This is a genomic window from Salmonella sp. K21076, assembly GCF_039650795.1.
In the GTDB taxonomy this organism is placed as follows: Bacteria; Pseudomonadota; Gammaproteobacteria; order Enterobacterales; family Enterobacteriaceae; genus Salmonella; species Salmonella enterica.
The window spans coordinates 1-115343 of sequence record NZ_JBCLYA010000045.1 but is presented as its reverse complement, the minus strand read 5'-3'; the positions used below and the strand labels follow the sequence as shown (position 1 = coordinate 115343).

The window sequence follows — 115343 nt, the reverse complement described above, 5'->3', positions numbered from 1 at the left end:
TGAGTTCCCTGAACAGGATCGCCGCCGCCGTTGGTGTTAATCACGACATTTGTACCTGTACCCGACGTTGCCTGCCAGCCCCCTTCGGGCGTTGCAAGGCCTTCGAGGTGCAGTGCAGAACCTTCACCAGTGCCTGAGTAGGAAATCGGCGAATCGTCGCTCAGGTCGTGCTTGACCCCATCGGTGTATGACACCGGATTATCGGCGATGGCCAGCGGGCTGGCAAAGCCAAGCGCGGCAACAATTGCCAGGGCCAGCGCATGGTGTCTTGCCCATCCTGAATCAGGCTTTTTAATAGAAGGGGCGACTTCATTAGCGTGCGCCTGTATTTTAACTTTGCTGTGGCTTCGCGCCAGTTCTGAAGCTACGACATACATATTTCGCACGGCGCTCCAGACGATACTGTAGGTCCTGTTCAATTTTTAAATTTCCTTTTAATAACATTCACGAAGCAAACTTGATTTGATTGGCTGCAAATAGCTTTTAAATGGTGTATATAAATGAGTTAAATAATAAATAACAAAAATATGATTCTATGAATGGTTGCTGTCATCTGTAACAATGTATTATCAAAGACAAATTATTAACTAATTTCAAGCCTTATTTCAATACCAGGTCAGCTTCTGGTTAATTTATAATTAATATGAATATATTTATCTATTTAATAAATATTTATATTATGAATAACATTTAATAATTTCATATATTGAGATAAATAGATACGTGAGATAAAAGGTGTGATTATCATGCGACACCTGGTGTTATTTTGTATATAGGTAGCGCCAGATACCGGGTTACAGAAGGGAAACGGCGCATCTACACACCAGCGGCAAACGGTGATGACTCCAATTAGCAGAACATATACTTTTCAATGAATGCTCCGATCACTTTTTCATGAAGCTCAATTGAACGTGAAAAACAAATTATTTTTCGTGCCAGACGCTTAATACGTTACTCCACGCACGTCGCATAACCTGCTGTACTTGCCGGCTGAATGGCGCAGTTTTGCTGCTTAGTATTCTCATCCACGCCGCAATACATGCCGCCGCCCGAGGTTGATTTAGATAAATAGGGATAGCCCAGCGTCGGCCAGCCTAACGAGCTAATTGAATGATACAGCGTCAACAGGTCGTTATTATCCGGTGCTTTGCTCAGGCTACCGCACTGTTTAGCAATATCCCATTTAGTGTTGTCCACCGTATGCGTCATCGCCCAGTACTCGTTATTTGCATGAACTCCGTTGGTAAATACTGGCGTCACGCCTGACGGTAGCTCAGCCTGCAGCCACGGACGATGCAGCGTTTTTCCGTTGACGGATGTCGTATCCGACATATTTCCCCAGAACAACGCTTTATCCGTATCCGGGCTGGTAAGTACCATAAAAATCACATCCAGTGAGGCGTGAAGAGCCGTATTGTCCGTCAGTTTCACCGTGAGTGGCGTTTTTAACCCCAGACTTTTATCCTGATTAAGCGTAAACGTTGCCGTACCGTCGCTGCCGGTAGTGCCGGTAAAGACAATCCCGGTGGTGGTCATACTTCGGCTGGCGCTTGCGGGAGTCAGCTCTTTAAGCATGAGATCATCTGCTCCGGCATCCGCTGCCACGTCGCCATCCGTTACCACCGTACCTGCCCGATTTTTCGAATCGCCACGTGACAACGTAAAACCGACGTTGGCGACCGGGTTACCGCTGCTATCTTTTACCGTCACCGTTAACGGCATCGCGCTTCCCTTCTCCACTACCGCCGCGTTTTTCGCGCTGTCCATCGCCGTCGAGGTCAGCGTAATATTGGCAGGAGTAGACGTATGCGGCTCGACCAGACACACCTGCGCGCCAGACACGCTCGTGGAACTGGTGTGGCCTTTGGCGCCGGTATCCAGCCGCAGATACTGGTAATACCCGGTTCCAGGCTCCTAGTCCACCGCCAGCCAGCTTTTACCCGCCCCTACCGGCCAGCCGAATGCCGTATTGAGAGCGCTGTCTGGATGGTCGCTATACAGCGTTTGCAGGTCATTAAACAACGGCTGATATGCAGCATCACAGGTGGTCGCGCCCGCTTTCTGGGTGTTCGCGATAGTCACCAGAGGCCATGTTTCGTTATTGTAATAGTAGGTGCCGCTATTCGACGTCATCTCCGCAGCCAGCAGCGGGCGGTGGAATTTCACCCCCGCGCTGTTGGCCGCCGTTTCCGGCATATGGCCCCACATTTTGGCTTTATCGCTGTCCGGGCTGGTAATGACGGTAAAAATGACATCCATATTGCTGACGGTCGGCGGATTGTCGGACAGCATCGCCTGCAGCGCTGTTTTCAGGCCGGGGGTATTATCCTGCGTCAGCTCAAACTGCACCCTGCCGCTCTCATCCGTAGTGCCGTACCAGTACCAGAGCTGCTCCCCGGAATAATGGTAGGCAAATACTTTAGCATCCGCTGGCGGCGCAATCGGCGTTAACAGCATGTCGCTGTTGTTGGTGCTGTCACTACCGCCAGCCCGGTTTTGCGAATAGTTTCCTCGCCCCAGCCGAATGGGCACATTGGGCTACGGCGTGCCGGCGCCGTCCGTGACGGTCACCGTCAGCGGGATTTTATCCCCTTTTTTCGCCAGCGCGGCGGATTTTTCGGCATTCATGGCGCTGGAGGTCAACGCTATCGCCAACACCCTGCGCTTCGCCAGACAGAGCTGCGCCGTTGAGGTATTCGTATTTGTGACCTGCGTAACGCCGTTATTTAGCCTGATATACTGGAAATTATTCGTCGAGTGCGTATCGTTGACTTTCGAATCCCCTGCTCCCCAGTATTTCCCCGCGTCTACAGGCAACCCAAAGGCGGCCGTTAGTCCACCATTCGGATAGTCGTTATACAACGTTTTTAAATCATCCAGCGTCGGCAATCCCAGCCGATCGCACGGGCTGGCGGAGTCCTGATACAGGTTTGGATAGCGGTTCCAGGTGTACCAGTGCTCATTATTTGACAGGAAGGACGTGGTATCCGTCGTTGAAGAAAGCTCGGCGCGCAGCAGCGGCCGCGCAAACTCAACGCCCTTACTGTTGGTAAAGGTTTCCGGCATATGGCCCCAGTATGAGGCCTTGTCGCTATCCGGGCTGGTGATAACGGTAAAGATAGCGTCTTTGCTGTCTGTCAGGTTGCTGCCGTCCATCGTGGCGGCGCTGATGGTGGTCTTTAAACCTGCGGTACTGTCCTGCGCAAGGGTAAATGTCACCTGTCCCTGGGCATCGGTTTGCGCATACAGATATTTCGCGGAGGTATCCAGCAGGTATGTCGCCGGGCCGGACGGCATCACATTACGCAGCGTAATATCGTCTGCAGCGCTTGAGGACGATGTGGCGCTGTTGACGCGGTTGTACGAAGATCCCCGGCTGATTTTCACCATCACGTTTTTCATCGGCTGACCTGCGGCGTCTTTCACCGTGACGGTGGCGGCCATCTGCTCGCCCTTTTTCGCTTTTGCGATCCCGGTGGCTGCATCCTGGCCTGCCAGCGTCAGCGTCAGGCTGGCGGCGGCGCTGCGTGGCGAGGTAAGGCAGGTCTGCATATAGTACGTCGTGGTGCTGGTCGTCGTTTTGACATCATTGCCGTCGTTAAACAGGTTGACCGCCGCGTAGAGCGACTGCGCGCCGTCTGACGACATCACGTAATCCCCCGCCCACCAGTAGCGGCTGACGTTATTGTTGCCAGAACTGGTCATCGGCCAGCCGTTACAACTGCGCATGGCGTTATCAGGCCAGGTACTGTACAGCGTCTGGAGGTTGCTGACGGTGGGCAGATAATTGCGCCCGCAGCCGCCGCCGGCGCCGTTCTAGGCTTTATCGACGGTTATCATGCCCCAGGTTTCGCCTTTGTCGTAGTAACCGTTGGCGATGGTCAGCGATTTGCCGGGCGTGACGCTGAACTCGCTGGCCAGCAACGGGCGCTTGTACACCACGCCGCTGCTGTCGGTCAGCGTTTCCGCCATATGGCCCCAGTAGTTGGCTTTCGGCGTGTCCGGGCTGGTGACGACGGTAAAAATGACCGGTAGCAGCGCGCTCGTTACGCCGTTGTGCTCTATCACCGCCGTCAGCGGCGTTTTAAAGCCCGCGCCGCTGTCCTGGCTGATATTCAGCGTCAGCGTGCCGTCAGCGCCGGTGGCGGTGTAATATTTAACGCCGCTGCTACGCCCGTCGCTGTGGTTTATCTGTATCTCCGCCGCCGACGCGCTATTCACTTCCTGATTCGCGCGCCCGACGCTGTCGCCGCGCGTAAAGATAACCGGCGTGTCGGCGGCCAGGTTGCCCTGGGCGTCCCGCGTGGTGATGATGACCGGGATGGTCTCGCCGACTTTCGCTTTGGCAAATCCGTCGCTGTCGTTATACAAAGGCGAAGTGAGCGTTATCTGCGTCGCCGCCGGATGGGCGTTTTGCAAGCAGACGAAATAGAGTTGTTCACTCCACGCCAGCGAGCTAATACCGCCATCGCGCAGATCAATCGACTTAACGTAGCGGTTTTCCGTACTCCTGCTCAAATCAGCGGTGCTGTTCTGGTAGTTTTTACCATCCAGCGGCCAGCCCTGCTGCGTATTCATGGTGCCGCCGGGCCTGGCGTCGTACAGCGATTGCAGATCGGCAAGTGTCGGTACGTATCCCGCGCCACAGGCGTCGTTCGCCACTTCAAAATCGACGATTCCCCAGGCTTCGTTGTTTTCCGTATTGTCGCCGTGGGTAAAGCCGCTGGCGATTTCAGCCGATAACAGCGGGCGCTTAAACACCACGCCGTTGGCCGCCGTGGTCGTTTCCGGCATATGGCCCCACATTTTGGCTTTGTCGCTATTAGGGCTGGTGACCACAGTAAAAATAGTGTCGATGCTGGCCGTCGCGCTGGCGTTATCGTACAGCGCCGCCGTAATCGCGACTTTCGTCCCGTGGGCATCCGGGCGGGTGACGTTGATGATTTTGCTGCCGTTTTCACCGGTCATGCCGCCGATTTTGGTGGCGGTGTCGTTGAGCGAATCGCCGTCAATCACTACCGCCGAGACGATGCCGTCGCCGCGGCTGAGCACGAACGGCGCTTGCGGCAGCGGATTGCCGCTGGCGTCTTTTACCGTCACTTTAAGCTGGAGCGTATCTCCCTTTTTCACCTTCACCGCGTGTTCGCTGTTCTCGTCATACCACAATGACGTATTCACCGGCTCAATGGTGATGGAGGCTGCCGTCGGGTTATCGCTGGCAAGGCAACTGACGTAATCGGATGCGCCAGCGCCGCCCGGAAATTCGCTACCGTTAGAAAGCGCTATCAGTTTCCACGTTGTGGCGCTTTGCCAGGTGGAGGTCCAGTAATTAATCAGCACCGGCCAGCCGTGCGTGCTATTGATAGCCCCGTCGCGGTTAGCGGCGTAAAGCGCCTCCAGTTGATCGGCGCGCGGCAATCGGTTAGCGGCGCAGCCGCCCGCCGCCGTATTGCCTACCGCATCGGCATGGGTAGCGCGCGCCCAGCTCTCGTTGGCCTCGGTTTGGGTGCGGGTCGCGGCAACCTCCGCCGCCAGTTTCGGTCGCTCAAAGGTCATATCGCCCACCGTGATGGCGTCGGACATATGGCCCCACATTTGCGCATCCGGCGTATCGGGGCTGGTGGGAACGGTAAACTTCACGCTGCGGTTAACGGGGGTGGTGATCAGCGAGTTAACCGGCAGTACGGTCAGCGGCGTCAGCAAGCCGACACCCTGCGGTTGTTCAATGACCAGCGTGGCGTTGCCTGCGGCATCGGTCATGCCCTGGTACGTCATCGACGCCAGGGAAGAGCCGAAAGACGTTCCGCCCATCACCAGCGTTCCGTCGCTGGGATCGGTAAAGCCCGTGGTGGCGTTGGCGCGATTTTTACCGTGCGACATGGTGACGGTAAAGCTGGCGTTGGGCACGCTTAACCCGTTCAGCGCGTTGACGGAATGGACGTTCATCGTAATTTTTTCGCCCACTTTGGCTACCGCATTACGTAACGACTCGTTGCCATCAAAGTACACGTCCAGGCTGGTCACCAACTCGTTACCGGAGCAGGAGAGATAGTTCGGTTCAGCGCCGCTGAACAGGCTGTCCGCGCCGGTCGCCAGGTTAACGTGCGCAGTGGTGGAACCATCGGTATCCGCCGCAATATAGCTATGTTTCTGTGTCGGCCAGCCGTAAGTCGTTTCCATCGTATTGCCGGAATGGGCTTCATACAGCGTATCCAGCAGCAGTTGTCCCGGCACCTGGCCTGCGCCGCACTGGTTTGTCGCTGCCGTCACTGAGTTAAACGTGGCCCAGTACTCGTTATTCTCAAATTCGGAACCGGTATCCTGCGCGGCCTCTTCCGCCAGCAGCGGACGTTTGTAAATATTGCCCGCTTCCACCACGCCCTGCATATGGCCCCACATACGGGCCTGCGTCACGTCCGGGCTGGTGACGACGGTAAAAATCACATTCTGCGTCGCTTCCGTGCCGTCGAACAGCACCACGCGCACCGGGGTTAATACGCCAGCGCCCTTGTCCTGGGTCAGCGCCAGCGAAAACTGGCCGTTGGCGTCGGTGACGCCGTGATAGTGACCGTCGCCGCCGTCCAGATTGGCGATAACTACCGGTTCATCCGTCCACTGATGCGCGGCATCAAGATCGGCGTTCTTCTGATTCTGGCGATTTTGCTCGTCGCCCAGGTAGACATTAAAGTAGCGATAAGGCAGCGGTTTATTGGTGGCGCTGTCGGTGACGGCGATCTTCATGTTGATCTCTTCGCCCACCTTCACTTTCGCCGCGTTGGCCGTCGAATCAAAATTATCGGTGCTAATCACTAATTTCGGCGTGACCGCAGGCGAGGCTTTATCCACACAGCTCACCAGCGATTGCGTGGCGTCCGGCATCTGCGTAAGGGCGCGGCTGCGCATATCAATGCTGATGTGGTCAGTTGCGCTCGCCCCCTGTGAGGAGGACCAGTGCTCTTCGTCACCGGATGTCACCCCACCGGCCAGCCGAGAGTGGTGGCTAAATCGCCGCGCTCGATTTTTAACCCTTCCAGTTGGCGCGCATCCGGCAGAATATCGCAGTGTTTATCCGCATGGCCCCAGGTGAACTGCGCCCAGTTTTCATTATTGATACTGGCGACGCGGTCTTCGCCCTCGGTTTCCGCCGCCAGTTTGGGGCGGTCAAAAGTGTAGCTTGCGCCGTCCACCGTGGCGGTGGAACTGTCCGCCATATGGCCGTACATGTTGGCGCTGCTGCTGTCCGGGCTGGTGAGGGTGGTAAAAATCACATCCGCGCTGGCTTTCAGCGCAGGCGCGTTCGACGGGTGCGCCATCAGCGGGGTTTTAACGCCCGGCCCGTTAGCCTGGGTGACGGTCACCGTCGCCACCCCTTCCGCGTTGGTCGTGCCGTGGTATTCGGTGGCAGTGGTGGTGAGTTCGGTGTTGCCGACGCGTACCGGCGCGGTATTGTTCACCACGCCCTGGCGGTTTTGCGCATCGCCGCGGGTAATCACAAACGCGATATTGCCCGCTGGCTCACCGTTACAACCTTTGGTATTCACCGTCAGCGTGATGCTTTCGCCCGCTTTCACCTTCGCGGCGTTAAGCGACTCATCCAGATGATCGGCGGTAAGGGTTACCGGGTCACCCACGGCGGGCGCGATATCCACGGCAAACTTTTGTTCAAGCACTTCGACCGCCGTGTTATAAGGCACGCCGGTGCGGGTAAGCAACCACAGCGGCGGCATAGCGGTTGAGGTATCCAGTTGCGACCAGACTACCAGATGGCGGCCTGCCATATTTTGCTCACAGAACGTCAGGTTTGCCGACGATTGTGGAGACAGCGGCGTCTCCGGCGTGGCGGCGTCGGCCCATACCAGCGTGACGGAGGGTATCCGTTCACTCTGCCAGACCAGCGGCGGCTCGGCGAAAATATCGCCTTCGGCATCGCGCGGATTGGTTAAGGTCAGCGCGCTGCCGACATCACTGGTGCTGAACTGGCTGGGTTTCGCGGAATAATCGACGGGATTCGCTGCATCAGATCGCAACTGAACGCTGCCCTGATAAACCGGGATCGTCACGCCGTCAGCCAGCGGCGGCGTGCCGTTAATGGCGGCAGTTGAGACGTCAGGCTCCTGCCATGGGGCGCTGCTTTGCGCCGCCTGGGCAAAAAAAGCGGTAACACAAAACAGACATGCCTGTAGCCCGGATAAAAGATGGGTATTCGTTTTCAGTTTCAATGCAGCACCTGGAATACATCCCTTTCTGACTATTCATTCCATCGGCGGTAAAAATGCGAAACGTTTCACTACCGGTACCAACGACAATTTACCGAAACCCAACCATCCCGATCACGGCTGTACAAGACAGGCGGCATAGCCTATCGAGTAATCGCTGCTGGTGGTCGGGCAATGTGTTGTGCCCCCTTTCGCTAACGAAACCCAGCAATAATTATACGTCCCAGGCGTACTGCTAGCGTAAGGCAACGAAACTGTCGGCCATCCGTTAGCGACCGCCATCTGCTCATCGCGTATTTTTTCCAGCACGCCTTTTGCCGGGAACCCGGCCACCCCGCCACAGTTCTTGCTCATATCATAGGTAAGACCATCGGCTTTCGTATAAACCGAAACCCAGGTTTCGTTATTTTCTTTCCGGCTATCCGTCGCGCCAGCAGGCGCTTCTTTCATCAACAAGGGGCGATGCAGCGTCACGCCACCAACCGTCAGCGTATCCGGCATATGCCCCCAGTACTGCGCTTTATCGGTATCCGGGCTGGTAATCACGTTAAAGATCACGCCCAGCGCTGTGTTGGTTGATTGCGTGACATCCCCCGTCGCGCTGGCCGTCAGCTCGGTTTTTAGCCCCACACTGCCGTCCTGGTTCACCGTAAACGTTGCCGTCCCGTCAGCCCCCGTGACGCCGCTAAACACATTGCCGGAAGCCGTCATTGATTTCGTTGTCGGCGACGGCGTCAGTTCCTGCAACGTCAAATCGTCTGCTGTAGTATTCCACGTATATTTAATGTCGAGGCGATCATTCGCATCGCCCCGTTTCAGGGTAAACGGTTCATTCGCTATGGGAACGCCCGCGCGGTTTTTCACCGTCACCGTCAAGGGAATAGCCTCGCCTTTTTTCGCCACCGCCGCGCCTTTCTCCGCATCCATCGCCGTCGAGGTTAGCGTAATGGAGGCAGGGACATTACGCGCATTGACCAAACAGGCCTGCAAGCTGGTGGAGGTTGGCGCCGATATCTGACCGGTTTTCAGGTTTATCGCCTGGTGTGCTTTCGAGCTATTCAGATCGGCAGACCACCAGAGTTTACCGGTTTTCACCGGCCAGCCGAATTGATCCTCCAGCGCGCCGTCAGGATACAGTTGCTGTAGCGCCTTTAAGTCATTCATCAGCGGCATATACTCAACGTCGCACGCAGACTGGCCTGCCGTATACGTCTGTACGCCGGTCGGCGCCGCCCATTTTTCACCGTTCACGGTGATGTAGTTGACGCCCGACGGCGCTTCCGCCTGCAAATGCGGGCGCTGGTAGCGGAGGCCGTCCGGCCCTTCCACGGTTTCCGGCATATGCCCCCAGTAGTTGGCGCTGGCGACGTCCGGGCTGGTAAGGACGGTAAATATCACGTCCTTACTGCTCGTTGCGGTAATGTCATTCGCAACGGTGACGCGGATGGGCGTTTTAAGACCCATAGTATTATTTTGCGACACGCTAAACGTTATTTGCCCCTGGGCGTCCGTTTGCGCATACATATATTTATCCACCGACCCCAGCAAGTACGTCGCCGTACCGGAAGGCTGGATATTACTTAAGGTAATATCGTCCGCGTTGTTGGTGGTATACACGCTCCCCGCACGCGTCAGCGCATCGCCGCGCGTGATTTTCACCGTCGCGTTGCTAACAGGCTGCCCGGCAGCGTTCGTCACCTTCACCGTCATGGGGATCGTTTCGCCTTTTTTCGCCACGGCCGCCGATTTGTCCGCGTTCCAGGCGTCCGTAGAGAGCGCGATATTCATCTGGCGCGGTTTGGTCAGGCAGAGCTGGTAATAGTAATTACCCGGCGTTCCCGACATGGAGTAATCTATGCCCGTACTGAGATCGATATATCGCCAGTATATGACTTGACCTTGCAGCAGGCTGTCGCCCGCCCACCATTTCTTCCTGACGGGTAAGCCTATGTCGGTCGTGACCTTGCCGCTGGGGTGATCGCCGTACAGCGCCTTGAGATCATCCAGCGTGGCCATCTGATTTATCGAACAGGCGCCATAATTACTGGTATCAAAATTATTCACTATAGGCCAGTTTTCATTTGTGTCGGCATAGCTCTTCACACCTAACGTCGACGCCAGCTCGCTATACAGCAGCGGGCGCTTAAACTCCGCGCCGTTGCTGGCGGTGAAGGTTTCCGGCATATGGCCATACATATTGGCCTGCGGGCTGTCCGGGCTGGTCACGGTGGTGAACACCACCGGCAGCGTCGAGGTTACCGTCGGCGTGTCGGTCAGGGCTGCGGTTATCACGTTTTTCACCCCCGGCCCTGCGGCCTGCGTCAGCGTGAGGACCGCCGTGCCGTCCGCGCCGGTGGCACCGTAAATAGTGTAGCCATTATAGTAGAACTGTTGCGCCGAACCGGTGGGCGGCGCCAGCATCATGTTAGTGCTGCCGGTAAAGGTATAGCTGGTGTTGCGCGCCGTCCCGGCGTCGCGTATGAGGGAAAATGGCGTATAAGGCACCGGGTTGCCCGCCGCATCGGTGGTGGTGATCACCAGCGGAATCGAGTCGCTGTTTTTTGCCTTCACCGCCTGGATATCGCTATCCGTCGCCAGCGTAGAAGTGAGGGTAATCCGCCCGGCCAGAGGCTGCGGCGTCGCGGCGCAAATCTGGTATTGCCTGTCGCTATCACTAATATTGGGAACCTTCCGGTGCGCATCATCATTCAGATCGACCGTGTAATAGTCATAGGGTGGCGCGCCGGGGGTGATTGTCCCGGCGTTTGTGCCGCTCCAGTAAGAACGGATGATCGGCCAGCCCTGGGCGGTTTTTATCGCTCCGTTCGGGTATTTGCTGTACAGAGAATCCAGTTGCTCAACGGACGGGAAATACCCCTTGGAGCAAGCTTCCGGACTAACGGTTTTGGTCGTATTCGGCCCATAGAACACCACCCAGCGTTCGTTGTCTTCCGGGTACTCCGCAGCACCGGTCTTGCTGGCCAGTTCATCGTAGAGCAGCGGGCGCTTGTACACCGCGCTATCCGCAGCCGTCAGCGACGGCGTCATATGCCCCCACATGCGGGCGACGCTGACATCCGGGCTGGTGACGACGGTAAAGATGGTGTCGATGCTGGCGCTCACGGCGACATTTTCATACAACGTGGCGGTAATGGCCGTGCGGGTGCCGTGGGTGTCCGGGCGGGTGACGCTGATGATGCGGGTGCCATCAGGGCCGGTCTGCGACCCCATTTTGGTGGTAGTCCAGGCCAGCGATTCGCCGTCGATCACCACGGGCGTCACGATATTTTGCAAATCGGAGCCGTCCTGGGCGGTGTACTTTTCCCCTTTGCGATCGTAGCCGTCGCCGCGGGTGAGCACAAACGGCGCTTCCGGCACCGGTTTGCCGCTGGCGTCCTTCACCGTCACCTTCAACTGTAGGGTATCGCCCTTTTTCACTTTCAGCGCATGGACGCCACTGCCGTCGTACCACTGCGACGGATCGACCGGTTCAATGGTGATGGCGGCTGGCACCGGGTTATCGCTGGCCAGACAACTGGTGTAAACCGAGGTGTTGCTGCCCGGAAATTCACTGCCGCTCGCCAGCGCGATCAGTTTCCAGGTGGTGGCGCTCTGGTAGGTGGACGACCAGTAGTTAATTAAGGTTGGCCAGCCCTGAGTCTTTTTCATCGCGCCGCCGCTGTTGGCGCTGTATAACGCCTCAAGCTGGTCGATACGCGGCAGGCGGTTCGCCGCGCAGCCGCCCGCATCCGGGTTGCCCGCCGCGTCGATATGGGCCACGCGCGTCCAGGTTTCATTGCTCTCTTCCTGAGTACGCAGCGGGCTATTTACTTCACTCGCAAGCTTAGGCCGCTCAAAAGTCCAGTCGCCGACGGTAAGAGTGTCGGCCATGTGGCCCCACATTTTGGCTTTTACCGTGTCCGGGCTGGTGGCGACGGTAAACTTGACGCTGCGGGAAATCGGCGTCTTGATTAATGAATCGACGGGCGCGATGCTTAACGGCGTCAGTAGCCCCACGCCCTTATTCTGGGTGAGGATAATGGTCGCATCGCCGTTGGCGTCGGTGATCCCGTGATAAACCTGCCCGGCAAGGTAGCCCACGCCGTCAAACTGCATCTCGCCGTTGCTGGGATCGGTAAAGCCGGTCGTCAATCCGTCGCGCCGCTTGCCGTTCGCCATGGTGATGGTGAAGTCGGTATAGGCAATCGCCATGTCGTTAAGGGCGTTGCGCGAATGAATATTCAGCTTAATCTGTTCGCCGACTTTGGCGGTCATATCAGCATTTTTAGTCGTTGGGTCGTCGTTGAAGTAGACGTCCAGCACCGCCACCATTTCATTGGCCGAGCAGGTCAGGTAGTTCGGCTGATTGGTAAATTTGTTGCTGTCGCCGTTTGCCAGGTTGACGTGTACCGTTCCCGAGGCGTCGCTATCCGCGGCGATGAAGTAGTCTTCGGTCGGCCAGCCGTGTTCGATTTCCATCTTGCCGCTGGGGTGCTCGCTGTATAAATGCGCCAGCGATGACTGATCCGGCACCTGGCCGACGCCGCACTGCGCGGTGGCCGACGCCACGGAGTTAAACGTCGCCCACTCTTCGTTGTTTTCGCTGAACTGACCGTCTTTATGGCTGGCTTCCACCGCCAGCAGCGGGCGTTTATACAGGTTGCCGGCATCCACCACGCCGCGCATATGGCCCCACATGTTGGCGCCGTCCACATCCGGGCTGGTTATTACGGTGAAAATGACGCTAAAGGGCAGCTCGACGTTGCCGCCTTCATCGTCCGGCATCACGATGCGGATGGGCGTCTCGCCCCCCATGCCGCTGTCGTGCTGTAGCGTCAGGTGCGCCTGACCGTTGACGTCGGTCACGCCGGTATAGTGTTCCGGCGAAGAGGCGCGCATATCTTCGGAGCTGACGGTAACCCGCTGGTTATCCCACGCGTCCTGATGCTCCCCTTTGCGGTTTTTCGCCGGGTCGATAAACAGCTCCATGTAACGGTAAGGCAGCGGTTTTTGCGTGTCTTTATCGACTACCGTCATGACCAGATCAATCGATTCCCCCACCTGCGCCTTATAAGGCCCCTCCGGAGAGAGGGTAATCTGCGGGTGCGCCGCAGGCTGGGCTTTATCCACACAGCTAACCAGCAGCGTATCGCTGTTGGGCGCTCTGACGACCGACGCGCTGTTCATATGCACGGCAGCGTGGTAGTTGTTCATCTGATCTTTGGTTGACGACCAGTATTCCGCATCGCCCGACGCCGGCCAGCCGGTGTACGTTGCCAGCGTACTATGCGCATGTCTTAGCGCCACCAGTTGTTCGGCGTCCGGCAGAACGTCGCAATGGTTATCCGCGCCGCTCCAGGTAAACTGCGCCCAGGTTTCGTTAGTATCGTTGACGCTTTCGTCAGCGTTACCCGCCTCCACCGCCAGCTTCGGTCGAGTGAAAGTGTAGGTCGCGCCGTTCAGCGTGGCGCTGGCGCTCTCCAGCATGTGGCCGTACATGTTGGCCTGGGCGGTGTCGGGGCTGGTGATGGTGGTGAAAATAACGTCCACGCCGTCCGTCAGCGTAGGATAACTTTGCGAAGCGACGATAAGATGCGTTTTTACGCCGGGGCCTTCATCCTGCGTCACCACCACAGTGGCTTTACCCTCGGCATCGGTGACGCCGCGATACTCCGTTTGCACGGTCGTTAGCTCGGCATCGCCAACGTGCACCGGGTTAGTGTTATTGACCACACCCTGACGGTTTTTGGCATCCTCACGGCGGATGACAAACGGCGCATTTTTCACCAGTTTGCCATCACACCCTCTGGTCGTGACGGTGAGGGTGATGCTCTCTCCTACTTTCACTTTTGAGGCTTTAAAGCTGGCATCAACATGATCGCCGCTGACCGACACGGGATTGCCTACTGCCTGGGCAATATTGACAGTCACTTTCGGGCTGAGCAGCGGGATGGCCGCATTATTCGGCACGCCGGTGTGAGTATAGAGCCACAGCGCGGGGACGGTCGTTTCATCGTCTGGCTGCGGCCAGACAACCAGTTTCCGTCCGGCCAGGTTCTGGGCGCAAAAGGTCTGGTTAGGCGTCGGCTGCGGCGAAAGCGGCGTGTCGGGCGTGGCGGCATCGGCCCATAACAGGCCCACGCTCGGCGGCTGTTGATTTTCCCAGGCAATGGTCGGCGGATCGCTAAAGAGATCGCCTTCGGTATCGGTGGAATTGACCGCACGCATCGAGGTTGAGGTGGCATCCGCGCTAAAATCGCGCGGCATGGCGGTAAACGCAACATCGTAGGTTTTGGTCGGGTCAAGCAGCATACTTCCCTGATACACGGGAATAATCGCGCCGTCGGCGCGGGGCACGGTGCCGTTAACTGCGGCAGTGGCTGAGTTCAATTCTTGCCAGGTCCCGCCTTTCAGTAAGGCCTGCGCAGGCGCGATCGACGCTACAAACATGATCAGTAATGTCAGTAAGAAATGTACAACTTTATTCACTTGCCGATTCCTGTCCATGAGCGATAGCCACCCGTTTTCATTCTCTGTCGTAATTCAACCCACTTTGCTTAGCGCGCGGCTAAGCAAAGTGCGCGGAAAATACCACTCCCCGCGGGGAGTGGTATGTTGAGGACAACTTATTTGCGTTTGTAGTCGATGGACAGACCAAAGCCCTGGACACCGTCGCTACCCACGGTAACGCCGCCTTCCGCACCCTCGAACGCCTCTTTCGCTTCGGCGTTGGTAAGCGGGATGACAAGGTCTTTATCGTTCCAGTTTTCGTTGACGATACCACCAGTACCGGTACCTGCAATTTTACTGGTGCCGACGAATTTCCAGCGGTAGTCATACTGGTCGGTAACGTTTTCACCGGCATCATAGGTGCCGTTGCCGTTCTTATCGCTCCACAGCAATACCTGATAGGTAGTATTCGTTTTGAGTGTCGTCCCTGAATTCTTCAACAGGTTGGTATTCGAATCTTTCTCATGAATAACCACATGGACGTTTTCATCCACCACCGGACCTTCCGGAATGTCGTCGCCATCCGCACCACCGCCCGCATCGGTCGACAGGTCTTTCAACAGCAGTTCGGTTGCCACGGCAGGGTCACCGGTGGTGGTGGTTGGCGTGATTTTGATACCGATATAATGGTCTGCGTCACCCGCCTGAATTTCATAGGTATCGCTGCCTTTGGCGCCAATCTCTTCGGGATTGCTACCATTCTGGTCGCTGTATCTCATCCACTGCACCGTCAGTTTCGTGGCGGCGTTGTCGACATCCAGGTCGCCTTCCGTATCGCCAATCGCCCAGTTGACCGTGACCTTATCGCCAACGTGGAACTGCTTATCGCCTTCGGTCACAATTTTACGATCGCCGCGATCGATAGTTACCGTTACGTGATCTTTGTCGGTATCCGCGGTCTTATCCGCCGCACGGGTAATCCACGGCACCGTACCCTGAATGGTGCCCGTCTGTTCAGAGACAATCTGCCACTGCCCCGATTTCAGATTACCGTTTGCCGCCACCGCTGGCGCGGCGCAATACCCGGCAACTACTAATGCTAAAGCGACCTTCGTCAGCCGCCGTTTTACTGTTGCTTGCATTCAGACTCTCTTTTTTCTCAAAATTCAGCGGCTGGCTGGTCAGCCATAACGCTGACGCTATTTCTGACTATACGTAACGCGTATACCGTAACCCTGAACGCCATCTTCCACATTGGCGGCAAACTTCTGCGCCGCCTCTTTATTGGTTACTGGCAGAACAAGATCTTCATTTATGGTGTTGGCCAGCGCGCCGGTATGTCCGTTTGTACTCTGTCCGGTAAACTCCCACTGGTAGTCGTACAGGGCCATCTCTTCTTCCGTGAGCTGCTCGGACATCTGGAATACGCCGTCTTTATTCTTGTCGCGCCACAGCAGGAAACGGTAGGTGTTATTAACCGTAGGATGTTTATCTTCTTTGCCGATCAGGTTGACAGGGTTGGCGGCTTTGACCTGATAAATCACCGCATTCAGCGCGCTCAGGTTGTCGCCGATAAAAGTGACATCAACGTAGTTACTGTCGCCATAGGCGTCTTCTTTCGCCTTCCAGCGGAAAGTGCCCGGCAGGGTGCTGGAAAGCGTCACCGTCCCCGCTTCTTTGTCACGGCTGGCAATAAACACGCAGGGGGTTTCCGTGGTGCAGGGCGTCTGGGCCAGCGTGACTTTTTTATCATTGCTGTCGTACAACACGGGCGTCATAGCATCGTCCACCAGTTCGTTACCATTGCGATCCGTGGAGTCGCCAAAGGAGTCGGTGATCAGGAGATCCATCACCACGCCGTCTTCGCCATCGGCCAGCGCGCTGGCTTCATGGCTGTGATCGCTGCGATCGTTATCGGCAATGTTGTCGACGATCAGCTCAATTTTGCGATCCTGCTGGACGGTGATTTCCACCACGCCGGAGTTCTGCTTATTGCCCTTTTCGTCTTCCAGCGTCATGCGTACTTTCCAGGTGTTCAGGGCGGTGCGCTGCGCCTCGGTATCGGCGTTAACCCAGGCAGGAAGCACCAGATTCCAGCTGTTATTGTTGCCTTCGGTCAGCGCATCCGCTTTTACCACCGGCATCACCAGAGTACGGGCGGCGTTGTTTTTCGCCTGCCAGGAAGCAGAAATAATTTTGTAATGATGGTTAATCAGCGCGTTGACCGTCCACTTACATTTCTCCAGCCCCACCGCGGCCTCAGGCGTATCTTCAATCACGCATTCCGGGTGTTCGTTGGTGGCGTCGGCCTTCAGCCACAACGTGACGTCCAGCGGATCTTTCTCGCGGTATTCGAGAATGATGAAATTGTTACGATCGACAAAATCGGTGCGGCTGCCCATTAAAGAGTGCTGGATTTTAACGTTTTCCGGATCGAGTTGCGCCGCCAGCGGCGTTCCTATCTGGTAGTTCACAGTCGCTTTAACGCTAAAATCGTTATTATCGCCAGTACCGGCTTTGTAATCCGAACCAACCGTAACCAGCGGTACCGGCGTATATTCCAGCCCCAAGGTAACGGCATGAGGATCTTTTTGCAGATTATCGGTGCCAAACAGCGCCACTTCATCGCCGTAGTACTGTTCGTAAACTAATTTAGCGCCAAGCTGCGGATAAAAGGGCAGCCAGCTTTCCATGCGGATATCCCAACCGCGCGCGGGTCGTTCTTCATAAAAGTCGAAATCTTCGGAATCCTTCCAGTCAGAAAGAGGATGGTAATAGTTGCCGGAGAATTTCAGGTAATCCGTCCAGGCTTCGGTTCCCAGACCTAGTCGACGGTGACCGCGCGTAAAATCGTAGTCATAGAATGCGTTGCCGCCAAGCAGCCAGTTGCCGACGTTCTGGCGCACGCCAAGCCCAAAGTTACCAATAGTGCGGTCTTCTTTACGTTGGGCTGAGAGTTGGCTAAAAAGTAAGGTTTTTTCGTTATCATACCAGGGAACGAAATAATCCAGCGAACTGCCGTCCAGATCGCCGCCTTCGCCTACGGAGAGGCTGGTACGGATCTTGCCATAAGGTGACATTACGCCTTCAAGATATGACTGTGCTGATGAAGTGATTTGGTTTTGCAAATAGCTACGCGCCTAGGATTCCAGCGCTTCCGGGGTGAGATTATCAAAGCCCTGGGTGGCGGAATTAATAAAGTAGTCAGCGCCCTGTTCTTTAAAGGACTTTCCTTTATTTTCCTGTTCTTCTTTTTTCGCGGATTCGCTGGCTAAATCAGGCAGGGAGGAGTGGCTTTCATCGTTTGCAGGTACAGAGTTACCTGCGCCGGAAGCCGCAACTGATACTCCAGACACTAATAGCAAAACCAGAATGCGAATCCTTCGCACCATATGATATCCCTGTTGTTAAATAAACACGCTGCTATGAGACGATATTATATGGATGATTCATAGGGAATCATAACTAACAGGCCTAAATATATTCCTAAAAAGAAAAGTTTAATATGAAACAGACTTATAATATTGATATAATAAATAAAAGGAAAGCTGTTATTTATTTCTAATATTAATTTTCGGGAATAATATTCCCTATAAATAGTTGAATCGATAAAAAGAATAAAATAACCGCCGGGCAGGGTACTATGCTGATATTACGGGAGTATAGAATAACGCTTTTGCCCTTAGCCGGATAAGACGTCGGCGCCTCTGCTCTGCGACGCAACGTCGACAGTGGTTTTATTGATCGGAAATGACGAAATTAACCCGTTTTTTTGAAATTAAACCATGACCGTTCTGGCAAAAATAGTCCACTGCGCCGCAGGCTTTCAAAACCTGTAACGGCTGGCGGCAGTCAGGACAAAGTGCCTGTAACGAGAAATCCTTAGCGCATGTCTCGCAATGGGCTGTATCGCCATTGCGCTCCAGCGCATGATGGCAAACAGGGCAGATTATTTCCATAACATTCTCCTCAGGCGCGTGACTCGCTTTTACTTGAAAGGCCTGATAGCGCTGCGCTTATCAGGCCTGGAATATTACTGAAAAAGCATTACTTGCTTTTCTTGATATGCTTCATCAGACGCTTACGTTTGCGCATTTGCGTTGGCGTCAGTGTGTTACGCTTGTTCGCATACGGGTTCTCCCCTTCTTTAAACTGAATGCGAATCGGCGTACCCATCACTTCCAACGACTTGCGGAAGTAGTTCATCAGATAGCGCTTATAGGAGTCTGGCAGATCTTTTACCTGGTTGCCGTGAATAACCACAATCGGCGGGTTATAGCCGCCAGTGTGGGCATATTTCAGCTTCACACGGCGACCGCGCACTAGCGGCGGCTGATGATCTTCCACCGCCATCGTCATGATACGGGTCAGCATCGCAGTGCTCACCCGGCGAGTGGAACTGTCGTAAGCCTCGCGTACGGACTCAAACAGGTTCCCGACACCGCTGCCGTGCAGCGCAGAGATAAAGTGCACGCGGGCAAAATCAATAAAGCCCAGACGGAAATCCAGCGTCTCTTTCACCTGCTCTTTGACTTCCTGGCTCAGGCCATCCCATTTGTTGACTACGATAACGAGTGAGCGCCCACTATTGAGGATAAAGCCCAGCAGAGACAAATCCTGGTCAGAGATCCCCTCGCGCGCATCGATAACCAACAGTACGACGTTAGCGTCTTCAATCGCCTGTAACGTTTTAATCACCGAGAACTTTTCTACCGCATCGGTGATTTTTCCGCGCTTACGCACCCCCGCCGTGTCAATCAGCACATATTCCCGTTCGTCGCGTTCCATCGGGATATAAATACTGTCGCGAGTGGTGCCCGGCATGTCGTATACCACCACGCGCTCTTCGCCGAGAATACGGTTAGTGAGTGTGGACTTACCTACGTTCGGGCGACCGACAATCGCTAGCTTTATCGGCAGGCTTTGCGGGTCAAAATCATCTTCCGGCGCTTCTTCGCCATTTTGTTCCGCCTCGAACTGCGCCCAGTATTCCGCGTCTTCATCCACTTCTTCCTGCGGTGCGACATCATCCATCCACGGCAGAAGCACATGTTCCAGCAGGCTCAATACGCCGCGACCATGTGAGGCGGCGATAGGATAAATTTCGCCTAATCCCAGCGAGTAAAAATCGACAACCGCCTGATCGGGATCGAGACCATCCGTTTTATTCGCCACCAGGAAGGTCGGTTTTTCACGGGAGCGCAGATGTTTGGCAATCGCTTCATCCGCCGGCATCAGACCAGCGCGCGCATCTACCATGAATAACACCACATCCGCTTCTTCAATCGCCAGCAGCGACTGTTCCGCCATCCGCGTTTCGACGCCGTCTTCGGTGCCGTCAATACCGCCGGTGTCGATACAGATAAACTCGCGGCCTTCAACCTCCGCACGACCGTACTTACGGTCACGAGTCAGACCCGGGAAATCCGCAACCAACGCATCTCGGGTGCGGGTCAGACGGTTAAATAGCGTGGATTTTCCGACGTTAGGGCGCCCGACAAGCGCGACCACAGGTACCATGTTTAAAGCCTCATTTAAAAAATCATCAGACAACGCGCGTCATTTTTACGCCGTTGTTAAAAACAGGAAAACGGCCCCTACACCAGGAGCCGTTTTTTCAAACGCACAACCGTGACGATTAACGCGTAATCGCGTAGACCGTACCGTCTTTGGCCTGGATGAGCAGTTTACCATCCGCCACCGTCGGTTCGGTCAGAAAACCGGAACTGTCTACTTTTTGTTGGGCCACAAAACGCCCGTCATCGACATTAATCCAGTGCAGATAACCTTCGCTATCGCCGACGACTAAATCACCATTATACAGTACCGGGGAGGTCAGCAAACGGTGCAGCAGATCGCTTTGCGTCCACAGCGTTACGCCGCCGTCAGTGGTCAGCGCCAGCACACGATCGTTCTGATCGACCAGGTAGATACGGTCGCCGTCGACGATAAAGTCATTGACCGACCCCAGCTCGCGTTTCCACATAATCTGACCACTGCGCAGATCCAGCGCCGTTAAGTTACCATTATACGCCAACGCGTAAACGACGCCGTTTACCACAACCGGCGTGGTATCGACGTCGCTCAGACGGTCAATTTCCGTTGGGCCAGTGGCCTGGGAGATACGCTGCTGCCAAATCATCTGCCCTTGTTGCATCAACACGGCGCTGACGCGGCCATTATCACCACCAACGATAGCCGCGCCGAACGCGGTTGCCGGCGCAGATTCGCCGCGCAGCGACAGCGAAGGCATATCCAGGTTCACCGTCCATTTAATGGCGCCATCCGCCTGATTTAGCGCCTGCAACTGACCGTTGCTGGTATGGATAAGGACGATTCCATCACTGACAACCGGGCGAGACAACGCTTCGCCTGCGACCTTCGTCTGCCATGCTGTGGTACCGTCGCTGGTATTCAGCGCATAAACCTCGGCCTTTTCACTGCCGATATAGACGTGACCGCCCGCGACAGTGACGCCGCCGGACAACAGCGCGGACGAACGAGAGAACCAGCCGTCTTTCTCGCCCAGATTCACAGACCAGATCTCTTTGCCATCATCCGCATTGAGCGCTTTTACCACGCCCGCGCGATCGGCTGCATAGACCACGTTATCTGCCATTACCGGATGAAGGTTAGAATAAAATTCACCAATTCCGTTACCGACAGAGGTGCTCCAGACAGTGGTCGGGGTAAACTGGTTTTCAACCTGCGGTAATGGAGACATCTTGACGACATCTTCTTCGCCGCTAAACAGTGAACAGCCGCTGAGCAGGGTAACGGAAAGCAACCCTGGCAGAAGTAATTTACGCAATTGCATCGGGTCCCTCTCAGATGGACAAATTATTGATTTTCATCTGCATCATTTCGCTCAACGCCGGAGAAGCATCGCTATTGACGCCCGCTTCCCATGCGCTGCGCGCGCCTTTTTTATCACCCTTACTCAGCAACGCTTCGCCGCGCAAATCAGCGACAATTGCCGTCCATCCTTCGCCTTTAACGGCATCCAGAGTTTTCAGCGCGGCGTCAGCTTGCTTAAGCTGTAACTGAACGCGAGCGAGACGCAGATTAATCACCGCTTTGAGATTTTCATCGCTGGTGGCCGCCAACCCCTGCTGCAACTGGGCTTCGGCTTTTTTAAGTTCATTCTTATCCACAAACTGCTGCGCCAGTTCCATAGACGCCAGCGCACCATAGGTATTTTTATTCTCAGCCGCGAATTTTTCAGCGGCGGGAATGCTATCCGGCTTATCGGCGCTTACCGCCGTCACCGCATTTTGATACGCCAGAGAAGCAGCACGCGCGGACTCCGTCTGATGGCTGCTCCAGTAACGCCAGCCAACCAGCGCGCCAACCCCTAAAATCACTCCGACAGCCAGCGCTTTGCCGTTTTCGGCAAAGAAGCGTTTAATCGCATCCACCTGGTCGTGTTCGTTCTCGTAAATTTCCACGCTGTCCTTCTCCTTAGCCCAATAAAGTGCGCAAATGCGCGGCGACGCTGTCCTGCGCCACTGCCGTTTGCTCACCGGAGCGCAAATCCTTCACTACAACAGTCCCATCGGCGACTTCAGATTCGCCAAGAACCAGTGCAATACGGGCGCCCCACTTATCGGCGCGGGCAAACTGTTTCTTAAAGTTGCCGCCGCCGTGGTTTGTCATTAGCTTCACGCCTGGCATTTCATCGCGCAGCCGCTCCGCCAGCGTCATTGCCGCAGACTGCGTTTGTGCGCCGGCAGCTACCAGGTATATATCGACAACAGGAGAGGCAATAAATTCCGGATTAACTGCCTGAACTAACAAAACAAGTCGTTCCAGGCCCATCGCAAAGCCCACTGCCGGGGTAGCGCGACCGCCCAGTTGTTCCACCAGACCATCATAACGACCACCCGCACAGACGGTGCCTTGTGACCCCAGACTGTTTGTTACCCATTCAAATACGGTGCGGTTGTAGTAATCCAGACCGCGTACCAGACGCTGGTTGACGGTGTAGGCAATCCCCGCCGCGTCCAGCAATTTACACAGGCCGGCAAAGTGCTCGCGTGAATCGTCATCGAGATAGTCGCCGAGAACAGGCGCGTCGTTGAGCAGCGCCTGCACGTCCGGATTTTTTGAATCCAGCACGCGTAGCGGATTGGTATACATACGGCGTTTGCAGTCTTCGTCCAGCGTCTCTTGATGCTGTTCGAGGAACGCGACCAGCGCATCGCGATAGTTCGCACGCGCCTCTAAGGAACCAATAGAGTTCAGCTCCAGGCTAACGTGTTCAGAGATGCCCAGCGCGCGCCACCAGCGTGCGGTCAGCATAATCAGTTCCGCGTCGATATCCGGGCCTTGTAAGCCAAAGACTTCGGCGCCTAGCTGATGGAACTGACGGTAGCGGCCTTTTTGCGGACGCTCATGACGGAACATCGGCCCGATATACCACAAACGCTGTTCCTGATTGTACAGGAGACCATGTTCGATGCCGGCGCGTACACAGCCCGCCGTACCTTCAGGGCGCAATGTCAGGCTATCGCCGTTGCGATCCTCAAAGGTGTACATCTCTTTTTCAACCACGTCAGTAACTTCACCGATCGCGCGTTTGAATAACGGGGTCTGCTCTACAATCGGCAAGCGGATTTCACTGTAACCGTAGCTGCCGAGCACGTTTTTGAGTGTGCCTTCAATGCGCTGCCAGATGGCGGTTTCGCCAGGCAGATAATCGTTCATGCCGCGAATGGCTTGAATGTTTTTTGCCACGTTTATTCTCTTTCTGAATATAAAAATGAACCCTCAGCGCTTCCCCGAACGAACCGGGAGCCATGCGGGTTCAATCATACACGGGAAGCGCGCCGCTTCCCATCACGTTCTTATTTTTCAACCTGCAGCACGTCAATCCGACGCGCTTCATCAAGTTGACTTACTTTCGCGCGAATACGGGATTCAAGCTGCGCGATCATATCGTCGTTATCGAGTCTGTCCTTACGCACGCCGTCTTCATACAGGCCGCTTTTCTTATTGCCGCCCGTCACGCCCAGCGTCGATACCAGCGCTTCGCCCGGCCCGTTCACCACACAACCGATGATCGAGACGTCCATCGGGGTGATGATATCTTCCAGACGCTGCTCCAGCGCGTTCACCGTGCCGATAACGTCGAACTCCTGACGAGAACAGGTCGGGCAGGCGATGAAATTGATGCCGCGCGCGCGAATACGCAGCGACTTCAGGATATCGAAACCGACTTTGATCTCTTCCACCGGGTCGGCCGCCAACGATACGCGCAGCGTGTCGCCGATGCCTTCCGATAACAGCAGACCTAAACCGATCGCCGACTTAACCGCCCCGCTACGCGCGCCGCCCGCTTCGGTGATCCCCAGATGCAGCGGCTGATCGATCTGTTTAGCCAACAAACGATAAGACTCAACGGCAAGGAATACATCGGACGCTTTTACGCTCACTTTGAACTGATCAAAGTTGAGACGATCGAGATGATCGACATGGCGCATGGCTGATTCCAGCAGCGCCTGCGGCGTCGGCTCTCCGTATTTTTCCTGCAGATCTTTTTCCAGCGATCCGGCATTTACGCCGATACGGATAGGGATGTTTTTGTCGCGCGCGCAGTCCACCACCATGCGAATGCGTTCTTCGTTACCGATATTGCCGGGGTTAATACGCAAGCAGTCAACGCCGTATTCCGCTACTTTCAGCGCAATGCGGTAGTCGAAGTGAATATCGGCAACCAGCGGGACGCTAACCTGCTGTTTGATAAGCTTGAACGCTTCGGCGGCGTCCATGGTCGGTACAGAAACACGAACAATATCTGCGCCAACGCGCTCCAGCGCTTTGATCTGATTAACCGTCGCTTCCACGTCAGTGGTACGCGTGTTAGTCATCGACTGGACGGCGATAGGGGCGCCATCGCCAATCGGCACATTCCCAACGTAAATACGTGTCGATTTTCTACGTTGAATCGGAGCCTGGTTATGCATGAAAAATCTCCCGCGTTACCCGTCTGTTACTGCGCCGGTGTCGGTTCGGCATTAAGGGTCAGACGCGCAACCTGATTAGTTCTGATAAAGCGGCTCAGATCGACAGGTTTTCCTTGATACTGGATCTGCACCGCGGCCGGCGCGCCAATTTTAAGTTTATAAGGCGCCTGACCGGTTAGGTTTAAATTGCCATCTTTACGCTGCATACCGCTAAACAGTTTTTTACCCGTGGCGTCAGTGACTTCGAGCCAACAGTCAGCGGTAAAATTCATCACCAGCGCGTTCGGATCGGCAGCAGGCGCCGCTACGCCAGCCTGACTGGTCGGCAGCGCGGACGGCGTTTCCGTTGCCGCTGGCGCGGCAGATGTCGCAGCCGTATCGACATTCGCCTGCGAAGGCGCGACTACCGTATTTTGCGTTGCCGCCGTCGAATCAACCGGCGTCGCAGGAGCCGGAGCCGTTTGCGCTGGCGTCGTATCCTGGCTTGTCGCGGCACTGGTGTCCAGCGGTACGCTTTGGCCGCTGTCTTTATCTGCGTTCAGTTCAGCCGTGCTTTGATCGGCCATTGTCGTGATCTCTTCCTGCTGCGCCTTGTGGTTCTGCCACCACCAGGCGCCGGTCAGCCCTACGACCACAAACAGTACCAGCCAGGTAAAAGACATTAACCAGCCGTCGCGTTTTTTACGACGCTTTCCTAATGAGAAACTCTGCATCGGGGCGACTTTAGCGGCGCGCAGCGGAGCTTGTTTTTCCAGCCCCGGCAGCAGTTCCTCTTCTGGAACATGCACCAGACGCGCATATGAGCGGATATATCCGCGCAGGAAGGTTGAAGCAAGATCGGACGGCGCCTTATCTTCTTCAATATCGCGTACCGTAGAAACCTTCAGGCAAAGTCGCTCAGCGACAGCCTGCTGGCTGAGTCCGAGTTGTTCACGGGCATTGCGCAGACGAACGCCGGTGGTTTGTGCTTCATTTTGGTCGTGCGTGGCTTCAGTATTCATTCGCTACAGCTACAGGTACGTGTAAATTAGGATTCAGGCGCCGACGAGCCGTAATGCCCGCCCACACCGCGAAACATCAGGTTAGTTAACCTTTAGTCAGACAGTATAAGCCTGTCAGGCCGCAGATGACAAAACCGCTTAAGACACAAGGTTAAACTCTTGTTGCATCGTTACATACTGCCTTAAAGTCGACAAAAACGCACCGTTATTATTGACCAGACAAGTACAACGCCAGACATTATTCAACTGACATTGCGCCACGGTATAATGAATGCCCCGTGGCGCAACTGCTATCAAATAGCCTTGATGTCAATCACCTCTCCCTGCATACGCTTACGCAGAGTACGTTTAGTCCGGTCAATCACATCGCCTGCCAACTGTCCGCATGCCGCATCAATGTCATCGCCACGCGTCTTGCGTACGATGGTCGTGAAACCATAACTCATCAAAACTTTAGAAAAGCGATCGATACGGCTGTTAGAGCTGCGGCCATACGGCGCGCCAGGGAACGGGTTCCACGGAATCAGATTAATCTTACAAGGCGTCTCTTTTAGTAGCTCCGCCAGTTGATGCGCGTGTTCAGTGCCGTCGTTAACGTGGTCAAGCATCACGTATTCAATCGTCACGCGCCCCTGATTGGCGTTGGATTTCTCCAGATAGCGGCGAACCGCGCCCAGGAACGTTTCGATATTATATTTTTTGTTGATCGGGACGATTTCGTCGCGAATAGTGTCATTCGGCGCATGTAAGGAGATAGCCAGCGCGACGTCTATCATATCGCCCAGTTTATCCAGCGCAGGCACCACGCCGGACGTTGAGAGCGTGACACGACGTTTGGACAGGCCGAAACCAAAGTCATCGAGCATAATTTCCATCGCCGGTACGACATTGGTCAGGTTAAGCAATGGCTCGCCCATTCCCATCATGACTACGTTGGTGATCGGACGCTGGCCGGTGACTTTGGCCGCGCCGACGATTTTCGCCGCACGCCAGACCTGACCGATAATTTCCGATACGCGCAGGTTGCGGTTAAAGCCCTGCTGCGCAGTTGAACAAAATTTGCACTCCAGCGCGCACCCTACCTGTGAAGAGACACACAGCGTAGCGCGGTCGTCCTCCGGGATGTAGACCGTTTCAACGCGCTGATCGCCGACAGCAATCGCCCACTTGATGGTGCCGTCTGAAGAACGCTGCTCTTCAACGACCTCCGGCGCGCGAATTTCCGCGACCTCTTTTAATTTGCCGCGCAACACTTTGTTGATGTCGGTCATCTCATCAAAATTATCGCAGCAATAGTGATACATCCATTTCATCACCTGATCGGCGCGGAAAGGTTTTTCACCTAAGTTTTTAAAAAACTCGCGCATCTGCTGACGGTTTAGATCCAGCAGGTTGATTTTTGTTTCGTTGTTAAGAACTACCGGGGTACTGCTTTCAGGTGTGACAATTTGTTCAGACATATGCTATTCCGGCCTCGTTATTACACGTTATGGCCCCTGGAGGGTTGAAAAAAGAAACGCCCCGGTAAGCTTACTGCTCGTCCGGGGGCGCTGCATTGTACAAATTCTGGCGTAAGGATGCCACGTCTGCACGCGGCATTAGCAAAAATAATATTTGAACCGATAATTTATCGCCAACGCATTTACAGCGTGAAAGACGAAGGAGATTAACGGGTGCGCGGGCACACTTCGCCTTCACCGAAGAAAAAGGCGATTTCGCGCTGCGCGGATTCCAGCGAATCCGAACCGTGGGTGCCATTTTCGGTCAGGCTGTCAGCGTAATCAGCACGCAGCGTCCCCGCCAACGCGTTCGCCGGATTGGTGGCACCAAGCAGATCGCGATGACGCTGTACCGCATTTTCACTTTCCAGCACGGATACCACGATAGGGCCAGAGGTCATGAACTCCACCAGACCGTCAAAGAACGGCTTGCCGTCGTGCTCAGCATAGAAGCCGCGCGCCTGCTCAACGGTCAGGTGCAGCATTTTAGTGCCAACAATTTTGAACCCTGCAGCTTCAAAGCGCGCAAAGATGCTGCCAATAACGTTTTTTGCCACCGCGTTGGGTTTAATGATGGAAAAAGTCCGTTCAATAGCCATGTTTACCTCTGAAATATGTTCTGTTGTTATGTCAGGCGCGGATTATAAAGAGCATCCCATCAATTGCCTATGGATGCAGGTAACATTTTTTTAAAATAAAATGAGCATTAGCAACAAAAGTTAAAGGCGCACAGCAAACTCAGGGGACTGACACAGCACGCAGTGCGTGTGTTCAGGCGTGAGAGCATGGAAAGTACGTTTGCAGCTTTCGCAGGTGAGCGTATGCACCGCACTATGCCGCGTTGAGGCGGGTTCCACGTCAAACCGCAGCCGCAGCGCCTGATGCGGACATACCGCCGCACAGCCGCCGCATCCCGTACAACGCGCCGCCGCTATCGTCAGCGTGTCGTCGTCAAACTGGATAACGTTTTCCGGGCAGCTTCGCCAGCAGGCGCCGCACATCCTGCACTCTTGCGGACTGATTTCGGGTACGCATTCGCTGAACGCGGAAAACGCCTGTCTGAGACGCCGTTTCCCCGGCTCGACGGCGCACGGGGTAATGGCGTCGCGCGGAACATGAAACAGAGTGCGCCGCGAGGCATTAATTTCCGCGCCGACAACGTGTTTGAAAGACCAGCCCGGCTCGCCGTAGCGGCGCAGCGCTAAATTTAGCCCCGCCAACGCCATCAGCCACTGCGCCGATCGCTCCACCGCAATATCAATAAAGCGAATACCGTACTGGCTGTGCCAGAGAAGCAGTTCATCGACCGTTGGCGCCTGTAGCGAAAACGGCCCCACCAACGTATCCCCCTGCACAAAGCGTTTAACCGGTTTGATATCGGTAATGGCGTCAACAGGACAGACAAACAGACAGTCGCCACAGGCTATGCAGCGCGTCGTATCTATGCTGACCTGCCCCTGCGCCAGCGAAAACACCTGCGCCGGACAAACATCAGTGCAAGCGCGGCAGGAAGAAAAACGAAAGCGACGACGGACGCAGGCCTGCGTCACGTCTACCGCCGGATCGATCGTCAGGTTAACCATCAGCCAATACTAAAGAAGACGTAGCGCAGCATAATCTCGCCGATAAGCAGCAATACGCTGCCCGCCACCAGCGTCCCTCTGGCGTTTCGCAGACCGCCTGCGGCAAAGCAGAGCATTCCCGCCGCTGAGACACACCAGCCGAGAAGATAGATGTCGCGCAACTGCGCCAGCGCCTGTAGCGGATGATGCGGGAAAGTGACGACCGTCGTATCCACTGCATTAATATCCGCCAACCATAGCGGCTGCATGATCAGGCGAATCAGCACCATCAGTGCGACCACCACCACAGCGCAGCGCATTGCGGCGCCAGCGTTGCGCAGATAAGCCAGCGCAATGACTACCGAGCCGATAATGCCTGACGTGCCAAAGAACAGCGCCAGCGTGTTGCTATGCTGCCAGGTCGCCACCGAGGCATGGATATAAACCTGCGCCATGCAGAATACATCCACCAGCCCGAACGCTGCCGCCAGCGCCAGCAGCGGCTGCCAGCCAGGCTTTCGGAAAAACAGCAGCACAACCCCCAGCCCCAGCGCCGCCAGATAAAGGCTGGCAAAGACGATTTCGCGACTCAGCCACGAACTGGCGACATGACGTAACGCGTTTAGCGCATTCAGGGGATAGCCCATGTGCAGCGCTGAAGCAAGCAGCCCCACGCAGGCCAGTACAAACGCCCCCGCCATCGCGGGAAGCGCGCCGCGCGCAGGTACGCGTCCCTCTACGGCGTACTGACGGCCCAGCGCCAGCCACAGAGTCACGCCCACGGACCCTTGCAAACAGAGCGTAAAAATCAGCAGCGGTAACTCATGCATGGCGTTTACCCTCTTTTTCTGCGCCCTGATGCGCTTTGACAACCAGATTAGGTTTGGTTATGGATGAATCTGGCAGCCCGTTAACGTCGCATACGCTACCGTACTTCGCGCGCAGTTCATCAATCGGGCCAAACTTGATGGCCTCCAGCGGACAGGTCGCGACACAGCCGGGCGATTCACCTTTCGCCAGTAAATCAACGCACATGTCGCACTTGGACATTTGGCCGGTCTGCTCGTTAAGCTGCGGCGCGCCATAAGGGCAGGACCAGGCGCAATAGCCACAGCCGACGCATTTGTCGGTATCAACGCGCACAATGCCGTCACCTGGGCGTTTATGCATAGCGGTAGTCGGGCAATTTTTGGTGCAGACAGGATCCGCACAGTGGTTGCAGGAAATAGAAAGCGTATAAGCAAATACGTTATTGCTGACCCCGCCCTGCCCGGTCGGGATGAAACTTCCGCCCTTGACTTCATAGACGCGGCGGAAACGACGGCCTACTTCCAGATTGTTTTTGTCTTTGCAGGCCACCTGGCAGGCTTTACAACCGGAGCAGCGTGAGGAGTCGATGAAAAATCCCAGTTGTTTATCGCTCACCGGCGGGTAATGTGTAAACTGGCTCATGCTTTTGCCACCTCCACCAGCATGGTTTGATGTGAATTTCCCTTCGCCAGGGCGGTAATACGGGCCGAGCTGAGGACGTTCGCGCAGCCGCCTTTATCAATACCGTTCTCATCCGGCTGCCACCAGGCGCCAGCCTGCATCGCGACAACGCCGGGAATAATGCGCGGCGTCACTTCCGCCGGGATTTCGCAAATTCCGCGTGAGTTATGAATGCGCACCATGTCGCCATGCGTAATGCCGCGCGTTTGCGCATCCTGCGGGTTGATCCACAATGTCTGCTGCTGCACTTCAATCAGCCACGGGTTAGCGTATTGCGTTGAGTTGGCGCGGTTTTTTCCTTTCCACGTAATTAACTGGAGCGGAAAATCTTTCACCAGCGCATCCTCCGGGCCTTCATGCGCGGGAACGTAGTGCGACAACGCCGGGATTTCCGGATGCTGCATGTCGTACAGGCGCTTCGAGAAGACCTCTATTTTCCCTGACGGCGTCGGGAACGGATGATTGTCCGGATCGCGAATATTGTCTTCAAAGGCGATAAATGGCGCGCTTTTGAACAGATGCTGACGGGTCTTTTGCAGTGTGGCAAAATCCGGCAGATTTTCGTCCGGCATCGCCAGGCGCGTCTGTTCCCAGATGTGTTCAATCCACGCTTTCTCATCGCGCCCCTGGCTAAATTCATTCTCAATGCCTAATTTCGCCGCCACCTCACGTAGCCAGTCGTAGTCGGAGCGACGCTCAAATTCAGGCTCGATCAGTTTTTCAGAGAGTATCAGGTAGCTTGCCGTGCCCCAAGTTTCACCGATGTTCCAACGTTCCATAAAGCTGGTTTCCGGCAGCAGTAGATCGGCGTATTTCGCGCTCGGCGTCATAAACAGATCGCTGGCGACAATAAACTGGATCTTTGATTCATCCTCCAGTACGCGTACCGCCTGGTGCAGATCGGGGTTCTGATTCGCCAGATAGTTCCCGGCCAGCGAGAACAGAATACGGATGTTACTGTCCAGCTTATCGGCATCTTTCAGCCCCATATCCGGCGTCACTTTGCTGGCGTCGTCTGCGGCCTGCACCCAGTTCATCACCGAAATTTTGGCTTTTACCGGGTTATCCGGCATCTCCGGACCCGCGGCAAATTTACGGTTAGCGCAGCCGCCGTAACCCGCAGCCCAACCGCCTTTGATGCCGACATTACCGGTAATGGTCGCCAGTAGAGTCGAGCCGCGCGCGGTGCGCTCGCCGCAGTTGTGGCGCTGTGGCCCCGCCCCTGAATCAACGCGGCAGGTTTGGTCTTCGCGTAATCACGCGCTAACTGGCGAATGGTTTGCGCCGGCACATGGGTGATCTTTTCCGCCCACTCGGGAGACTTAACGACACCGTCTTTGGCGCCGGTCAGATATGCCACCAGCGATTCGTTAGCCGGTACGCCTTCCGGCATTGAGTCTTCGTCAAAACCGATAGCGTAGCGCGCAATAAATGCACGATCGTACAGATTCTCGCTGATGATGACGTACATCATCGCGTCCATCAGCGCATTGTCGGTGGTGGGCAGCAGCGGGATCCACTGATCCGCCAGCGACGAAACGGTGTCGGAATAGCGCGGATCAACCACGATAAACCGCGTACCGTTCTGCTTCATCTTCTGCAAGAAATAGTTGGTATGACCAAAAATGGTCTCCGTCGGGTTATGGCCCCACAGAATCACCAGTTTGGTGTCCAAAAGCGTATCCAGCGAACTGCCGCTGGCGGCAATGCCGTAAGTATAAGGCGTCGCGGCCACCGTGTTGCCCATACTCACCGAATGGTAGCTTTCGAGATAGCCGCCGGTAAGATTCAGCAGGCGACGCGCCATTTTATCGCCGGAAAAGGTGCCGCCGGAAACGGCGGTACCAACATGAACATAGCGCGAAGCCGGGCCATATTTTTCAGTAATCGATTTTAAATTATCGGCGATTAAGGTTGTCGCTTCATCCCAGGAAATTCGCTCGAACTTTCCTTCACCGCGTTTTCCTACGCGCTTCATGGGATATTTAAGTCTGTCAGGATGATAAACAAATTTACGGTATGCTCGTCCACGAACACAGGCACGCATCACCGGCATTTGCGCATCCAGCGCGTTATCCGGTCGCGTTGAAATTCGCGTCACGATACCGTCACTGACATGCGCCCGAATATCGCATTTGCCCCCGCAGTCAAAAGTGCTGCATGTCTGAACGACTTTTTCCGCAGGCCTGTTTTCAGTTGCCGTCACAGCGCGCGCCTGAGCGGTAGCTGGCGAGGAGACAAACGGTAACTCAATAAGCGCGGAGCTGGCCTGGATAAAATGGCGGCGAGAAATAGCGGGCTGTTCGCCATTTCCCTGGCTTTTTATATTTTTCATGATCCGACTCGTCAAATAAAAACCCATTCTCACGTTTTTATGCGTTGGTTCTCTTGATATTTATCAAGCTCTCCGGTTATGTATGATCCAGTAATAATTAACAATTATCATTAAGCTTAAATTAAAAGGAATTGATAATCTATTTTGGAGAATGGTTAACGTATTAATTCAAAATTAACCGCTGCAACCTGACCGGACTCATCCATTACGACAAGTTGATAACGTCCAGCGATATTGAGTAATAAAGAAAGGCGATTATTTTCGCCATTAACAGGTTCGCCATTTAAAAACCACCAGCGACGCCCTTTGCCGCCGGTAGTCGAGACGGGCAGCGTGACGTTTTCCTGGCCTGGCAATTGCCTGATCACCGCGCCATCCCTCACTCCTGACAGCATTAACGGCGCGGCATCATTGCCCTGTAGCGGCGGACAGTGGTCGGACGCCGCGGGCAAGCGGGCGCTACGTCTTTCCGCAGGCGGCAGCCACGGCTCCAGCGGCCGCGGCCAGACGATAAACGTATGCGCACGCGCCTGCGGACAGTCGGCAGCGACACGCCGCCCCGTATCATCCAGCCAGACCGGGAAACGAATACCGTTGATGTCTTCCTGCTCAGGTAACAGCAGCGTGGGCGGCTGGCTGTCGTCAAGCAGCCATGTCGCCAGTCGGCGGCGACAGTTGCTGTTCCCGGCAGGCAGAGTCTGTCCGCCCGGCCAGCAAATGACGCCGCGGCTTACCGTCTGCGGACGCGGATCTTCCGGCAGGCGTCCCGTATGCGCCAGTAACAGATTATTGACCTGGTTAAGCAATGGCACCGCGCTGGCAAAACCAAATTGCCCCACCACAGGCGTGCCGTCGGGTCTGCCTGTCCAGATGCCGATGATATAGCGCGCGTTAACGCCAATAGCCCACGCATCGCGATAGCCGTAGCTGGTGCCGGTTTTCCACGCCAACGGCACAATGCGCGGCAGCGCGTTATCCGGCAAGGGTTGCGCTTCATCCGCCATAATCCGTCGAATGATCCACGCCGCTCCCGGCGACATTAATGGTCTTTCCGACAGCGGATCGTCCGGCTGTAACCGTAGTTTCGCCGCTTTCCCATGACGAGCGAACGCGCTGTATGCCGCCGCCATCTCGTCAAGCCGCGCGCCCGCGCCGCCCAGAATCAGCGAAAGATTGGGCGCCGCGCCAGCAGGCAAATATAGCGGCAGGCCGACGTTACGCAGTTTTGCCGCAAATCGTTTCGGCCCATAGGCTTCAAGCACCTGAACGGCAGGCAGATTCAGCGAGCGTACCAGCGCGTCGCTCATGCTAACCGGGCCGTGAAATCCGCTATCGAAGTTTCCCGGGCGGTAATCTCCGGTGCGGCGCGGAACGTCCTGTAATAGTGATGCGGGATGGATCAAGCCGTCATCCAGCGCCAGACCATACACAAAGGGTTTGAGTACCGATCCCGGCGATCGGATCGCCGTTACCATGTCGACATGACCAAAACGGCTGTCGTCATTAAGGTCTACCGATCCTACCCAGCCGCGCACGCTCATATCGGTATGATCGACGACGATCATCGCCAATGAACTGCGTGCAGGCAGCCGCCCTTTCCATGCCCGCGCCAGATCTTCCAGTTGCCGCTGCAACCCGGCGTCCAGCGTGGTCACAATTTTGTCGCTCCGGCTTTTACTCAACATCATTCGGGCAAAAAGCGGCGCCAGTTGCGGCATTTGACGCGGCGCCAGCCAGACCGGCTCTTCACGCGACTCGCGTACCGTTTCGGCAGGCCAGACGCCCTGCTCCGCCATCCGATCCAGCACTTTATTCCGTGCCGCTTCGGCTCTCGTAGGCCATCGGTCGGGGCGTAACCGGCTCGGCGCCTGCGGCAATACGGCCAGCAGCGCCGCGTCAGCGTAGCTCAGGCGCGCGGGCGGCTTGCCGAAGTAGGCCCAGCTTGCAGCGCCAATACCCTGTAGCGTGCCGCCGAACGGCGCGCGGTTCAGGTACAACGTCAGGATATCGCGCTTGGACAAATGCCATTCAAGCTGGAGGGCGCGCCAAAGCTGGCGGATTTTACCGCCGAACGTGCGCGAATGCGGGTCCAGAAGTCTCGCCACCTGCATAGTCAGCGTACTGCCGCCGGAAATAACGCGCCCGGCGGTAAGATCCTGCCATGCCGCGCGCGCGACGGAAAAAGGGTTAACGCCAGGGTGCTGCCAGAACCAGCGATCTTCGTAATTGATTAAGGCCTCCAGGTAACGGGGAGAGACCTCTTCAATCGTCACCGGATAACGCCAGATCCCCCCGGCGTCGGCAAAGCGCCACAGCGGCGTACCGTCATGGGCGACCACGACCCGCGCAGGATGGACCTCATTGAGCGGCAGCGGCCAGAGTTTATCCGCTGCCCATAACGCCAGGAAAATAAAAAGCGGCGCGCCCGCCAGCCACAGCCAGCGGCCACGTTTACCACGCCAACCGTTCATTTAAGGCGTCACAATCAGCAGTCCCTCGCTCGCGCCGGTTGCCCGCCACTGAGGCGCGTACATCGATTCCACCTGCGGTTGCGCAAGCTGGTACGTCCCCGGCGTTACCGCGCGCGCCAGGTAGACCAGCGTCACGGGCTGGCCCTCATTGACAACGACGGCAGCCACAAACCGATCGTCGCGGAATTCCATATACTGAATATCCGCCTGCTGCATCTGATTAAGCAGATTTTGCACTTCGCTACCGCTCTCCGGCAGGCTGGCGCTGCTGTCAGCCAGATTCTGGTTTTCCAGCTCCAGCCCGGCCGGGAGCAGGTCCACCACCAGCGCATCCGGCACATTGCGATCGGCCACTACCGTTAACCAGACCAGCACCAGTTCGCCGCTACGCAACGAGGACAGCGATTTGCGCTGACCATCGGTCCCCAGTATTTGTCGTTCAATCTGCAAAACGTTGCTGGCAGGCTCAGGCGCAGATGAGGGATAGCCGCTGCTATCCAGACGCAGCCATAGCGGCTGGCTACCGGTGTTCGTCACCTCAAGGGCGGCCAGCTGATCAGCATCCAGATTACGGGTCAGCGCCTTGTCGCCCGACAGCGGCTGCGCCTCTAACGAGGTCTGCGCCTGCCAGGCGCCCGCGCTGGCCTGTCGCGAATGCGCGGCGAGGAACAAGGCATTGTTCTCCTGGGTAGAGAGCCAGCGCTGACCGAAGGCCTGCTCAGAAAGCGAGCTTAATAGCGCGTTTTGCGCGTCCGGTCTGAGGTTGTTCTCTTCCAGTAACGACAACATCAGAGCGTTATCGCGCAGAGAACTGCCGTAATCCGCTATCCATTGCCGTTCGTCCTGACGCGGCGTATTCAGAGCCAGCGTAATGGCCTCTTCGCCGCGTCTGGCATCACCCATCGTGTTTAACGCGATGCCCAATTGCATCAGCGGCAGTCCTGAAGCCGCCTGACTACGGCGCTCCCAGATTTCGCGCAGCGCGCCGAGCGGCGCTTTCTGCTGACGCGCCAGTACCAGCGCGGCGTAAGCCTGAGCGGCAAAAGTACTGGCCTGGGTATTATCGCTATAACGAATCAGCATCGTACCGGGATCCTGCAGATAGCGCAGCAGTCGCTCATTGCCCCGGTTAATGGCCTCCGGCGGGACGCTATATCCCTGCTCGCCCGCGCGAATGAGGAAATCCATCGCGTAGGCCGTTAGCCAGGGCTCTTCCGCCCCATTTTCATCCCATAGCGCAAAACCGCCGTTATCACGCTGCATCTGTAGTATGCGGGAGATGCCGATATCCACCGCGGCGCGCCGTTTTTCATCGCTATCGCCGGTAATACCGAGCGACTGCAATTGAGCGGCATTGGTATACAGCGCCGGGAATAACCCGCTGGTGGTTTGTTCCAGGCACCCGTACGGATATGCTTTCAGCTCGCGAATGTAGCGCGCCAGATTGAGCGGCGGTTTTCCGCTTAACAGCAGTTGTCCCTGTAACGTGGCTGGCGAGACGTTTGCCAGATGCTGCTCTGGTACATGCCAGCTCTCTCCCGGCGCCAGCGCAATGCCGCTATTTACCGTTTGGGCAGGCCAGGCCGGACGCACGCCGATTTGCCACTGCTTATGCTGCGCGCCGAGGGTTTCTCCCGGCAGATTCAGACCGCTAATGGTCGCCTGGATTTCGCCTTCGCCAAAACCTTCCAGCGCGCGTACCGGAACGAATAAGGTGGTGCGCACGCCCGGCGCCAGGTTGACCGGTTGCGGCTGTTGACTAAGCAGTTCCAGTAACCCACTGGCGGCGAGCGCAATATTCAGCGTCTGCGGGCGGTCGGTCAGATTGGTGACGTCCAGCACCAGTCGCGAAACATCCCCTCCCGCCAGAAAACGCGGCATATTCAGCTCGGCAATCACTGGCGCGGCGACAACGACTTTGCTTTCGCCGCGACCAAAATCGTCCGCTGTCCATGCCTGCGCCATAACCCGCAGTTCGCCGTTAAAGTCGCCAATCGGCAGCGTTACGACCCCTTCGCCCTGCTCATTGAGCGTGATCGGCTGCGCCTGCTGCGCGATGATATTGGCATGGTTTACCGGCGGTTTTCCGCCGCGCGTAAGGTCGTCGCCATCGCCGCCAAAACGCAACGCCGCCAGCCGCCCCTGCCCTTCAATGACCTGGCCGTAAATATCGTAGATATCCGCACCGTAGCGTTTTTGACCGAAGAACGCCTGCCACGGGTCCGGCGTCGCGTAATCGGTGATATTCAATACACCGCTATCGACCGCGGAGACCAGCACGTTGATCTGTTTTGGCATTTCGCCGTGTTTAACGCTGGCTTTCACCCTGACGGTGAGCGGCTGATTCGGGCGCATTTTAGCCGGGCTTTCCAGCGCCAGATCGAGGCGGCGGTTGTCATCCCCCAGCGGTAGATGTAGTAACCCCACGGCGCGTTTTGGCGTCGCGGAACGAGATTTATCGCCGGGACGCACCACCAGCGTACTGAGATAGAGATCGTGGCGATTCCAGGTTTTATCCACCGGAATCGTGAGCTCCAGCCCCTGCGCCGGCACGTCGATCGCCTGCCACCACAGCGGACCATCGCTGGACTCCACCATGGCATAACCTTTACCGGCGACCGGCGCGGCGATATGCAATTTCATGGTGTCGCCTGGACGATAATTCGCTTTATCCAGTTTGAGGGTGACGCGATCCGGACGCGCCGCGCCGCTACCGTCGCTGTTATCCTGCCAGCTATAGCCGGCCCAGAAACGAACGCTGCTGACCGTCTCATTCGGCGCTTTGACCTCCAGACGGTACGCGCCCCATTCCACCGGGAAGCTGACTTTTCCGGTTTCATCCGCGTTCAGATCCAGCGTCTGCTCGCCCTCCACCAGATCCTTTTGATCAAACTGCGACTGCCAGCCTTCGCTTTCCGACCAGTTCCAGTAATAGTCGCGACGCTCGCGGATGAGCCGCACCTGTAAACCGGACACCGCTTTTTTCTCGCCCTGCGCGTTGGCGTAAACAATATCGAATGCGGCGTTGCTGTCTTCGTCGACAATCGGTTGATTAACGGTGGTATCCGTACGGTAGTCGTATACCGCTTTGGCGGCGAACTGTGGACGAATTCCCGGTAACGTATCGGCAGGCCAAATCGCCTGCTCTACGCGACGAGTGACCGGACGACCGCCAGACTCCAGCAGGCTGGCCTGTAGAATTACCTGCAACGGCGAATGCGCTTCTTGCCACTGGCTGGCAGCACTCACTTCACCACGTCCGCCTTTATCCAACGTCAGTTGAACTTCGTCCAGGCTGCGCGAAAGATTCTCTTCGGCAATATTGCCGAACTGGAAGCCAGGCAACGCCGCGACAGCGTCGCGCAGCGGACGCAGGAAAAGTTGCCCTTGCAGGGTATTGCCGTTAGCAGGGGCGCCATACAAGTAATAGCCGACAACGGAGAATTTCACCTCATCCGCAGGCGCCAGCGGTGTTTTTTGCGCCGTCAGGTTGAGCGCCATCCGCTCCGGCATAAAGTCTTCCACGTGGAAATCCCAACTCCGCAGCAAATTATCGCCGGTGTTGGCGCGGACATGCCACAAGCCGGTCGGCGCGTTGATATCCAGCGGATAATTCAAACGGTATAGTCCGTTTTCCGGCTGGCTGACGACGGTACGCATCACTTGTCCGTCTGGTTTTACCACTTCCAGCTTAACGGGTTGATCGGGCAGCGTTTTACCGTCGCTATCGCGCAGTAATCCGTTGAGGATAACCGTTTCGCCCGGTCGGTAGAGATCGCGTGGGCCGAACATAAAGAACTGCTTGCTGTAGCCGGGCGCGCCAGCGACATTAAACTCCGACAGATCCAGAGCCGGAAGCGTGAGATCGAGCAGCGTGGTCTGCCCCTCTTTACGCGCCAGTAATAGCGCCGCCGCTTTATCAGCCTCCAGTTGCACATGTCCCTGCGCGTCGCTCGTCGCCTGCGCCAGCGTCTGCCCTTTATCATTCAGAAGAACGATCTCAATTCCCGACTGCGCCGCGCCGTTTTCCAGGCTTTGCGTAAAGATATCCAGCCGACTATGGTAACGGTGCGCGGACACGCCGATATCGCTAAGGGTAAACAACGTAGCGGCATTACTATAGTTGTAGTGTCCAGCCTGATTCATTACCGCCACATATACGCCCGCCTGTTGCAGCGGCTTAATATCGCTTAATGGCAGCAGCAGTTTCTCACGCGTATTACGCGCCGGATTAAGATCAAAACGACCGGTATAAACCAGATCCGCCATTTTCAGCAGATTGTCGGATTCCCAGTTAGAGAGGGAACTACGGTACTCCCACTGGCTGACAAACGACGCCAGCGATCCGGGCTTAACGCGGAAAAAGTTCACATCAACGTGGTTGACGTTAAGCGCCATGACCGGCAGTCCTTCCGCTATTTTCCCCGGTAGCAGCGATCCCCGGCTGGCAAAGCCGACGCTGGGCTGGACATCACGCGTGGTAATCGTTTTTTCATAAGACTTGCCGAAGGTGGCGTTATTCAGCGCTTTAACGGCGGGATCAACCGTGACCACCAGCACGCGCTCAGGTTCCAGATGACGTAACCTTAGCTCTTTTAAATTTGGCGCCAGCTCCCATGCGCCGTCAACGCTGCCGCTTTTCTTATCAACCACGTGAACCACACGGGAGAAATCCTGTTCAGGATCTAAAGGAATTGAAAACGTCAGCACCAGCGTCGCCGCGCCGTCGAGCTGCGCTTCGGAGGCGTCTAATAGCGTGAGCGCTTTGCCCTGGCTTTGCTGCGCCAGCTTTTGTAGCTGTGACGGGTCTTGCGCGGGCGAGGGCTGCGCTACGGCTGGCGCTTCGCTTTTAGTCGTCGGGGCGGTTTTATCGTTGTTATCGCATCCCGCCAGCGCCAGCATGATCATGCAGGCCACCACGCGTAAATGTTTCATCTTTCATCCCTGGCCTTAACGGCCTGTCAGCAACGGTTGATGAGATATTATGCGCGAGAAATTTTATTGTGTAAGTCCGTATTACTGTGATGACGCGAAAATTTTACGCAGAAATGTGGTTTCGCCAGCCAAAACAGCCTCTTCTACTTGTCCCTTTTCGGGAAACGTCCGACAATTTGACCATAATCAGGTAACAATGGAGATGCCCATGACCACCGCCTTTTTTGTCGCCGCCGACTGGCTTGCCGAACATATTGATGATCCGGAAATACAGATTCTTGACGCCCGTATGGCGCCACCAGGACAGGAACATCGTGATATGGCGGGCGAATATCGCGCCGGACATATTCCCGGCGCGCTGTTTTTTGATATTGAAGCGCTTTCCGATCGCGCATCGCCGCTGCCGCATATGATGCCGCGCCCGGAAGCGTTTGCGGTGGCCATGCGTGAACTGGGTGTTCGCCAGGATAAACACCTGGTCATATACGATGAAGGCAATCTGTTCTCCGCTCCGCGAGCATGGTGGATGCTGCGCACGTTCGGTGCCGAGAAAGTGTCCATTCTGGCGGGCGGACTGGCGGGCTGGCAGCGCGACGAATGGCTATTGCGCGAAGGCGAAGAAGCGCATGAAGGAGGCGAGTTTGAGGCGAAATTCACGCCGCAAGCCGTGGTGCGTCTCACCGACGTATTGCTGGCAAGCCATGAAAAAACCGCGCAAATCGTCGACGCGCGTCCGGCGGCGCGTTTTAACGCTCAGGCTGATGAACCGCGTCCGGGACTGAGACGCGGACACATTCCTGGCGCGCTAAACGTCCCGTGGACGGAACTGGTGTATGAGGGCGAATTAAAGACCACTGACGAACTGAATGAGGTTTTTTTCAGCCACGGCGTGAGTTTCGACAGACCGATTATCGCCAGTTGCGGTTCCGGCGTGACGGCCGCGGTCGTGGTGCTGGCACTCGCCACGCTGGATGTGCCTGACGTCACGCTTTACGACGGCGCGTGGAGCGAATGGGGCGCGCGTACCGATTTACCGGTTGAACCCGCTTAATATCCGCCATGCCGGATGGTGCTCACGCTTATCCGGCCTACCGTTCAGGCTGATGTAAAACGATCTACAGACATTGTTTTTATTCCGCTCTTTTCCACTGTCCTGCAAACGGGCATTATTTTCTCTTAATAAAATCCTATTTTTTATCGGTAAATACTTTACGTCGGGTATAAGGAGTATCATCACCGCTGTTTTGGGTTTCACCGGGAAATAACTCCTGTAAATATAATTTTTTAAGGATGGAAAATGGATATTTCACTCACTAATTTAATGGAGCTAGTTAAAAAGGTTAACCGCAATAAGGTGCCTAATCCTATGCCTGCCGAGGAAATAAGTTGTCTGCGAGTGCGTAAGTATCGCGATCCGCAAAATACGGAAACCACTGAGTTACCTGAAAGCCTGAAGGCGCTACTGGCCTACGACCGCGATCTACTTAGCAATTATAATATGCCTGTGATTGAAACATTACAAAGATTTATTGATAACGAGGGAGTAATACATTCTTACTCTCCTGATGAAGAGGCGTATTACGGCGCTGGCATGGATAGCTCAGGTATTGATATTGAAGATCTGATGCCTGTCTGGAGTAACGATCCCCGTCTTCCGGCATTAATTCGTATTGATCATGTCGGCGATCAGGCCATTTTTATCTATATCACAGAACGGGATGCCAACGGCGAATACCCTATTGCCCGCATGGAACGTAATGAATTTTGGCTGGCGGAGTCTTCTCTGGTGGAATATCTCTATAATATTATTTCGGGCGCTAAAGACATTGGCTTTACCGAAGAGGATTTACATCTTCCGCAATGGAAGGCACAGCAAAAAATGAATGAACAACGCGATGCCGCTTTACTTGACCTGGAGGATTATCATGAGGCGTTTTGGGCAAAACTGGACGCGCTCGTCGATTAATCGACATGCTGTCGGGTGGCGCTCACGCTTATCCGGCCTACCGTTCAGGCTGATTTAAAACGAATCTACATAAATACTGTTTAAGCAGGCCACAAAAAAACCGCTCAGTTGAGCGGTTTTTTTGTGCTGGTCCGGTTCGCGGCCTTTCCAGCAGGCTTTGTTGCCATAGCAACGCAGGCACACCACAGTAGGTAAATACTCCCTTTTAAGGAGAGCAAAGTCAAGTTAATTCACGACGAAACTATTCAGCATTTGAGGTATTATCTTTCCCGGCCCCCTTCGCCGTCTCGCAAACGGGCACTGGCTTCAGGAGAGGATGTTCCATGGCCGTAAGCGCAGGCACACCACAGTGCCTGCTATCACGGCATTATCGCCAGCGGTGCTGCCGTGATGCGGTCTTCGCAAGGACCGCAACATGAAGGTACGATGCTTTTGTGTCGTGCTTCTTGTTTCTGGCACGTTGTGTCTTCACGCAGACAGAAGCTACCCAGGTAATTCTGTTCCCGTAACGCTCAACGTCCAGAGCAGGTAAGCCAGGAGGCCGCCCTGTTGGGCGGCTTTCTTTTCTTCAGATGATGCGGTTCTGTTTAAAATCGCGCAGGAACCCACCCCAACGACGCTCGTAGAACGGCGCGATATGCTCGGTGATAAAGTGGCTGATACCCTGCGCGCCCTTCCTCACCTGACAAATATCGATCGGTTCGTCACCCGGTAACGTGTCGGTCGCCACATTGCCCGCTGCGTGAATGATCTCTTCAATTTCGCCGTCAGCCTCAATGCCAATCAGCAGATTAGGTTGGGCGTCCGCATGTTCTTTAATCGCGCAGAGAAATGCGCGTTTCACCGGTTTGATGGTTTTAAACAGCGTAGTGAGGGAATCAATCATCTGCGACGGCGGCTCGGCCACTTCGGATAAAATAAGCGACTCGCCGCCTTCCAGCACTTCCTGCGTACTTAACGGACTGCCTTCCTCAGCGAGAAGCAGGCTGATTTCACGCGGCATAAACTCTTTGCCGGTCGGCAATTTAGCGTTGAGGAATAACGTTTCGCCAAGCGTCATTTCAAACAGCGTGCGCGCCGGCATCACCACAAACGCCTGTTCGTCTTCCACGGCCTGCTGCAGCGCCTCCAGAGAAGTAAAGAAGGGAATGACGGTCGTGCCGTCTTCTTTTTCCCAGTGCTGCAAATCCAGAGCGCTGTCTTCCACAATCGCCTCGCCTTCGGCAGCGCTGCCCGGCACCCAGACGGTGGACTCCAGTAAGGTACGGAAAAATGCCGAACGATGCGCGGGCTCAGTCGCCGCTTTCTCCAGCAAAATTTCTAATTCATTTTTAGTTTCGGACATAGGAATCACAAATTATGTATATGGGTTGTAGGCCTGATAAGACGCACGGCGTCGCCATCAGGCAAAATGCCGGGTGGCGCTTCGCTTACCCGGCCTACAAAAACACCGTTCAGGCGGTCAGCAGATTCGCGATGGTGCGCACACCCAGACCGGTTGCCCCGGCAGCCCACTGCTCAACCGGCGCTTTGCGATAAGTGGCGGAACAGTCAATGTGCAGCCAGCCTTCGCGGTAATTTTCAACAAAGTGCGACAGAAAACCCGCGGCGGTGCTTGCCCCGGCGGGATACGTCGCGCTGCCGGTGTTGTTCAGTTCCGCAAAGTTAGACGGCAGTTGGTTACGGTGGAACTCCGCCAGCGGCAGACGCCAGAACGGCTCATTCTCTTGCGCCGCGCTGGTCAGCAAGCGCCCCGCCAGCGTATCGTCAAAACTGAATAGCGCATGGTAGTCGTTACCCAGCGCCGTTTTCGCCGCGCCGGTTAACGTCGCCATATCAATGATTAGCCGCGGGTGTTGCGCGCTGGCGTCAATCAGGCCATCCGCCAGTACCAGTCGCCCTTCCGCATCGGTATTCATGACTTCGACATTCTTGCCATTACGGTAGCGAATAATATCGCCCAGTTTAAACGCGTTGCCGCTGATCAGATTATCAGCGCAGCACAGGAACAGTTTTACGCGTTTATTCAGCCCACGGGTAATGGCGAACGCCAGCGCGCCCGTTACTGTCGCCGCGCCGCCCATATCGGATTTCATTGAGTCCATAAAAGCGCTTTGTTTGATACTGTAACCGCCGGAGTCAAAGGTGATACCTTTACCGACCAGGCAGGCATAAACCGGCGCATCTTTGTCTCCCGTCGGGTTGTAATCCAGCGCCAGCAGTACCGGCGGACGCTCAGAACCACGGCCTACGGTATGCAACCCCATATAGTTCTGCTCGCGCAGATCTTCGCCTTTGGTGATACGGTAAGTGACGCTATCGCACGCGACGCTGCACAGCAGATCCACCGCGCGCTGCGCCAGTTGCTCCGGCCCAAGCTCTTCCGCCGGAGCATTAATGGTGTCGCGCACCCAGTCAATAATGGTCAGGCGGTTATCCAGCTCCTGACGTTGGGCATCGTCTAAATCCGGCCACATTACGGTACGGACGCCTTTTGGTCCTTTGTAACCCGCCCAGAATGCCCAACAACGCTCGGTATCCCATCCTTCGCCTGTCAGCGCGACCTGTTTTATTCCCAGGCCGTCGATTTTACGCGCCGCACGCTGGATCAACCCCAGATCGTCTTTACCGTTAAGATGCAAGGTAATACCGTCGTTATTAATACTGTAAGTGGCTTTATCGCCCCAGCGCGCATCGGCAGGCTGCGTGGAAAGCGTAATTTTCATGGCTTCTGTCATTGTTATTTTCCTTATTAGCAAACGGGCCGTCGTAGGGCAGCCCGTTATTTGACTTACTCTGCTTCATCCAACCAGACTAGCAGAATCGCCTCCAGAATTTTTTCATTGGATGCGTTAGGGTCGTCGTCAAAATCGTCCAGTTCGCAGATCCACTGATGCAGATCGGTGAAACGAACGGTTTTAGGATCGACATCAGGATATGCGTCGTATAACGCTTCGCCGATCTCGCGGCTATCGGTCCACTTGAGTCCCATACTACCCTCTGTTAATGCTCACGCGCATGGTTGATTGTGTAACGTGGAATTTCGATAACCAGATCGTCGTCGGTAACGCGGGCCTGGCAGCTCAGTCGACTTTCCGGCTCCAGCCCCCACGCTTTATCCAGCATATCGTCTTCTTCTTCCGAACTTTCCGGCAAGGAGTCGAAGCCTTCACGTACAATACAGTGACAGGTGGTGCAGGCGCACGATTTCTCACAGGCGTGTTCAATCTCGATGCCGTTGCGCAGCGCAACGTCAAGAATGGTTTCACCGGTCTCAGCTTCCAGAACTGCGCCATCCGGACAAAGATCCTGATGAGGCAGAATAACAATCTTCGGCATGTTAAACCTCGTCTACGGAATGGCCTTTCAACGCGCGACGAACCGACTGGTCCATGCGGCGAGCGGCAAATTCCTGGGTTTGTTTATCTACGTTTTTAATGGCTTGTTCTATTGCGTCAACATCATCGCCTTGTGCGACCGCGCTTAAATGTGCGGCGGCATCATCAATGCATTGACGTTCTGCGGCGCTTAACAGCGCGGCGTCGGCAGTTAGCGCGCCGGTCAAACTTTCCAGCACGCGCGCGGCTTCGACTTTTTGCTCCGCCAGCATACGCGCTTTCACGTCCTGCTCGGCAAAACTCATGGAATCCTTGATCATCGAGGCGATTTCGCCATCGGTCAGGCCATAGGAAGGTTTGACCTGAATGGAGGCCTCGACGCCGGTGGATTTTTCCATTGCGGTGACGCTCAACAGGCCATCGGCGTCTACCTGGAAGGTCACGCGAATATGCGCCCCGCCCGCCGGCAGCGGCGGAATCCCGCGCAGCGCAAAGCGCGCCAGCGAGCGGCAGTCCTGCACCAGTTCGCGTTCGCCCTGCATCACATGGATAGACATCGCGGTCTGACTGTCTTTGAAGGTGGTGAAATCCTGCGCGCGCGCCACCGGGATAGTGGTGTTGCGCGGAATGACTTTTTCCACCAGGCCACCCATCGTTTCCAGCCCAAGAGAGAGTGGAATCACGTCCAGCAGCAGCATTTCGCTGTCCGGCTTGTTGCCGACCAGAATATCGGCCTGAATCGCTGCGCCGATAGCGATCACTTTATCCGGGTCGATAGCGGTTAACGGCGTGCGGCCAAAAAATTCGCCCACCCGCTCACGCACCAGCGGTACACGGGTCGAACCGCCGACCATGACCACTTCCAGAACGTCCTGGGGCTCAACGCCGGCATCTTTCAATGCGCGACGGCAGGCCAATAGCGTGCGCTTAACCAGCGCGGAAATGAGATCGTTAAACTGCTCGCGAGTGATCTCCCCCTGCCAGCCCGCAACGTTAACGCGAACAGTATCGGCATCGCTTAAGGCGATTTTCGCGGTAATCGCGGCATCCAGCAGTTCGCGCTGAACGCGATTGTCGCTACGATCGGCAATTCCCGCCTGCTCGCGAATATAGTCCGCCAGCAGATGGTCAAAGTCGTCGCCGCCGAGCGCAGAATCACCGCCCGTCGCCAGCACTTCAAACACCCCGCGGCTCAGGCGTAAGATAGAGATATCGAAGGTACCGCCGCCGAGATCGTAAACAGCGATAACGCCTTCTTTGCCTGAGTCCAGACCGTAGGCAATCGCCGCCGCCGTCGGTTCGTTGAGCAGGCGCAGTACATGCAGGCCTGCCAGCCGCGCGGCGTCTTTCGTTCCCTGACGTTGGGCATCATCGAAATAGGCGGGAACGGTAATCACCACGCCATCCAGCTCGCCGGAGAGCGATTCGCTAGCCCGCGCGGCCAGCGCTTTGAGAATATCAGCAGATACGCGTACCGGATTGAGCAATCCAGCCGCCGTGTCAATCATCGGCAGCCCATTAACGCTTGCCTTAAACCGGTAAGGCAGATGCGGATAGCGCGCCTGGATATCCGCCAGCGAGCGTCCCATCATGCGTTTCACAGAGCTGATAGTGTTGGCCGTATCCTGCGCGGCATTGTCACGCGCAGCGTAACCGACCGTATGGCCCTGCTGCTGATAGTGAACCACTGAAGGCAACAGGTGGCGCCCTTCGTGGTCAGGCAGTGTTTCCGCCTGGCCGCTGCGAACCGTCGCAACCAGAGAGTTGGTAGTGCCTAAGTCGATGCCCGCCGCCAGACGACGCTGATGCGGCGCGGCGCTCAGACCAGGCTCACTAATTTGTAATAAGGCCATGTTAGATTCCAGTTAAAAATCGAGCAGCTTTTCTTCGAGTTGTTCTGCGCTGCTTCGCAGTTTATCGAGAAACCGCAGTTTGCGCACCGTATCCGCCGCCGCGTCCCACGCGGCGTTGTCCAACTGTTCCACCATTTGCTGAAGACGAGCATCAAACATCTTTTGTACGCGTTTGATGAAGCTTTCCAGCCGCGCGTCGTCTTTTGATTGTTCGATATCGTCCAGCTCTTCGCGAAGCGTGAGTTGTTCCATCAGAAACGCGGTGTCGCGTACCGTATGCTGCTCGCTGGCCAGATCGAACCCGTGTAAGGAAAGCAGATACTCCGCGCGCGTCAAAGGGTGACGCAGCGTTTGCCAGGCCTGGTTGATCGTGGCGGATTGCTGGACGGCGGCAAGCTGCTGCGCCTGAGTGCCGTTGGCAAATTTGTCAGGGTGATACTGGCGTTGCAGATCCTGAAAACGAAAGCTCAGCGCCTGGGTGTCAATCTGATAACGGGCTGGTAAGCCAAAGAGGGTGAAGTAATCCATAACATTCTCAGGGATAGCCTGTCAGAACAAACCCCACACGCAGGCGACCACGGTGGGGTTATACCTTCTTACTTCGCGCCGCAGATGCGTTGTCTGCGCGGGTTCCCCCAGTCACTTACTTAAGTAAGCGCCTGGGGATTCACTCGCTTGCCGCTTTTCTGCAGCACGAATGACTCGGTATAACAGCGGAACACAGTTACACGTGGAAGCTTTCGCCGCAACCACACTCATCTTTCACATTCGGGTTGGAGAATTTAAACCCTTCGTTCAGGCCTTCTTTTACGAAGTCCAGCTGTGTACCGTCCAGAAATTGCAGGCTCTTGCCGTCAACCACTACCTTAACGCCTTTGTCTTCAAACACGGTGTCTTCCGCCGTCGGCTCGTCAACAAATTCCAGTACATAAGCCATACCTGAGCAGCCGGAGGTTCTCACGCCCAGACGCAGACCAAACCCTTTACCACGGTTGGCCAGGAAGGTATTAACTCGCGCTGCTGCACTGTCGCTAAGTGTAATCGACATAACAAAACCTCAATGTTAACGTTCTATTTTATTTCGCTTCGCGTTTGCTTTTGTAATCCGCAATAGCGGCTTTAATCGCGTCTTCCGCCAGAATAGAGCAGTGAATTTTCACCGGCGGCAGCTCCAGTTCGTCTGCAATGTCGGTGTTTTTAATCGCCTGCGCTTCGTCCAGGGATTTCCCTTTCACCCACTCCGTTACCAGAGAACTGGAGGCGATAGCGGAACCGCAGCCGTAAGTCTTGAAGCGCGCGTCTTCAATGATACCTTCATCGTTAACTTTAATCTGCAACTTCATGACGTCGCCGCAGGCCGGCGCGCCAACCATACCGCTTCCCACGTTATCGTCGTTGTTGTCAAACGACCCTACGTTACGCGGGTTCTCATAGTGATCGATTACTTTTTCGCTGTAAGCCATTATAAATTCTCCTGATTCCGATACCGATTAATGATGTGCCCATTCGATGCTGTTCAGATCCACACCCTGCTTGTACATTTCCCACAGTGGAGAAAGGTCACGCAGACGGCCAATGGATTTACGAACCAGATCAATGGTGTAGTCGATCTCTTCTTCAGTGGTAAAACGACCTAAAGAGAAACGGATAGAGCTATGCGCCAGCTCGTCATTCATGCCCAACGCGCGCAGCACGTAGGACGGTTCCAGAGTGGCGGAGGTGCAGGCGGAACCGGAAGAGACCGCCAGGTCTTTCAGCGCCATGATCAGCGACTCGCCTTCAACGTAGTTAAAGCTCACGTTGAGAATGTTTGGCGCGCCCTGCTCAAGGTCGCCGTTCAGGTAAACTTCTTCAATATCTTTGATGCCGTTCCACAGACGGTTACGCAGACCGCGCAGACGGGCCATTTCGGTCTCCATCTCTTCTTTCGCGATACGGTAAGCTTCGCCCATGCCGACGATCTGGTGAACAGGCAGAGTACCAGAGCGCATACCGCGCTCGTGCCCGCCGCCATGCATCTGCGCTTCAATGCGAATACGCGGCTTACGACGCACATACAGCGCGCCAATGCCTTTCGGACCATAAATTTTATGACCGGAGAAGGACATCAGATCCACTTTCAGTTGGCTCAGGTCGATAGGCAGTTTGCCCACGCTCTGGGTGGCGTCAACGTGGTAGATGATACCGCGCGCGCGGCACATTTCGCCGATGGTCGCGATATCCTGCACCACGCCGATTTCGTTGTTCACGTGCATGATGGAAACCAGAATGGTGTCGTCACGCATCGCTGCTTCGAGCTCGTTGAGATCGATGATGCCGTTGCGCTGCGGCGCCAGGTAGGTCACTTCAAACCCTTCGCGCTCAAGCTGACGGCAGGTGTCCAGCACCGCTTTGTGCTCGGTCTTGCTGGTGATGATGTGCTTGCCTTTTTTCTGATAAAAGTTGGCAGCGCCTTTGATCGCCAGGTTATCGGACTCCGTCGCCCCTGAGGTAAAGACGATTTCACGCGGGTCGGCGCCGACCAGTTCAGCAATCTGGTTGCGGGCGATATCGACGGCTTCTTCAGCCTGCCAGCCGAAACGGTGTGAACGAGACGCCGGGTTCCCAAAGGTTCCGTCCAGGGTCAGAAACTGCATCATTTTCTCGGCAACACGCGGGTCCACCGGCGTGGTTGCGGAGTAGTCGAGATAAATCGGTAATTTCATTGCTCTTAAACTCCGTACATCACTCAATGCAAGGAATCAGGCAACCGGCTGGATGTACGACCGTGTTGACGGGACGTCCGCGTCCCGGCCTGATTCTGAATTCTTTTTTACGCTTCATCCTTCAGACGACCGCGGCATTCACCGCATGAGGCCGCCAGAAGAGATGGCGTAATATTTTAATTAAGCGCGTAATTTAACGTCGATAGCGTCCTGCGCACGACCGCTGGCGCGCGGCGCGTCATGCGTGTGCTGGCGACCAGACACATCCAGAACTTCCTGGTTATTCACTAGCTCGCCTAAAGTAATATTGTTGAGAAAACCGGTCAGACGATCGCTTAAATCACGCCACAGCGCATGGGTCAGGCATTTATCGCCGCCCTGGCAGCCGCCTTTGCCCTGGCAACGGGTCGCGTCAACGGATTCATCAACCGCGCTGATCACTTCGCCGACCGCGATACTGCCAGCATCTTTACCCAGCAGATAACCGCCGCCCGGCCCGCGTACGCTGGAAACCAGACCGTTTTTACGTAAACGGGAAAATAGCTGTTCCAGATAAGAAAGGGAAATCCCCTGACGTTCAGAAATATCAGCCAACGGTACCGGGCCCGCTTCGGAGTTGAGCGCAACGTCTAACATTGCGGTCACGGCATAACGCCCTTTAGATGTCAGTCTCATGTCTTACTTAACCTCAAACTCGCCCCTGCCCGGGGTTTTTTATTGTAAAATGGGGGTATTGCATAGCAGGGACAAGTCTGACATTCCCGAGTAAATTGGTCAACTATTTACTTGAGTAAATTAGTCAGGTATTTAGCGTTCCGTGCGGTATTGATGTGCCGGATGGCGCTTCGCTTATCCGGCCTACAGGCCGCACGATTTGTAGGTCGGATAAGCGAAGAGCCATCCGGCATTAACGCGGTTACTTGCCTTTATTCTGCTGCTCAATAGACGCCAGAATCCCACGCAGAATATTCAACTCCTGGCTTTCCGGGCGGGCGCGGGTAAACAGACGGCGCAATTTATTCATCACCTGCCCCGGATGGTTTTCGCGAATAAAGCCAGTGGAGAGCAACGTCTGCTCCAGATGGCCGTAAAAACGTTCAAGATCGTCCACCAGCGGATACGGTGTCTCTTCATGATCTGCCGCGTCGCCGTTTTCCTGCGTCGCCAGCCAGGCCATGCGGACTTCATACGCGATGACCTGTACCGCCATCGCCAGATTCAACGAGCTGTACTCCGGGTTAGCGGCAATCGCGACGTGATAATGGCATTTTTGCAACTCATCGTTAGTCAGCCCGACACGCTCACGACCAAAAACCAGCGCAACCGGCGTATTTGCCGCTTCCGCTACGCTTTTTAAGCCGCACTCGCGCGGATCAAGCATCGGCCACGGCAGAGTGCGGGAGCGGGCGCTGGTGCCGACCACCAGGCTACAGCCAGCCAACGCTTCGTCCAGCGTATCGACGATCTGCGCATTACCGATCACATCGCTGGCGCCTGCCGCCAGGGCGATGGCCTGGGAGTCCGGTTTCACCAGCGGGTTTACCAGCCACAGGTTAGTTAAGCCCATGGTTTTCATAGCGCGAGCCACAGAGCCCATATTGCCGGTGTGGGAGGTTTCCACCAGCACAATTCGAATGTTTTGCAGCATTGTCTTTCTTCAGCTAAAGATTATTCGGACATCTTACCATAAAACCAAGACAGATTCCGATCTCGCTGCTATACTCTGCGCCGTTTTCCCGTTCTTTAACATCCAGTGAGAGAGACCGATGCATCCGATGCTGACCATCGCCGTGCGCGCAGCGCGCAAGGCGGGTAATGTAATTGCCAAAAACTATGAAACTCCGGACGCTGCAGAAGCGAGCCAAAAAGGCAGTAACGATTTTGTGACCAACGTAGATAAGGCCGCTGAAGCGGTAATTATCGACACCATTCGCAAATCTTACCCGCAACACACTATTATCACCGAAGAAAGCGGTGAGCACGTTGGCACAGATCAGGATGTTCAATGGGTTATCGATCCGCTGGATGGCACCACCAACTTCATCAAACGTCTGCCACACTTCTCTGTTTCCATTGCTGTACACATTAAAGGCCGTACTGAAGTGGCTGTCGTTTACGATCCGATGCGTAACGAACTGTTCACCGCCACCCGCGGTCAGGGCGCGCAGCTGAACGGCTACCGTCTGCGCGGCAGTACCGCGCGCGATCTGGACGGCACTATCCTCGCTACCGGCTTCCCGTTCAAAGCCAAACAATACGCGACCACCTACATTAATATTATCGGCAAGCTGTTCACCGAATGCGCCGATTTCCGCCGCACCGGTTCCGCCGCGCTGGATCTGGCCTATGTGGCTGCAGGTCGTGTCGATGGTTTCTTTGAAATTGGCCTTCGTCCGTGGGATTTCGCCGCGGGCGAACTGCTGGTTCGTGAAGCGGGCGGTATCGTCAGCGATTTCACCGGCGGTCATAACTACATGATGACCGGTAATATCGTGGCGGGGAATCCGCGCGTCGTTAAAGCCATGCTGGCGAATATGCGCGACGAACTGAGCGATGCGCTGAAGCGCTAAGTCTCTTCGGCGGATGGGGCCACTCATCCGCCGTGCCTTTTCAGGCGTTTTTCCTAAACACCACCTCATCGCTTTACTTGCCTGCATGTTTTTGTACGATCGCTCCCTGCTCCGCTATGGACATAAAGCGGCAAGGAAGCGAACATGACCCTTCAACATACCCGACGCATCGTCAAATCCCTTTTTATTCTGTTTATCATTGTAGTCTGTATTTACCTGCTACCCCGCGTAGCGATCAATGCCTTTTATTACCCGGACAATAAAGTCTATGGACCAACCCCTGCCGAAGCTGAATCCATTACCTTTACCGCCAAAGATGGCACGCATCTGCACGGCTGGTTTATTCCTACTGCTTTCGGCAGGCCGGAAAACGCCGTCGCGACGGTGATTCATGTCCATGGCAACGCCGGAAATATGTCGGCGCACTGGCCGTTAGTCAGTTGGCTGCCAGAACGCAACGTAAACCTGTTTATGTTTGATTACCGTGGGTTTGGCGAATCTGAGGGCACCCCATCACAAGAGGGGCTACTGAACGATACGAAAAGCGCGATAGATTATGTGCGGCATCGTGCCGACGTTAACCCCGAGCGCCTGGTACTGCTGGGGCAGAGCCTGGGCGGCAATAATGTACTGGCCGCCGTAGGCCACTGCGTAGGCTGCGCAAATATGCGCTACGCCGACCAGGCGGGCATACGTGCGATTGTCCTCGACTCAACGTTTTCATCCTATTCCTCCATCGCCAACCAGATGATCCCGGGCAGCGGCTATTTGCTTGATGACCGCTATAGCGCGGATCGCAATATCGCCAGCGTCAGCCCCATTCCGGTATTGATTCTTCATGGCACGGCAGACCATGTTATTCCCTGGCAGGACAGTGAGAAATTGTATGCCCTCGCCCGGGAGCCCAAACAAAAAATCTTCATTCCTGACGGCGATCACATTGATGCTTTTTCCGGACGTTATGCAAACCTTTACCGCGATGCGATGATTAATTTTATTCAGACAGCGCTATCCGCTAAATAGCGCGACGCTGTATATATGCATATTTTATGATTAAGAATATATTTATTATACCGATAGTAAAAACCATTTTTTCCCGTTAGCGAAGGCGGCGGATTAGCGCTAGCGTAACAGTAATATTCATCTGATTTTTATAACAATTTATTTTCATTTGTTTTTCCTGAATATTACTGTGGAGTATGTGATGGCTATCAAAATTACGCCTGACGAGTTTAGTCTGCTTATCCAGCGATTAAACAAAAAATGGCGCGTGTTTGCCCCGTCCGCAGAGTTTCGCGGCGGGCGTTTTTCCGACACTGACAACATTATTTATCAACGGATTAGCGGCTGGCGCGATCTCATCTGGCACGAGAAATCGCACATGTCGCCGAATACCATTATCGCCCCTATCACCGAAACGCTCTTTTATTTCGATAAAAACACCATTCAAATTGCCGAGACAGACACCTCCCCGATAATCATCTTTGCCCGCGCCTGCGACATTAACGCCATGTCGCGGCTGGATTATATGTATTTATCAAATGGGAATAATTCCGATTACAGTTATCAACTGCTACGGGAGCATATTCGTTTCGTCCTTATTGAGTGTGAAGAAAGCTTCGAAAATTGTTTCTGCGTCTCAATGGGTACTAATAAAACTGACTGTTATAGCGCCGCCATGCGTTTTAGCGATGAGGGCGCGCTTGTGAGCATCCGCGATCCCTTTATCGAGGCGGCGATACAAGGACTGGGGCAGGAGGCTGACTATACCCCCTCTTTCGTCAGCGAAAACCGGGAAACCGTCGTCACGCCGGACAGCGTTTGCCGCGATCCGCAAAAAATTCGCGACATTCTCACTCGCCATCCGCTATGGGACGCCTACGACAGCCGCTGCATCAGTTGTGGCCGCTGTACTACCGGGTGCCCAACCTGTACCTGCTATAGCGTCTTTGACGTCGCCTATGATGAAAATCCGCAGCGCGGCGAACGCCGTCGCCAGTGGGCAAGCTGCATGGTGCCGGGCTTTAGCGACATGGCCGGCGGTCATGGTTTTCGCGAAAAACCCGGCGAGCGTCTGCGCTACCGCGCCCTGCATAAGGTCAATGACTACAAAGCGCGCAACGGCATTGAACATATGTGCGTCGGCTGCGGCCGCTGCGACGATCGCTGCCCGCAATACATCAAATTTTCTTTGATTATTAACAAAATGACCGCTGCCGTTCGGCAGGCGCTGGCAGAGGAGGCATAACGCATGTCACATTGTTCCTGTCATGATAAACCGCAGCACAGTTTGCTGCCTGCGGCGTACCGCATCCTCAGTATTACTCGCCACACGCCGCTGGAGTGGAATTTCCGCGTGGCCGTCGATTTTCCCGCGCACTGGGGGCAATTTGTTGAGGTGTCGCTGCCGCGCGTCGGCGAAGCGCCCATCTCCGTTTCCGACTACGGCGATGGCTGGATAGATCTGCTGATTCGTAATGTCGGAAAAGTGACCAGCGCCCTCTTTACGCTGAAAGAAGGCGACAACGTGTGGCTACGCGGCTGCTATGGCAATGGCTATCCGGTCGATACTCTGCGCCATAAACCCTTACTGGTTGTCGCAGGCGGCACGGGCGTCGCGCCGGTGAAAGGCTTAATGCGCTATTTCGTTGAGAATCCCCAGGAAATTGGTCAACTGGATATGATTCTCGGCTATAAAAATCGCGATTGCGTGCTGTACAAAGAAGAAATGGCGACGTGGCACGGCAAACATAATCTGGTGCTCACGCTGGATGAAGGCGAGGCTGATGACCGTTACCAGATTGGTCGGGTGACCGATCGGCTTGCCGACATGACGCTTAGCGATATCGACACCATGCAGGCCATCGTCGTTGGGCCGCCAATAATGATTACCTTTACCGTAAAAATGCTGCTGCAAAAAGGGCTCAAGCCGGAGCAAATTTGGGTGGACTACGAACGCCGGATGGCCTGCTCCGTCGGGAAGTGCGGCCACTGCCGTATGGGCGAAGTGTATGTCTGCACCGACGGCCCGATATTTAACTACGCCGTCGCGCAACGTTTTGCCGATTAAGGAGAACATCATGAGCATTGATATTGATATCATTAAAGCCCGTGCGAAAAACGAATATCGCCTATCAAAAGTGCGCGGCGAAGCCATGATCAGCGTCCGCATTCCCGGCGGTATTTTGCCCGCGCATTTGCTAACGGTGGCGCGTGACATCGCCGAAACCTGGGGCAACGGACAAATTCACCTCACTACCCGCCAGAAGCTGGCGATGCCGGGTATCCGTTACGAAGATATCGACAACGTGAACGCTGCGCTGGAGCCATTTCTTCGCGAGATTGAAATAGAACTGTGCGACGTCCAGGTTGAGGATACCAAAGCGGGCTATCTCGCTATTGGCGGGCGAAATATTGTCGCCTGTCAGGGGAACCGCATTTGCCAGAAAGCCAACACTGACACGACCGGTCTGTCCCGTCGTCTTGAAAAACTGGTCTATCCCAGCCCTTATCATCTCAAAACGGTCATTGTTGGCTGCCCGAATGATTGCGCGAAGGCGTCAATGGCCGATCTGGGAATTATTGGCGTGGCGAAAATGCGCTTCACTGCCGATCGCTGTATCGGTTGCGGCGCCTGCGTGAAGGCCTGTAGTCACCACGCGGTAGGCTGCCTGGCGCTGAAGAACGGCAAAGCGGTCAAAGAAGAGTCCGCCTGTATCGGCTGCGGCGAGTGCGTGCTGGCCTGTCCGACGCTGGCCTGGCAACGTAAGCCGGATCAGCTCTGGCAAGTCCGTCTGGGCGGACGCACCAGTAAAAAGACGCCGCGCGTCGGCAAGCTCTTCCTCAACTGGGTGACTGAAGATGTGATAAAGCAGGTGATCGTTAACCTGTATGAATTTGAAAAAGAGATGCTCGGCGGAAAACCGATCTATCTACATATGGGCCATCTGATCGACAAAGGCGGCTATCTGCGTTTTAAAGAACGGGTACTGCGCGGCGTTCAGCTCAATCCGGAAGCGATGGTCGCCGAACGCATTTACTGGGCCGAAGACGAATCCGTCGCGCGGATGCATCTCAAACCCGCCGGGCACTAGTCAACCACGCCATGGCCGCAGCCCGCCCACAGGCTGCGGCACGCTAAACCACATGACCAGCGCCGCGACAAGCAGTATGACCCCTCCGGCCAGCGCCAGCGTTGACCAGCCTACCTGCCGCCATAACGCCGGCGCTTTGTTTCCACTGAGCTTCACCGCCAGAGCACGAAAAGTGTGTACCAGCAGCGCCAGCGAAGTAATCGTTAGCGAGGTTCCCGCCGCCATTGCCAGTACCGACGCCATTCCCCAGCTAAAAACGCCAATCACTTTACTGAATAACAGCACCATTATCGCTCCGGAACAGGGCCGCATCCCCATAGACAGTACGATCATGAGTCGCGCGCGCCAGTCATCGCCGCTATGCAATTGTTCCTGCGTCGGTAGATGCTGATGTCCGCAGCCGCATTTTTCATGGTGAACATGGCGCGGCGTAAAAGCGATAAAGACAGGTTTACGTAGCAGCGCGCGTAACCTTTTTATGGCCCGCCAGCACAGCAAGATGCCCAGCCCGCCAACTAACGCATAGCTCCCCTTTTCCAGCCAGAAACCGCTCAGATGGAGCTGCCTGGCCGGAAGTTGCAATACGGTCAGCACGCCCACCACCAACCCGATAGCCACGACCCCCTGCAATAACGCGGCGGCGAGGGTTAACACGATACTTGATTTCAGCTTCGAAGGATGCGTCGCCAGCCATGTCGCGATCACCACTTTGCCGTGTCCCGGCCCCACGCATGAAGCACGCCATACATAAAACTCAGCAGAAGCAACGATCCGCCCGCCCGCTCAGGATGCGTCGCCACCGCATTAAGCAGCGCGCTCAACTGCTGATTCACGTCCCGCTGCCAAAGAGCGCTTTTCAGCATCACCTGCGGCCAGGCCTGCCATATCCACAGACCGCCAACCAGCATCAGCAGCAGGAATAACGCCAATGGCCACAGCGAGAGCCAGCGTCGCCCCGGAGTGCGTTGAGAAAAAATTACTGACATTGCAAGGTCACCGTTTGGGCAAACTGTTTACCTAAATCCATATCCTCCGGCGGCGCGTCCTCTTTATCCAGCGACTGGGCGAAACGTAGCGTCTCTTCGCCGGGCGCAGGAGTATAAACCTGAATCCGACACTTTTCGCGCAGCGGTTCCGGCATCGTGATATCGCTGTCCTGGTCATAATGCATATCGACATAATAAGAGGGATCAAACGTTGAAAAGGTATAAGTCTGGCCGCTTAACGGCTGCGGTTCAGCCAGCGGCAGCGTAAAGGTCAATACCGCCTGATGCGCGTCACGCGTCATACCGTATTCTGTCGGCCTGTTTTTAAACTTCACTTTCGCGCCATTGCGCCACACTTCTGTAAAGTAGTGCTGCCCAAGTACGTTAGCCATCACTTCCGCCGCCAACTTTTTCCATATTTCTGAACCCGGCGCCGCGTTTCCGGCGTCATACAGCAGATCGGCGGACGTCAGCGCGTCCATTGTCCAGCGCATTTTTAACGCCACAAATTGCTCATTTTCACTGACCACCTGCGTTTGCAGACGGATGAAGCTGTGCGGATGCGCCGCCGCCACGAAAGATAAAACGGCGAGAAATAGTATTAAGGCGCTGCGTTTCACTGGCTTCATCTGTTCCTCGCGATAAAAATTCTGTGACACTCCTCAGCATTCCTGGCCTAAAAGCACACTTATCACATTTTTCACATGCAAACTTTAGCTATCCTTACCAGATAAACTAACGGGAGACCTGACAGATGATGCCGACAATTGCCCCACCATCTGTACTTTCCGCTCCCCAGCGCCGCTGTCAGGTATTGCTGACGCTTTTCCAGCCGGAGCCAATTGCCACGGTGGAAATCTTCAGCGCGCTTAATGGCGTTGATGATGATACTGCCCGTGAGGATATCACTGACACAAGCCTGGAGATCCAGCGCTATCATCGCCTTGCCATCACAACATGCCAGAACGGTTGCTATCGGATCGAAGGTACAGCACTCGATCAGCGCCTTTGCCTTTTACACTGGCTCAGGCGCGGCCTGCGTTTATGCCCGACCTTCGTCACGCAACAGTTTACCCCGGCCTTAAAAAACGCGCTAAAGCAGCGCGGTATCGCGCGTCCGCTGTATGACGATATTAATCTGCACGCGCTCATCAATCTGTGCGCCCGCCGGTTGCAAAAACCATTTGAACATCGCGACGTGCAGTTCCTGCGTCTCTTTTTACAGTATTGTCTGCTACAACACCATGCCGGCATCACCCCGGAATTCAATCCTGTACAGCAGATTTGGGCGCAGTCGTGTGCGGAATATCCACTCGCCCAGGAAATTGGTCGTCACTGGCAGCGCCACGTGATGCAGGCCGCACCGCTCAATGAAGCGCTGTTTATGGCGTTACTGTTTTCAATGATTCGCCTCCCCGACCCGATTCGCGACACGCATCAACGGGCGCAGCAACTGCGACTGGAGGTGGCGCGGCTGGTGCTGCGCTTTCGAGAAAAAGGGAACGTACGCTTCAGCGACGAACAAGGGCTTAACGATCAGCTGTATGTCCATCTCGCCCAGGCGCTGAACCGAAGTTTATTCACGATTGGCATCGATAATACGCTTCCGGAAGAGTTCAACCGTCTTTATCCGCGTCTGGTTCGCACCACACGTGAGGCGCTCGCCGGGTTTGAAGCCGAATATGGTATCCACTTTTCCGAGGAAGAGACGGGGCTGGTGGCAGTGATTTTCGGCGCCTGGCTGATGCAGGATAACGATTTGCATGAGAGACAGATCGTATTGTTAGCGGATAAAAATGATGCGCTGGAGACGCATATTGAGCAGCAACTGCGTGAACTGACCCTATTGCCGCTGAATATCAGACGGATATCGCTCCAGGCGTTTCAAAAAGAGGGATGCCCGCGCGGCGTAGCGCTGATTGTTACCCCTTACGCCACGCCGCTACCGCTCTTCTCACCGCCATTAATTCATGCGGATCGCGCCCTCACAGAGCACCAACAGCAGCAGATCCGCAAGATCCTGGAATCATGACGCGGCAACCACTTTGGGCCGAAGGAAGATAGCGGGCAATGCCACCAGCGCCATAATCCAGAATACGCCGCCGCCCAGATGTTGATACAGAAAACCGGCAAATACCGTCATAATCGCGATACTGCCGCCCATCGCCACAGCGGAATAGACGGCCTGCAAACGAATCACCTCGCTTCCCTGACGCGCAGCGATATAGCGCATAGCGGCCAGATGGCAAACGGTAAACGTGCCACAGTGCAGGATTTGTATCACAATCAGCCACGGCAACGCCGTACTCCAGCCCATCAGTCCCCAGCGTACCACGCCGCACACAGCAGAAAGCAACAGCAAGTCGCGGGCGCTAAACCGGCGGAATAGCTTTTTACTCAGGGCAAAAATGATCACTTCCGCCACCACGCCCAACGACCATAAATAGCCGACCGCCGATGCTGAATAGCCAGCCCCCTGCCAGTAGATGGCGCTAAAACCGTAGTAGGCGGCGTGCGCCCCTTGCAGCAAACAGACGCAGGCGAGAAAACGCCAACTTTGTGCCACCAGCGTACGCCAGGCGGGCCAGCCTGCGCTCTCCTGCTGACGGCTTTCCCCTTGCGGCGGCACGCTGGGACGTAACAACATACCCAGCAACATCGAGGCGACGCCGAGCGTCAGTAGCGCCAGAATCGCCTGGTAATCGTATAAACTCACCAGCTTACCGGTCAGCGCCGACCCTATCACGAAGGCGATGGACCCCCACAGCCGCACCCGACCATAGTCCAGGGTAATTTGCTTTTGCCAGGTATTGGCCAGCGCATCGGTCAGCGGCACCAGTGGTGAAAAGAAGAGGTTAAACCCAACCATCACCACCATTAGCCACGCGACATGCGTTCCTGCCCAAAATGCCAGCGCAAATACCAGCGTCAGCAATGCCAGGACGCGCAGCGCGGAGATCAACCGCGAAGGATCGCTTACGCGAGGCGCAATGAGCAGACTACCGAGAAAACGCGCGACCAGACCCACGCCCAGCAGAAGACCGATGGTTTCCGGCGTTAGCCCAAGACCTTTGAGCCAGACGCTCCAGAAGGGCAGAAAAATACCGTAACTAAAGAAGTAGGTGAAATAACTGAGCGCCAGCCAGCGCGTGGAATGCAATGCCATGATTCCCTCCCGTTTGGAGGCGATAGTCTGGCGGTAAACGGTTGCGCTGGCAAGGGTAACAGGCGGAGGGAGAAGTTCAAACGGCAACGCCGCCGGATAATGACTTCCGGCGGCGTCACGTTATGGCGCATAAGTAATGCCCGACAGACGCAGCGCCATCGGGCCATTTACACAACACAAACGCTTACGCGTAAACCGGGAAGCGGGCGCAGATATCCAGCACTTTCGCTTTCACGCGTTCAATGGTGGCTTCATCATTGATGTTGTCCAGCACGTCACACATCCAGCCAGCCAGCTCTTTCACTTCCGCTTCTTTGAAGCCGCGACGAGTAACCGCCGGAGAACCAATACGGATACCGGAGGTCACGAACGGGCTCTTCGGATCGTTCGGCACGCTGTTTTTGTTCACGGTGATGTTAGCACGGCCCAGCGCGGCGTCAGCTTCTTTACCGGTCAGGTTTTTATCCACCAGGTCCAGCAGGAACAGGTGGTTCTCAGTGCCGCCAGACACCACTTTGTAGCCGCGGTTCAGGAACACTTCCACCATCGCTTTGGCGTTTTTCGCCACCTGCTGCTGGTAAACTTTGAACTCCGGCTCCATCGCTTCTTTCAGCGCTACCGCTTTACCCGCGATCACGTGCATCAGCGGGCCGCCCTGCGCGCTTGGGAAGACGGCGGAGTTCAGTTTTTTGTACAGCTCTTCGTCGCCGCCTTTCGCCAGGATCAGGCCGCCGCGCGGACCCGCCAGGGTTTTGTGGGTGGTGGTGGTGACAACGTGAGCGTGCGGAACCGGGTTCGGGTAAACGCCTGCGGCAATCAGGCCCGCCACGTGCGCCATGTCGACAAACAGGTATGCGCCGATGCTGTCAGCGATTTCACGCATTTTTGCCCAGTCAACCACACCGGAGTAGGCAGAGAAGCCACCGATAATCATCTTCGGCTTGTGCTCTTTGGCCAGCTTCGCCATCTCGTCATAGTCAATTTTACCGGACTCATCGATACCGTAAGGTACGATGTTGTACAGTTTACCGGAGAAGTTAACCGGGGAGCCGTGAGTCAGGTGGCCGCCCTGCGCCAGGTTCATACCCAGAACGGTATCGCCCGGCTGCAGCAGCGCGGTGTAAACAGCGAAGTTAGCCTGAGAACCGGAGTGCGGCTGCACGTTAGCGTAGTCGGCGCCGAACAGTTCTTTCGCGCGGTCGATAGCCAGCTGCTCTACGACATCAACGTATTCGCAACCGCCGTAGTAGCGCTTGCCCGGATATCCTTCAGCGTATTTGTTGGTCAGCTGAGACCCCTGCGCCTGCATCACGCGCGGGCTGGTGTAGTTTTCGGAGGCGATCAGTTCGATGTGCTCTTCCTGACGTACTTTTTCCTGCTCCATAGCCTGCCACAATTCGGCATCATAATCGGCAATGTTCATTTCACGCTTTAACATCCGCATCTCCTGACTCAGCTAACAATAAAATTTGTGCCTGAAAAGGCAGTCCGTGGGACTTCGGCCAACAGTATAACCGAATCATTCTTCGATAACAGGTCTTGACAAAGGTTTTTACGCAAACGATTACCTATGCGTCAGATAAGGGTTTCCTGAACGAGAGCCTGACGAATTTCAACGGATTTCTTTTCAGCTTTGTGATGCAGATTTTTCACGTTGTTACCTCCATAACGTAAAGCAGAGAAGATCCATTTACAATGCAAGGGTATTTTTATAAGATGCATTTGATATACATTATTAGATTTTCACATAAAGGAAGCACGTATGCTTGACGCACAAACCATCGCTACAGTAAAGGCCACCATTCCCCTGCTGGTTGAAACAGGACCGAAACTGACCGCCCACTTCTACGACCGTATGTTTACGCATAACCCGGAGCTCAAAGAAATCTTCAATATGAGCAACCAGCGTAACGGTGATCAGCGCGAAGCCCTGTTTAATGCTATCGCGGCCTACGCCAGCAATATCGAAAATTTACCGGCGTTGCTGCCGGCGGTAGAAAAAATCGCGCAGAAGCACACCAGCTTCCAGATTAAGCCGGAGCAGTACAACATCGTCGGGACGCATCTGCTGGCGACGCTGGATGAAATGTTCAACCCGGGCCAGGAAGTGCTGGACGCATGGGGTAAAGCCTATGGCGTACTGGCTAACGTCTTTATTCATCGGGAAGCCGAGATTTATCACGAGAACGCCAGCAAAGACGGCGGCTGGGAAGGCACGCGCCCCTTCCGCATCGTTGCGAAAACCCCGCGTAGCGCACTGATCACCAGCTTTGAGTTTGAACCGGTCGACGGCGGTACGGTGGCGGAATACCGTCCCGGGCAGTATCTGGGCGTCTGGCTGAAGCCGGAAGGTTTTGCGCATCAGGAGATCCGCCAATATTCACTGACCCGTAAACCCGATGGCAAAGGGTACCGTATTGCCGTGAAGCGTGAAGACGGCGGCCAGGTATCAAACTGGTTACACCATCACGCCAACGTAGGCGATGTGGTGCATCTGGCTGCGCCGGCAGGTGACTTCTTTATGAATGTCGCCGCTGATACCCCCGTTTCGCTGATTTCCGCTGGCGTCGGCCAGACGCCGATGTTGGCGATGCTCGATACGCTGGCGAAAGAACAGCATACCGCGCAGGTGAACTGGTTCCACGCGGCGGAGAACGGCGACGTCCATGCGTTTGCCGACGAAGTGAGCGAGCTGGGCCGTACACTGCCGCGTTTCACTGCCCATACCTGGTACCGCGAGCCAACCGAGGCCGATCGCGCCCAACGCGTCTTTGACAGCGAAGGGCTGATGGATTTAAGCAAACTGGAAGCCGCGATCAGCGATCCGGCAATGCAGTTCTATCTTTGCGGCCCGGTAGGCTTTATGCAGTTTGCCGCAAAACAACTGGTTTCACTTGGCGTGAATAACGAAAACATTCATTACGAATGCTTCGGCCCGCATAAAGTGCTGTAATTGCAAGAAATCCGCTGAAAAAACGGGCGTTATCGTTAAGGCGAACGCCCGTTTTCCTCCCCGTTCTCCTGCTTATTGCGCTGCTTTTTATGCCTTTCTTTTACAAAAAAGGGGAATAAAAAAGTCTGTGCAAATCGTGTTATTATTAACGTTTGACTTAGCTCGTTAGGGCATCTTTTTATGCAGCAACCTGTTGTACGCATTGGAGAGTGGCTGGTTACACCTTCTGTTAATCAGATCAGTCGTCAGGGACGCCAGATTACTCTTGAACCACGGCTGATCGATCTTCTGATGTATTTTGCGCATCATCCGGATGAAGTGTTAAGCCGGGATAACATTATTGATCATGTCTGGATGCGCACCATCGTGACCAACCATGTTGTCACCCAAAGCATTTCTGAACTACGCAAATCATTAAGAGATGGCGGAGACAGCAATGCTGAATACATCGTTACCGTACCTAAACGCGGCTATAAGCTGACGGCGCCGGTTATCTGGTGCGAAGAAAATAGCGATGAGATCGATAATTTATCAACGTCGCCGCCGCCGCCGATCGCAGCGACGAATGCAGAACCGACAGAGGGGGTTCCTGCCGCTGCGCCTGTGCCGCCCGCCTCTTTGCAAACGCCGACTAAAAAGGCGAAAAAGCCGCGTATCGCCGCTTTCTGGACGTGGGTGATGTTCCTGCTCTCGCTGGCGACGCTGGTGGTGTTTATCGTGATGTCGGTGGTAGATCATAATGCCGCGGTAACAAAAACGCGGTTATTACTTAACCCACGAGATATAGATGTTCGTTTTGAAGGCGGCAATTCCTGTAATAACTGGGTCTCGCAGGAGTCCTACGCCATCGGTCTGGGCGGCTTAATCACCGACCTGCTGAACACCTACTCGACCTTTATGGTGCACGATAAAACCAATTACCGGGTCAATGAGCCAAGCAACTCCGGTAAGACGTTAACCATTCAGTTTGTCAATCAGCGCCACTATCGGGCGCAGCAGTGCTTTATGTCTGTGGTGCTCATTGATAACGCCGATGGTTCAACCATGCTGGATAAGCGTTATTTCGTCACCAATACTAACCAGTTGTCCATCCAGGATGATCTGTTTAATAGCCTGTCTTTCGTTTTAACACAGCCCTGGCCTAATCGTATGCGAGAACAACTGGCCCTGTTCAGAACGCCGCAAAATACCGCGCTGATGCGTTTTTATGAGGCGCGCCAGCTTATTCTGAGCGGCGATGCGCAGGCGCTAAGTAAAGCCGGCGATATTCTGAATGGCATTATTAAGGAAACGCCTGATTTCAACTATGCCTATGAATATAAAGTGCTGGTAGATGTATTACGGCAATCACAACAGCCGTTTGATAAAGAACAAGTGGCTGCGCTGAACGAAGAGTTTAAAAAAATAGATCAAATTCCGGGCGTTGAGAAAACGTCTGTTTATTATAAAATCAAGACCGTTGATCTTTTGGGCAAAGGTGATATCGATGCAGCGTATGAGGAAATCAATAAAAGCATCGAGCTTGAAATGTCGTGGTTTAACTATGTCCTGTTGGGGAAAGTTTACGAAATGAAAGGTGAGAATCGTCTGGCCGCTGATGCCTATCTGACCGCCTTTAATTTACGTCCAGGTGAAAATACGCTGTACTGGATCGAGAACGGCGTATTTCAGACATCCGTTCAGAAAATTGTCCCTTATCTGAATAGTTTTCTGGCAGAAGATTAAATTTAACGCTGAACCATGACAAATAAAAGCGAAAAGATATTAAATTTTTCGCTTTTATTTTGTGAAAAATATGTTGCAAAAAATAGCTTATGTTAATTTTGGCAACATATTCATCGCAAAGAAATGTAAATGTAACCCTTTGTAATTAAACAATATTTATCCTTTCATGATATTTATATGTTAATTCAAAAAAATCAATCTATCAGTTTTTTCATGTTTGTGTTTATTTCACTTTTTCTTTAGGACTTATCTCAACCCATTCGTTAATCTTGTCGACAGTTGAACGGGCACGCAGCATATATGAAGCATAAGCCCGGTTCTTAAAAATACAGCTCAGGAGAAATGAACATGAGTTCTGTCAAAAAGATCGGGCTATTTGCCTGTACTGGCGTCGTTGCCGGTAATATGATGGGGAGCGGGATTGCATTATTACCCGCCAACCTTGCCAGTATTGGTGGCATTGCCATCTGGGGCTGGGTAATTTCTATTATTGGGGCAATGTCGCTGGCTTATGTTTATGCGAGGCTGGCAACCAAAAACCCGCAACAGGGTGGCCCTATCGCTTATGCTGGGGAAATATCTCCGGCGTTTGGTTTCCAGACCGGCGTTCTTTATTATCACGCAAACTGGATTGGTAACTTAGCCATCGGTATTACCGCGGTTTCTTATCTTTCTACGTTCTTCCCGGCATTAAATAATCCAATACCGGCAGGTATTGCCTGTATTGCTATCGTCTGGCTGTTCACCTTTATTAATATGCTGGGCGGGGCCTGGGTCAGCCGCTTGACAACGATTGGCCTGTTTCTGGTGCTGATCCCGGTAGTCTTGACCGCAGTCGCCGGCTGGCATTGGTTCGCTATCGCGACCTATCACGCGAACTGGAACACGTCTACGACGACCGACTCTCACGCCATTGTTAAAAGTATTCTGCTCTGCCTGTGGGCGTTCGTTGGCGTTGAGTCTGCCGCCGTCAGCACCGGCATGGTGAAAAACCCGAAACGCACCGTACCGCTGGCAACCATGCTGGGTACCGCGCTGGCAGGCATCATCTATATCGCCGCGACTCAGGTTATCGCCGGGATGTTCCCAGCTTCCGTTATGGCCTCTTCCGGCGCGCCGTTCGCTATCAGTACCTCCACGATTCTGGGTGGCTGGGCTGCGCCGCTGGTTTCCGCCTTTACCGCTTTCGCCTGCCTGACGTCTCTGGGCTCCTGGATGATGCTGGTCGGCCAGGCTGGGGTTCGCGCCGCCAACGACGGCAACTTCCCGAAAATTTACGGTGAAATGGATAAAAACGGTATTCCGAAAAAAGGTCTGCTGTTGGCTGCGGTGAAAATGACGGCGCTGATGATTCTGATCACCATCATGAACTCCAGCGGCGGTAAAGCGTCCGACCTGTTCGGCGAACTGACCGGGATTGCCGTACTGCTTACCATGCTGCCGTACTTCTACTCTTGTGTTGACCTGATTCGTTTCGAAGGGTTCAACATCCGTAACTCGGTAAGCCTGATTTGTTCTGTACTGGGCTGCGCATTTTGCTTCATCGCACTGATGGGCGCCAGCTCCTTCGAACTCTCCGGCACCTTTATCGTCAGTCTGATCATCCTGATGTTCTACGGTCGCAAAATGCACCAGCGCCAGAACAACGACAGCGACAACAATACGGCTGAAGCGCTTTAACCGCTAACTCCTTTTTCTCAAAGCCCCTTTCGTCACCTGCTATAGCGTAGCGGGAGGGGCCCACTTTACCAGGAACAAGACTATGAACGTTATTGCTATCATGAACCACATGGGCGTCTACTTTAAAGAAGAGCCTATTCGTGAACTGCATCGTGCACTGGAAGGTTTAAATTTCCGTATCGTCTATCCAAACGACCGAGAAGACCTGCTGAAGCTGATTGAAAATAACTCCCGCCTTTGCGGCGTCATTTTCGACTGGGATAAATATAACCTTGAGCTTTGCGAAGAGATTAGCAAGCTGAACGAGTATATGCCGCTGTATGCCTTCGCCAACAGCTACTCTACGCTGGACGTCAGCCTCAACGATCTGAGAATGCAGGTTCGCTTCTTTGAATATGCTTTAGGCGCCGCAGCCGATATCGCGGCGAAAATTCGCCAGAATACCGATGAATACATCGACAATATTCTGCCGCCGCTGACAAAAGCACTGTTCAAATATGTGCGCGAAGGGAAATACACTTTCTGTACGCCTGGCCACATGGGCGGTACTGCTTTCCAGAAAAGCCCCGTCGGCAGCATCTTTTATGATTTCTTCGGCCCGAACACGATGAAATCCGATATTTCGATTTCCGTTTCCGAACTGGGTTCGCTGCTGGACCACTCCGGCCCGCATAAAGAAGCGGAAGAGTATATCGCCCGCGTCTTTAACGCCGAACGTAGCTACATGGTGACGAACGGCACCTCTACGGCGAACAAAATCGTCGGTATGTACTCCGCGCCGGCAGGCAGCACGGTACTGATTGACCGTAACTGCCATAAATCGCTGACCCATCTGATGATGATGAGCGACATTACGCCGATTTATTTCCGCCCAACCCGTAACGCCTACGGTATTCTTGGCGGTATTCCGCAAAGCGAGTTCCAGCACGCCACTATCGCTAAACGGGTAAAAGAGACGCCTAACGCCACCTGGCCGGTCCATGCTGTTATTACTAACTCAACCTATGACGGTCTGTTGTATAACACTGACTACATCAAGAAAACTCTGGATGTGAAGTCCATTCATTTTGACTCCGCCTGGGTGCCTTACACCAATTTCTCCCCTATTTATCAGGGTAAATGCGGTATGAGCGGCGACCGTGTAGAAGGCAAAATCATTTATGAAACCCAGTCCACGCATAAACTGCTGGCGGCGTTTTCACAGGCATCCATGATTCATGTTAAAGGCGACATTAACGAAGAAACCTTTAACGAAGCCTACATGATGCATACCACCACTTCTCCGCACTACGGTATCGTAGCGTCTACTGAAACCGCAGCGGCGATGATGAAAGGTAATGCGGGTAAACGCCTGATTAACGGCTCTATTGAACGTGCGATTAAATTCCGTAAAGAAATTAAACGCCTGAAAAGCGAATCTGACGGCTGGTTCTTTGACGTATGGCAGCCGGAACATATCGATGGAGCTGAGTGCTGGCCGCTGCGTTCAGATAGCGCATGGCATGGCTTCAAAAATATCGATAACGAACACATGTACCTCGACCCGATCAAAGTCACTATCCTGACGCCGGGGATGAAGAAAGACGGTACGATGGATGAATTCGGTATTCCGGCAAGTCTGGTCGCCAAATATCTCGATGAACGCGGCATCATCGTAGAAAAAACCGGTCCATACAACCTGCTGTTCCTGTTCAGCATTGGTATCGACAAAACCAAAGCTCTGAGCCTGCTGCGCGCGCTCACTGAATTTAAACGCGCCTTTGACCTGAACCTGCGCGTCAAAAACATTCTGCCGGCACTGTATCGCGAAGCGCCTGAGTTTTATGAAAATATGCGCATCCAGGAACTGGCGCAGAATATTCATAAACTGGTCGAACATCATAATCTGCCGGACTTAATGTACCGTGCGTTTGAAGTGCTGCCGAAAATGGTGATGACGCCGTATACTGCGTTCCAGAAAGAGCTGCATGGCGAAACGGAAGAGGTGTATCTTGAAGAGATGGTTGGACGCGTCAACGCCAACATGATCCTTCCTTACCCTCCGGGAGTGCCGCTGGTGATGCCTGGTGAAATGATCACCGAGGAAAGCCGTCCGGTACTGGAATTCCTGCAAATGCTGTGCGAAATCGGCGCTCACTATCCGGGCTTCGAAACCGATATCCACGGCGCCTATCGTCAGGCTGACGGACGTTACACCGTTAAGGTGCTGAAAGAAAATACGAAATAAGTACCAAAGGGAAGTGGCTTGCCACTTCCCTTTTTTCACGCAGCAAGGAGACTTTATGAAAACACCCTCACAACCGCGCGCGATTTTTTACATCGTGGCGATTCAAATTTGGGAATACTTCAGCTTTTACGGCATGCGTGCCTTACTCATCCTTTATCTTACCCACCAGCTTGGTTTTAATGACAGCCACGCGATCAACCTCTTCAGCGCCTACGCCTCTTTAGTTTACGTTACCCCTATTCTTGGCGGCTGGCTTGCCGACCGCCTGCTTGGCAACCGCGTGGCGGTTATCACCGGCGCCTTATTGATGACGCTGGGTCATGTGGTATTGGGCTTAGAATCTGATTCAACGCTGAGTTTATATGCGGCGCTGGCCATTATTATCTGCGGCTACGGCTTGTTTAAATCCAATATTAGCTGTCTGCTGGGCGAACTTTACGCCCCTGATGACAACCGCCGCGACGGGGGATTCTCGCTGCTCTACGCCGCCGGGAATATTGGATCGATAGCCGCGCCGATCGCCTGTGGTCTGGCGGCGCAGTGGTATGGCTGGCATGTCGGCTTTGCGCTGGCGGGCGTCGGAATGTTCATCGGCCTGCTCATCTTTTTAAGCGGTCATCGCCACTTTCAGCAGACGCGCGGTGTTAATCGCCCCGCGCTGCGGGCGGTTAAATTCGCCCTTCCAACCTGGGGTTGGCTGGTATTAATGCTGTGTATCGCGCCGGTATTCTTCACCCTCCTGCTGGAAAATAACTGGTCTGGCTATGTGCTGGCCATTGTCTGCGTCTTCGCGGCGCAACTTATCGCCCGTATTATGGTTAAATTTCCCGAACACCGTCGCGCCTTGTGGCAAATCGTTCTGTTAATGATCACCGGCACTCTCTTTTGGGTTCTGGCGCAGCAGGGCGGAAGTTCGATCAGTTTATTCATCGACCGTTTTGTCAACCGCCACTGGCTGAATATGACCGTCCCCACCGCATTGTTCCAGTCGGTCAATGCGATTGCGGTGATGGCGGCGGGCGTGGTGCTGGCGTGGCTGAGCAGCCCGAAAGAGAGCGCCCGCTCGGTGCTGCGCGTCTGGCTTAAATTTGCCGTGGGGCTGATATTAATGGGCGGCGGTTTTATGCTGCTGGCGCTAAACGCGCATCAGGCCCGGTTAGATGGGCAGGCATCAATGGGAATGATGATCGCAGGGCTGGCGCTGATGGGCTTTGCGGAGCTGTTTATTGATCCGGTCGCGATGGCGCAAATTACCCGCCTCAATCTGCCTGGCGTCACGGGCGTACTGACCGGTATTTATATGCTGGCGACCGGCGCGATCGCTAACTGGCTGGCTGGCGTCGTCGCGCAACAAACCACGGAATCGCAAATTAGTGATACGGCGGTAGCCGCCTACGGACACTTTTTCTCGCAAATGAGCGAGTGGACACTAAGTTGCGTGGCGCTGATCGTCGCCATTGTCGGCCTGAGATGGATTTGCACCCGGACTACATCGGCGCTACCGCAGGGCGATTAAACGGTGGTTCGCTGCCCACAAGGAGGAGACGGGCAGCGAATCGGCACATCAGATAGCCGCGTCGTCTTCTTCGCCAGTACGGATACGAATAACGCGGGCGACATCAAAGACAAAGATCTTACCGTCGCCGATTTTCCCCGTCTGCGCGGTACGAATGATGGTATCAACACAGGTATCCACGATGTCGTCAGGCACAACGATTTCAATTTTTACCTTCGGCAGAAAATCCACCATATATTCCGCGCCGCGATACAGCTCGGTGTGGCCTTTTTGACGGCCAAAGCCTTTGACTTCAGTGACCGTCATACCGGTAATACCTACCTCGGCCAGCGCTTCACGGACATCGTCCAGCTTGAAGGGTTTAATAATCGCATCAATCTTTTTCATGCTATTCCTTGAAAAGGTCGCCTGTGTTTTGATCGGTTAAACGTAACATATTTCGCGCTACTTTACGGCATGAAAACTACTCTTTGAAATCATTCGCATCCAGTTCGTGACGGGAGAGTAGCTTATAGAATTCCGTGCGGTTGCGCCCCGCCATCCTTGCCGCGTGCGTCACGTTACCTTTGGTAATTTGCAGTAACTTGCGCAGATAGTTCAGTTCAAATTGGTTTCGCGCTTCGGCAAAAGTTGGCAGCGCGGTGTTTTCGCCTTCCAGCGCCTGCTCGACCAATGCATCGCTGATCACCGGCGAAGAGGTTAACGCCACACATTGTTCAATGACGTTGACCAGTTGGCGCACGTTGCCCGGCCAGCTTGCCGTCATCAGCCGTTTCATTGCATCAGTAGAAAAGGCGCGAACAAACGGTTTATGCCGCTGTGCCGACTGTCTGAGCAGATGATTAGCCAGCAGCGGAATATCCTCGGTACGCTCCGCCAGCGCCGGAATTTTCAGGCTCACGACATTCAGCCGGTAGTACAAATCTTCACGAAATTCGCCCCGCGCCATCGCCTTCGGCAGATCGCGGTGCGTCGCGGAAATAATTCGCACGTCGATATCAATATCGCGATTGCTGCCCAGCGGCCTGACTTTGCGCTCCTGTAACACCCGCAGCAGCTTCACCTGTAACGGCGCGGGCATATCGCCAATTTCATCCAGAAACAGCGTGCCGCCTTCCGCCGCCTGGAACAACCCTTCACGATTGCTCACTGCGCCGGTAAAGGCGCCGCGCGCATGGCCGAATAATTCGGACTCCAGCAACTGTTCCGGTAACGCGCCGCAGTTGATGGCGACAAACGGCTTGTTATTGCGCGGGCTGGCATTATGAATCGCCTGTGCGAAAATCTCTTTCCCGGTGCCGCTTTGTCCGTTAATCAATACGCTGACATCCGACTGCGCGACCATGCGCGCCTGTTCAAGCAGTCGCAGCATCAGCGGGCTACGGGTAACGATAGCGTTGCGCCAGCTATCGTCCGTCGCGGGAGCGGACTGCTCCAGCGCTTCATCTATCGCTTTATATAACGCGTCTCTGTCGATCGGCTTCGTCAAAAAGCTGAATACGCCCTTCTGGGTAGCGGCCACCGCATCCGGAATAGAACCATGCGCCGTCAGAATAATAACCGGCATTCCCGGCTGTACTTTCTGAATTTCTGTGAACAGTTGCATACCATCCATTTCGTCCATGCGCAGGTCGCTTATTACCAGATCCACTTTTTCCCGATGCAGTACCCGTAGTCCTTCCTGGCCGCTCTCTGCGGTCACGACGCTGTATCCTTCACTGGTCAGGCGCATACCGAGCAATTTCAGTAATCCGGGATCGTCATCGACCAGCAGCAGGTGCGCCGGTTTACGGCTTATCATGGCGTTACCTCATCTTGTGACGGCGACGGCGCCGCGCCATCTTCAGACGTCGCGGGTTTGTCATTCGTATGCGGCGTATCGGCGTTGTAATTCCCTGCCGGTTTTCGTGTCGAAAGCTGGCGCTCAATGTCGGTTAAACTCTCCAGCTTACGGGTAGTAAGATCGAGCTGCGTTTGCAAGGCCTGTTGCTGCTGGCGCAACGCATCCAGCTCACTATCTGACGTTTGCTGGAGTTTGCTATAACGCTGACGTTCGGCAGAAAGCGCTAATTGCAGCGCCTGACCGTCATGCCAGATTTGGTAGACGGGCCGTACCTGAGCCGGTATTTGCGCGCTTAACGCCTCCAGACGGGTCACTATGGCGCGCCGCTCCGGCGGCGTAATTTTTGCATCCGCCAGTAAAATCCCGCGCCTGAAGGCATTCTGCCAGTTATCATCCGTCAACGCGCGCGCCTCTGCGCGCGACTGAACCGGCATCAGACGATCGGCGCAGTCAATCGTGCGTAGCCAGTACAGCGGATTCGTCTCCACCGCCTGCCCGCGTAGCGACCAGATATCCGCGCACGCCGTCGGGAGATAATCCGCCAGTTGATAATGGGGGAGCGTGTCCTGCGCTGCGCTACCGGGCAGTTGCTGTGAAGCATGGGGAACACATGCGGTCAGCGCCAGACACGATATGCCCACCGGTATTCCCCATCGCAAAAGGCATCGTTTAATAGTTTGGACGAAAACGTGTGACATACGCACCAGGCTTAAATTCATATTAGTGTTTGTCAGATGCAGGCAATGGCAGCGAGATGCGAAAACAAACTTCCTGCGCTTTGTCATCCACCAGCTGGATCTCTCCCTGCATTCGACGAATACAATCTCTGGCGATACTCAGCCCTAACCCACTGCCTTTTACCGCCCCTTTTCGCTGGTGGCTTCCCTGGAAAAAAGGCTCAAAAATCATTTCTCTTTCGGTTTGCGGAATCGGTTCGCCGCTATTAACCACATCGATATAAACCGTGGAGCCCTGAGAGCGACTACGGATACAAATGTTACCGGATTCAGCGCCATAGTGCACAGCGTTGGAATAGAGATTATCCAGCACGCTCATCAGCAACATGGGCTCTGCTATGCAGCGTTCGGCCTCCAGGTCGACATCGGTATGCATCATTTTAGCGCGGGCAGGCAAACTGTGGGCGGAAACCACCATATCCACAAGCGGCGCGATATCGACCGCTTCCAGCTCTGTGGCACTGTCTACCAGTTTCCGGTTGTAATCAAGCAATTGCTCAATCAATTTTTGTAAATTACGACTGCTGTCATCCAGAATATCGACCACCTCTTTTTGCTCCGGCGTCAGCGGCCCAACCACCTGATCGGCCAGCAGCTCTGTCCCCTCGCGCATACTGGCCAGCGGAGTTTTCAGCTCATGGGACAAGTGACGTAGAAACTGATGGCGTTGGGATTCCAGCCACGCCAGACGCTCACTCAGCCAGATAATGCGCTGCCCCACCGATCGTAATTCACGCGGACCGGTAAAGGTGACGGTATTCCCCAAAGAACGGCCTTCGCCCAGGCGATTAATCATCCGTTCAATTCCTTTCACCGGCCCGATAATCATGCGGGTAAAAAGTAGCACCATCGCCAGGCTCACCAGAAATAGCACCAGCGCCTGCCAGCCGAAAAATTGTCCGCGCTCGGCGATTTCTTGTTGTAACTGCTGCCCGCGCGAGTAAACCACAGTACGCGTCGCCTGCACCATTTCCGTATTCGCGTTGGCAAAGGCCTCCAGACGCGCGGCCGCTGCCGCTTCCGGGCCGCTATCTTTACACTGCAATTGCGCCAGCGCGTTTAAATCCTGGCGTAACGCCTGATACAACTTATCATCCGGCAAGACGCCGGCATGGGCATCCAGCATATCGCTATAGCGCTTACGCTGGCTTTGATACACTTTTGCCAGCGTCGGATCGTCAAGCACGCAATACTGTCGGTAGCTTCGCTCCATCTCCAGCGCGACGTTGGTCATCGCCTCGCTGCGCCGGGCGTCAATAAGCGTGCTGCGGTTAGTCACCGCAGCCTGATCGCTTAACGCGTTAAGGCTTTGCCACGCCTGCCAGGCCAGAACCAGCAACGGCAGCAGGATCAGCAAAAAGGCCAGCATGACCAATTGTCGTAAAGAACGGGGGAAAACAGACCAGCGCTTCAACGTGTCGCTCACATAAAAAGAAGAATAAAAAAGATGCTAACCGAGGGGAGCGTCAGATACAACAAAGCCGGGCTAAACCCGGCTTTGTTATGGAATAAGGCGGTGCCTAACTCGACGTTTCGCCCGGAGGTTGATAAAGCTACGCTATTATCAGAAGTTAGACGGCAGGCACCTTGTTGTGCGTCATTCGAAGTTTATGTAGCGCGTCCCTAAGGGGCTGACATAAGAAGGTGAATGAGCCACTGGTTACCATTATGCAGTAATTGTGCCAACATTCAAAAGACTTTGTTAACACAATGATAGATATGAAAAATATCGTTATTCATGCTAAAAATGGCTCTGTCTGTTTTTTGTCCTTTCTGTCGTCAATCAGCAACACCTGCAACACCTAAAAATAAAATCATTTAAAATCAAATAGTTAAATGTCTCTTTTTGGCGACAACCTATCCCCACTCATGTCGGGATTTCCCGACACTTTAATCTTGCGGCATAAGCGCTAGTTTATTGCCGGATGGCGGCGTAAACGCCTTATCCGCCCTACCGCTTGACGTTCAAGACGGTAGCTACAACCGCGCTTCCCCGTGGGCCTGATAAGCGCCGTCTACAAAAAAGCCCCTCGTGAAGAGGGGCTTAATGGCTATCGGGCTAATTAACCAAGCTGCTTACGCGCATTACGGAAGATACGCATCCACGGGCTATCCTCGCCCCAGTTTTCCGGGTGCCAGGAGTTGGCGACGGTGCGGAATACGCGTTCCGGATGCGGCATCATAATCGTCACCCGACCGTTTTCGGTCGTCACCGCCGTGATGCCGTTCGGCGAACCGTTCGGGTTAGCCGGATAGGTTTCGGTCACCTTACCAAAGTTATCAACGTAGCGCAGAGCGACCAGGCCTTTGCTCTCAAGCGCGGCAAGATGCGCATCGTCACGCACCTCAACGCGCCCTTCCCCATGGGAAACCGCAATCGGCATCTGTGAGCCTACCATTCCTTGCAGCAGCAGCGATGGGCTTTGCGTCACTTCCACCAGGCTGAAGCGGGCTTCGAAGCGGTCAGAATGGTTACGTACAAAACGCGGCCACAGTTCGCTGCCCGGGATCAGCTCGCGCAGATTCGACATCATCTGGCAACCGTTGCACACGCCCAGCGCCAGCGTCTGCGGACGATGGAAGAAGGTTTCGAATTCGTCGCGCACCCGATGGTTAAACAGAATGGATTTCGCCCAGCCTTCGCCCGCCCCCAGCACGTCGCCGTAGGAAAAGCCGCCGCAAGCCACCAGCGCATGGAAGTTGCCCAGACCGATACGACCGCCCAGCAGGTCGCTCATATGGACGTCAATCGCGTCAAAGCCCGCACGATGGAACGCCGCCGCCATCTCCACGTGAGAGTTCACCCCCTGCTCGCGCAGTACAGCGACTTTCGGTCGTGCGCCTGTCGCAATGTACGGCGCGGCGATATCTTCATTAATATCAAACGACAGCTTCACGTTGAGGCCCGGATCGGCATCATTCGCTTTCGCCTCGTGTTCCTGGTCAGCACATTGCGGATTGTCGCGCAGACGCTGCATCTGCCAGGTGGTTTCCGCCCACCAGACACGCAGCGTAGTACGGCTTTCGCTGAATACCGTCCGATCATTAGCGGTAATCACAAAGCGATCGCCAGCCAGGGCCTGACCAAGGTAGTGGACGCAGTCAGCAAGACCGTACTGCGCCAACAGCGTTTCGACCGCGTCTCTGTCTTCAGCGCGTACCTGAATCACGCCGCCCAGCTCCTCGTTGAACAGTGCGGCCAGATGGTCATCGCCCAGCGCGGCGATATCGACCTGCACGCCGCAGTGGCCGGCAAAGGCCATCTCGGCCAGCGTCACCAGCAGACCGCCGTCGGAACGGTCGTGCCATGCCAGTAATTTACGCGCAGCAACCAGCACCTGCATGGCGTCATAGAAGCCTTTCAGTTGCGCAACGTCACGCACGTCCGCGGGTTTGTCGCCAAGCTGACGATAGACCTGCGCCAACGCCGTTGCGCCCAGCGCGTTGTGGCCCTTGCCAAGATCGATCAGCAGCAAGGCGTTATCTTCCGTTGACAGCTGCGGCGTAAGGGTGTGACGCACGTCTTCCACGCGGGCAAACGCGGAAATCACCAGCGACAGCGGCGAGGTCATTTCGCGCTGTTCGTTGCCTTCCTGCCAGCGGGTTTTCATCGACATCGAATCTTTACCCACCGGAATCGTCAGGCCAAGCTGCGGACAGAGTTCCTCTCCCACCGCTTTAACCGCGTCATACAAACCGGCATCTTCGCCAGGATGACCGGCTGCCGCCATCCAGTTAGCGGAAAGCTTAATGCGCTTGATATCGCCAATCTGCGTCGCGGCAATGTTAGTCAACGCTTCACCGACGGCCAGACGGGCGGAGGCGGCAAAGTCCAGCAGCGCCACCGGCGCGCGCTCGCCAATCGACATCGCTTCGCCGTAGTAGCTGTCGAGGCTAGCGGTAGTGACCGCGCAGTCAGCTACCGGGACCTGCCACGGGCCAACCATCTGGTCACGCGCCACCATACCGGTGACGGTACGGTCGCCAATAGTGACAAGGAAGGTTTTTTCCGCCACGGTCGGCAGATGCAGAACACGATTTACCGCGTCGGCAATCGTGATATCCGCGCGGTTCAGCGCATCGCCTTTCGCCTTCAATGTTTGCACATCGCGGGTCATTTTCGGTGTTTTGCCCAGCAGGACATCCAGCGGTAGATCGATCGGCTGATTGTCGAAATGGTTATCATGCAACGAGAGATGCTGTTCTTCGGTAGCGTCGCCAATGACCGCATACGGCGCGCGTTCGCGCTTACACAGTTCATCGAACAGCGGTAACTGGTCAGCCGCGACCGCCAGCACATAGCGCTCCTGGGATTCGTTACACCAGATTTCCAGCGGGCTCATGCCCGGCTCGTCGCTAAGAATGTCGCGCAGTTCGAATTTCCCGCCGCGCCCGCCGTCGCTTACCAGCTCCGGCATGGCGTTGGAGAGACCGCCCGCGCCCACATCATGGATAAACAGGATTGGGTTAGCGTCGCCCAACTGCCAGCAGCGGTCGATCACTTCCTGGCAGCGGCGTTCCATTTCCGGGTTGTCGCGCTGAACAGAGGCAAAATCGAGATCCGCATCAGACTGGCCGGAAGCCATTGACGATGCCGCGCCGCCGCCGAGGCCGATATTCATCGCCGGGCCGCCAAGGACGATCAGCTTCGCGCCTACGACGATCTCGCCTTTCTGCACGTGATCGGCGCGGATATTACCGATCCCGCCCGCCAGCATGATCGGCTTGTGATAGCCACGCAGCTCTTCGCCATTGTGGCTGTTCACTTTCTCTTCATAAGTACGGAAGTAACCGGTCAGCGCCGGGCGACCAAATTCGTTGTTAAACGCCGCGCCGCCCAGCGGACCTTCGGTCATGATATCCAGCGCGGTGACAATACGTTCCGGCTTGCCAAAATCCTCTTCCCACGGCTGTTCAAAGCCCGGAATACGCAGGTTGGAAACGGAGAAGCCTACCAGCCCGGCTTTTGGTTTCGCGCCACGCCCGGTGGCGCCTTCATCACGAATTTCGCCGCCGGAACCGGTCGCCGCCCCCGGCCACGGAGAGATGGCGGTTGGGTGGTTATGCGTTTCGACCTTCATCAGAATGTGCGCGGGCTCCTGATGAAAATCGTAACGGCCGGTATTGTGGTCGGCGAAGTAGCGCCCCACCGCAGATCCTTCCATCACCGCGGCATTGTCTTTATAGGCAGAGAGCACATAGTCCGGCGTGGTTTCGAAGGTGTTTTTAATCATTTTAAACAGCGACTTCGGCTGCGGTTTACCGTCGATAATCCAGTCGGCGTTAAAAATCTTGTGGCGGCAGTGCTCGGAGTTCGCCTGGGCGAACATGTACAGTTCGATATCGTTCGGGTTGCATCCCAGTTTGGTAAACGCCTCCTGCAAATAGTCGATTTCATCTTCCGCCAGCGCCAGACCGAGACGCAGGTTAGCGTCAATTAACGCCTGACGGCCTTCTCCCAGCAGATCGACACTGGAAACCGGCGCAGGCTGATGGTGGATAAACAGTTTTTCCGCATCGGTTAAAGAAGAGAACACCGTCTCCATCATACGGTCGTGCAGCTCTGCGGCCACTTGTCGCCACTGTTCCGCCGTCAACGTCGAAGCCTCGATATAGTACGCTACGCCGCGCTCCAGACGGTCAATCTGTTGCAGGCCGCAGTTGTGGGCGATATCCGTTGCTTTTGAAGACCAGGGGGAGATGGTACCAGGACGCGGTGTGACCAACAGGAGTTTACCCGCCAGCGTATGGCTGCTAAGCGCCGGGCCGTATTGCAGCAGACGGGTAAGCTGCGCCTGCTCGCTATCATTTAACGGGGCGTTCAGGTCAGCAAAATGGACATACTCAGCGTATATATTGTGGACCTGGAGGTTGGCAGCCTGAAAGCGCGCCAGCAGTTTATTGATACGGAATGCAGACAGTGCAGGCGAACCACGCAGAATTTCCATCATAAGTCTCTCGTCTTCTAAGCTTCGGTGTGCGCAAGGGGGGAAACGGCCGCCATTATAAAGAATCTGACGCGCCGACGAAACCGTTTGCGTAGAAATAAAATCACCGCTTTTTCTTGTCATACGGTGCGGCTATCGTTGCGAATAAGTTGCCAACTGGCGCATTGTTACGCAAAATGCCGCTCATTAGTGACTTATCTATTGCAGCAAAACATCTTTTTCAGCCCGAGGCAACGCACGATCCAGAGAATTAACTAATTGAAAAAATTAAAGATTAATTATCTGTTCATCGGCATATTGACGCTGCTGCTGGCAGCAGCCCTTTGGCCCTCAATCCCCTGGTTCGGTAAAACCGAAAACCATATCGCCGCGATTCAAGCCCGGGGGGTACTGCGCGTCAGTACGATCGACTCGCCATTAACCTATTCCGTTATCAACGGTAAAAAATATGGTCTGGACTATGAACTGGCGCAGCAGTTCGCCAACTATCTCGGCGTGAAGCTGAAAGTGACGGTGCGCCAGAATATCAGCCAGTTGTTTGACGATCTGGATAACGGCAATGCCGACCTGCTCGCGGCAGGGCTGGTCTACGACAGCGCGCGCGTTAAAAACTATCAGCCCGGCCCCATGTATTATTCGGTTTCGCAACAGCTCGTTTACCGGGTCGGACAATATCGCCCACGTTCGCTGGCGACCGTTAACGAGAATCAGCTTACCATTGCGCCAGGGCACGTCGTGGTCAATGATTTACAGCGTTTAAAAGAGACAAAGTTTCCCGACCTGAGCTGGAAGGTGGATGATAAAAAAGGCTCGACGACGCTGCTGGAAGAGGTCATCAGCGGCAAACTGGATTACACCATTGCCGATTCAGTGGCGATCAGTCTGTTTCAGCGCGTCCATCCCGAACTGGCCGTGGCGCTGGATGTCACGGATGAACAGCCCGTGACCTGGTTTAGCCGACTGGACGACGATAATACGCTCTCCGCCGCGCTGCTCGATTTTTTCAATTCGATCAATGAAGACGGGTCGTTGGCGCGGATCGAAGAGAAATATCTGGGGCATGGCGATGATTTCGACTACGTTGATACCCGCTCTTTCCTGCGAGCGGTGGATAACGTCCTGCCGGAGCTGGAACCGTTATTTAAAAAATATGCCAAAGAGATAGACTGGCGCCTGCTGGCGGCGATTTCTTATCAGGAATCACACTGGGACCCGCTGGCGACCTCGCCAACCGGCGTGCGCGGCCTGATGATGCTGACTAAAAATACCGCCCAAAGTCTGGGGCTGACCGACCGTACCGATGCGGAGCAAAGCATCAGCGGCGGTGCTCGCTATCTTGAAGATATGATGGCTAAAGTTCCCGAAACCGTTCCGGAAGACGAGCGTATCTGGTTTGCCTTAGCCGCCTACAATATGGGTTATGCGCACATGCTCGATGCCAGATCGCTGACGGTAAAAACCAAAGGCAATCCGGATAGCTGGACCGATGTGAAGCAGCGTTTGCCTCTGTTAAGCCAAAAACCGTATTACAGTAAGCTAACCTACGGTTACGCGCGTGGACATGAGGCTTATGCTTATGTGGAAAATATCCGTAAATACCAGATAAGTTTGGTGGGGTATTTGCAGGAAAAAGAAAAGCAGGAAGCGGAAGCTATGAAACTGGCGCAGGATTACCCGGCGGTGTAGCCGGAGGAGCTGAATAAAGCCCCCTTCCCCTTCCTGTCGTTTTTATCGCAGTCATCAGGCTACCTGACGCATTCGCCGTCTTTACTGTTTACGCCGCAGAAGAAAGAAGAAAAATAGCGCGATGGTCTTATCGGATGGCGACGCGCAACGTCTTATCCGGCATTGCGCTATACTGCCGGCCCCGCGCCTTCCGCACGGTCGGCTTTCTTCAGAGCTTTAATTTCCTGACGACGCATACGGAAAAAATCACTGAGCAGCGTCGCACATTCATCGCGCAACACCCCTTCAATAATCTCGACCCGGTGATTCATTCCCGGATGGTGCAGCACGTCAATTAGCGATCCGGCCGCGCCAGTTTTTGCATCGCGCGCGCCAAAGACAACGCGTCCAATGCGGCTATGCACCATAGCGCCTGCGCACATCACACAGGGTTCCAGCGTGACATACAGCGTGGTATCCAGTAACCGATAATTCTGCAATACCAGACCGCCCTGACGCAGCGCCATTATTTCAGCATGCGCAGTAGGATCGTGGCGGCCAATGGGTCGATTCCAGCCTTCGCCAATGACGCGATGGTTATGCACCAATACCGCGCCAACCGGAACCTCGCGTTCGTCCCAGGCGCGTTTCGCCAGCGTCAGCGCGTGGCGCATCCAGTATTCGTGATCTAATTCGACATCAGACAAAGAGGTAACTCCGGTAATGAAAGCGGGCGGCATTATACACAGACGCTATGCGTTTCACTATTCGAGCTGCTGCAACTCGCCGTGCGGCGTCACCCGCCAGCGATGCTGGCAAAAATAAAGCAGCGGGTTATCCTGTTTGCTGTCGCTGTAGCCGCTATAAAGACGCAACGGCGTACCGATTTTACGTTCCAGTTGCGCGACTTTTTCATGGCCCAGACAGCGCACGGTTAATACCCAGCCGCCATACCGTCGCGCCATCTGGCTGGCGATGAGGTTAACACGCGGCAACCACGGCGTATCAAAATAGACTTGCTCTACCAATGATTGCGGAGAACCGGTAATAAGCCAGATATCCGCGTCAGAGCTCAATAGATAGGTGGTCAGACGCTCCTGTACGACCGGAAACGCCGTGACGTTAGCGCGAAACCAACGGACAAAATCCGCCTGATGCGCCTGCAAACGCGTTTCGCTATGGCCAAAAGTACAGCCCCACAATAACAGACTCATCGGCCAGCGGGCCGCACGCCCTTTTACCAGTAAACCGATACCGATAATGGGCAACAACGGCAGTACGAGCAGCGCATTTAGCGGCTGACGGCGCAGCAAATAACGCAGAAAACTGCCGAACATATCCTGTTGATATAACGTTCCATCCAAATCAAAAAAGACGACACGACGCTCGTGGCTGACCAAACCTTACTCCTCTGGATCATTGAACCCCAGCAGCCAGGTAAAAATAAACCCGGCAATTACCGCTATTAAATAGCCTAACAGATAGAACAGGACTTTTCCGGCAACAATTGTTAATGCCAGCGGCAAACCGGAAATACCAAAGGTAATTACCGTCGCCACTTTCCAGTAGCTGATCAACGCCCCGCCTACCGCGCCGCCGAGGCAAGCGCCAATAAATGGCTTACCCAATGGCAGCGTGACGCCAAAAATCAGCGGCTCGCCAATCCCCAGCAGTCCGACCGGAAGCGCGCCTTTAATCACCTTTTTGAGCCGCGCATTGCGGGTTTTCATCAGTACGGCAATGGCCGCGCCTATCTGACCAACCCCCGCCATCGCCAGGATGGGAAACAGCGCGTTATAGCCGTGCGCTTGCACCAGCTCCACATGAATAGGCACCAGCCCCTGATGCAGCCCGATCAGTACCAACGGCAGGAAGGTTCCGGCTAACACCGCGCCCACCAGAAAACCGCCGCGATCGATAGCCCAGGACGCGCCGTGAGCGATAGCGTCTGAAATCCAGCCGCCAAGCGGTTGCAGAGCGACAATCGCTACCGCGCCGGTGATAACAGTCGTCAATAAAGGGTTAAGAATTAACTCCAGCGACCCCGGCAGCAGCTTACGGAACTGGCGCTCAATCCAGCACATTAACGCCACCACCAGCAGGACGGCGATAACGCCGCCCCGTCCCGGCTGAAGCGCCTCGCCAAAGAGCGTAATCTGCGCCAGTTGCGGGCTGGAAAGGATCCCCGCCATCACGCCGCCTAACGCCTGCGATCCGCCAAAGACTTTCGCGGTATTGACGCCAACCAGAATGTTCATGATAGCGAACACCGCGCTACCAAATATCCCCATCAGGCCCAGCAGGTTAGGATAGTGGACGGCAACATCGCCGACGATATCCGGGCGTTTAAGAATATTGATAATGCCGGTAATCAAGCCGGATGCGATAAAGGCGGGAATAAGCGGAATAAAAACATTCGCCAGCTTACGCAACGCATCGCTCATCGGCGCTTTATACTTCGCTTTCGCCTCGGATTTGGTACGCGCCATAGCATCGTCCGGCTTTACACCACCTGCGGCAATCTGCACGCGCATCGCATCAACCACCTGTGCAGCCTTCCCCGGCCCAACGATCAGCTGATGTTGCTCCCCTTGCTTTACGTATCCACTGACGCCAGGCAACGCTTTTAAGCGCGGAATATCCAGTTGGCTGTCGTCCTGTACCTCCACTCTGACTCGCGTCATACAGTTTTCCAGGCGCAGAATATTTTGCTCTCCGCCGATACCACGTAAAATGTCGCTGGCGAGCGCTGCCGTCTTATCCATACACACCTCTTTAGTGTTCTAACGCCGCCCTTAAAAAGCCCTGATGAGCGGCGAGTTTTTCCCTGGCGGCTGCAGCATCCAGCCCCGTAAGCGCCATCAAAATGGCGGGCTTAACCTCAAAATCGGTCTGTTTCAGCAACGTTTCCGCCTCTTCACGACCTATCCCGGTCGCTTCAACGACCATCCGACACGCGCGATCGACCAGTTTGACGTTGGTGGCTTTCATATCCACCATCAGGTTCTGATAGACCTTACCGAACTTCACCATCGCGCCGGTAGAAATCATATTGAGCACCATTTTCTGCGCGGTGCCGGATTTCAGCCGCGTGGAGCCGGTAAGCGCTTCCGGCCCGACAACGGGCGAAATAGCGATATTAGCCTCCCGCGCAATAGGCGAATCTGGATTACAGGAGACGGCAACAGTGGTACAACCGGACTGTCGCGCATAGCGCAGGCCACCAATCACATAGGGTGTACGACCCGACGCCGCGAGCCCCACGACCAGATCCTGTTCTTGCAGATTTAGCGCGACAAGATCGTCTTCGCCTGCCTGTTGGCTGTCTTCCGCGCCTTCGACCGCCTTCAGCAACGCGCCCGGCCCGCCGGCAATCAGCCCGACGACCAGACCGTGCGGAACGCCAAACGTCGGGGGGCATTCTGAGGCATCCAGTACGCCAAGCCGACCACTGGTGCCCGCCCCCATATAGATGATACGTCCGCCAGACTTCAGCGCCGCCGCAGCAGCATCCACCGCACGCGCAACGTCAGGCAGAGTGGCTTTTACTGCTTCCGCTACCAGCGTATCCTGTTCATTAAAACGCTTAACTAATTCAGGAGTAGACAACGCATCCAGATCCATCGTTTGCGGGTTACGGGTTTCAGACACTAAGGTACCAAGATTCATTTTTGTCCCTCTGGAATTTTTAATTCATAATAAGCGTCCATGATGGAATAGAATATTCCCCCAGGCGAGTGAAATTTCGTTTTGTCGTCGCCATCACGTTTCGCAGGAGCTGCCCATGAACTGTTTGATTCGTATTCGCCAGCGTTATCCGGATCTCGCGCAAAGCGACAGGAAACTGGCGGATTATCTGCTCGCGCAACCGGATACGGCGCGACATCTGAGCTCGCAGCAACTGGCGGCCGAAGCGGGCGTCAGCCAATCCAGCGTAGTCAAGTTCGCGCAAAAACTGGGGTTTAAAGGGTTTCCGGCGTTGAAACTGGCTATCAGCGAAGCGTTGGCCAGCAATCCTAATCCGCATTCCGTTCCCGTTCATAACCAGATTCGCGGCGACGATCCGATGCGCCTGGTCGGGGAAAAATTAATTAAAGAGAATGTGGCGGCGATGCACGCCACGCTGGACGTTAACAGTGAAGAAAAGCTGTTAGAAAGCGTCACGATGCTGCGCCACGCCCGCCGTATTGTGATCACCGGAATTGGCGCCTCTGGGCTGGTGGCGCAAAATTTTGCCTGGAAGCTACTGAAGATTGGCATTAACGCGGTGGTTGAGCGCGATATGCACGCCCTGCTGGCGACGGTGCAGGCGCTGGCGCCGGAGGATCTGCTGCTGGCGATCTCTTATTCCGGGGAGCGGCGCGAGCTGAACCTGGCGGCGGACGAAACATTACGCGCAGGCGCGAAAATCCTGGCCATTACCGGTTTTTCTCCCAACGCCTTGCAGCAGCGCGCCACCCGCTGTCTGTATACGATTGCCGAAGAGCAGGCGACGCGTAGCGCCGCTATCTCCTCGACACATGCGCAAATGATGTTGACCGACTTACTGTTTATGGCGCTGGTACAACAGGATTTAGAGCGGGCGCCGGAGCGTATTCGCCATAGCGAGGCGCTGGTAAAAAAACTGGTTTGAAAATGGCTCTTCCGCCTCATGCAGAAGAGCTATCAAGTTTATTGCGCTTCTTTAGCGTGAATCAATTGCGTCAGGAGTGTGTTAACCGGTACGGCAATATTGTTCTGAGCGCCGATTCGCGCAATCGCACCATTTAAATAGTCGATTTCGGTCAGTCGGCCTTTATGTAAATCCTGATGCATAGAAGGATAGTGGTGGCCGCTCTCACGCGGATCGAACACTTTCTTCACCGTATTCATCACCATTTGCTCAGTCAACGGAATATTCTGGCTGGCAGCAACTAACACAAACTCATCAACTACCGCTTGCGCTAAATCTAAAGCACCAGGCCGCTGACCAAATCCGCCGACATTACAATCCAGTAACGCGCAATAGGTGTTCATTACGCTATTAAAGGCTGCTTTCTTCCAGATCGATAATAATACGTCAGGGCTTATTTCAGCATTCAATCCAGCACTATTAAGGGTGGCAATGACCTTAGCCTCTTGAGCCGAATCTTGGCTGGCTATCGGCTGCAGTTCAATCGTTCCGGTACCGGTGGCCATAATATGCCCAGCCCCCTCCAGTTCGCTGGACCATAACGTCACACCCGCATAGATTTTCTGCCGATCGACATATTTCTCCAGGGTTTCGATATTTCCCAGGCCGTTAGATAAAATCATCACGACCTTCGCGGCTGGCAGCAGCGGCTTAATACGCTGTAACATGCTATCCAACTGCATGGCTTTGGTAAACAGAATAACCAGCTCAAACTCCCCCTGGGATTCATCAGCCAACATAGCAGGGATGGGGTAATACTTCTGAGTCGTTTCCGTTTCGACAAACAACCCCTTGCTACGAATAGCGTCGACATGCTCCTGCCAGCCATCAATAAGCGTCACGTCGTGCCCGGCCTCCAGCAGCATATAGCCAAAACGACATCCCATAGCGCCTGCACCTGCGATTGCAATTTTCATTTTTATTTCCTTATTATCTGATTAATGAATTTTGGCTAAAACCGTTGCGACATATTTTTTCGTTATCAGGGTCAACACGACTCCAATAAGCAATAGCACCGTTGTCAAAATAAATACTGTATTGTAGCTTCCGGTATATTTTGCAATAGCGGACGTGACGTAAGGAGCAATAACCGCACCGACGGCAAAACCAAAATACATAAAGCCGTAGTTTAGTCCCTGGTTACGCATACCAAAATTCTGGCTGGTCAAGCCAAGGAAGATAACTAATATACCGGCATAAGCAAAGCCCACGCCCAGAGCGCTGAAATAGAATACCGAAGTATTACCGTTGAAGAACAACAGCAGCAGCATACAGACGCAGGTAAAAAGATAAACAATAACCAGCGTATTATAGCCGCCTAATTTATCGGTTAACCCTCCCCAGAACAGGCGACCGATCGAGTTAAATATCGAGACCAGGCTAACGACTAATGCACCGGACAGTAAACCGTACTGCGTCATACCAATTTGCGCAGAACTTGAGCTAATTACCATCCCAGAGAACACGCCCAGCGCCAGAATCATAAACAGCAGCCAGAAGCGCAGATCTTTCAGCATGTGCCGATAGTCTTTATCCAGTGGCGAGGCTTTAATTCCTCCGCTATCTTTTGCTGGCGCGCTACGAATAAAGAACTGGACGATAAAAATAACCACCAGATAAACAATACCCAGATATAACAACGCCCGACTAACATCGTGAGTTTGCGCCATAAAATATTCGGCCAGGCGGGTGCAAAGTAGCGTCCCGACGCCAACACCCGCCAGTACGATACCGCTGGCAAGACCGCGACGGTCAGGGAAAAATTTCAGAATATTATTAAGATTACCCGTAAAAGCCAGGCCCGATCCCAACCCGGCAATGACGCCGTAGGTTAAAAACAGCATGGGCAAATTATCCACAAACCCGGACAAGATAAAACCTAAAGAAAACAGGATACCGCCGATAACTATCGCCTGCTTTCCTTTACCATTGTCGATCATTCTCCCGCCCCAAATCATCGGTAAAGGAATGATCCCCATATTGATAGAGAATGCTAACGCCGGCGTAGCCGGATCCCAGTGATATTGCGCCATGAGTGGTGTTTTGAAATAGCTAAATGCGTAGACGCCCCCGAGCACAAAATTGATGCACACGTGAGCGGCAAGCATTCCCCAGCGGTTGATTGATGCCGACATAATTTTCCCTTTTTAAAATGCACTGATCACAGTTTAAAAAAAGCAAAATAGGCAAACAATTTGGTATTTTTTATAATCGTTATAACAAAACCCAATCGATTGGCATTAAATTTTAATGAATATCAAACAACTACACTCCTTCCTGATATTGTGTGATGAATTACATTATGGTCGGGCAGCCAGTCGCCTATTTATCACTCAGCCATCATTAAGTCAGCAAATCAAACAACTTGAGTCATCACTTAAAACAATATTATTTAAGCGAAAAGGCAGAGGAATTAAATTAACAAAAGCAGGCATTATTTTGCAACGACACGCTAACAAAATAATGCTGGATTTAAAAAATGCCGAAAATGAACTTCTTCCCTATCAGGATCAACAGCGCGATACTATTTCAATCGGGGTGTCAGGCAGCTACCTGGTCCTGCCCGCTTTTCGCAACTTTATGGCGCACCATCCGGAAATATCTTTAAATGTTAAAGAGTTCTCAACTGAGCAAACCATTAAAAAGCTGACGGATAGCGCCGTTGATATTGGCATTGTTTATCGAACAGCGCTCCCTGCCCAGCTAAGCTCGACCATGCTGTTTGAAGATGAAATTATCGCTGCAATCCCACTTTCTCATCCTCTGGCGACACGCGAACGTCTGCATCTAAAAGATTTAAACGACCAGCCCATTATCGTGCTTAATGACTCTCTGCTATTAAGAGGGATCATCACCACAGAATTTAATAACCGCAAAGTCGTTCCTAACGTCATCTGCGAACTGGATAACCACTACTCATGCCTTGAGTATGCCGAAGCGCAGATTGGCATCGCATTTATTACCCGCTCGCTAACCCATTTATCGACACCCAAAAATGTTCGCCTGGTTTCACTGGGCATCCCCGCATTCTTTATTCCTGTCATGCTGGTGCACAGTAATGACCTTTCACTGGATAACGCAACCATCTGCCTGCTCAAGCAGATCAAAAATTTTTACACTGTAGATAACAAATCAGCGCCAGAAAAGAGCTGGCCCGAGTAGAAAATAGGCGTATAATGCCCGCCCGATTTGTGTTGTTTCTGAGAATTTCCTGATGGCGCTGTTAATCACCAAAAAATGTATCAATTGCGATATGTGCGAGCCGGAGTGCCCGAATGAGGCGATTTCAATGGGCGACAGCATTTATGAGATTAACAGCGACAAATGCACCGAGTGTGTAGGCCATTACGAAACGCCGACCTGTCAGAAAGTCTGCCCGATCCCCAATACGATTTTGCAGGATCCCGCCCATGTCGAAACCGAAGAACAGTTGTGGGATAAGTTTGTTCTGATGCATCACGCAGATAAATTGTAAGCGGGTTAACGCACTTCCAACGCAACAATGCCTGATGGCGCTATGCTTATCAGGCCGGCAATATATCGGCCTGTAGGTCAGATAACGTGTTTACGCCGCCATCCGGCAAATCTAACTTTCCAGAATGACCGTAGCGCAGGCGTAATGGCGTTCATCGGCCAACGTGACATGCATGTGCGCCACACCGAGTTTTTCCGCCAGCGTTAACGCCTCGCCCCACAGCCGCAAACGTGGTTTTCCCAGCTCATCGTTAAACACTTCGAACTGATTAAACGCCAGACCGTTGCGGATGCCGGTGCCAAAAGCTTTCGCTGCCGCCTCTTTGACCGCAAAACGCTTGGCGAGAAAACGCACCGGCTGCTGATGCGTCTCCCAGATAGCCCACTCGTTGTCACTGAGCACACGCCTTGCCAGACGTTCGCCGGAACGGGAGATCACTGCCTCAATGCGGGCAATCTCTACAATATCCGTTCCCAGGCCGAGAATCGCCATTAGCCGCGCGCTTCCAGCATCAAACGTTTCATTTCAGCCACCGCCTCTTTCAGCCCCGTCATCACCGCCCGACCAATAATGGCATGACCGATATTGAGCTCGTGCATTTCCGGCAGTGCGGCAATAGCTTTGACGTTATGGTAGGTCAGGCCATGACCCGCATTTACTTTTAGCCCCAGACGGGCCGCCAGGGTCGCGGCGCTGGCAATACGCGCCAGCTCTTTTGCCTGTTCCGCATCGGTTTCTGCGTTGGCATAGCAGCCGGTATGGATTTCGATAAACGGCGCGCCGACTTCCGCCGCCGCGTTGATTTGCCTTTCATCGGCATCGATAAAGAGCGAAACCTGGATGCCAGCCGCCGCTAGGCGCGCACAGGCATCACGCATTTTATCGCGCTGTCCGGCCACATCCAGGCCGCCTTCGGTGGTGACTTCCTGGCGTTTTTCCGGCACCAGACAACAGAAATGCGGCCTGGTTTCTACGGCGATCGCCAGCATCTCTTCGGTCACCGCCATCTCCAGATTCATACGCGTATGCAGCGTCTGACGCAGAATGCGCACATCGCGATCGGTAATGTGGCGACGATCTTCGCGCAGGTGTACGGTAATGCCGTCCGCGCCTGCCTGTTCAGCAATAAACGCCGCCTGTACCGGATCCGGATAGTCGGTGCCGCGCGCATTACGTAACGTGGCAATGTGGTCAATATTGACGCCTAACAGTAATTCAGCCATGACAATCCTCGTTAATCTTTCTTCGTTTTTACTGTGCGTTTGGGCATAAATTGCCGGAACAGCTCCCGGCTTTTTAACGGTTTTCCCCCAAGATACGGCTTTAATGCCATACGGGTAAAGCGTTTAGCGGCACGCAGGGTATCTACATCCGGAAATTCCCGCGCCTCCAGCGCTTTCAGGTGCCGTCCGGTAAAGGTGTTGTTATCGATGACGACGCTGGCGAAAAAGCCTTTTTCTTCGCGGTAACGGTAGGTCATGGTGTCATCCACCCGTTCGCCGCTGCCTGCACAGTGGGTGAAATTGACGCCATACCCCAGATGTCCCAGCAACGCCAGTTCGAAACGTCGCAACGCCGGTTCAGGCGAGCCGGTGGTTCCCGCCAGCGCCTGAATACAGTTCAGATAATCAAAAAAGAGTTCGGAGAAGCGCGTTTCATATTCCAGTACGCGAGAGAGGAGTTCGTTGATATACAGGCCGCTATAGAGCGTAATACCGCTTAACGGCAGCGCCAGAGAAACTGCCTCGGCGCTGCGCAGGGTTTTCACCTCGCCGCGTCCGCTGTAGCGTAGCAATAACGGCGTAAAAGGCTGCAACGCGCCTTTCAGATTGGAACGTTTAGATCGCGCGCCTTTGGCGACAAGGCGCACGCGCCCCGATTCTTCCGTGAAGACGTCCAGCATCAGGCTGGTTTCGCTCCAGGGGCGACTGTGCAGGACAAATGCGCGCTGCCACCCTTCCACGCTGTGTTAACTCACAGATCGTCTACGTAACCGAGACTGCGCAGAGCGCGTTCGTCATCGGCCCAGCCGGATTTCACTTTCACCCACAGTTCCAGGTGTACCGGCGCTTCAAACATCTCCTGCATGTCTTTACGCGCTTCAATACCAATGGTTTTGATTTTGGCGCCTTTGTTGCCAATCACCATCTTCTTCTGCCCTTCGCGCTCGACGAGGATCAGCCCGTTGATATCATAGCCGCCGCGTTCGTTGGTAACAAAACGTTCAATCTCAACGGTAACGGAATACGGCAGCTCGGCGCCGAGAAAACGCATCAGCTTTTCACGAATGATTTCAGACGCCATAAAGCGCTGAGAGCGATCGGTGATATAATCTTCCGGGAAGTGGTGAATCGCTTCCGGTAAATGTTTACGCACGATACTGGCAATGGTATCGACGTTCATACCCGTTTCAGCAGAGATGGGGACGATATCAAGAAAGTTCATCTGGCTTGCCAGGAACTGGAGGTGCGGCAGCAAATCGGCTTTTTCCTGCACGTTATCCACCTTGTTAACGGCGAGAATAACCGGCGCTTTGCCATCGCGCAGTTTGTTCAGGACCATTTCGTCGTCCGGCGTCCAACGGGTGCCTTCTACAACGAAAATCACCAGCTCAACGTCGCCAATCGAACTGCTCGCCGCCTTATTCATCAAACGGTTAATGGCGCGCTTTTCTTCCATATGCAGTCCCGGGGTATCGACATAGATTGCCTGATACGGGCCTTCGGTATGAATACCGACAATGCGGTGGCGCGTGGTCTGCGCTTTACGGGAAGTGATCGAAATCTTCTGCCCGAGCAGTTTGTTCAGCAAGGTGGATTTGCCAACGTTCGGACGTCCGACGATGGCAATAAATCCGCAGTAAGTTTTGTCGGTGCTCATTCCAACTCCAGTTTTTTCAGCGCCTGTTCGGCGGCAGCCTGCTCCGCCTTACGACGGCTGGAACCCGTGCCAACCACCGGTTCGCTCAGGCCGCTGACCTGGCAGTGGATAGTAAATTCCTGATCGTGCGCCTCGCCGCGTACCTGCACAACCAGGTAAGATGGCAGCGGCAGATGGCGACCCTGCAAATACTCCTGCAAGCGCGTTTTAGGATCTTTTTGTTTATCGCCCGGACTTATCTCATCCAGACGGGTTTTATACCAGTTAAGGATTAACTGCTCGACGGTCTGGATATTGCTATCGAGAAATACTCCGCCGATTAACGCTTCCACGGTGTCCGCCAGAATGGACTCCCGACGAAATCCGCCGCTTTTTAATTCGCCCGGCCCTAAACGCAGGCACTCGCCTAAATCAAATTCACGGGCTAATTCCGCCAGCGTATTACCACGTACCAACGTGGCGCGCATACGGCTCATATCTCCCTCATCCACCCGTGGAAAACGGTGATAAAGCGCGTTAGCGATAACGAAGCTCAGGATTGAATCGCCTAAAAACTCCAGGCGTTCGTTATGTTTACTGCTGGCGCTGCGGTGAGTTAATGCCTGCTGCAACAGCTCCTGATGATTAAAAGTGTAGCCCAGCTTCCGTTGAAGCCGATTAATTACGATGGGGTTCATGCGATACCAATAAATGAATGCGTCAACAATCCAGCACACGAAACAGACCTGATACACGTCATCTGTCCTGCCGCATCGCTGCAGCGGAAAGAAGGTTGTCTATAACCAACGCTGTTTCGTGTGCCGTGGCGACCAAACGGCGCCAACCTAAAACTTCGGGGGAATATTCTATACACAACGACAGGGGATGTCGTTAGTCTGAGGGAATTTATCCAGGAAATAATTCACGCTGCCGCTAAAAAGACGACAGCGTGAACGATCATTTCGCCACAGTTAGTGAATACCGCCGATACGACTCAGGCGTACGCCTGTCGGCCACTCCCCTTCCTGCTTGTCAAAGCTCATCCAGATAGCGACCGCTTTACCGACCAGATTCGCTTCCGGAACAAATCCCCAGTAACGACTATCCGCGCTGTTATCGCGGTTGTCGCCCATCATGAAATATTGCCCCGGCGGTACAACCCAGGTCGCCAGCGGTTGTCCTGGCTGTTGGTAATACATGCCCAACTGATCCTGGGCTATCGGCACCATCAGGATGCGGTGGGTCACATCGCCTAACGTCTCTTTACGTTCGGTCAGGCGAATGCCGTTTTCTTTTGTCTCGTTTAGCGGAACCTCAAAGAAACCGCTGGTCGCTTCTCCGCCGTTACGGCGGGCAAAGGTCTGTACAAAATCGCTCGGCTCAACGTTAGAGTAGGTAACCGGCAGCGCATTTTCGCACGCCTGACCGGAGCTACAGCCAGGCTGAATCGTCACCTCTTTCGCAACCGGATCATAAGTGATTTTATCGCCCGGCAAACCGACGGCGCGTTTGATGTAATCTAACTTAGGATCTTCCGGATATTTAAATACCACAATATCCCCGCGCTTTGGATGACCGGTTTCAATCAGGGTTTTCTGGTAGATCGGATCTTTAATGCCGTAGGCAAATTTTTCCACCAGAATAAAATCGCCGATAAGCAGTGTCGGCATCATTGAGCCTGACGGGATCTGAAAGGGTTCATAAAGAAATGAACGAACGATCAGAACGATCGCCAGAACCGGGAAAACCGACGCCCCGGTCTCCAGCCAGCCCGGCTTAGGCGCCACTTTATTGAGCGTAGCGTTATCCAGCGCATCTCCCGACGCCGTTTGCGCGGCAGCCTGGCGCGCCCGACGTTTTGGCGCGAAAACAAACTTATCAACGCACCATAAAATGCCCGTCACCAGTGTGGCTATCACCAGAATCAGGGCAAACATGTTCGCCATGCCAACTCCTTAGGGATTATTTATTGTCTTTACCGACATGCAGAATGGCGAGGAACGCCTCCTGAGGCAGCTCGACGTTACCGATCTGCTTCATGCGTTTCTTACCTTCTTTCTGTTTCTGCAGCAGTTTTTTCTTACGACTGATATCGCCGCCGTAGCACTTCGCCAGCACGTTTTTACGTAACTGTTTTACCGTCGAACGGGCAATAATATGCGTACCAATCGCCGCCTGAATCGCGATATCAAACTGCTGGCGTGGAATCAAATCTTTCATTTTCTCCACCAGCTCGCGACCACGGCTTTGCGAGTTATCACGGTGCGTGATCAGCGCCAGCGCATCGACACGCTCGTTGTTGATTAACACATCAACACGCACCATATCGGAAGCCTGGAAGCGCTTGAAGTTATAATCCAGAGACGCATAGCCGCGCGACGTTGATTTCAGACGGTCAAAGAAGTCGAGCACCACTTCCGCCATCGGGATTTCATAGGTCAACGCAACCTGGTTACCGTGATACACCATGTTAGTTTGTACGCCGCGTTTCTCAATACACAGCGTAATAACGTTACCTAAATAGGCTTGTGGTAACAGCATATGACATTCGGCGATAGGCTCGCGCAGTTCATAAATGTTATTCAACGGCGGCAGCTTGGAGGGGCTATCAACATAGATAGTCTCTTTCGCCGTTGTTTCTACTTCATAAACCACGGTCGGCGCAGTGGTGATCAGATCCAGATCGTATTCGCGTTCCAGACGCTCCTGAATGATCTCCATGTGCAACAGGCCGAGGAAGCCGCAGCGGAAACCAAAGCCCAGCGCCGAGGAGCTTTCCGGTTCATAAAACAGTGAGGCATCGTTCAGGCTCAGCTTGCCGAGCGCGTCGCGGAAACTTTCATAATCGTCGGAGCTGACCGGGAACAGACCTGCATAGACCTGCGGTTTCACCTTCTTAAAGCCCGGCAACGCTTTTTCAGCTGGGTTACGCGCTGAGGTTAAGGTATCGCCAACCGGCGCGCCGAGGATATCTTTAATGGCGCAGACCAGCCAGCCTACTTCGCCGCACTTCAGCTCGGTACGATCAACCTGTTTCGGCGTGAAGATCCCCAGGCGGTCAGCGTTGTAGGTCTGCCCGGTGCTCATCACTTTAATTTTGTCGCCTTTACGCATGGTGCCGTTTTTAATACGCACCAGGGATACCACGCCCAGGTAGTTATCGAACCAGGAGTCAATAATCAGCGCCTGCAGCGGGCCGTCCGGATCGCCTTGCGGCGGCGGGATATCGCGCACCAGGCGTTCCAGAACGTCCGTCACGCCGACACCCGTTTTGGCGGAGCAGCGTACCGCGTCCGTCGCATCGATGCCGACAATGTCTTCGATTTCTTCCGCCACACGCTCCGGATCGGCGGCCGGCAGGTCAATCTTGTTAAGCACCGGCACCACTTCAAGATCCATTTCCATCGCGGTGTAGCAGTTCGCCAACGTTTGCGCTTCTACGCCCTGGCCGGCATCCACCACCAGCAGCGCGCCCTCGCAGGCGGCTAACGAACGGGAAACTTCATAGGAAAAGTCAACGTGTCCCGGCGTGTCGATAAAGTTCAGTTGATAAGTTTCACCATCAGACGCTTTAAAATCCAGCGTCACACTCTGGGCTTTAATAGTAATACCGCGCTCACGCTCAAGATCCATCGAATCAAGTACCTGAGCTTCCATTTCACGGTCAGACAGGCCACCGCAGATTTGGATAATACGGTCAGACAGCGTCGATTTACCGTGGTCAATGTGAGCAATGATCGAAAAGTTACGTATGTTCTTCATAGAGATAAATTATTATGCCTTACGCCTGGTTGACCAGACTTTAGAGGTCGCTGTTCTGAGCTTAACGTCTGTTTTAACTGAAACGCCGCATTCTACACTACAACGCTAAGGCGAGGAAATGTTCATAGTGTAAGGAGAGCGGGAACTGGAAAACGCCTCGCTTTTTTCCTGTAAAACACCGCAACGCAGGAAAAGCGCATGCTTATCGGGACAACAACCCAACGCGGCAGGTGTACCATGTACCATTGGGCAAAACGTTTACTGGCGCGTTTCGATTGAGGTAGTTTCGACGCGGACAAGGTCAGGCGGGAGGGCAACGTTTAAAATCACGGGCTGCCAGGCGTCGCGCTCCGCCAGTTTTCGGGAATAGCCGCGGGCAACCAGAAAACCGCCCACTCCGCCCAGCACGGCCCCGCTTAATGCGGCAAGGTCAGATCCAAACAGCATCTGAAAAAGCGCCGCACAAAGAAATAGCCCCGCTAAAGGCGACATATAGACCAGCAACGCCGAACCTAAAAGGCTTTTTTCGGCGATGCCCAACTCGACTTTCTGCCCCGGAGCCAGCGGCTCCGCGCTTGGCACAACAATGGTATGCGTGGTTTGCGGCCCTAATTTATTCAGCACGCGACTGCCGCATCCCGCACGGGAGGCGCAGCTGCTGCATGACGCTTTAACGTCGCAGCTCACCACCGCCTGACCATTCTGCCAGGAGATAACGGTTGCCCACTCTTTAATCATTGTACTGCCCTGAATTTGATACTGTCGGCAATGCGCTTCGCCGTTTGCGGCGGAAGCTCTCCGACAATGGTGATTTCCGCGTTGTCGCGAACGCTGCTATAAACCGTTCGGCGCCCGGTGCGCAGCATCTGATCGCTGCTGTTTTGCGTCGCCCGGTTCACATTGACGGAAAAGCTAAACAGACCGTCAGAATAAAGCCGCGATTCGATAGGCAGGTTATCCATCGTCGGCAACGGACGACGGCTGCTGGAAACTTCGCTAAAGCCTTGCGGCACCCAGGATGGATTCCAGTTAAATTTCGTTTTTTCGCCACCGGGAACAGAAAGCAGCGGCGGCAGATTCGCCTTCGCCAGCGCCTGCATGGTGCTGCCGATATCCTGACTCACCGTGAACGCAATAACGCGGAACTGCTCCAGCGTCTCGCCGTCGCGATCCAGCAGATCAACGCGCATCGGTAGTTTGGTGTCCATGTCCATCCAGACGATATAGCTGTAACGCGTACCATCGCGCGCCACAACGCGGATAACTTCGCATAATCTGTCTGCGATACGGGTGCGTCCGACGGAAATAAAGTCGTAGTAAGGCGCCAGACGCTTGAAATCGGTGTAAATCAGGGAAGGCAGAGAATCGACAATATAATCACCGTTCAGGGTGAACGGCTCAAGGCCCGGTTCAAAATAACTGATTTCATTACCACGCTGTACGACCTCCCGGCGGGGACCGTCCAACTGTAGCAATTGCGCAAGCGGGCGACTATCCAGGCGTGCGTGTCGATAACGCAGAGATTCAACGCCTTGTTTCGTGATGCTGACGAATGACAGCTCGTAATTCAGTGACTGACTGGCGATGTTCATCTGCTGCAATAACGCCCCGGACGCAGGGTCGGCCGAGGCGTTTACTGAGAAGAACAGGCTAGCCGCCACAAGGGACATGGCAAACCAAAGTTGCTTCATTACTGCGATTGCGTTCCTAAAGTTTGGATTCCTGGCACCTGTACCGCGGCTTGCTGGGTTTGCGCCTGCTCAAACTGAAGCTGTTCGGAGTGCAGTCGGCGCTGCAGTTCATAGTCCTGCAACATGGCATTAATGCGACGACGCTGCTCCTGTACCTGCTGTTGCTGACTGCCGACAGGCGCTGCTTCAGAAGGCACTCCCAGACTTACCGGGCTGGCTTTCCCCATCATAGGCAGGGTATTGAAAACCGGCGTTTCAGGTTGTTGGGATGTTTCAGATTGCCCATTATAGTGCTGGACACCGACGATAACTGCAAGTGAAACGCACGCCGCCACGCCCATTTGGGTAAGCTGCGCCGCCCACGGACGCACTTTTTTCCAGAACGGCATTTTCTGCCATTGCTGCGGAGCGGGTTGGGCCTCAGGGATTAATGGCGTCACCTGACGTACTGGCTCGTTTTCAATAGCGGCCATCACGCGGGCGGATATATCGAAATGGAGAACGTCAGGCGTATCCCCCCGCATTGAATCGCGGATCAGGTGATAACTCTCCCAGGTTTTCTGCATTTCCGAGTCGTGCGTAAGCGCTTTGAGCAGCTCACTATCCAACGTTTCGCCATCCATCAAAGCGGAAAGTTTTTCTTTCTGCATGCCTAATACCTTTTCCAGTATCCCGCTATCGTCAACGCCTGATAAGCGGTTGAACTTTATTATCAATAGCTTCCCGCGCCCGGAAGATACGTGAACGCACCGTCCCCACCGGGCAATCCATGATAGCCGCTATCTCTTCATAGCTCAGGCCATCCAGCTCCCGTAAGGTGATTGCCATACGTAAATCTTCCGGGAGGGACTCAATAGTTCGGAAAACTATCTGTCTCAGTTCTTCTGACAACATTAAGTTCTCAGGGTTCGAAATTTCTTTCAGCGCGCCGCCGCTTTCAAAGTTTTCTGCTTCAATCGCGTCTACATCACTGGAAGGCGGACGACGCCCCTGCGCAACCAGGTAGTTCTTCGCGGTATTGACCGCAATACGATACAACCAGGTATAAAAAGCGCTATCCCCCCGGAAAGAATCCAGCGCGCGATAGGCCTTAATAAATGATTCCTGTACGACATCGGGAACGTCGCCCGATGGCACATAGCGGGAAACCAGACTCGCCACTTTATGCTGGTAGCGCACTACCAGTAAGTTAAAGGCTTTCTGATCTCCCTTCTGGACCCGTTCAACCAGGACCTGGTCCGTTAACTGCTCGCTCATCCGAGGTAATGTCTCCCCAAACCAAATTTCCACGCGCTTTCGAAACGCCACTCCATAAGCCGCACTATGAGCAAGCAACAGGTTAGAGTGTCTATGTTTCGTAAAGTTCCGTTACGCATTTGTTTTTGTTTGTCATGTTGTAGACAGGTCTTATCTTCCATTATAAGTCTACAGATGCTGAACAACGCACTATCTGTACAGAAATGCCCATTTCGTCGTTTGCAGAGTAACCTAACAGCATCTTTATTTCACTACAAAATCCGACGCTAACACCCTGCCCTATAAAATATTTTTTGCCGTTTATCTCTCGCCGTATTTTTATTTTATGTTTAATAAGCACAACACTTTTGAAATCATAACGTGCTTTTTAGCGCCATATAGTGCTAATCTGCCGCAACCATGTTTAGTAAATTAAACAAGAACCATGATGACAACTCCTGAACTGTCCTGTGATGTGTTAATTATCGGCAGCGGCGCGGCCGGACTCTCGCTGGCGCTGCGTCTGGCTGAAAAGCATAAGGTTATCGTCCTGAGTAAAGGGCCGGTGAGCGAGGGCTCCACGTTTTATGCACAGGGCGGTATTGCCGCCGTGTTTGATGAAACCGACAGCATTGCATCGCATGTCGAAGATACGCTGATTGCCGGCGCCGGAATTTGCGATCGCCACGCGGTGGAGTTTGTCGCCAGCAACGCTCGTACCTGCGTGCAGTGGCTTATCGATCAGGGCGTCCTGTTTGATACGCATGTCCAGCCAAACGGCAAGGAGAGCTATCATCTCACGCGTGAAGGCGGCCATAGCCATCGCCGTATCCTTCATGCCGCCGACGCTACCGGAAAGGAAGTCGAAACCACGTTGGTCAGTCGGGCACAAAATCATCCTAATATTCAGGTGCTGGAACGCAGCAACGCCGTTGATTTAATTATCTCCGATAAAATAGGTCTGCCGGGGCCTCGCCGGGTCGTCGGCGCCTGGATCTGGAATCGCAATAAAGAGTGGGTTGAAACCTGTCATGCGAAGTCGGTGGTGCTGGCGACCGGCGGCGCCTCAAAGGTGTATCAATATACCACTAACCCGGATATTTCCTCCGGTGACGGTATCGCGATGGCCTGGCGCGCGGGCTGTCGGGTCGCTAATCTGGAATTTAACCAGTTTCATCCCACTGCCCTTTATCACCCGCAGGCGCGTAATTTTCTCCTTACCGAAGCGCTGCGCGGCGAAGGCGCATACCTTAAACGTCCGGACGGTTCACGGTTTATGCCGGACGTTGACGAACGCGGCGAACTGGCGCCGCGCGATATTGTCGCCCGCGCTATTGATCATGAGATGAAACGACTCGGCGCAGACTGTATGTTTCTCGATATCAGCCACAAGCCTGACGATTTTGTCCGCCAGCACTTCCCGATGATCTATGCGAAACTGCTCGATTTGGGGATGGATTTAACCAAAGAACCGATTCCCATTGTTCCTGCCGCGCACTATACCTGCGGCGGCGTGGTCGTCGATGATTATGGTCGTACCGATGTAGACGGCTTATATGCCATTGGCGAAGTCAGTTACACCGGTCTGCACGGCGCTAACCGTATGGCGTCCAACTCGTTACTGGAATGCTTAGTGTACGGCTGGTCCGCGGCAATGGATATCGACAGGCGAATGCCTTCTGTCCACAGCGTTGACGTCCTTCCCGCCTGGGATGAAAGCCGCGTGGAGAACGCCGATGAGCGGGTGGTGATTCAGCATAACTGGCACGAACTGCGTCTGCTGATGTGGGACTATGTGGGGATTGTGCGCACGACGAAACGGCTGGAGCGCGCCCTACGGCGTATTACTATGTTGCAACAAGAGATTGACGAATATTACGCCAACTTTCGCGTCTCGAATAATTTACTGGAGCTGCGCAATCTGGTGCAAGTGGCCGAACTGATTGTGCGTTGCGCGATGATGCGTAAAGAGAGCCGGGGGCTGCACTTTACGCTGGATTATCCGCAACAACTGGCTGAATCAGGCCCATCGATCCTTTCGCCGTTAACGCCTCACATAAACAGATAAAATGCCTGGGTCAGCGCCGTATAACTTTCAGAATAATTCTGGTCTGACCCGCGAATTACTAATCTGTCGCTAAAGCACTCCCCGGCTTGCGGGGAGAATGCGAGCAAAACCCGGTGCGGCAAGCGCGCTTCGTTTTCCGCAACGTCAGTACGTAACCGCAAATGCCATCCCATGTTGAGCGCTTGCTGCGTAAAAGCGTTACCTATTTGTTCCGGCAAGACTACGCAAAAAAAGCCATCTTCGGTAATACAATCCGCCGCAATAGCCAATAACGTCTGGTGATCCAGCGTAGCGGTGTAACGCGCCTGCTCCCGCTGCGGCGTGGAGCATTCCACACCGGGTTCGTAATAAGGCGGGTTGCTGATAATAAGATCAAAGCGTACCGTCTGGCGAGGCGCCCAACGCTGAATATCGTCAGTATGCACCGTTATTCGATGCGGCCATGGAGAGTGAGCCACGTTTTCCTGCGCTTGCATGGCAGCCCCGGCATCCAGTTCCACGGCGTCAACAGGCACACTGTCATCCGTCCGCTGCGCCAGCATTAACGCCAGCAGACCGCTTCCAGTACCGATATCCAGAATTCGCTTTACATCCGCGACCGGCGCCCACGCCCCGAGTAAAATACCGTCAGTTCCCACTTTCATCGCACACCGATCGTGTGCGACAAAAAACTGTTTAAACGTAAATCCGTTACGACGAAGAACGGAGCCAGACTGAGACATGTAAAAACAACCTTGCAAAAAACGGCGACAGCGCCGAGTGAAAACAATACCTGAGAAGGGATATCCATACAAACAGATGAAGATTGCGGCCGTAACGTCTATAATCAGCGCCCCACACAGAGGTAGAACATGACTGTAACGACTTTTTCCGAACTTGAACTCGACGAAAGCCTGCTGGATGCCCTCCAGGATAAAGGTTTCACTCGCCCGACCGCCATTCAGGCTGCCGCCATTCCGCCTGCGCTCGATGGCCGTGATGTACTCGGTTCTGCGCCGACAGGCACCGGAAAAACGGCGGCATATCTGCTGCCGGCGTTGCAGCACCTGCTCGACTTTCCGCGTAAAAAATCGGGGCCGCCGCGCATTCTGATCCTGACGCCAACCCGCGAACTGGCAATGCAGGTTGCCGATCACGCTCGTGAACTGGCTAAGCATACTCATCTGGATATCGCCACGATTACCGGCGGCGTGGCCTATATGAACCATGCTGAAGTGTTTAGCGAAAACCAGGATATCGTGGTCGCCACGACGGGCCGTCTGCTGCAATATATAAAAGAAGAGAATTTTGACTGCCGGGCGGTTGAAACACTGATCCTTGACGAAGCTGACCGGATGCTCGACATGGGCTTCGCTCAGGACATTGAACATATCGCTGGTGAGACCCGCTGGCGTAAACAGACGATGCTGTTCTCCGCCACGCTGGAAGGCGATGCGATTAAAGATTTTGCCGAGCGCCTGCTGGAAGACCCGGTTGAGGTTTCCGCCAATCCGTCAACCCGCGAGCGCAAGAAAATTCACCAGTGGTACTACCGTGCCGACAATTTCGAACATAAAGTTGCGCTGTTGAAGCACCTGCTAAAACAAGACGATGCAACCCGTTCTATCGTGTTTGTACGTAAACGTGAACGCGTCCATGAACTGGCTGAAACGCTGCGTCTGGCAGGGATCAACAATTGCTATCTTGAAGGCGAGATGGCGCAGATCAAACGTAACGAGGGTATTAAGCGTCTCACCGACGGTCGCGTTAACGTGCTGGTCGCGACCGACGTCGCGGCACGCGGGATTGATATTCCTGACGTCAGCCACGTCATTAACTTCGACATGCCGCGCAGTGGCGATACCTATCTGCATCGCATTGGTCGTACAGGCCGTGCGGGTCGCAAAGGCACTGCAATCTCGCTGGTTGAAGCCCACGACCATCTGTTGCTGCTGAAAATCGGTCGCTACATCGAAGAGCCGCTAAAAGCGCGCGTCATTGATGAGCTTCGCCCGACCACGCGTGCGCCCAGCGAAAAGCTGACCGGCAAACCGTCGAAAAAAGTGCTGGCGAAACGCGCCGAGAAGAAAAAAGAGAAAGAAAAAGAGAAGCCGCGCGTGAAGAAACGTTACCGCGATACAAAAAATATCGGTAAGCGCCGCAAGCCAAGCGGTACGAAAATGCAGGAGCAATCCAGCGAAGAGTGATGATAATGCCGGGTTCGTTAACCCGGCATTTTTTATCTTCCACGGTAAAACACGCCTCCATACACTGCATAAATATCTGCATTGCCGGGCTGACCGCTTTCCCGGCATGATGGGCGCACAGCGCCATGATCGATAGCGACGGCGCGCCAAACGGCAGCTCTTTCAACTGACCGGTGCTAAGTTCTCGTTCAACGGCAAATCGCGGTAAAAAGCTGATGCCCAGGTTAGCAGCCACACACTGTTTAATGCTTTCAATACTCCACAGTTCAATGGTGTTTTCCAGCGTAATCCGCCTCTGCCGTAGCGTACTTTCAAATAGCTGGCGGAAGACACATTGCGGTTCATTGATGATGAAGCTGCAGGGATATGCTGATCTGGCTGCGTAAAATCAGCATCCTGTAGCAGTGGAGAGGCCACCAGCGCCAGCGGCTGCTCCCCCAGTTGCTGCATCGTGAGCGCGTCATCATTACCTACGCGATAAAAAACGCCCAGATCGACCTCGTCATTCAGCAACGCATCACGTATCACATAGCAATTCAGCGACTGTAGCGACAATCTGACATTCGGCGCTCGCAGCTTAAAACGTTGTAAAACCTGCGGCATTTTGTATGCCAGTAAGGTTTCACCTGTCGCCACGCGCAGCTCTCCGCCGGGTTCCGCATCCTGTCTTGCGGCTTCACGAATCGACTCCATCACACGCGTCAGTTCATGGATATGCGGTATCAGCTTTTTCCCCTCATTGGTCAGGCACATTCGGCGCCCTATTTTCTCGAACAGTTGCAGGGAAAACTCACGTTCAAGCTGTTGAATATGAAAAGTTACCGTCGACTGAGTACAGCACAGCTTTTGCGAAGCCCGCAGAAACGAGCCCTCTTCCACTACCGTTTTCAGCGTAATAAACCGACGCAGATCCATAACCACCAACCTATCGAAAATCTCGAATTCAGAATTAAAAAACATTCATTTTTTTAAATATTTCATATCGGGTACTGTCTGCTAAAACAGAGGAGATGACAAGTGACACCGATGCTTTTAAGCGCTTTCTGGACTTATACATTAATCACCGCCCTTACCCCCGGCCCAAACAATATTCTCGCGCTTAGCGCAGCAACTGCACATGGTTTTCGGCAGAGTATTCGTGTACTGGCAGGTATGAGTCTGGGATTTTTGGTCGTCATGCTGCTGTGCGCCGGGATCGCGTTTTCCCTTGCGGTTATCGATCCGGCAATCATTCATTTGCTCAGTTGGGTAGGGGCTGCGTATATCCTGTGGCTGGCGTGGAAAATTGCCACCAGTCCAGCGGCGGATGAGAAGGTCAGACCAAAACCGGTTGGCTTTTGGGTAAGCTTTGGCCTGCAGTTTGTGAACGTCAAAATTATTCTGTACGGCATTACCGCTCTGTCTACATTTGTTTTACCGCAAACGCAGGCGCTGAACTGGGTCATCGGCGTCAGTATATTGCTGGCATTGATCGGCACGTTCGGTAATGTGTGCTGGGCGCTGGCGGGACATCTGTTTCAGCGGGCGTTTCGCCATTATGGTCGCCAGTTAAATATCATTCTGGCGTTACTGCTGGTGTACTGCGCGGTGCGGATTTTTTACTGACACAAATAAAACAAAAGCGGAAAAGGCCCGGCCTCTTCCGCTTGTTATTACCGGATAAGCCTTACAGGCTTTCGGTAAAGGTACGAGCGATAACGTCGCGCTGCTGTTCCGGCGTCAGGGAGTTAAAACGCACCGCATAACCAGAAACACGAATAGTCAGCTGCGGGTATTTTTCCGGATGCTTAACCGCGTCTTCCAGAGTTTCACGACGCAGAACGTTAACGTTCAGATGCTGACCGCCTTCAACGCGTACTTCCGGTTTAACTTCCATCGGAATTTCACGGTATTCAATCTCGCCCAGTTTGCTGACAGCCACAACTTCATCTTCAGCAAAGCCGGATTTTGCAACGATGCAGCGCGCTTCGCCTTTTTCGCTGTCCAGCAGCCAGAAGGAATTCAGCAGGTCGTCGTTAGCGGCTTTAGTAATCTGGATACCTGTAATCATGTGATGCCTCCCCAGGCAAAATTATTTGATTTCGGTCGGCCTAATCCCGGCCAATTGGTAAAACCATTGTTGCTTGAGTGTATATATACCCTTCGATCACCCTTCATTCTTTGATTTAAATCAATAAAAACCACACCATAAAAAGGGTGATGAAGGGAATTTATTGTTTTACATCAACTTACACCATTCAGACCTATAAACTTTTTACATAAATTTTCAACTATCTTTTGTAGGTAACCGTTTTTGTAGCACGCAGGATTTTGCACTGCAGAAAGAAGCAGTTAAGCTAAGGGAACTGGAAATTCGCAGGAGAGCGAGATGGCGACTGAGTTAACCTGGCACGATGTGCTGGCTGATGAGAAACAGCAACCTTACTTTATCAATACGCTTCACACTGTTGCTGGCGAGCGTCAGTCGGGTATCACGGTCTACCCGCCGCAAAAAGATGTATTTAACGCCTTTCGCTTCACGGAACTGGGCGACGTTAAGGTGGTGATCCTGGGACAAGATCCTTACCACGGCCCCGGCCAGGCACATGGTCTGGCGTTTTCCGTGCGTCCTGGGATCGCTCCCCCGCCGTCATTAGTGAATATGTACAAAGAGCTGGAAGCCTCCATTCCCGGCTTTGTTCGCCCCGCGCACGGTTATCTGGAAAGCTGGGCGCGCCAGGGCGTACTGTTACTGAATACGGTGCTCACGGTACGGGCAGGCCAGGCGCACTCTCATGCCAGCCTGGGGTGGGAAACCTTTACGGATAAAGTGATAAGCCTGATTAACCAACACCGCGAAGGGGTCGTCTTCCTGCTGTGGGGCTCGCACGCCCAGAAGAAAGGCGCGATTATTGATCCACAGCGCCACCATATTCTGAAAGCTCCGCATCCCTCGCCACTCTCTGCGCACCGCGGATTTTTTGGCTGTAACCATTTTGCGCTAACGAACCAATGGCTGGAACAACACGGCGAGAAAACTATCGACTGGACGCCAGTATTACCGGCTGAGAGTGAATAACGTTGGCGACTCGCCGTTTTATCGCCCGGATAACGGCGCGAAAGCGCCTTGTCTGACCGGGCGGTAGAAAGTACATCATTGGCCCGGCGCGCGTTGCGTCACCGGGCTGCAGCCCTTACGCTTTATTCTGTCGCCACCACTCGGCGAGCAGTACGCCTGTCGCAACCGACACATTCAGGCTTTCCACGTTCCCGGTGCCGTTAATTTTCACGCACAGATCGTCGGGTTCGCGCGCCGCTTCCGGCAGGTAGTCATATTCACGGCCTAAGACCAGCACCATCTTTTCCGGCAGGGTCGTACTAAAGAGCGCCTGACCGCGATCGCTGGACGTCGTCACCACGGTGTACCCCGCCTGACGAAAGTCATCCAGTACGTCAACAATGCTTTCACCAGTGATTGGCTGGACATGTTCCGCCCCGCCTTCCGCGGTACGAATCGCCGCGCCGGACTCCAGCAACGCTGCATCCTGTACCACCACGCCCTTCACGCCGAAGTGCGCGCAGCTACGCATCATGCCGCCCAGATTATGCGGGTTAGCGACATCTTCCAACGCCAGCACGCAGTCTTGATCCGCCGCCTGCTTTACCCATTGCTTAACGGTCGTACCGTTACGCTTTTTAATCAGGAAACACACGCCGCCGTGGTGCTCAGTCCCGGAAGCTTTTGCCAGTTCGGCTTCATCCACCACATGGTAGGCTTTACGATTCGCCGCCATCCAGCGCAGCGCCTCTTTAAAACGCGGCGTTACGCTTTGGATAAACCATGCGCGCACGATGGCGTCAGGACGGCTCTGGAATAGCGCCTGGCAGGCATTTTCGCCGTAGACGCGCGTCTCTTCCGCACGCTGGCGACGCAAAACTTCAGGGTCGATAAAACTTTTACCGCTAATACCACCATGATCGACTTTCTCAGGCGTTTCATCGCCTGGCGCGCGGGACACGGTGCGCCACGGCGAAGTTTCATGTTTACGGTCACGGCTCTGATTATTTCGCTCATCACGGGCGGGGCGACGTCCACCGTCAGTGCGAGACTTTGCTGGGCGGCCTCCCCCTTTCCCGGTACGCGGGTTATGGGTGCGTTTATCAGAGTCATCATCACTACGGACATACATCACTTTGACTTTGCCGCTTTTGTTTTTTAATTCATCGTTCATGCTTTTCTCCACCAGCGCTGCGCGAAGCGCGAAGATTACCCGATGTGCATCCGGTTAGCCATGATTTCGTTTAAAAGCTTGCGACTATTGTACTCATTGAATAAAACACATTGTTGTTTAGCACAGACTCCTCGATAATATATAACATTATAGAAACATCCCGCGCGTAGCGGGACGTCTTCCGACGTATTCAGAGGTTAGCTATGAACACCGTTTGTACCCATTGTCAGGCCATTAACCGCATCCCCGGCGATCGGCTTCAGGACGCGGCAAAATGTGGACGCTGCGGTCATGAGTTGTTTGACGGAGAAGTCATTAATGCGACCGGCGAAACGCTGGACAAACTGTTGAAGGACGATCTTCCAGTGGTGATCGACTTTTGGGCACCCTGGTGCGGCCCTTGCCGTAACTTTGCGCCAATCTTCGAGGATGTCGCAGAAGAGCGCAGCGGTAAAGTCCGTTTCGTCAAAGTAAATACCGAGGCGGAACGGGAACTCAGCGCTCGTTTCGGTATCCGCAGCATCCCGATGATTATGATTTTTAAACATGGACAGGTGGTCGATATGCTTAATGGCGCAGTGCCTAAAGCGCCTTTCGACAGCTGGCTGAACGAAGCGCTGTAAACGCCACGGGGCGCATCTTGTGCCCCGTTTTCACCTCTGCCACAATAGCGTTTTTCTCCGCAAACGCTTTCTATGACCAATAACGCTGTCCTTCAGTTACGCGCCGAACGGCTTGCGCGCGCTACTCGCCCTTTTCTTGCCAGAGGCAATCGGGTTCGCCGCTGTCAACGCTGCCTGCTGCCGCTAAAATCTTGCCTGTGTGATACGTTAACGCCTTCTCAGGCGAAAAGCCGTTTTTGTCTGGTCATGTTTGACACTGAACCGATGAAACCCAGCAATACCGGCCGGCTGATAGCCGATATTTTGCCAGATACCGCGGCGTTTCAGTGGTCGCGTACCGAGCCGCCGCAGGCGTTGCTGGAGCTGGTACAGCATCCGGATTATCAGCCGATAGTGGTCTTTCCTGCGTCCTACGCCGGCGAAGCGCGCGAGGTCATTTCCACCCCGCCCGCCGGGAAACCGCCGCTGTTTATTATGCTGGACGGCACCTGGCCCGAAGCACGTAAAATGTTTCGTAAAAGCCCTTATCTGGATCATCTGCCGGTCATTTCCGTCGATTTATCGCGTCTTTCAGCTTATCGTCTGCGTGAAATCCATGCCGAAGGGCAATATTGTACCGCCGAAGTCGCGATAGCGTTGTTAGATCTGGCGGGAGATCCCGAGGCGGCAACCAGTTTAGGTGAACATTTCATCCGTTTCAAAACGCGCTATCTGGCAGGAAAAACGCAACATCCGGGAAACGTCACAGCATAAAATAGCGAAAGCGTTTAAAATTATCCGGTCACTTCTGTGTAAGGGAAACCGGTATGAGCCAGCAAGGACTGGAAGCGCTACTGCGACCAAAATCGATCGCGGTGATTGGCGCATCAATGAAGCCCCACCGCGCGGGTTACCTGATGATGCGTAACTTGTTGGCGGGCGGATTCAATGGCCCCGTCCTTCCCGTGACGCCCGCCTGGAAAGCCGTTTTAGGCGTCATGGCCTGGCCGGATATCGCCAGTCTTCCTTTCACCCCCGATCTGGCTATTTTATGCACTAACGCCAGCCGTAACCTGGCGTTACTGGACGCGCTTGGCGCGAAAGGTTGTAAAACGTGCATTATCCTTTCTGCTCCCACGTCGCAACATGAAGAACTTCTTGCCAGTGCCCGGCATTATAAAATGCGTCTGCTGGGTCCAAACAGTCTTGGGCTCCTCGCGCCGTGGCAAGGGCTGAATGCCAGCTTTTCTCCCGTCCCGATTAAACAGGGCAAGCTCGCTTTTATTTCCCAGTCTGCCGCCGTGTCCAATACTATTCTTGACTGGGCGCAACAGCGTGAAATGGGCTTTTCCTACTTTATCGCGCTGGGCGATAGCCTGGATATTGATGTCGATGAACTACTGGACTATCTGGCGCGCGATAGCAAGACCAGCGCAATTTTGCTCTATCTGGAACAGTTAAGCGACGCCCGCCGTTTTGTTTCCGCCGCCCGTAGCGCTTCACGTAACAAACCGATTCTGGTGATTAAAAGCGGCCGAAGCCCGGCAGCCCAGCGTTTACTTAATACCAGCGCGGGAATGGACCCTGCGTGGGATGCGGCCATCCAGCGCGCAGGCCTGCTGCGAGTCCAGGATACGCACGAGCTTTTTTCCGCCGTCGAAACACTTAGCCATATGCGTCCGCTACACGGCGACAGACTGATGATCATCAGCAATGGCGCCGCGCCTGCCGCGCTGGCGTTAGATGAGTTGTGGTCGCGTAACGGCAAGCTGGCGACATTGAGCGAAGAGACCTGCCTGCAACTACGGCAGACGCTTCCCGCGCACATTGATATTGCCAATCCGCTGGATCTGTGTGATGACGCCAGCAGCGAACATTACGTCAAAACGCTGGATATCCTGCTCGCCAGTCAGGATTTTGACGCGCTTATGGTTATCCACTCTCCCAGCGCTGCCGCGCCGGGTACGGAAAGCGCCCATGCTCTGATCGAGACGATTAAGCGCCACCCCAGAGGCAAGTTTGTTACGCTGCTGACAAACTGGTGCGGCGAGTTCTCATCTCAGGAAGCAAGACGGCTGTTCAGCGAAGCCGGATTACCAACCTACCGCACGCCGGAAGGCACGATTACCGCGTTTATGCACATGGTGGAATACCGGCGTAACCAGAAGCAACTGCGGGAAACGCCAGCGTTGCCGAGTAACCTGACGTCCAATACCGCTGAGGCGCATAATCTGTTACAGCGGGCGATTGCGGAAGGCGCCACTTCACTGGATACCCATGAAGTACAGCCGATTTTACACGCCTATGGGCTGCACACGCTCCCAACCTGGATTGCCAGCGACAGCGCTGAAGCAGTGCATATCGCCGAACAGATAGGCTATCCGGTAGCTCTCAAGCTGCGCTCGCCCGACATTCCGCATAAATCTGAAGTTCAGGGGGTCATGCTTTACCTGCGCACCGCAAGCGAGGTACAACAGGCCGCGAACGCCATTTTCGATCGTGTAAAGATGGCCTGGCCGCAGGCGCGGATTCACGGTTTGCTGGTACAAAGCATGGCTAACCGCGCCGGCGCGCAGGAGCTGCGTGTGGTGGTCGAGCACGATCCGGTGTTTGGTCCTTTGATTATGTTGGGTGAAGGCGGCGTAGAGTGGCGTCCGGAAGAGCAGGCCGTCGTCGCGCTGCCGCCGCTCAACATGAATCTGGCGCGCTATCTGGTGATTCAGGGCATTAAACAGCGGAAAATTCGCGCCCGTAGCGCGCTGCGTCCGCTGGATATTGTCGGTTTAAGCCAATTGCTGGTCCAGGTTTCAAACCTGATTGTCGATTGCCCGGAAATTCAGCGTCTGGATATCCATCCGCTGCTGGCTTCCGCCAGTGAGTTTACCGCGCTGGATGTGACGCTGGATATTGCCCCGTTTGATGGCGATAACGAAAGTCGTCTTGCGGTACGCCCCTATCCCCACCAGCTTGAAGAGTGGGTGGAGATGAAAAACGGCGATCGCTGCCTGTTCCGTCCGATCCTGCCGGAAGATGAGCCCCAACTGCGACAATTCATCGCACAGGTCACCAAAGAGGATCTTTACTACCGTTATTTCAGCGAGATCAACGAATTCACCCATGAAGATTTAGCCAACATGACGCAGATCGACTACGATCGAGAAATGGCCTTTGTGGCCGTGAGGCGGATGGACAACGCTGAAGAGATCCTCGGCGTAACGCGCGCGATCTCCGATCCTGACAACGTAGATGCCGAATTTGCCGTATTGGTGCGTTCAGATCTTAAAGGGTTGGGTTTAGGACGCCGTTTAATGGAGAAATTGATTGCCTATACTCGCGATCACGGATTGAAGCGGCTGAACGGTATTACGATGCCGAACAATCGCGGCATGGTCGCGCTGGCCAGAAAACTGGGATTTCAGGTCGATATTCAGCTCGACGAGGGCATCGTGGGATTGACGCTGAATCTGGCCAAATGTGATGAATCGTGAGTAATGTACTGGAAATGTTGACCACTTTAACGGGTACTGATGTTATTATTGCTCGCTTATGTCGTCTGCATAGCACAGAGGACCCTTCAATGAACAGAGAAGAAATGCACTGTGATGTTGTCAAAATTTAAGCGTAATAAACATCAACAACACCTTGCCCAACTCCCTAAGATTTCTCAGTCAGTTGATGATGTAGATTTCTTTTATACTCCTGCTACTTTTCGGGAGACACTGCTGGAGAAAATCGCCAGCGCGACGCAGCGTATTTGTATCGTTGCCCTGTATCTGGAACAGGACGATGGGGGTAAAGGTATACTCGACGCGCTCTATGCGGCTAAACGGCAGCGTCCTGAACTGGACGTGAGGGTGCTGGTCGACTGGCATCGCGCGCAACGCGGGCGCATTGGCGCAGCGGCCTCGAATACCAATGCAGACTGGTATTGCCGACTGGCGCAGGAAAACCCCGGCATTGATGTCCCGGTTTACGGCGTGCCGATTAATACGCGAGAAGCGCTTGGCGTACTGCATTTTAAAGGCTTTATCATTGATGATAGCGTCCTGTACAGCGGCGCCAGCCTGAACGATGTCTATCTCCATCAGCATGACAAATATCGCTACGATCGCTACCAGCTGATTCGCAATCGGCAAATGGCAGACATCATGTTTGACTGGGTGACGCAAAATCTGATGAATGGCCGTGGTGTGAATCGTCTGGATAATACCCAGCGGCCGAAAAGCCCGGAGATTAAAAACGATATCCGCTTATACCGTCAGGAGCTGCGTGATGCGTCATATCATTTTCAGGGTGACGCTAATGACGAGCAGCTCTCCGTTACGCCGCTGGTCGGGCTTGGAAAATCCAGTCTGCTGAACAAAACCATTTTCCATCTCATGCCCTGTGCGGAGCATAAGCTCACCATTTGTACCCCTTACTTCAATCTACCAGCGGTACTGGTGCGGAATATTATTCAGCTACTGCGCGACGGAAAGAAAGTCGAAATCATTGTTGGCGATAAAACCGCGAATGATTTTTACATTCCGGAAGATGAACCGTTCAAGATCATTGGCGCGCTGCCCTATCTCTATGAGATTAACCTGCGCCGCTTCCTGAGCCGTTTACAGTATTACGTCAATACCGATCAGCTTGTGGTGCGTCTGTGGAAAGATGACGACAATACCTATCATTTGAAAGGGATGTGGGTAGATGATAAATGGATGCTACTCACCGGCAACAATCTGAATCCTCGCGCCTGGCGTCTGGATCTGGAAAACGCCATTCTGATCCACGATCCTAAGCAAGAGCTTGCCCCTCAGCGGGAAAAAGAGCTGGAACTTATCCGAACGCACACAACCATCGTAAAACATTATCGTGACCTGCAGAGCATTGCCGACTATCCGATAAAAGTGCGTAAATTGATTCGCCGTCTGCGCCGGATCCGCATCGACAGATTAATTAGCCGTATCCTGTAATCGAAGCCCCGTCCTGTACGGGGTTTTCTCTTAGGAGTGAACTGGTGCGCGTGTTGATTCCTTTTACGGTGTTGTTTCTCTCCGGGTGCAGCCATCTGGCTAACGACCACTGGAGCGGTCAGGATAAAGCCCAGCATTTTATGGCATCAGCGATGCTATCGGCAGCCGGTAATGAGTATGCGCGTCACCAGGGAGTAAGCCCTGACCGCAGCGCAGCGATAGGGCTGATGTTTTCTTTGAGTCTCGGAGCCTCAAAAGAACTCTGGGACAGCCGCCCGGAAGGCAGCGGCTGGAGCTGGAAAGATTTTGTCTGGGATGTCGCTGGCGCGACAACCGGTTACGCTATCTGGCAAATGGCGCGATACTAAAGGCGTAAGCCCTTTCCTTTACGGTGCAACATCAACGAAACCAGGAAAGCCAGAACGGCCATCGCGGTAACATACCAGAAGAACGAACTCTCCATACCGACAGATTTTAGCGACAGCGCGACATATTCCGCAGAGCCGCCAAATAACGCGTTTGCTACCGCGTAAGATAAACCGACGCCCAGGGCGCGAACCTGCGCCGGAAACATCTCCGCTTTCAGGATCCCGCTAATCGAGGTATAGAAACTCACAATCAATAGCGCGCACATCACTAAAGCAAATGCGGCATAAGGCGACGTCACATTCTGCAACGCGGAGAGAATTGGAACGGTGAAAAGCGTCGCGAGTGCGCCAAAACATAGCATAGAGGTGCGCCTGCCAATCTTATCGGATAACGCGCCGAATAACGGCTGCACCAACATGAAAACACACAGCGCAGCCGTCATAATGCCGCTGGCGACATTGGCATGCATACCTGCTGTATTTACCAGATATTTCTGCATATAGGTGGTGAAGGTATAAAAGCACAGCGAGCCTGCCGCGGTGAAACCAAGCACCATCAAAAAGGCTTTGCGATTACGCCACAAACCTTTCAACGAACCGGCTTCTTTTAATGCGCGAGTCTCATGCTTCGAGGTTTCATCCAGCTGGCGACGTAGCCATAACGCCACAACCGCCAGCACGGCGCCCAGCGCAAAGGGAATACGCCATCCCCAGGCACGAAGCTCAGCATCCTCCAGAACCTGCTGCAAAATCACAACGACCAGCAATGCCAGTAGTTGGCCACCGATAAGCGTAACGTACTGAAACGACGCGAAAAATCCCTTACGACCTTCAAGCGCAACTTCACTCATATATGTCGCGCTGGTCCCATACTCTCCCCCTACCGAGAGCCCCTGAAATAACCTTGCAATAAGTAGCAGCGCCGGTGCCCAGGTGCCGATGGTATCGTAACCAGGTAAGCAGGCAATCACCAGCGACCCCATGCACATCATGCACACCGAAATCAACATTGAGGCTTTGCGCCCGCGTCGATCGGCAATGCGTCCAAACAGCCAACCACCGATAGACCGCATTAAAAAACCGGCGGCAAAGACGCCTGCCGTTTGCAAAAGCTGAGTAGTGGTATTACTAGAAGGAAAGAAGATATGTGCAAAATAGAGCGAGCAGAAAGAGTAGACGTAGAAATCAAACCATTCCACTAAGTTTCCGGAAGAGGCCCCCACGATAGCCCATATGTGTCGCCGCATCTCCGGAGCCTCAGCGTTGTTTTTATCTATACGCTGAATAATTTCTGCCATACTGTTCTCCTTGTTGCCAGGCTTAATCGGCCTTTTATTTTGGAGATTCAGATTACGCGAGACTAAAAAGTAAATAAAGTGTTAATTATTTGTCTGCTAATTTTTATCCCCACCGTGCCTGATGCTGGCGTTTCCGTTTCAGATAGTCTTCGTCCTGACGGATTTTATCCCACCAACCTTTGAAAACCGTTGCCGCCGCGGCCTTAATAGGATCATTACCCCGTGTATTCAGGCTGCCGTCTTCTGCATACTTTTTACCACCTTTATAGTTAGCGTATCGCCTGGCGCGGGTGTATCCCATCTGAATAAATTTACGCGCCATGTCCATACCAACGAAATCATCCTGCTGCCGGTAAGCTTCGAACAACTGGTAGATCTGTTCTGCGGATTTCATCGCCGATGCTTCATCTTTATAGCGCCAGAAAGGAAGAATTTCGCTTTTGTAGGGTTCAACCAGTAGCCCCCCCTGCTCTCCTCGTCCAACCTGATACAATTCAGGCTGCTGGCGGAAGTCAATGCTGGAAAAGTCTTGCTGGTAGTTAAAAGGTTTGATAGCCAATGAAAATCCTCACTGCTTATATAAGCACGTGTAAAGGATAGTTCATCGTTAACGATTGGGTGGGTTGTGCTCTTATCGGTTCTACAAGAGCACCAGCTTCGTAGGCGGGATAATTGCTGTAGGCCGGATAAGGCGAAGCTGCCATCCGGCGGTGCAGGTTGCCTGATGGCGCTGCGCTTATCAGGCCTACATTTTTACAGTTACCACACACGCAAAGAAGCCCGTCCGTCAGAACGGGCTTCTTCACTTGTCTGATGCCTGGCAGTTTATGGCGGGCGTGCTGCCCGCCACCCTACGGGCCGTTACTGCGCAACGTTCAAATCCGCTCCCGGCGGATTTGTCCTCCTCAGGAGAGTGCTCACCGGCAGACCACAGATAAAGCAAAAGGCCCAGTCTTTCGACTGAGCCTTTTGCTTAATTTGATGCCTGGCAGTTCCCTACTCTCGCATGGGGAGACCCCACACTACCATCGGCGCTACGGCGTTTCACTTCTGAGTTCGG

The 115343-nt window shown here is 54.2% G+C and carries 85 protein-coding genes and 8 pseudogenes (1 of these 93 running past the window's edge); 28 read left to right on the top strand and 65 right to left on the bottom strand.

Going from position 1 to position 115343, the window contains the following annotated elements; all coding sequences use genetic code 11:
* From AAYN39_RS13365 to AAYN39_RS13265, 21 genes and pseudogenes are all read right to left on the bottom strand, one after another.
* Positions 1–419: pseudogene (locus AAYN39_RS13365) on the bottom strand (autotransporter outer membrane beta-barrel domain-containing protein); it reaches 4538 nt to the left of the window's first position.
* Positions 420–849: 430 nt separating this feature from the next.
* Positions 850–951: pseudogene (locus AAYN39_RS13360) on the bottom strand (IS1 family transposase); the annotation flags it as partial.
* Positions 952–8219: pseudogene (gene ratB / locus AAYN39_RS13355) on the bottom strand (DUF823/DUF824 repeat adhesin RatB). It abuts the pseudogene before it with no gap.
* Positions 8220–8330: 111 nt separating this feature from the next.
* Complete coding sequence (locus AAYN39_RS13350; protein ID WP_000375801.1) at positions 8331–14723, bottom strand: DUF823 domain-containing adhesin; 6393 nt, start codon at positions 14721–14723, stop codon at positions 8331–8333.
* Positions 14724–14842: 119 nt separating this feature from the next.
* The gene (locus AAYN39_RS13345; RefSeq protein WP_001149068.1) at positions 14843–15808 is read right to left on the bottom strand and encodes a SinI family autotransporter-associated protein; all 966 of its coding nucleotides are present in this window, start codon (positions 15806–15808) and stop codon (positions 14843–14845) included.
* A 57-nt stretch (positions 15809–15865) separates the two neighbouring features.
* Positions 15866–18058 (bottom strand): annotated as a pseudogene (gene sinH / locus AAYN39_RS13340) (intimin-like inverse autotransporter SinH).
* A gap of 345 nt (positions 18059–18403) precedes the next feature.
* Positions 18404–18625 carry a zinc ribbon domain-containing protein gene (locus tag AAYN39_RS13335; RefSeq protein ID WP_000402503.1) on the bottom strand — a complete coding sequence of 74 codons (222 nt, stop codon included), beginning with the start codon at positions 18623–18625 and terminating at the stop codon, positions 18404–18406.
* Positions 18626–18713: 88 nt separating this feature from the next.
* Complete coding sequence (gene der, locus AAYN39_RS13330) at positions 18714–20186, bottom strand: ribosome biogenesis GTPase Der (RefSeq protein ID WP_000249413.1); 1473 nt, start codon at positions 20184–20186, stop codon at positions 18714–18716.
* Between the two features lie 118 nt (positions 20187–20304).
* On the bottom strand, positions 20305–21483 hold the full coding sequence (gene bamB, locus AAYN39_RS13325) for an outer membrane protein assembly factor BamB (RefSeq protein WP_001177072.1): 1179 nt from the start codon (positions 21481–21483) through the stop codon (positions 20305–20307).
* 10 nt (positions 21484–21493) lie between these two features.
* Positions 21494–22114, bottom strand: a complete 621-nt coding sequence (locus AAYN39_RS13320) for a YfgM family protein (RefSeq protein WP_000409190.1) — start codon at positions 22112–22114, stop codon at positions 21494–21496.
* Between the two features lie 13 nt (positions 22115–22127).
* Positions 22128–23402 carry a histidine--tRNA ligase gene (gene hisS, locus AAYN39_RS13315; RefSeq protein WP_001107147.1) on the bottom strand — a complete coding sequence of 425 codons (1275 nt, stop codon included), beginning with the start codon at positions 23400–23402 and terminating at the stop codon, positions 22128–22130.
* Positions 23403–23512: 110 nt separating this feature from the next.
* Positions 23513–24631, bottom strand: a complete 1119-nt coding sequence (ispG, locus tag AAYN39_RS13310; protein WP_000551816.1) for a flavodoxin-dependent (E)-4-hydroxy-3-methylbut-2-enyl-diphosphate synthase — start codon at positions 24629–24631, stop codon at positions 23513–23515.
* A 26-nt stretch (positions 24632–24657) separates the two neighbouring features.
* Positions 24658–25632 (bottom strand): cytoskeleton protein RodZ, encoded by a 975-nt coding sequence (rodZ, locus tag AAYN39_RS13305; protein WP_001090905.1) that lies wholly within the window; start codon positions 25630–25632, stop codon positions 24658–24660.
* Positions 25633–25925: 293 nt separating this feature from the next.
* Positions 25926–27092, bottom strand: a complete 1167-nt coding sequence (locus AAYN39_RS13300) for a bifunctional tRNA (adenosine(37)-C2)-methyltransferase TrmG/ribosomal RNA large subunit methyltransferase RlmN (protein ID WP_000003206.1) — start codon at positions 27090–27092, stop codon at positions 25926–25928.
* Positions 27093–27298: 206 nt separating this feature from the next.
* Complete coding sequence (gene ndk, locus AAYN39_RS13295) at positions 27299–27730, bottom strand: nucleoside-diphosphate kinase (protein ID WP_000963846.1); 432 nt, start codon at positions 27728–27730, stop codon at positions 27299–27301.
* Positions 27731–27850: 120 nt separating this feature from the next.
* On the bottom strand, positions 27851–28714 hold the full coding sequence (locus AAYN39_RS13290; protein ID WP_000247794.1) for a 4Fe-4S dicluster domain-containing protein: 864 nt from the start codon (positions 28712–28714) through the stop codon (positions 27851–27853).
* Positions 28714–29523, bottom strand: a complete 810-nt coding sequence (locus AAYN39_RS13285; RefSeq protein WP_000544883.1) for a dimethyl sulfoxide reductase anchor subunit family protein — start codon at positions 29521–29523, stop codon at positions 28714–28716. Before AAYN39_RS13285 ends, AAYN39_RS13290 begins: the two co-directional genes overlap by 1 nt.
* Positions 29516–30145: a DMSO/selenate family reductase complex B subunit gene (locus AAYN39_RS13280; RefSeq protein ID WP_000077439.1), complete on the bottom strand. Its 630-nt coding sequence runs from the start codon at positions 30143–30145 to the stop codon at positions 29516–29518. The genes AAYN39_RS13285 and AAYN39_RS13280 overlap by 8 nt, the downstream gene beginning before the upstream one ends.
* Positions 30142–32519 (bottom strand): annotated as a pseudogene (locus AAYN39_RS13275) (DMSO/selenate family reductase complex A subunit). Before AAYN39_RS13275 ends, AAYN39_RS13280 begins: the two are co-directional and overlap by 4 nt.
* Positions 32520–32674: 155 nt before the next feature.
* Positions 32675–34990, bottom strand: coding sequence for a peptidoglycan glycosyltransferase PbpC (pbpC, locus tag AAYN39_RS13270; RefSeq protein ID WP_001014751.1), 2316 nt, complete (start codon positions 34988–34990; stop codon positions 32675–32677).
* Positions 34991–39925, bottom strand: coding sequence for an alpha-2-macroglobulin (locus tag AAYN39_RS13265; RefSeq protein ID WP_000681887.1), 4935 nt, complete (start codon positions 39923–39925; stop codon positions 34991–34993).
* A 208-nt stretch (positions 39926–40133) separates the two neighbouring features.
* Here AAYN39_RS13265 and sseA point away from each other — a divergent pair, with 208 nt between their 5' ends.
* The 3 genes from sseA (at position 40134) to timP (ending at position 42423) form a co-directional block, all read left to right on the top strand.
* A complete protein-coding gene (gene sseA / locus AAYN39_RS13260) occupies positions 40134–40976 on the top strand; it encodes a 3-mercaptopyruvate sulfurtransferase (protein WP_000205251.1) in 843 nt (280 codons plus the stop codon).
* Positions 40977–41222: 246 nt separating this feature from the next.
* On the top strand, positions 41223–41891 hold the full coding sequence (locus AAYN39_RS13255) for a DUF5066 family protein (RefSeq protein ID WP_000355346.1): 669 nt from the start codon (positions 41223–41225) through the stop codon (positions 41889–41891).
* Positions 41892–42306: 415 nt separating this feature from the next.
* Positions 42307–42423 (top strand): small toxic inner membrane protein TimP, encoded by a 117-nt coding sequence (gene timP, locus AAYN39_RS13250; RefSeq protein WP_242617172.1) that lies wholly within the window; start codon positions 42307–42309, stop codon positions 42421–42423.
* A gap of 36 nt (positions 42424–42459) precedes the next feature.
* On the opposite strand, the gene sseB is transcribed toward timP, so the two are convergent.
* The 11 genes from sseB to trmJ all read right to left on the bottom strand — a co-directional run bounded on the left by sseB (position 42460) and on the right by trmJ (position 51435).
* Positions 42460–43236, bottom strand: a complete 777-nt coding sequence (gene sseB / locus AAYN39_RS13245; protein WP_001763946.1) for an enhanced serine sensitivity protein SseB — start codon at positions 43234–43236, stop codon at positions 42460–42462.
* Between the two features lie 109 nt (positions 43237–43345).
* Entirely contained in the window at positions 43346–44629 is a 1284-nt protein-coding gene (pepB, locus tag AAYN39_RS13240) for an aminopeptidase PepB (protein ID WP_000133543.1), read from the bottom strand.
* A 53-nt stretch (positions 44630–44682) separates the two neighbouring features.
* Positions 44683–44883, bottom strand: coding sequence for a Fe-S cluster assembly protein IscX (gene iscX / locus AAYN39_RS13235; protein ID WP_000523621.1), 201 nt, complete (start codon positions 44881–44883; stop codon positions 44683–44685).
* 11 nt (positions 44884–44894) lie between these two features.
* Positions 44895–45230 (bottom strand): ISC system 2Fe-2S type ferredoxin, encoded by a 336-nt coding sequence (gene fdx, locus AAYN39_RS13230; RefSeq protein WP_001124466.1) that lies wholly within the window; start codon positions 45228–45230, stop codon positions 44895–44897.
* Position 45231: 1 nt separating this feature from the next.
* On the bottom strand, positions 45232–47082 hold the full coding sequence (gene hscA / locus AAYN39_RS13225) for a Fe-S protein assembly chaperone HscA (protein WP_001196658.1): 1851 nt from the start codon (positions 47080–47082) through the stop codon (positions 45232–45234).
* Between the two features lie 12 nt (positions 47083–47094).
* Positions 47095–47610 carry a co-chaperone HscB gene (hscB, locus tag AAYN39_RS13220; protein ID WP_000384391.1) on the bottom strand — a complete coding sequence of 172 codons (516 nt, stop codon included), beginning with the start codon at positions 47608–47610 and terminating at the stop codon, positions 47095–47097.
* A 196-nt stretch (positions 47611–47806) separates the two neighbouring features.
* Positions 47807–48130, bottom strand: a complete 324-nt coding sequence (iscA, locus tag AAYN39_RS13215; RefSeq protein ID WP_000028952.1) for an iron-sulfur cluster assembly protein IscA — start codon at positions 48128–48130, stop codon at positions 47807–47809.
* A 28-nt stretch (positions 48131–48158) separates the two neighbouring features.
* Positions 48159–48545 (bottom strand): Fe-S cluster assembly scaffold IscU, encoded by a 387-nt coding sequence (iscU, locus tag AAYN39_RS13210; protein ID WP_000331704.1) that lies wholly within the window; start codon positions 48543–48545, stop codon positions 48159–48161.
* A 27-nt stretch (positions 48546–48572) separates the two neighbouring features.
* Positions 48573–49787 (bottom strand): cysteine desulfurase, encoded by a 1215-nt coding sequence (gene iscS, locus AAYN39_RS13205; RefSeq protein WP_000775265.1) that lies wholly within the window; start codon positions 49785–49787, stop codon positions 48573–48575.
* Positions 49788–49967: 180 nt separating this feature from the next.
* Positions 49968–50462, bottom strand: a complete 495-nt coding sequence (iscR, locus tag AAYN39_RS13200; RefSeq protein ID WP_001241346.1) for a Fe-S cluster assembly transcriptional regulator IscR — start codon at positions 50460–50462, stop codon at positions 49968–49970.
* 241 nt (positions 50463–50703) lie between these two features.
* Positions 50704–51435 (bottom strand): tRNA (cytosine(32)/uridine(32)-2'-O)-methyltransferase TrmJ, encoded by a 732-nt coding sequence (gene trmJ / locus AAYN39_RS13195; RefSeq protein ID WP_000940032.1) that lies wholly within the window; start codon positions 51433–51435, stop codon positions 50704–50706.
* Positions 51436–51553: 118 nt separating this feature from the next.
* Between trmJ and suhB the strand changes: the two genes are divergently transcribed.
* The 5 genes from suhB (at position 51554) to asrC (ending at position 56451) form a co-directional block, all read left to right on the top strand.
* Positions 51554–52357, top strand: a complete 804-nt coding sequence (gene suhB, locus AAYN39_RS13190; RefSeq protein WP_000553464.1) for an inositol-1-monophosphatase — start codon at positions 51554–51556, stop codon at positions 52355–52357.
* Between the two features lie 144 nt (positions 52358–52501).
* Complete coding sequence (locus AAYN39_RS13185; RefSeq protein WP_000174949.1) at positions 52502–53380, top strand: alpha/beta hydrolase; 879 nt, start codon at positions 52502–52504, stop codon at positions 53378–53380.
* A 181-nt stretch (positions 53381–53561) separates the two neighbouring features.
* The gene (gene asrA / locus AAYN39_RS13180; protein WP_000985218.1) at positions 53562–54605 is read left to right on the top strand and encodes an anaerobic sulfite reductase subunit AsrA; all 1044 of its coding nucleotides are present in this window, start codon (positions 53562–53564) and stop codon (positions 54603–54605) included.
* A gap of 3 nt (positions 54606–54608) precedes the next feature.
* Positions 54609–55427 carry an anaerobic sulfite reductase subunit AsrB gene (gene asrB, locus AAYN39_RS13175; protein WP_000017585.1) on the top strand — a complete coding sequence of 273 codons (819 nt, stop codon included), beginning with the start codon at positions 54609–54611 and terminating at the stop codon, positions 55425–55427.
* A gap of 10 nt (positions 55428–55437) precedes the next feature.
* On the top strand, positions 55438–56451 hold the full coding sequence (gene asrC / locus AAYN39_RS13170) for a sulfite reductase subunit C (protein ID WP_000020685.1): 1014 nt from the start codon (positions 55438–55440) through the stop codon (positions 56449–56451).
* Here the strand turns inward: asrC and AAYN39_RS13165 are convergent.
* Positions 56452–57437: pseudogene (locus tag AAYN39_RS13165) on the bottom strand (nickel/cobalt transporter).
* On the bottom strand, positions 57428–58066 hold the full coding sequence (locus AAYN39_RS13160; RefSeq protein WP_000805721.1) for a DUF1007 family protein: 639 nt from the start codon (positions 58064–58066) through the stop codon (positions 57428–57430). The pseudogene AAYN39_RS13165 and the gene AAYN39_RS13160 overlap by 10 nt, the downstream one beginning before the upstream one ends.
* Before the next feature lie 125 nt (positions 58067–58191).
* On the opposite strand from AAYN39_RS13160, the gene csiE reads away from it, so the two are divergent.
* A complete protein-coding gene (gene csiE, locus AAYN39_RS13155) occupies positions 58192–59469 on the top strand; it encodes a stationary phase inducible protein CsiE (protein WP_000982954.1) in 1278 nt (425 codons plus the stop codon).
* Here the strand turns inward: csiE and AAYN39_RS13150 are convergent.
* Positions 59464–60603, bottom strand: a complete 1140-nt coding sequence (locus tag AAYN39_RS13150) for a 3-phenylpropionate MFS transporter (RefSeq protein WP_001173729.1) — start codon at positions 60601–60603, stop codon at positions 59464–59466. The genes csiE and AAYN39_RS13150 overlap by 6 nt on opposite strands.
* Before the next feature lie 184 nt (positions 60604–60787).
* A complete protein-coding gene (glyA, locus tag AAYN39_RS13145) occupies positions 60788–62041 on the bottom strand; it encodes a serine hydroxymethyltransferase (RefSeq protein WP_000919178.1) in 1254 nt (417 codons plus the stop codon).
* A gap of 324 nt (positions 62042–62365) precedes the next feature.
* On the opposite strand from glyA, the gene hmpA reads away from it, so the two are divergent.
* The 5 genes from hmpA (at position 62366) to dtpD (ending at position 70704) form a co-directional block, all read left to right on the top strand.
* On the top strand, positions 62366–63556 hold the full coding sequence (gene hmpA / locus AAYN39_RS13140; protein ID WP_000883143.1) for an NO-inducible flavohemoprotein: 1191 nt from the start codon (positions 62366–62368) through the stop codon (positions 63554–63556).
* Between the two features lie 180 nt (positions 63557–63736).
* Positions 63737–65281 (top strand): lysine decarboxylation/transport transcriptional activator CadC, encoded by a 1545-nt coding sequence (gene cadC / locus AAYN39_RS13135; RefSeq protein WP_001187128.1) that lies wholly within the window; start codon positions 63737–63739, stop codon positions 65279–65281.
* Positions 65282–65629: 348 nt separating this feature from the next.
* Positions 65630–66961, top strand: coding sequence for a cadaverine/lysine antiporter (cadB, locus tag AAYN39_RS13130; protein WP_000100004.1), 1332 nt, complete (start codon positions 65630–65632; stop codon positions 66959–66961).
* An 82-nt stretch (positions 66962–67043) separates the two neighbouring features.
* Entirely contained in the window at positions 67044–69188 is a 2145-nt protein-coding gene (cadA, locus tag AAYN39_RS13125) for a lysine decarboxylase CadA (RefSeq protein ID WP_001100652.1), read from the top strand.
* Between the two features lie 55 nt (positions 69189–69243).
* A complete protein-coding gene (gene dtpD, locus AAYN39_RS13120) occupies positions 69244–70704 on the top strand; it encodes a dipeptide permease DtpD (protein WP_000856790.1) in 1461 nt (486 codons plus the stop codon).
* 48 nt (positions 70705–70752) lie between these two features.
* On the opposite strand, the gene glnB is transcribed toward dtpD, so the two are convergent.
* From glnB to purL, 5 genes are all read right to left on the bottom strand, one after another.
* Positions 70753–71091, bottom strand: coding sequence for a nitrogen regulatory protein P-II (gene glnB, locus AAYN39_RS13115; protein WP_000717694.1), 339 nt, complete (start codon positions 71089–71091; stop codon positions 70753–70755).
* A gap of 76 nt (positions 71092–71167) precedes the next feature.
* Positions 71168–72502, bottom strand: coding sequence for a two-component system response regulator GlrR (gene glrR, locus AAYN39_RS13110; protein ID WP_024131152.1), 1335 nt, complete (start codon positions 72500–72502; stop codon positions 71168–71170).
* On the bottom strand, positions 72502–73266 hold the full coding sequence (gene qseG / locus AAYN39_RS13105) for a two-component system QseEF-associated lipoprotein QseG (protein WP_001054239.1): 765 nt from the start codon (positions 73264–73266) through the stop codon (positions 72502–72504). Before qseG ends, glrR begins: the two co-directional genes overlap by 1 nt.
* Before the next feature lies 1 nt (position 73267).
* Complete coding sequence (gene qseE / locus AAYN39_RS13100) at positions 73268–74698, bottom strand: two component system sensor histidine kinase QseE/GlrK (protein WP_001676035.1); 1431 nt, start codon at positions 74696–74698, stop codon at positions 73268–73270.
* A 649-nt stretch (positions 74699–75347) separates the two neighbouring features.
* Positions 75348–79235 (bottom strand): phosphoribosylformylglycinamidine synthase, encoded by a 3888-nt coding sequence (gene purL / locus AAYN39_RS13095; protein ID WP_000970031.1) that lies wholly within the window; start codon positions 79233–79235, stop codon positions 75348–75350.
* Positions 79236–79259: 24 nt separating this feature from the next.
* On the opposite strand from purL, the gene AAYN39_RS13090 reads away from it, so the two are divergent.
* Positions 79260–79490 (top strand): hypothetical protein, encoded by a 231-nt coding sequence (locus AAYN39_RS13090; RefSeq protein ID WP_001764061.1) that lies wholly within the window; start codon positions 79260–79262, stop codon positions 79488–79490.
* Positions 79491–81035: pseudogene (gene mltF / locus AAYN39_RS13085) on the top strand (membrane-bound lytic murein transglycosylase MltF). It abuts the gene before it with no gap.
* A gap of 50 nt (positions 81036–81085) precedes the next feature.
* Here mltF and tadA read toward each other — a convergent pair.
* From tadA to murQ, 4 genes are read right to left on the bottom strand one after another with little or no spacing between them, the layout of a single operon-like run.
* On the bottom strand, positions 81086–81637 hold the full coding sequence (gene tadA, locus AAYN39_RS13080) for a tRNA adenosine(34) deaminase TadA (RefSeq protein ID WP_001134566.1): 552 nt from the start codon (positions 81635–81637) through the stop codon (positions 81086–81088).
* 24 nt (positions 81638–81661) lie between these two features.
* On the bottom strand, positions 81662–82297 hold the full coding sequence (yfhb, locus tag AAYN39_RS13075; protein ID WP_000253562.1) for a phosphatidylglycerophosphatase C: 636 nt from the start codon (positions 82295–82297) through the stop codon (positions 81662–81664).
* Positions 82298–82300: 3 nt separating this feature from the next.
* Entirely contained in the window at positions 82301–83662 is a 1362-nt protein-coding gene (locus tag AAYN39_RS13070; protein WP_000361658.1) for a PTS transporter subunit EIIC, read from the bottom strand.
* A gap of 10 nt (positions 83663–83672) precedes the next feature.
* Positions 83673–84566 (bottom strand): N-acetylmuramic acid 6-phosphate etherase, encoded by an 894-nt coding sequence (murQ, locus tag AAYN39_RS13065; protein WP_001048539.1) that lies wholly within the window; start codon positions 84564–84566, stop codon positions 83673–83675.
* 115 nt (positions 84567–84681) lie between these two features.
* On the opposite strand from murQ, the gene AAYN39_RS13060 reads away from it, so the two are divergent.
* A complete protein-coding gene (locus AAYN39_RS13060; RefSeq protein WP_000995694.1) occupies positions 84682–85530 on the top strand; it encodes a MurR/RpiR family transcriptional regulator in 849 nt (282 codons plus the stop codon).
* Between the two features lie 38 nt (positions 85531–85568).
* Here AAYN39_RS13060 and AAYN39_RS13055 read toward each other — a convergent pair whose 3' ends face one another.
* Positions 85569–86486, bottom strand: coding sequence for an oxidoreductase (locus AAYN39_RS13055; protein ID WP_000684023.1), 918 nt, complete (start codon positions 86484–86486; stop codon positions 85569–85571).
* 21 nt (positions 86487–86507) lie between these two features.
* A complete protein-coding gene (locus tag AAYN39_RS13050) occupies positions 86508–87704 on the bottom strand; it encodes an OFA family MFS transporter (protein WP_001276374.1) in 1197 nt (398 codons plus the stop codon).
* Between the two features lie 115 nt (positions 87705–87819).
* Between AAYN39_RS13050 and AAYN39_RS13045 the strand changes: the two genes are divergently transcribed.
* On the top strand, positions 87820–88731 hold the full coding sequence (locus AAYN39_RS13045) for a LysR family transcriptional regulator (protein ID WP_001581956.1): 912 nt from the start codon (positions 87820–87822) through the stop codon (positions 88729–88731).
* Positions 88732–88783: 52 nt separating this feature from the next.
* Positions 88784–89044 (top strand): YfhL family 4Fe-4S dicluster ferredoxin, encoded by a 261-nt coding sequence (locus AAYN39_RS13040; RefSeq protein WP_001196291.1) that lies wholly within the window; start codon positions 88784–88786, stop codon positions 89042–89044.
* 111 nt (positions 89045–89155) lie between these two features.
* Here AAYN39_RS13040 and acpS read toward each other — a convergent pair whose 3' ends face one another.
* The 12 genes from acpS to rseD all read right to left on the bottom strand — a co-directional run bounded on the left by acpS (position 89156) and on the right by rseD (position 98774).
* Positions 89156–89536 (bottom strand): holo-ACP synthase, encoded by a 381-nt coding sequence (gene acpS / locus AAYN39_RS13035; RefSeq protein WP_000986043.1) that lies wholly within the window; start codon positions 89534–89536, stop codon positions 89156–89158.
* Entirely contained in the window at positions 89536–90267 is a 732-nt protein-coding gene (gene pdxJ / locus AAYN39_RS13030; protein WP_000818969.1) for a pyridoxine 5'-phosphate synthase, read from the bottom strand. The genes acpS and pdxJ overlap by 1 nt, the downstream gene beginning before the upstream one ends.
* An 11-nt stretch (positions 90268–90278) precedes the next feature.
* Positions 90279–91007, bottom strand: a complete 729-nt coding sequence (recO, locus tag AAYN39_RS13025) for a DNA repair protein RecO (RefSeq protein ID WP_000399380.1) — start codon at positions 91005–91007, stop codon at positions 90279–90281.
* 11 nt (positions 91008–91018) lie between these two features.
* The gene (gene era, locus AAYN39_RS13020) at positions 91019–91924 is read right to left on the bottom strand and encodes a GTPase Era (protein ID WP_000102231.1); all 906 of its coding nucleotides are present in this window, start codon (positions 91922–91924) and stop codon (positions 91019–91021) included.
* Positions 91921–92601, bottom strand: coding sequence for a ribonuclease III (rnc, locus tag AAYN39_RS13015; RefSeq protein ID WP_001068341.1), 681 nt, complete (start codon positions 92599–92601; stop codon positions 91921–91923). Before rnc ends, era begins: the two co-directional genes overlap by 4 nt.
* A 273-nt stretch (positions 92602–92874) precedes the next feature.
* The gene (lepB, locus tag AAYN39_RS13010; protein WP_000002559.1) at positions 92875–93849 is read right to left on the bottom strand and encodes a signal peptidase I; all 975 of its coding nucleotides are present in this window, start codon (positions 93847–93849) and stop codon (positions 92875–92877) included.
* A 16-nt stretch (positions 93850–93865) separates the two neighbouring features.
* Complete coding sequence (gene lepA / locus AAYN39_RS13005; RefSeq protein ID WP_000790154.1) at positions 93866–95665, bottom strand: translation elongation factor 4; 1800 nt, start codon at positions 95663–95665, stop codon at positions 93866–93868.
* A 258-nt stretch (positions 95666–95923) separates the two neighbouring features.
* Entirely contained in the window at positions 95924–96403 is a 480-nt protein-coding gene (gene rseC, locus AAYN39_RS13000) for a SoxR-reducing system protein RseC (protein WP_000589049.1), read from the bottom strand.
* Complete coding sequence (gene rseB, locus AAYN39_RS12995) at positions 96400–97356, bottom strand: sigma-E factor regulatory protein RseB (protein WP_000812023.1); 957 nt, start codon at positions 97354–97356, stop codon at positions 96400–96402. Before rseB ends, rseC begins: the two co-directional genes overlap by 4 nt.
* Positions 97356–98006, bottom strand: a complete 651-nt coding sequence (rseA, locus tag AAYN39_RS12990; protein ID WP_001168379.1) for an anti-sigma-E factor RseA — start codon at positions 98004–98006, stop codon at positions 97356–97358. Before rseA ends, rseB begins: the two co-directional genes overlap by 1 nt.
* 31 nt (positions 98007–98037) lie before the next feature.
* Complete coding sequence (gene rpoE / locus AAYN39_RS12985; RefSeq protein ID WP_000003307.1) at positions 98038–98613, bottom strand: RNA polymerase sigma factor RpoE; 576 nt, start codon at positions 98611–98613, stop codon at positions 98038–98040.
* The gene (rseD, locus tag AAYN39_RS12980; protein WP_014344135.1) at positions 98610–98774 is read right to left on the bottom strand and encodes a rpoE leader peptide RseD; all 165 of its coding nucleotides are present in this window, start codon (positions 98772–98774) and stop codon (positions 98610–98612) included. The genes rpoE and rseD overlap by 4 nt, the downstream gene beginning before the upstream one ends.
* A gap of 263 nt (positions 98775–99037) precedes the next feature.
* Between rseD and nadB the strand changes: the two genes are divergently transcribed.
* Positions 99038–100660, top strand: coding sequence for an L-aspartate oxidase (gene nadB, locus AAYN39_RS12975; protein WP_000989173.1), 1623 nt, complete (start codon positions 99038–99040; stop codon positions 100658–100660).
* Here nadB and trmN read toward each other — a convergent pair.
* The gene (gene trmN, locus AAYN39_RS12970; RefSeq protein ID WP_000083348.1) at positions 100645–101382 is read right to left on the bottom strand and encodes a tRNA(1)(Val) (adenine(37)-N(6))-methyltransferase TrmN; all 738 of its coding nucleotides are present in this window, start codon (positions 101380–101382) and stop codon (positions 100645–100647) included. The two genes, nadB and trmN, sit on opposite strands and share 16 nt — an antisense overlap.
* 129 nt (positions 101383–101511) lie before the next feature.
* Here trmN and srmB point away from each other — a divergent pair, with 129 nt between their 5' ends.
* Positions 101512–102846 (top strand): ATP-dependent RNA helicase SrmB, encoded by a 1335-nt coding sequence (gene srmB, locus AAYN39_RS12965; RefSeq protein ID WP_000219176.1) that lies wholly within the window; start codon positions 101512–101514, stop codon positions 102844–102846.
* A 46-nt stretch (positions 102847–102892) separates the two neighbouring features.
* On the opposite strand, the pseudogene AAYN39_RS12960 reads toward srmB, so the two are convergent.
* Positions 102893–103761, bottom strand: a pseudogene (locus tag AAYN39_RS12960) (LysR family transcriptional regulator); the annotation flags it as partial.
* A 102-nt stretch (positions 103762–103863) separates the two neighbouring features.
* On the opposite strand from AAYN39_RS12960, the gene eamB reads away from it, so the two are divergent.
* Complete coding sequence (gene eamB / locus AAYN39_RS12955) at positions 103864–104451, top strand: cysteine/O-acetylserine transporter (protein WP_000188410.1); 588 nt, start codon at positions 103864–103866, stop codon at positions 104449–104451.
* A gap of 61 nt (positions 104452–104512) precedes the next feature.
* Here the strand turns inward: eamB and grcA are convergent, their stop codons facing one another.
* Entirely contained in the window at positions 104513–104896 is a 384-nt protein-coding gene (gene grcA, locus AAYN39_RS12950) for an autonomous glycyl radical cofactor GrcA (protein ID WP_000627811.1), read from the bottom strand.
* A 318-nt stretch (positions 104897–105214) separates the two neighbouring features.
* Between grcA and ung the strand changes: the two genes are divergently transcribed.
* Entirely contained in the window at positions 105215–105904 is a 690-nt protein-coding gene (gene ung / locus AAYN39_RS12945; RefSeq protein WP_000179978.1) for a uracil-DNA glycosylase, read from the top strand.
* Between the two features lie 115 nt (positions 105905–106019).
* On the opposite strand, the gene AAYN39_RS12940 is transcribed toward ung, so the two are convergent.
* Positions 106020–107057 carry a tRNA/rRNA methyltransferase gene (locus tag AAYN39_RS12940; RefSeq protein ID WP_000997368.1) on the bottom strand — a complete coding sequence of 346 codons (1038 nt, stop codon included), beginning with the start codon at positions 107055–107057 and terminating at the stop codon, positions 106020–106022.
* A 203-nt stretch (positions 107058–107260) separates the two neighbouring features.
* Between AAYN39_RS12940 and trxC the strand changes: the two genes are divergently transcribed.
* The 5 genes from trxC (at position 107261) to AAYN39_RS12915 (ending at position 112985) form a co-directional block, all read left to right on the top strand.
* Positions 107261–107680, top strand: coding sequence for a thioredoxin TrxC (gene trxC, locus AAYN39_RS12935; RefSeq protein WP_001098738.1), 420 nt, complete (start codon positions 107261–107263; stop codon positions 107678–107680).
* 72 nt (positions 107681–107752) lie between these two features.
* Complete coding sequence (gene tapT, locus AAYN39_RS12930; RefSeq protein WP_000183640.1) at positions 107753–108433, top strand: tRNA-uridine aminocarboxypropyltransferase; 681 nt, start codon at positions 107753–107755, stop codon at positions 108431–108433.
* A 53-nt stretch (positions 108434–108486) separates the two neighbouring features.
* On the top strand, positions 108487–111147 hold the full coding sequence (gene pat / locus AAYN39_RS12925) for a protein lysine acetyltransferase (RefSeq protein WP_000082656.1): 2661 nt from the start codon (positions 108487–108489) through the stop codon (positions 111145–111147).
* 114 nt (positions 111148–111261) lie between these two features.
* Complete coding sequence (pssA, locus tag AAYN39_RS12920; RefSeq protein WP_000949286.1) at positions 111262–112617, top strand: CDP-diacylglycerol--serine O-phosphatidyltransferase; 1356 nt, start codon at positions 111262–111264, stop codon at positions 112615–112617.
* A 44-nt stretch (positions 112618–112661) separates the two neighbouring features.
* Positions 112662–112985: a YfiM family lipoprotein gene (locus tag AAYN39_RS12915; protein ID WP_001264473.1), complete on the top strand. Its 324-nt coding sequence runs from the start codon at positions 112662–112664 to the stop codon at positions 112983–112985.
* Here the strand turns inward: AAYN39_RS12915 and AAYN39_RS12910 are convergent.
* Positions 112982–114283 carry an MFS transporter gene (locus tag AAYN39_RS12910; protein WP_000807800.1) on the bottom strand — a complete coding sequence of 434 codons (1302 nt, stop codon included), beginning with the start codon at positions 114281–114283 and terminating at the stop codon, positions 112982–112984. The two genes, AAYN39_RS12915 and AAYN39_RS12910, sit on opposite strands and share 4 nt — an antisense overlap.
* Before the next feature lie 103 nt (positions 114284–114386).
* Positions 114387–114842 carry a DUF4385 domain-containing protein gene (locus AAYN39_RS12905; RefSeq protein ID WP_000985648.1) on the bottom strand — a complete coding sequence of 152 codons (456 nt, stop codon included), beginning with the start codon at positions 114840–114842 and terminating at the stop codon, positions 114387–114389.
* Positions 114843–115343: the final 501 nt, after the last annotated feature.

Excerpts from the sequence above, each read along its gene's own strand:
- fdx (WP_001124466.1), bottom strand. The coding sequence starts at position 45,230 with ATGCCGAAGATTGTTATTCTGCCTCATCAGGATCTTTGTCCGGATGGC.
- sseB (WP_001763946.1), bottom strand. The coding sequence starts at position 43,236 with ATGTCCGAAACTAAAAATGAATTAGAAATTTTGCTGGAGAAAGCGGCG.
- AAYN39_RS13255 (WP_000355346.1), top strand. The coding sequence starts at position 41,223 with ATGGATATTTCACTCACTAATTTAATGGAGCTAGTTAAAAAGGTTAAC.
- purL (WP_000970031.1), bottom strand. The coding sequence starts at position 79,235 with ATGATGGAAATTCTGCGTGGTTCGCCTGCACTGTCTGCATTCCGTATC.
- glyA (WP_000919178.1), bottom strand. The coding sequence starts at position 62,041 with ATGTTAAAGCGTGAAATGAACATTGCCGATTATGATGCCGAATTGTGG.
- trmN (WP_000083348.1), bottom strand. The coding sequence starts at position 101,382 with ATGTCTCAGTCTGGCTCCGTTCTTCGTCGTAACGGATTTACGTTTAAA.
- pdxJ (WP_000818969.1), bottom strand. The coding sequence starts at position 90,267 with ATGGCTGAATTACTGTTAGGCGTCAATATTGACCACATTGCCACGTTA.
- AAYN39_RS13285 (WP_000544883.1), bottom strand. The coding sequence starts at position 29,523 with ATGCATGAGTTACCGCTGCTGATTTTTACGCTCTGTTTGCAAGGGTCC.
- hscB (WP_000384391.1), bottom strand. The coding sequence starts at position 47,610 with ATGGATTACTTCACCCTCTTTGGCTTACCAGCCCGTTATCAGATTGAC.
- pssA (WP_000949286.1), top strand. The coding sequence starts at position 111,262 with ATGTTGTCAAAATTTAAGCGTAATAAACATCAACAACACCTTGCCCAA.
- rseC (WP_000589049.1), bottom strand. The coding sequence starts at position 96,403 with ATGATTAAAGAGTGGGCAACCGTTATCTCCTGGCAGAATGGTCAGGCG.
- cadB (WP_000100004.1), top strand. The coding sequence starts at position 65,630 with ATGAGTTCTGTCAAAAAGATCGGGCTATTTGCCTGTACTGGCGTCGTT.
- pbpC (WP_001014751.1), bottom strand. The coding sequence starts at position 34,990 with ATGAACGGTTGGCGTGGTAAACGTGGCCGCTGGCTGTGGCTGGCGGGC.
- lepB (WP_000002559.1), bottom strand. The coding sequence starts at position 93,849 with ATGGCGAACATGTTTGCCCTGATTCTGGTGATAGCCACACTGGTGACG.
- AAYN39_RS13055 (WP_000684023.1), bottom strand. The coding sequence starts at position 86,486 with ATGAAAATTGCAATCGCAGGTGCAGGCGCTATGGGATGTCGTTTTGGC.
- pepB (WP_000133543.1), bottom strand. The coding sequence starts at position 44,629 with ATGACAGAAGCCATGAAAATTACGCTTTCCACGCAGCCTGCCGATGCG.
- trmJ (WP_000940032.1), bottom strand. The coding sequence starts at position 51,435 with ATGCTGCAAAACATTCGAATTGTGCTGGTGGAAACCTCCCACACCGGC.
- murQ (WP_001048539.1), bottom strand. The coding sequence starts at position 84,566 with ATGAATCTTGGTACCTTAGTGTCTGAAACCCGTAACCCGCAAACGATG.
- sseA (WP_000205251.1), top strand. The coding sequence starts at position 40,134 with ATGACCACCGCCTTTTTTGTCGCCGCCGACTGGCTTGCCGAACATATT.
- iscU (WP_000331704.1), bottom strand. The coding sequence starts at position 48,545 with ATGGCTTACAGCGAAAAAGTAATCGATCACTATGAGAACCCGCGTAAC.
- ispG (WP_000551816.1), bottom strand. The coding sequence starts at position 24,631 with ATGCATAACCAGGCTCCGATTCAACGTAGAAAATCGACACGTATTTAC.
- iscS (WP_000775265.1), bottom strand. The coding sequence starts at position 49,787 with ATGAAATTACCGATTTATCTCGACTACTCCGCAACCACGCCGGTGGAC.
- dtpD (WP_000856790.1), top strand. The coding sequence starts at position 69,244 with ATGAAAACACCCTCACAACCGCGCGCGATTTTTTACATCGTGGCGATT.
- lepA (WP_000790154.1), bottom strand. The coding sequence starts at position 95,665 with ATGAAGAACATACGTAACTTTTCGATCATTGCTCACATTGACCACGGT.
- tapT (WP_000183640.1), top strand. The coding sequence starts at position 107,753 with ATGACCAATAACGCTGTCCTTCAGTTACGCGCCGAACGGCTTGCGCGC.
- AAYN39_RS13160 (WP_000805721.1), bottom strand. The coding sequence starts at position 58,066 with ATGAAGCCAGTGAAACGCAGCGCCTTAATACTATTTCTCGCCGTTTTA.
- trxC (WP_001098738.1), top strand. The coding sequence starts at position 107,261 with ATGAACACCGTTTGTACCCATTGTCAGGCCATTAACCGCATCCCCGGC.
- AAYN39_RS13290 (WP_000247794.1), bottom strand. The coding sequence starts at position 28,714 with ATGGTTAACCTGACGATCGATCCGGCGGTAGACGTGACGCAGGCCTGC.
- cadA (WP_001100652.1), top strand. The coding sequence starts at position 67,044 with ATGAACGTTATTGCTATCATGAACCACATGGGCGTCTACTTTAAAGAA.
- AAYN39_RS13335 (WP_000402503.1), bottom strand. The coding sequence starts at position 18,625 with ATGGAAATAATCTGCCCTGTTTGCCATCATGCGCTGGAGCGCAATGGC.
- rseA (WP_001168379.1), bottom strand. The coding sequence starts at position 98,006 with ATGCAGAAAGAAAAACTTTCCGCTTTGATGGATGGCGAAACGTTGGAT.
- csiE (WP_000982954.1), top strand. The coding sequence starts at position 58,192 with ATGATGCCGACAATTGCCCCACCATCTGTACTTTCCGCTCCCCAGCGC.
- rodZ (WP_001090905.1), bottom strand. The coding sequence starts at position 25,632 with ATGAATACTGAAGCCACGCACGACCAAAATGAAGCACAAACCACCGGC.
- AAYN39_RS13345 (WP_001149068.1), bottom strand. The coding sequence starts at position 15,808 with ATGCAAGCAACAGTAAAACGGCGGCTGACGAAGGTCGCTTTAGCATTA.
- AAYN39_RS13150 (WP_001173729.1), bottom strand. The coding sequence starts at position 60,603 with ATGGCATTGCATTCCACGCGCTGGCTGGCGCTCAGTTATTTCACCTAC.
- iscA (WP_000028952.1), bottom strand. The coding sequence starts at position 48,130 with ATGTCGATTACACTTAGCGACAGTGCAGCAGCGCGAGTTAATACCTTC.
- nadB (WP_000989173.1), top strand. The coding sequence starts at position 99,038 with ATGATGACAACTCCTGAACTGTCCTGTGATGTGTTAATTATCGGCAGC.
- AAYN39_RS13350 (WP_000375801.1), bottom strand. The coding sequence starts at position 14,723 with ATGGACAGGAATCGGCAAGTGAATAAAGTTGTACATTTCTTACTGACA.
- der (WP_000249413.1), bottom strand. The coding sequence starts at position 20,186 with ATGGTACCTGTGGTCGCGCTTGTCGGGCGCCCTAACGTCGGAAAATCC.
- AAYN39_RS13300 (WP_000003206.1), bottom strand. The coding sequence starts at position 27,092 with ATGTCTGAACAAATTGTCACACCTGAAAGCAGTACCCCGGTAGTTCTT.
- AAYN39_RS13045 (WP_001581956.1), top strand. The coding sequence starts at position 87,820 with ATGAATATCAAACAACTACACTCCTTCCTGATATTGTGTGATGAATTA.
- AAYN39_RS13040 (WP_001196291.1), top strand. The coding sequence starts at position 88,784 with ATGGCGCTGTTAATCACCAAAAAATGTATCAATTGCGATATGTGCGAG.
- AAYN39_RS13185 (WP_000174949.1), top strand. The coding sequence starts at position 52,502 with ATGACCCTTCAACATACCCGACGCATCGTCAAATCCCTTTTTATTCTG.
- era (WP_000102231.1), bottom strand. The coding sequence starts at position 91,924 with ATGAGCACCGACAAAACTTACTGCGGATTTATTGCCATCGTCGGACGT.
- rseD (WP_014344135.1), bottom strand. The coding sequence starts at position 98,774 with ATGGAAGATAAGACCTGTCTACAACATGACAAACAAAAACAAATGCGT.
- asrC (WP_000020685.1), top strand. The coding sequence starts at position 55,438 with ATGAGCATTGATATTGATATCATTAAAGCCCGTGCGAAAAACGAATAT.
- AAYN39_RS12910 (WP_000807800.1), bottom strand. The coding sequence starts at position 114,283 with ATGGCAGAAATTATTCAGCGTATAGATAAAAACAACGCTGAGGCTCCG.
- rseB (WP_000812023.1), bottom strand. The coding sequence starts at position 97,356 with ATGAAGCAACTTTGGTTTGCCATGTCCCTTGTGGCGGCTAGCCTGTTC.
- ung (WP_000179978.1), top strand. The coding sequence starts at position 105,215 with ATGGCGACTGAGTTAACCTGGCACGATGTGCTGGCTGATGAGAAACAG.
- AAYN39_RS13060 (WP_000995694.1), top strand. The coding sequence starts at position 84,682 with ATGAACTGTTTGATTCGTATTCGCCAGCGTTATCCGGATCTCGCGCAA.
- ndk (WP_000963846.1), bottom strand. The coding sequence starts at position 27,730 with ATGGCTATTGAACGGACTTTTTCCATCATTAAACCCAACGCGGTGGCA.
- AAYN39_RS13070 (WP_000361658.1), bottom strand. The coding sequence starts at position 83,662 with ATGGATAAGACGGCAGCGCTCGCCAGCGACATTTTACGTGGTATCGGC.
- iscR (WP_001241346.1), bottom strand. The coding sequence starts at position 50,462 with ATGAGACTGACATCTAAAGGGCGTTATGCCGTGACCGCAATGTTAGAC.
- AAYN39_RS13265 (WP_000681887.1), bottom strand. The coding sequence starts at position 39,925 with ATGAAACATTTACGCGTGGTGGCCTGCATGATCATGCTGGCGCTGGCG.
- rpoE (WP_000003307.1), bottom strand. The coding sequence starts at position 98,613 with ATGAGCGAGCAGTTAACGGACCAGGTCCTGGTTGAACGGGTCCAGAAG.
- qseG (WP_001054239.1), bottom strand. The coding sequence starts at position 73,266 with ATGAATTTAAGCCTGGTGCGTATGTCACACGTTTTCGTCCAAACTATT.
- hmpA (WP_000883143.1), top strand. The coding sequence starts at position 62,366 with ATGCTTGACGCACAAACCATCGCTACAGTAAAGGCCACCATTCCCCTG.
- pat (WP_000082656.1), top strand. The coding sequence starts at position 108,487 with ATGAGCCAGCAAGGACTGGAAGCGCTACTGCGACCAAAATCGATCGCG.
- iscX (WP_000523621.1), bottom strand. The coding sequence starts at position 44,883 with ATGGGACTCAAGTGGACCGATAGCCGCGAGATCGGCGAAGCGTTATAC.
- glnB (WP_000717694.1), bottom strand. The coding sequence starts at position 71,091 with ATGAAAAAGATTGATGCGATTATTAAACCCTTCAAGCTGGACGATGTC.
- hscA (WP_001196658.1), bottom strand. The coding sequence starts at position 47,082 with ATGGCCTTATTACAAATTAGTGAGCCTGGTCTGAGCGCCGCGCCGCAT.
- srmB (WP_000219176.1), top strand. The coding sequence starts at position 101,512 with ATGACTGTAACGACTTTTTCCGAACTTGAACTCGACGAAAGCCTGCTG.
- grcA (WP_000627811.1), bottom strand. The coding sequence starts at position 104,896 with ATGATTACAGGTATCCAGATTACTAAAGCCGCTAACGACGACCTGCTG.
- AAYN39_RS13280 (WP_000077439.1), bottom strand. The coding sequence starts at position 30,145 with ATGAGCCAGTTTACACATTACCCGCCGGTGAGCGATAAACAACTGGGA.
- asrB (WP_000017585.1), top strand. The coding sequence starts at position 54,609 with ATGTCACATTGTTCCTGTCATGATAAACCGCAGCACAGTTTGCTGCCT.
- acpS (WP_000986043.1), bottom strand. The coding sequence starts at position 89,536 with ATGGCGATTCTCGGCCTGGGAACGGATATTGTAGAGATTGCCCGCATT.
- AAYN39_RS13050 (WP_001276374.1), bottom strand. The coding sequence starts at position 87,704 with ATGTCGGCATCAATCAACCGCTGGGGAATGCTTGCCGCTCACGTGTGC.
- rnc (WP_001068341.1), bottom strand. The coding sequence starts at position 92,601 with ATGAACCCCATCGTAATTAATCGGCTTCAACGGAAGCTGGGCTACACT.
- cadC (WP_001187128.1), top strand. The coding sequence starts at position 63,737 with ATGCAGCAACCTGTTGTACGCATTGGAGAGTGGCTGGTTACACCTTCT.
- tadA (WP_001134566.1), bottom strand. The coding sequence starts at position 81,637 with ATGCCGCCCGCTTTCATTACCGGAGTTACCTCTTTGTCTGATGTCGAA.
- bamB (WP_001177072.1), bottom strand. The coding sequence starts at position 21,483 with ATGCAATTGCGTAAATTACTTCTGCCAGGGTTGCTTTCCGTTACCCTG.
- AAYN39_RS12940 (WP_000997368.1), bottom strand. The coding sequence starts at position 107,057 with ATGAACGATGAATTAAAAAACAAAAGCGGCAAAGTCAAAGTGATGTAT.
- asrA (WP_000985218.1), top strand. The coding sequence starts at position 53,562 with ATGGCTATCAAAATTACGCCTGACGAGTTTAGTCTGCTTATCCAGCGA.
- timP (WP_242617172.1), top strand. The coding sequence starts at position 42,307 with ATGAAGGTACGATGCTTTTGTGTCGTGCTTCTTGTTTCTGGCACGTTG.
- suhB (WP_000553464.1), top strand. The coding sequence starts at position 51,554 with ATGCATCCGATGCTGACCATCGCCGTGCGCGCAGCGCGCAAGGCGGGT.